The sequence below is a fragment of the Streptomyces changchenzhani genome (assembly GCF_039766235.1).
Lineage (GTDB): Bacteria > Actinomycetota > Actinomycetes > Streptomycetales > Streptomycetaceae > Streptomyces.
Window position 1 is genome coordinate 173,015 of record NZ_JBDHNH010000003.1, and the last position, 114,689, is coordinate 287,703.

At 69.7% G+C, this 114,689-nt stretch carries 96 protein-coding genes and 7 pseudogenes (2 of these 103 running past the window's edge); 44 read left to right on the top strand and 59 right to left on the bottom strand.

Annotated elements, in window-relative coordinates:
* From ABCR94_RS12260 to ABCR94_RS12270, 3 genes are all read right to left on the bottom strand, one after another.
* Positions 1 to 1,855, bottom strand: partial view of a terpene synthase family protein gene (locus ABCR94_RS12260; RefSeq protein ID WP_347119290.1) — the 5' portion only. Its footprint begins 371 nt before the window's first position; 1,855 of the gene's 2,226 nt are visible here — the first part of the coding sequence; its start codon is at positions 1,853 to 1,855; its stop codon lies off the left edge, out of view.
* Positions 1,856 to 2,026: 171 nt separating this feature from the next.
* A complete protein-coding gene (locus ABCR94_RS12265; RefSeq protein ID WP_521976951.1) occupies positions 2,027 to 3,967 on the bottom strand; it encodes an N-acetylmuramoyl-L-alanine amidase in 1,941 nt (646 codons plus the stop codon).
* Positions 3,968 to 4,324: 357 nt separating this feature from the next.
* Positions 4,325 to 5,461, bottom strand: coding sequence for an aminoglycoside phosphotransferase family protein (locus tag ABCR94_RS12270; RefSeq protein WP_347119292.1), 1,137 nt, complete (start codon positions 5,459 to 5,461; stop codon positions 4,325 to 4,327).
* Positions 5,462 to 5,695: 234 nt separating this feature from the next.
* Between ABCR94_RS12270 and ABCR94_RS12275 the strand changes: the two genes are divergently transcribed.
* Complete coding sequence (locus ABCR94_RS12275) at positions 5,696 to 7,180, top strand: DNA-binding protein NsdB (RefSeq protein WP_347119293.1); 1,485 nt, start codon at positions 5,696 to 5,698, stop codon at positions 7,178 to 7,180.
* A gap of 121 nt (positions 7,181 to 7,301) precedes the next feature.
* Entirely contained in the window at positions 7,302 to 8,420 is a 1,119-nt protein-coding gene (locus tag ABCR94_RS12280; protein ID WP_347116969.1) for an IS630 family transposase, read from the top strand.
* A 121-nt stretch (positions 8,421 to 8,541) separates the two neighbouring features.
* Here the strand turns inward: ABCR94_RS12280 and ABCR94_RS12285 are convergent, their stop codons facing one another.
* Positions 8,542 to 9,963, bottom strand: coding sequence for a PP2C family protein-serine/threonine phosphatase (locus ABCR94_RS12285; protein WP_347119294.1), 1,422 nt, complete (start codon positions 9,961 to 9,963; stop codon positions 8,542 to 8,544).
* A gap of 448 nt (positions 9,964 to 10,411) precedes the next feature.
* Here ABCR94_RS12285 and ABCR94_RS12290 point away from each other — a divergent pair, with 448 nt between their 5' ends.
* A complete protein-coding gene (locus tag ABCR94_RS12290) occupies positions 10,412 to 12,634 on the top strand; it encodes an NADP-dependent isocitrate dehydrogenase (RefSeq protein ID WP_347119295.1) in 2,223 nt (740 codons plus the stop codon).
* A gap of 156 nt (positions 12,635 to 12,790) precedes the next feature.
* On the opposite strand, the gene ABCR94_RS12295 is transcribed toward ABCR94_RS12290, so the two are convergent.
* Positions 12,791 to 14,026 (bottom strand): alginate lyase family protein, encoded by a 1,236-nt coding sequence (locus ABCR94_RS12295; RefSeq protein WP_347119625.1) that lies wholly within the window; start codon positions 14,024 to 14,026, stop codon positions 12,791 to 12,793.
* A gap of 240 nt (positions 14,027 to 14,266) precedes the next feature.
* On the opposite strand from ABCR94_RS12295, the gene ABCR94_RS12300 reads away from it, so the two are divergent.
* Entirely contained in the window at positions 14,267 to 15,199 is a 933-nt protein-coding gene (locus ABCR94_RS12300) for an ornithine cyclodeaminase family protein (RefSeq protein WP_347119296.1), read from the top strand.
* 307 nt (positions 15,200 to 15,506) lie between these two features.
* Entirely contained in the window at positions 15,507 to 15,710 is a 204-nt protein-coding gene (locus ABCR94_RS12305) for a cold-shock protein (protein WP_107014974.1), read from the top strand.
* 85 nt (positions 15,711 to 15,795) lie between these two features.
* Here the strand turns inward: ABCR94_RS12305 and ABCR94_RS12310 are convergent, their stop codons facing one another.
* On the bottom strand, positions 15,796 to 17,835 hold the full coding sequence (locus ABCR94_RS12310; RefSeq protein ID WP_521976953.1) for an ATP-binding protein: 2,040 nt from the start codon (positions 17,833 to 17,835) through the stop codon (positions 15,796 to 15,798).
* Positions 17,836 to 18,142: 307 nt separating this feature from the next.
* Between ABCR94_RS12310 and ABCR94_RS12315 the strand changes: the two genes are divergently transcribed.
* Complete coding sequence (locus tag ABCR94_RS12315; protein WP_521976829.1) at positions 18,143 to 19,846, top strand: chitinase; 1,704 nt, start codon at positions 18,143 to 18,145, stop codon at positions 19,844 to 19,846.
* Between the two features lie 112 nt (positions 19,847 to 19,958).
* On the opposite strand, the gene ABCR94_RS12320 is transcribed toward ABCR94_RS12315, so the two are convergent.
* Together ABCR94_RS12320 and ABCR94_RS12325 are read right to left on the bottom strand one after the other, a co-directional pair.
* Complete coding sequence (locus ABCR94_RS12320) at positions 19,959 to 20,147, bottom strand: hypothetical protein (RefSeq protein ID WP_347119298.1); 189 nt, start codon at positions 20,145 to 20,147, stop codon at positions 19,959 to 19,961.
* Positions 20,132 to 20,494 (bottom strand): PTS sugar transporter subunit IIA, encoded by a 363-nt coding sequence (locus ABCR94_RS12325; RefSeq protein WP_347119299.1) that lies wholly within the window; start codon positions 20,492 to 20,494, stop codon positions 20,132 to 20,134. The genes ABCR94_RS12320 and ABCR94_RS12325 overlap by 16 nt, the downstream gene beginning before the upstream one ends.
* A 563-nt stretch (positions 20,495 to 21,057) precedes the next feature.
* Between ABCR94_RS12325 and ABCR94_RS12330 the strand changes: the two genes are divergently transcribed.
* From ABCR94_RS12330 to ABCR94_RS12340, 3 genes are read left to right on the top strand one after another with little or no spacing between them, the layout of a single operon-like run.
* Positions 21,058 to 24,513, top strand: a complete 3,456-nt coding sequence (locus ABCR94_RS12330) for a DNA polymerase III subunit alpha (protein ID WP_347119300.1) — start codon at positions 21,058 to 21,060, stop codon at positions 24,511 to 24,513.
* The gene (locus tag ABCR94_RS12335; protein ID WP_347119301.1) at positions 24,510 to 25,550 is read left to right on the top strand and encodes a DNA polymerase Y family protein; all 1,041 of its coding nucleotides are present in this window, start codon (positions 24,510 to 24,512) and stop codon (positions 25,548 to 25,550) included. The genes ABCR94_RS12330 and ABCR94_RS12335 overlap by 4 nt, the downstream gene beginning before the upstream one ends.
* Positions 25,551 to 25,569: 19 nt before the next feature.
* Complete coding sequence (locus ABCR94_RS12340; RefSeq protein ID WP_347119302.1) at positions 25,570 to 25,692, top strand: hypothetical protein; 123 nt, start codon at positions 25,570 to 25,572, stop codon at positions 25,690 to 25,692.
* Positions 25,693 to 25,983: 291 nt separating this feature from the next.
* On the opposite strand, the gene ABCR94_RS12345 is transcribed toward ABCR94_RS12340, so the two are convergent.
* A complete protein-coding gene (locus ABCR94_RS12345) occupies positions 25,984 to 26,379 on the bottom strand; it encodes a RidA family protein (RefSeq protein WP_347119303.1) in 396 nt (131 codons plus the stop codon).
* Positions 26,380 to 26,513: 134 nt separating this feature from the next.
* Between ABCR94_RS12345 and ABCR94_RS12350 the strand changes: the two genes are divergently transcribed.
* Together ABCR94_RS12350 and ABCR94_RS12355 are read left to right on the top strand one after the other, a co-directional pair.
* Positions 26,514 to 27,485 (top strand): helix-turn-helix transcriptional regulator, encoded by a 972-nt coding sequence (locus ABCR94_RS12350; RefSeq protein WP_347119304.1) that lies wholly within the window; start codon positions 26,514 to 26,516, stop codon positions 27,483 to 27,485.
* Positions 27,486 to 27,658: 173 nt separating this feature from the next.
* On the top strand, positions 27,659 to 28,234 hold the full coding sequence (locus tag ABCR94_RS12355) for an AMIN-like domain-containing (lipo)protein (RefSeq protein WP_347119305.1): 576 nt from the start codon (positions 27,659 to 27,661) through the stop codon (positions 28,232 to 28,234).
* 64 nt (positions 28,235 to 28,298) lie between these two features.
* Here the strand turns inward: ABCR94_RS12355 and ABCR94_RS12360 are convergent, their stop codons facing one another.
* Positions 28,299 to 28,562: a hypothetical protein gene (locus ABCR94_RS12360; RefSeq protein ID WP_347119306.1), complete on the bottom strand. Its 264-nt coding sequence runs from the start codon at positions 28,560 to 28,562 to the stop codon at positions 28,299 to 28,301.
* Positions 28,563 to 28,843: 281 nt separating this feature from the next.
* Between ABCR94_RS12360 and mihF the strand changes: the two genes are divergently transcribed.
* From mihF to ABCR94_RS12380, 4 genes are all read left to right on the top strand, one after another.
* A complete protein-coding gene (gene mihF, locus ABCR94_RS12365; RefSeq protein WP_347119307.1) occupies positions 28,844 to 29,158 on the top strand; it encodes an integration host factor, actinobacterial type in 315 nt (104 codons plus the stop codon).
* Between the two features lie 90 nt (positions 29,159 to 29,248).
* A complete protein-coding gene (locus ABCR94_RS12370; RefSeq protein ID WP_347119308.1) occupies positions 29,249 to 29,989 on the top strand; it encodes an alpha/beta hydrolase in 741 nt (246 codons plus the stop codon).
* A gap of 469 nt (positions 29,990 to 30,458) precedes the next feature.
* Positions 30,459 to 31,271 carry a VOC family protein gene (locus ABCR94_RS12375; protein ID WP_347119309.1) on the top strand — a complete coding sequence of 271 codons (813 nt, stop codon included), beginning with the start codon at positions 30,459 to 30,461 and terminating at the stop codon, positions 31,269 to 31,271.
* 179 nt (positions 31,272 to 31,450) lie between these two features.
* Positions 31,451 to 31,942 carry a cupin domain-containing protein gene (locus ABCR94_RS12380; protein WP_347119310.1) on the top strand — a complete coding sequence of 164 codons (492 nt, stop codon included), beginning with the start codon at positions 31,451 to 31,453 and terminating at the stop codon, positions 31,940 to 31,942.
* Between the two features lie 86 nt (positions 31,943 to 32,028).
* Here the strand turns inward: ABCR94_RS12380 and ABCR94_RS12385 are convergent, their stop codons facing one another.
* Entirely contained in the window at positions 32,029 to 32,865 is an 837-nt protein-coding gene (locus tag ABCR94_RS12385) for an alpha/beta fold hydrolase (RefSeq protein WP_347119311.1), read from the bottom strand.
* A gap of 495 nt (positions 32,866 to 33,360) precedes the next feature.
* Here ABCR94_RS12385 and ABCR94_RS12390 point away from each other — a divergent pair, with 495 nt between their 5' ends.
* Complete coding sequence (locus ABCR94_RS12390; RefSeq protein WP_347119312.1) at positions 33,361 to 33,567, top strand: cold shock domain-containing protein; 207 nt, start codon at positions 33,361 to 33,363, stop codon at positions 33,565 to 33,567.
* Between the two features lie 212 nt (positions 33,568 to 33,779).
* Here the strand turns inward: ABCR94_RS12390 and ABCR94_RS12395 are convergent, their stop codons facing one another.
* Complete coding sequence (locus ABCR94_RS12395; RefSeq protein WP_347119627.1) at positions 33,780 to 34,118, bottom strand: DUF427 domain-containing protein; 339 nt, start codon at positions 34,116 to 34,118, stop codon at positions 33,780 to 33,782.
* Between the two features lie 50 nt (positions 34,119 to 34,168).
* Positions 34,169 to 34,402, bottom strand: coding sequence for a hypothetical protein (locus tag ABCR94_RS12400; RefSeq protein ID WP_347119644.1), 234 nt, complete (start codon positions 34,400 to 34,402; stop codon positions 34,169 to 34,171).
* A 258-nt stretch (positions 34,403 to 34,660) separates the two neighbouring features.
* Between ABCR94_RS12400 and ABCR94_RS12405 the strand changes: the two genes are divergently transcribed.
* Positions 34,661 to 35,497 (top strand): endonuclease I family protein, encoded by an 837-nt coding sequence (locus ABCR94_RS12405; RefSeq protein ID WP_347119313.1) that lies wholly within the window; start codon positions 34,661 to 34,663, stop codon positions 35,495 to 35,497.
* 249 nt (positions 35,498 to 35,746) lie between these two features.
* Here ABCR94_RS12405 and ABCR94_RS12410 read toward each other — a convergent pair whose 3' ends face one another.
* The 3 genes and pseudogenes from ABCR94_RS12410 to ABCR94_RS12420 all read right to left on the bottom strand — a co-directional run.
* Positions 35,747 to 38,050: an FUSC family protein gene (locus ABCR94_RS12410; protein WP_347119314.1), complete on the bottom strand. Its 2,304-nt coding sequence runs from the start codon at positions 38,048 to 38,050 to the stop codon at positions 35,747 to 35,749.
* Positions 38,051 to 38,171: 121 nt separating this feature from the next.
* Positions 38,172 to 39,644: a DUF6882 domain-containing protein gene (locus ABCR94_RS12415; RefSeq protein ID WP_347119315.1), complete on the bottom strand. Its 1,473-nt coding sequence runs from the start codon at positions 39,642 to 39,644 to the stop codon at positions 38,172 to 38,174.
* Positions 39,645 to 39,810: 166 nt separating this feature from the next.
* Positions 39,811 to 40,767: pseudogene (locus ABCR94_RS12420) on the bottom strand (D-2-hydroxyacid dehydrogenase family protein); the annotation flags it as partial.
* Between the two features lie 234 nt (positions 40,768 to 41,001).
* Between ABCR94_RS12420 and ABCR94_RS12425 the strand changes: the two are divergent.
* The 4 genes from ABCR94_RS12425 (at position 41,002) to ABCR94_RS12440 (ending at position 45,478) form a co-directional block, all read left to right on the top strand.
* Entirely contained in the window at positions 41,002 to 42,129 is a 1,128-nt protein-coding gene (locus ABCR94_RS12425; protein WP_347119316.1) for a tetratricopeptide repeat protein, read from the top strand.
* On the top strand, positions 42,126 to 43,193 hold the full coding sequence (locus ABCR94_RS12430) for a polyprenyl synthetase family protein (RefSeq protein WP_347119317.1): 1,068 nt from the start codon (positions 42,126 to 42,128) through the stop codon (positions 43,191 to 43,193). Before ABCR94_RS12425 ends, ABCR94_RS12430 begins: the two co-directional genes overlap by 4 nt.
* Before the next feature lie 371 nt (positions 43,194 to 43,564).
* Entirely contained in the window at positions 43,565 to 44,488 is a 924-nt protein-coding gene (locus ABCR94_RS12435; protein WP_347119318.1) for an NADP-dependent oxidoreductase, read from the top strand.
* A gap of 42 nt (positions 44,489 to 44,530) precedes the next feature.
* Positions 44,531 to 45,478 carry an AraC family transcriptional regulator gene (locus ABCR94_RS12440; RefSeq protein ID WP_347119319.1) on the top strand — a complete coding sequence of 316 codons (948 nt, stop codon included), beginning with the start codon at positions 44,531 to 44,533 and terminating at the stop codon, positions 45,476 to 45,478.
* Between the two features lie 109 nt (positions 45,479 to 45,587).
* Here the strand turns inward: ABCR94_RS12440 and ABCR94_RS12445 are convergent, their stop codons facing one another.
* Both ABCR94_RS12445 and ABCR94_RS12450 read right to left on the bottom strand, forming a co-directional pair.
* Positions 45,588 to 46,325 (bottom strand): DUF4232 domain-containing protein, encoded by a 738-nt coding sequence (locus tag ABCR94_RS12445; protein ID WP_347119320.1) that lies wholly within the window; start codon positions 46,323 to 46,325, stop codon positions 45,588 to 45,590.
* Positions 46,326 to 46,458: 133 nt separating this feature from the next.
* The gene (locus ABCR94_RS12450) at positions 46,459 to 49,203 is read right to left on the bottom strand and encodes an AfsR/SARP family transcriptional regulator (protein ID WP_347119321.1); all 2,745 of its coding nucleotides are present in this window, start codon (positions 49,201 to 49,203) and stop codon (positions 46,459 to 46,461) included.
* Positions 49,204 to 49,982: 779 nt separating this feature from the next.
* Between ABCR94_RS12450 and ABCR94_RS12455 the strand changes: the two genes are divergently transcribed.
* The 4 genes from ABCR94_RS12455 to ABCR94_RS12470 all read left to right on the top strand — a co-directional run bounded on the left by ABCR94_RS12455 (position 49,983) and on the right by ABCR94_RS12470 (position 53,859).
* Positions 49,983 to 50,906: a MurR/RpiR family transcriptional regulator gene (locus ABCR94_RS12455; protein WP_347119322.1), complete on the top strand. Its 924-nt coding sequence runs from the start codon at positions 49,983 to 49,985 to the stop codon at positions 50,904 to 50,906.
* A 558-nt stretch (positions 50,907 to 51,464) separates the two neighbouring features.
* A complete protein-coding gene (locus tag ABCR94_RS12460; protein ID WP_347119323.1) occupies positions 51,465 to 51,860 on the top strand; it encodes a hypothetical protein in 396 nt (131 codons plus the stop codon).
* 122 nt (positions 51,861 to 51,982) lie between these two features.
* Positions 51,983 to 52,186 carry an SDR family NAD(P)-dependent oxidoreductase gene (locus tag ABCR94_RS12465; RefSeq protein WP_347119324.1) on the top strand — a complete coding sequence of 68 codons (204 nt, stop codon included), beginning with the start codon at positions 51,983 to 51,985 and terminating at the stop codon, positions 52,184 to 52,186.
* A 263-nt stretch (positions 52,187 to 52,449) separates the two neighbouring features.
* Positions 52,450 to 53,859, top strand: a complete 1,410-nt coding sequence (locus ABCR94_RS12470) for a S41 family peptidase (protein WP_347119325.1) — start codon at positions 52,450 to 52,452, stop codon at positions 53,857 to 53,859.
* A gap of 101 nt (positions 53,860 to 53,960) precedes the next feature.
* Here ABCR94_RS12470 and ABCR94_RS12475 read toward each other — a convergent pair whose 3' ends face one another.
* The 5 genes and pseudogenes from ABCR94_RS12475 to ABCR94_RS12490 all read right to left on the bottom strand — a co-directional run bounded on the left by ABCR94_RS12475 (position 53,961) and on the right by ABCR94_RS12490 (position 58,004).
* On the bottom strand, positions 53,961 to 55,076 hold the full coding sequence (locus ABCR94_RS12475; RefSeq protein WP_347119326.1) for an AI-2E family transporter: 1,116 nt from the start codon (positions 55,074 to 55,076) through the stop codon (positions 53,961 to 53,963).
* A gap of 137 nt (positions 55,077 to 55,213) precedes the next feature.
* Positions 55,214 to 55,342, bottom strand: a pseudogene (locus tag ABCR94_RS39045) (DUF4132 domain-containing protein); the annotation flags it as partial.
* Positions 55,343 to 55,756: 414 nt separating this feature from the next.
* On the bottom strand, positions 55,757 to 56,611 hold the full coding sequence (locus tag ABCR94_RS12480; RefSeq protein ID WP_347119327.1) for a 5-oxoprolinase subunit C family protein: 855 nt from the start codon (positions 56,609 to 56,611) through the stop codon (positions 55,757 to 55,759).
* A complete protein-coding gene (locus tag ABCR94_RS12485; protein WP_347119328.1) occupies positions 56,608 to 57,255 on the bottom strand; it encodes a 5-oxoprolinase subunit B family protein in 648 nt (215 codons plus the stop codon). Before ABCR94_RS12485 ends, ABCR94_RS12480 begins: the two co-directional genes overlap by 4 nt.
* The gene (locus ABCR94_RS12490) at positions 57,252 to 58,004 is read right to left on the bottom strand and encodes a LamB/YcsF family protein (RefSeq protein WP_347119329.1); all 753 of its coding nucleotides are present in this window, start codon (positions 58,002 to 58,004) and stop codon (positions 57,252 to 57,254) included. The genes ABCR94_RS12485 and ABCR94_RS12490 overlap by 4 nt, the downstream gene beginning before the upstream one ends.
* 194 nt (positions 58,005 to 58,198) lie before the next feature.
* Between ABCR94_RS12490 and ABCR94_RS12495 the strand changes: the two genes are divergently transcribed.
* The 4 genes from ABCR94_RS12495 to ABCR94_RS12510 are packed head-to-tail and all read left to right on the top strand — an operon-like array spanning position 58,199 to position 60,751.
* Positions 58,199 to 58,918 (top strand): DUF969 domain-containing protein, encoded by a 720-nt coding sequence (locus tag ABCR94_RS12495; RefSeq protein ID WP_347119330.1) that lies wholly within the window; start codon positions 58,199 to 58,201, stop codon positions 58,916 to 58,918.
* Complete coding sequence (locus ABCR94_RS12500; RefSeq protein WP_347119331.1) at positions 58,915 to 59,892, top strand: DUF979 domain-containing protein; 978 nt, start codon at positions 58,915 to 58,917, stop codon at positions 59,890 to 59,892. Before ABCR94_RS12495 ends, ABCR94_RS12500 begins: the two co-directional genes overlap by 4 nt.
* Positions 59,893 to 59,951: 59 nt before the next feature.
* A complete protein-coding gene (gene pcp, locus ABCR94_RS12505) occupies positions 59,952 to 60,602 on the top strand; it encodes a pyroglutamyl-peptidase I (protein WP_347119332.1) in 651 nt (216 codons plus the stop codon).
* The gene (locus ABCR94_RS12510) at positions 60,602 to 60,751 is read left to right on the top strand and encodes a hypothetical protein (RefSeq protein ID WP_347119334.1); all 150 of its coding nucleotides are present in this window, start codon (positions 60,602 to 60,604) and stop codon (positions 60,749 to 60,751) included. The genes pcp and ABCR94_RS12510 overlap by 1 nt, the downstream gene beginning before the upstream one ends.
* Here ABCR94_RS12510 and ABCR94_RS12515 read toward each other — a convergent pair.
* From ABCR94_RS12515 to ABCR94_RS12575, 13 genes and pseudogenes are all read right to left on the bottom strand, one after another.
* A pseudogene (locus tag ABCR94_RS12515) lies at positions 60,749 to 61,141 on the bottom strand (AAC(3) family N-acetyltransferase); the annotation flags it as partial. The gene ABCR94_RS12510 and the pseudogene ABCR94_RS12515 sit on opposite strands and share 3 nt — an antisense overlap.
* A 128-nt stretch (positions 61,142 to 61,269) precedes the next feature.
* Positions 61,270 to 62,208 carry a phosphatidylinositol-specific phospholipase C gene (locus tag ABCR94_RS12520; protein ID WP_347119336.1) on the bottom strand — a complete coding sequence of 313 codons (939 nt, stop codon included), beginning with the start codon at positions 62,206 to 62,208 and terminating at the stop codon, positions 61,270 to 61,272.
* A gap of 127 nt (positions 62,209 to 62,335) precedes the next feature.
* Positions 62,336 to 62,698 (bottom strand): annotated as a pseudogene (locus ABCR94_RS12525) (LLM class flavin-dependent oxidoreductase); the annotation flags it as partial.
* 14 nt (positions 62,699 to 62,712) lie between these two features.
* Complete coding sequence (locus tag ABCR94_RS12530) at positions 62,713 to 63,840, bottom strand: LLM class flavin-dependent oxidoreductase (RefSeq protein ID WP_347119337.1); 1,128 nt, start codon at positions 63,838 to 63,840, stop codon at positions 62,713 to 62,715.
* Positions 63,837 to 65,234 carry an NtaA/DmoA family FMN-dependent monooxygenase gene (locus ABCR94_RS12535; RefSeq protein ID WP_347119338.1) on the bottom strand — a complete coding sequence of 466 codons (1,398 nt, stop codon included), beginning with the start codon at positions 65,232 to 65,234 and terminating at the stop codon, positions 63,837 to 63,839. Before ABCR94_RS12535 ends, ABCR94_RS12530 begins: the two co-directional genes overlap by 4 nt.
* A gap of 20 nt (positions 65,235 to 65,254) precedes the next feature.
* Entirely contained in the window at positions 65,255 to 66,457 is a 1,203-nt protein-coding gene (locus ABCR94_RS12540) for an LLM class flavin-dependent oxidoreductase (protein WP_347119339.1), read from the bottom strand.
* A gap of 341 nt (positions 66,458 to 66,798) precedes the next feature.
* Positions 66,799 to 67,692 (bottom strand): glutathione S-transferase C-terminal domain-containing protein, encoded by an 894-nt coding sequence (locus ABCR94_RS12545; protein WP_347119340.1) that lies wholly within the window; start codon positions 67,690 to 67,692, stop codon positions 66,799 to 66,801.
* Between the two features lie 120 nt (positions 67,693 to 67,812).
* The gene (locus tag ABCR94_RS12550) at positions 67,813 to 67,935 is read right to left on the bottom strand and encodes a putative leader peptide (RefSeq protein ID WP_347119341.1); all 123 of its coding nucleotides are present in this window, start codon (positions 67,933 to 67,935) and stop codon (positions 67,813 to 67,815) included.
* Between the two features lie 81 nt (positions 67,936 to 68,016).
* Positions 68,017 to 68,259: a hypothetical protein gene (locus ABCR94_RS12555; RefSeq protein WP_347119342.1), complete on the bottom strand. Its 243-nt coding sequence runs from the start codon at positions 68,257 to 68,259 to the stop codon at positions 68,017 to 68,019.
* 48 nt (positions 68,260 to 68,307) lie between these two features.
* Positions 68,308 to 69,072 (bottom strand): amino acid ABC transporter ATP-binding protein, encoded by a 765-nt coding sequence (locus tag ABCR94_RS12560; RefSeq protein ID WP_347119343.1) that lies wholly within the window; start codon positions 69,070 to 69,072, stop codon positions 68,308 to 68,310.
* Positions 69,069 to 70,082, bottom strand: coding sequence for an amino acid ABC transporter permease (locus ABCR94_RS12565; protein ID WP_347119344.1), 1,014 nt, complete (start codon positions 70,080 to 70,082; stop codon positions 69,069 to 69,071). The genes ABCR94_RS12560 and ABCR94_RS12565 overlap by 4 nt, the downstream gene beginning before the upstream one ends.
* Positions 70,083 to 70,099: 17 nt before the next feature.
* Positions 70,100 to 71,059 (bottom strand): ABC transporter substrate-binding protein, encoded by a 960-nt coding sequence (locus tag ABCR94_RS12570; RefSeq protein WP_347119345.1) that lies wholly within the window; start codon positions 71,057 to 71,059, stop codon positions 70,100 to 70,102.
* Positions 71,056 to 71,547 carry a GNAT family N-acetyltransferase gene (locus tag ABCR94_RS12575; protein ID WP_347119346.1) on the bottom strand — a complete coding sequence of 164 codons (492 nt, stop codon included), beginning with the start codon at positions 71,545 to 71,547 and terminating at the stop codon, positions 71,056 to 71,058. The genes ABCR94_RS12570 and ABCR94_RS12575 overlap by 4 nt, the downstream gene beginning before the upstream one ends.
* A gap of 733 nt (positions 71,548 to 72,280) precedes the next feature.
* Here ABCR94_RS12575 and ABCR94_RS12580 point away from each other — a divergent pair.
* From ABCR94_RS12580 to ABCR94_RS12600, 4 genes are all read left to right on the top strand, one after another.
* Positions 72,281 to 73,309, top strand: coding sequence for an amino acid ABC transporter permease (locus ABCR94_RS12580; protein ID WP_347119347.1), 1,029 nt, complete (start codon positions 72,281 to 72,283; stop codon positions 73,307 to 73,309).
* 597 nt (positions 73,310 to 73,906) lie between these two features.
* The gene (locus tag ABCR94_RS12590) at positions 73,907 to 75,136 is read left to right on the top strand and encodes an acyl-CoA dehydrogenase family protein (RefSeq protein ID WP_347119348.1); all 1,230 of its coding nucleotides are present in this window, start codon (positions 73,907 to 73,909) and stop codon (positions 75,134 to 75,136) included.
* A gap of 186 nt (positions 75,137 to 75,322) precedes the next feature.
* A complete protein-coding gene (locus ABCR94_RS12595) occupies positions 75,323 to 75,781 on the top strand; it encodes an RrF2 family transcriptional regulator (protein WP_347119349.1) in 459 nt (152 codons plus the stop codon).
* A 231-nt stretch (positions 75,782 to 76,012) separates the two neighbouring features.
* The gene (locus ABCR94_RS12600; RefSeq protein ID WP_347119628.1) at positions 76,013 to 76,564 is read left to right on the top strand and encodes a YciI family protein; all 552 of its coding nucleotides are present in this window, start codon (positions 76,013 to 76,015) and stop codon (positions 76,562 to 76,564) included.
* Between the two features lie 163 nt (positions 76,565 to 76,727).
* Here ABCR94_RS12600 and ABCR94_RS12605 read toward each other — a convergent pair whose 3' ends face one another.
* From ABCR94_RS12605 to ABCR94_RS12630, 6 genes are all read right to left on the bottom strand, one after another.
* Entirely contained in the window at positions 76,728 to 77,636 is a 909-nt protein-coding gene (locus ABCR94_RS12605; protein WP_347119350.1) for a TauD/TfdA dioxygenase family protein, read from the bottom strand.
* Between the two features lie 176 nt (positions 77,637 to 77,812).
* A complete protein-coding gene (locus ABCR94_RS12610) occupies positions 77,813 to 79,186 on the bottom strand; it encodes an FAD-dependent oxidoreductase (RefSeq protein ID WP_347119351.1) in 1,374 nt (457 codons plus the stop codon).
* Positions 79,183 to 80,478 carry a prenyltransferase/squalene oxidase repeat-containing protein gene (locus tag ABCR94_RS12615; RefSeq protein ID WP_347119352.1) on the bottom strand — a complete coding sequence of 432 codons (1,296 nt, stop codon included), beginning with the start codon at positions 80,476 to 80,478 and terminating at the stop codon, positions 79,183 to 79,185. Before ABCR94_RS12615 ends, ABCR94_RS12610 begins: the two co-directional genes overlap by 4 nt.
* An 800-nt stretch (positions 80,479 to 81,278) precedes the next feature.
* Entirely contained in the window at positions 81,279 to 82,061 is a 783-nt protein-coding gene (locus ABCR94_RS12620; protein ID WP_347119353.1) for a PIG-L deacetylase family protein, read from the bottom strand.
* Between the two features lie 627 nt (positions 82,062 to 82,688).
* Complete coding sequence (locus ABCR94_RS12625) at positions 82,689 to 83,294, bottom strand: GOLPH3/VPS74 family protein (protein ID WP_347119354.1); 606 nt, start codon at positions 83,292 to 83,294, stop codon at positions 82,689 to 82,691.
* Positions 83,295 to 83,536: 242 nt separating this feature from the next.
* A complete protein-coding gene (locus ABCR94_RS12630; RefSeq protein WP_347119355.1) occupies positions 83,537 to 83,698 on the bottom strand; it encodes a hypothetical protein in 162 nt (53 codons plus the stop codon).
* A 314-nt stretch (positions 83,699 to 84,012) separates the two neighbouring features.
* Here ABCR94_RS12630 and ABCR94_RS12635 point away from each other — a divergent pair, with 314 nt between their 5' ends.
* Positions 84,013 to 84,978, top strand: a complete 966-nt coding sequence (locus tag ABCR94_RS12635) for a LysR family transcriptional regulator (protein WP_347119356.1) — start codon at positions 84,013 to 84,015, stop codon at positions 84,976 to 84,978.
* Between the two features lie 432 nt (positions 84,979 to 85,410).
* Here the strand turns inward: ABCR94_RS12635 and ABCR94_RS12640 are convergent, their stop codons facing one another.
* On the bottom strand, positions 85,411 to 87,318 hold the full coding sequence (locus tag ABCR94_RS12640) for a glycoside hydrolase family 9 protein (RefSeq protein WP_347119357.1): 1,908 nt from the start codon (positions 87,316 to 87,318) through the stop codon (positions 85,411 to 85,413).
* A gap of 353 nt (positions 87,319 to 87,671) precedes the next feature.
* On the opposite strand from ABCR94_RS12640, the gene ABCR94_RS12645 reads away from it, so the two are divergent.
* Positions 87,672 to 89,027: a M14 family metallopeptidase gene (locus ABCR94_RS12645; protein WP_347119358.1), complete on the top strand. Its 1,356-nt coding sequence runs from the start codon at positions 87,672 to 87,674 to the stop codon at positions 89,025 to 89,027.
* A gap of 311 nt (positions 89,028 to 89,338) precedes the next feature.
* Here the strand turns inward: ABCR94_RS12645 and ABCR94_RS12650 are convergent, their stop codons facing one another.
* Positions 89,339 to 89,926, bottom strand: coding sequence for a DUF1990 domain-containing protein (locus ABCR94_RS12650; RefSeq protein ID WP_347119359.1), 588 nt, complete (start codon positions 89,924 to 89,926; stop codon positions 89,339 to 89,341).
* A 241-nt stretch (positions 89,927 to 90,167) separates the two neighbouring features.
* A pseudogene (locus tag ABCR94_RS12655) lies at positions 90,168 to 90,527 on the bottom strand (SRPBCC family protein); the annotation flags it as partial.
* On the opposite strand from ABCR94_RS12655, the pseudogene ABCR94_RS12660 reads away from it, so the two are divergent.
* Positions 90,528 to 90,984 (top strand): annotated as a pseudogene (locus tag ABCR94_RS12660) (pyridoxal-phosphate dependent enzyme); the annotation flags it as partial. It abuts the pseudogene before it with no gap.
* Between the two features lie 60 nt (positions 90,985 to 91,044).
* Here the strand turns inward: ABCR94_RS12660 and ABCR94_RS12665 are convergent.
* The 4 genes from ABCR94_RS12665 to ABCR94_RS12680 form a co-directional block, all read right to left on the bottom strand.
* On the bottom strand, positions 91,045 to 91,203 hold the full coding sequence (locus ABCR94_RS12665; RefSeq protein WP_347119360.1) for a hypothetical protein: 159 nt from the start codon (positions 91,201 to 91,203) through the stop codon (positions 91,045 to 91,047).
* A 419-nt stretch (positions 91,204 to 91,622) separates the two neighbouring features.
* Positions 91,623 to 93,755, bottom strand: a complete 2,133-nt coding sequence (locus ABCR94_RS12670; protein WP_347119361.1) for a protein kinase domain-containing protein — start codon at positions 93,753 to 93,755, stop codon at positions 91,623 to 91,625.
* The gene (locus ABCR94_RS12675; RefSeq protein WP_347119362.1) at positions 93,752 to 95,923 is read right to left on the bottom strand and encodes a serine/threonine-protein kinase; all 2,172 of its coding nucleotides are present in this window, start codon (positions 95,921 to 95,923) and stop codon (positions 93,752 to 93,754) included. Before ABCR94_RS12675 ends, ABCR94_RS12670 begins: the two co-directional genes overlap by 4 nt.
* A 17-nt stretch (positions 95,924 to 95,940) precedes the next feature.
* Positions 95,941 to 96,819, bottom strand: coding sequence for a hypothetical protein (locus ABCR94_RS12680; RefSeq protein WP_347119363.1), 879 nt, complete (start codon positions 96,817 to 96,819; stop codon positions 95,941 to 95,943).
* 186 nt (positions 96,820 to 97,005) lie between these two features.
* Between ABCR94_RS12680 and ABCR94_RS12685 the strand changes: the two genes are divergently transcribed.
* Positions 97,006 to 99,897 carry an AfsR/SARP family transcriptional regulator gene (locus tag ABCR94_RS12685; RefSeq protein WP_347119364.1) on the top strand — a complete coding sequence of 964 codons (2,892 nt, stop codon included), beginning with the start codon at positions 97,006 to 97,008 and terminating at the stop codon, positions 99,895 to 99,897.
* A 136-nt stretch (positions 99,898 to 100,033) separates the two neighbouring features.
* On the opposite strand, the gene ABCR94_RS12690 is transcribed toward ABCR94_RS12685, so the two are convergent.
* The gene (locus ABCR94_RS12690) at positions 100,034 to 100,981 is read right to left on the bottom strand and encodes a methionyl-tRNA formyltransferase (RefSeq protein ID WP_347119365.1); all 948 of its coding nucleotides are present in this window, start codon (positions 100,979 to 100,981) and stop codon (positions 100,034 to 100,036) included.
* A 249-nt stretch (positions 100,982 to 101,230) separates the two neighbouring features.
* Here ABCR94_RS12690 and ABCR94_RS12695 point away from each other — a divergent pair, with 249 nt between their 5' ends.
* The 4 genes from ABCR94_RS12695 (at position 101,231) to ABCR94_RS12710 (ending at position 105,326) form a co-directional block, all read left to right on the top strand.
* On the top strand, positions 101,231 to 102,583 hold the full coding sequence (locus tag ABCR94_RS12695) for a lysine N(6)-hydroxylase/L-ornithine N(5)-oxygenase family protein (RefSeq protein WP_347119366.1): 1,353 nt from the start codon (positions 101,231 to 101,233) through the stop codon (positions 102,581 to 102,583).
* Between the two features lie 238 nt (positions 102,584 to 102,821).
* Entirely contained in the window at positions 102,822 to 104,396 is a 1,575-nt protein-coding gene (locus ABCR94_RS12700) for an amidohydrolase (RefSeq protein ID WP_347119367.1), read from the top strand.
* Complete coding sequence (locus ABCR94_RS12705; protein ID WP_347119368.1) at positions 104,393 to 104,632, top strand: hypothetical protein; 240 nt, start codon at positions 104,393 to 104,395, stop codon at positions 104,630 to 104,632. The genes ABCR94_RS12700 and ABCR94_RS12705 overlap by 4 nt, the downstream gene beginning before the upstream one ends.
* Before the next feature lie 148 nt (positions 104,633 to 104,780).
* A complete protein-coding gene (locus ABCR94_RS12710; protein ID WP_347119369.1) occupies positions 104,781 to 105,326 on the top strand; it encodes a GNAT family N-acetyltransferase in 546 nt (181 codons plus the stop codon).
* A 156-nt stretch (positions 105,327 to 105,482) separates the two neighbouring features.
* Here the strand turns inward: ABCR94_RS12710 and argB are convergent, their stop codons facing one another.
* From argB to ABCR94_RS12725, 3 genes are all read right to left on the bottom strand, one after another.
* On the bottom strand, positions 105,483 to 106,349 hold the full coding sequence (argB, locus tag ABCR94_RS12715) for an acetylglutamate kinase (protein ID WP_347119629.1): 867 nt from the start codon (positions 106,347 to 106,349) through the stop codon (positions 105,483 to 105,485).
* A 35-nt stretch (positions 106,350 to 106,384) separates the two neighbouring features.
* Positions 106,385 to 106,576, bottom strand: coding sequence for a hypothetical protein (locus ABCR94_RS12720; RefSeq protein WP_347119370.1), 192 nt, complete (start codon positions 106,574 to 106,576; stop codon positions 106,385 to 106,387).
* Positions 106,577 to 106,642: 66 nt separating this feature from the next.
* The gene (locus tag ABCR94_RS12725; protein WP_347119371.1) at positions 106,643 to 107,299 is read right to left on the bottom strand and encodes an isochorismatase family protein; all 657 of its coding nucleotides are present in this window, start codon (positions 107,297 to 107,299) and stop codon (positions 106,643 to 106,645) included.
* Positions 107,300 to 107,371: 72 nt separating this feature from the next.
* Here ABCR94_RS12725 and ABCR94_RS12730 point away from each other — a divergent pair, with 72 nt between their 5' ends.
* On the top strand, positions 107,372 to 107,638 hold the full coding sequence (locus ABCR94_RS12730; protein WP_347119372.1) for a nuclear transport factor 2 family protein: 267 nt from the start codon (positions 107,372 to 107,374) through the stop codon (positions 107,636 to 107,638).
* A 364-nt stretch (positions 107,639 to 108,002) separates the two neighbouring features.
* On the opposite strand, the gene ABCR94_RS12735 is transcribed toward ABCR94_RS12730, so the two are convergent.
* From ABCR94_RS12735 to ABCR94_RS12760, 6 genes and pseudogenes are all read right to left on the bottom strand, one after another.
* Positions 108,003 to 108,536: a putative immunity protein gene (locus ABCR94_RS12735; RefSeq protein WP_347119373.1), complete on the bottom strand. Its 534-nt coding sequence runs from the start codon at positions 108,534 to 108,536 to the stop codon at positions 108,003 to 108,005.
* Positions 108,537 to 108,585: 49 nt separating this feature from the next.
* Entirely contained in the window at positions 108,586 to 109,233 is a 648-nt protein-coding gene (locus ABCR94_RS12740) for a hypothetical protein (RefSeq protein WP_347119374.1), read from the bottom strand.
* 128 nt (positions 109,234 to 109,361) lie between these two features.
* Complete coding sequence (locus ABCR94_RS12745) at positions 109,362 to 109,901, bottom strand: transglycosylase SLT domain-containing protein (protein ID WP_347119375.1); 540 nt, start codon at positions 109,899 to 109,901, stop codon at positions 109,362 to 109,364.
* A 556-nt stretch (positions 109,902 to 110,457) separates the two neighbouring features.
* A complete protein-coding gene (locus ABCR94_RS12750; protein ID WP_347119376.1) occupies positions 110,458 to 111,249 on the bottom strand; it encodes an ABC transporter permease in 792 nt (263 codons plus the stop codon).
* The gene (locus ABCR94_RS12755) at positions 111,246 to 111,899 is read right to left on the bottom strand and encodes an ABC transporter ATP-binding protein (RefSeq protein WP_347119377.1); all 654 of its coding nucleotides are present in this window, start codon (positions 111,897 to 111,899) and stop codon (positions 111,246 to 111,248) included. The genes ABCR94_RS12750 and ABCR94_RS12755 overlap by 4 nt, the downstream gene beginning before the upstream one ends.
* Positions 111,896 to 112,210: pseudogene (locus ABCR94_RS12760) on the bottom strand (peptidoglycan-binding protein); the annotation flags it as partial. The pseudogene ABCR94_RS12760 and the gene ABCR94_RS12755, both read right to left, overlap by 4 nt.
* Before the next feature lie 339 nt (positions 112,211 to 112,549).
* Here ABCR94_RS12760 and ABCR94_RS12765 point away from each other — a divergent pair.
* On the top strand, positions 112,550 to 113,920 hold the full coding sequence (locus tag ABCR94_RS12765; protein WP_347119378.1) for a lysine N(6)-hydroxylase/L-ornithine N(5)-oxygenase family protein: 1,371 nt from the start codon (positions 112,550 to 112,552) through the stop codon (positions 113,918 to 113,920).
* Positions 113,921 to 113,937: 17 nt separating this feature from the next.
* Positions 113,938 to 114,689, top strand: the 5' portion of a protein-coding gene (locus tag ABCR94_RS12770; protein WP_347119379.1) for a FecCD family ABC transporter permease. It continues 307 nt past the right edge of the window; only the first 752 of its 1,059 coding nucleotides appear in the window; its start codon is at positions 113,938 to 113,940; its stop codon lies off the right edge, out of view.

The window sequence follows — 114,689 nt, forward strand, 5'->3', positions numbered from 1 at the left end:
GCACCTCGCCCTCGAACTCGATCTCCTTCTGGTACGAGAAGAGATCGTTGAGCAGGGTGGCGTAGTCGACCGCGGCGTTCTCCAGTGACCGGATGGGACCGCTGCGGTAGATGTCCGGAGGCACCCGGTCCCCGTGCGAGAGCCGGCACAGCCGCATCGTCAGGTCGGCTCCGAAGGTGAAACGCCGCATCTCGATGTAGTCCACCGGGTCGGGGACGCGATTCTGTACCTGGTTGGCCAGCTCCCACAGCCAGCTCTCCAGCATGTCCTCGACCGCCTTGCGGAACGTGATCCGCGAGGCCTCGTTCATCGGCCCCGATGTGCGCTCCCACAGATCCGCGAGCCCGCGTTCCATCGCGTCGGACGGCTCCGGCGTCGGAGCGCCGTCCAGCGGAAGGAAGAGCAGCAGCCGCTCATGGGCCGCCCGCGCCCCGGCCAGATCGCGGGTGCGCCCGTAGATCACCGGGTACAGATCGTCGCCGTACGTGCCCCAGGTCAGCCAGTTCGACGACAGATCCAGTTCCTCGGGTGTCGCGTCCGGTTGCAGGCCCGCCGAGCACAGCGGCAGATCGATGTTGCGGGCCCGGCGCTCGTCCCAGACGTGCGAGTCGGGACGCCCCGGCTGGGGCTGGAGGATCCCCATCCGGTGCGCCCACTCGATGTTGCGCTCCCGCGCCCCCGACAGATGCGGACTGAGGGTGACGTCGTAGGGGAGATCGAAGGCGGGCAGCAGCGAAGGGCCGACGTGCTGGTACGGCACATGGGTGTGGCTGCGCCGGCGGGCCGTCTCGGCCCCGGGGGTGAAGTTGATCGAGGCTGCGGACATGGCCCAGCCGGACTTGGCGGCCCCGGCCGCGACTCCGCCGCCGTTCATGTAGCGGCTGGAGCGCATGTGCCACTCGTGGCCGCCGGACTGCCAGTCCTGCAGGCCCTTGGTGTACGCGAGGATGGAGGCGGTCTCGGCGGGGCTGAGGCCCGTCGAGGCACACAGCGGGCCCAGTTCGGTCAGTACGGTGTTCTCGAACTGCTGGAGCCGTGACGTCAGCAGGTCGTTTACGGCATCGGCCGCCTCCTGCGTCGTACAGCCGAGAAACGTCTCAAGGACCAGCACACCATTGCTGTTCTCACCCTCGTTCTCCACCTCGCGCTGGTACGAGAACAGGTCGTTGCGCAGATGCACCGCGTCGGAGAACGCGTCGCGCAGCACACACAGCGGACGCGAGGCGGCGACCGACGCCGGGACCTCGGCCTCCGCCGCGAACTCCACCAGGCCCGCGGACCAGGGCGCCCCGCCGACCTTGCGGCGCATCTCGATGTACTCGACGGGGTTGGCGATCCGCCCCTCGTCCATGTTGGACAGCTCCCAGAGGGACTCGTTCAGCAAGTGCTCGGTCGCCTCGGCGAACCGCACCCGCCATGCCGCGGACATGCTCGGCACGGTCCGTGCCCAGAGGTCGGCGAGCCCCGCCTCGACCGGGTTCTCCGGCTCGGGGGTACCGTCCGCCAGATCCATCGGCATGAACGCCGGCAGCCGGTCCAGGTACCGTTTCCCGCCCTCCCGGTCCAGGGACCGTTTGAAGGTCTCCAGGAAGTGGTCGTCGAAGAAGAAGACCCACACGTACCAGTCGGTGACCAGCGCCAGCACATCGGCCGAGCAGTCGGGGTGGGTGTACGCGCACAGGAGCGCGTAGTCGTGGGCGTCGAGGTCGTGTTCCTCCCAGATGCCCGAGCCCTCAAGCATCTCCATGCGGCGTGCCCAGTCCTTGGTGTGTCTGCGGGCCTCCTCCACGTGCGCGTTGAGCCGCGCCGGATATGGAACATAAAAGTCCGGCAGTGTGAAGGGCTGCTGAGCCATGTGCGTCGGCCTTTCCAGTGGCATCCGCGCGACAGGGTGGCGCGGACCGGTCGATTCCGGGGCAGCCCTACCCGTCGCCCGTACGGCCCACGCACCGCACTGATTTATCAATCGAAAGGGGGCCATCGACTCGAACAGTCGATGGCTCCCTTTTGGACGCGGATGGTTCCGCTACTTCACCAGGTGCACGTCGGAAGCCTTGACGTAGGCGACGCGGTGTCCGAACTGGATCGCGTAGTACGCCTCCTTGCCGCGCACCACCCGATGCCCGGCGGTGGCGAAAGTGGGTGCGAAGTAGTACTCCCCGCGCGCCCGTTCGCCCGCCACATACTTCTGTCCCGCGAGCAGCTTGTACGGCAGCGGCGTGACCGGCTGCACCGGGACGGACACGGGGTACGCCGCCGCCTCCGGATAGGCGCGCCCGTACACCGGCACGTCCGCGACGCCGTTCTTGGGCGTCAGCAGCAGCCCCTTGGTGTTCACCGCGGTCGGCTGCTTGCGCGGATTGTGGAACCAGGCCTTCTGCCCCAGGTACCAGATCGCGGTCCAGTCGCCCTGGCGCCCCGCGACCGCGTACTGCTGCCCGGTCGAGGCGCGGGCGCCGGTGTCATTGACGCCGATGGTCGAGTCCTGGCCGCCGGGCCGCAGCCCGCTGTCCTTCACCAGCGGTGCGTCCGCGGCGGGAGCGGTGTGCAGCCGGACCGCGCCCGAGCCGTGCGCGGCGCACGCCTCACCGGCCTTCACACAGCCCGTGTAGGACGGCCGGTGCTTCTGGTACTCGGGCCTGATGGTCACCACACCGGCGGCGGGACCCGCCGAGTCGGTGAACGGCTTCCCGAGCAGCTGGAAGTAGTGCGCCCAGTCCCAGTACGGGCCCGGATCAGTGTGCATCCCGGCGATGGTCGTGCTCGATGTCCCCGGGACGTTGTCGTGGCCCAGGATGTGCCGGCGGTCCAACGGGATGTCGTAGCGCTTCGCCAGGTACTTCACCAGCCGCGCCGACGTGCGGTACATCGCCTCGGTGTACCAGGCGTCCGGCGCCACCAGGAAGCCCTCGTGCTCCAGGCCGACCGACTTGGAGTTGATGTACCAGTTGCCCGCGTGCCAGGCCACGTCCTTGAGCGGCACATGCTGGGCGATGTGCCCGTCCGACGAGCGCAGCGAGTACTGCCAGGACACGTACTCCGGGTTCTGGACGAGCTTGAGGGTGGTGTCCCAGGTGGCCTCTGTGTCGTGGACGACGATGTAGTCGATCCCCTGGCCCTTGGGACGGTCGGCCTTGTCGTGGTTGCCGTAGTCGCCGTCCCCGAACTCCTTGTACGGCGCGGGAATCCACTCGCACGCCACGGTGCGCGGGCACTCGGTGCGCCCGGCGTCGGCGGTGCGCAGGCCCAGCGGCGCGAGATCGGTGCCACCGGGCGCGAGGCCGGGGGTGGCGGGCAGGGCGACCTGCTGGCCGGCGTCGGTGGTGCGCCGCTGGCCGGTCCGCAGCACGTCGTAGACGTCATTGGCGTACGTCGTCGCGGTGGCGGTGTCATCGGCCCCGGAGAAGCGCGCGACCGCCCCGTACCAGTCGGCCGCGTCGCCGCTCAGCGGCCGCCCCAGCTCCTTCTGGGCGGCGGCCAGCAGCGCGGCGCCGCCCTGGATGTTCGCCGAGGCGCTCCCGCGCAGCCGGTCGGCCGACAGGCCGGTCAGATCGGCCGCGCGGTCCAGTGTCCGCAGCCTGGGCGGCAGTTCGGACGCCTCGGGCAGCTCGGCGCCCGCGGCCTTCCTGACAGCCCGAGCGGTGTCGCCGCGCGCGTCCTCGGTGCCATGGCTGTGATGCGGCGCCTCGGCGAGCGCCGTCCTCGCGTCGGTGAGGTGCATCGGACCGTAGCCGCCGGTCACACTCGGCGCCCCGCCGTGCGCGTCCCAGCGGGACTGGAGGTACGCGACGCCGAGCAGCACACTCCGCGGCACCTGGTACCGCGCGGCGGCCGCGGCGAAATCGCGCTGGAGCGCGCCGGACGCGGGCTGCTCGGCGGTGACGGACGGGGTGGCCGAGACCAGGGGCAGCAACAGGGCGGCGGCCGCCACGACGCCCCCCGCCCGCCCTGCGCTTCTACGGGTGATTCCTGGTCGTACGGGTGTGGGCGTGGGGGCGGACAGCAATGCGGCCTCCAGGAACGGGTGGTGCGCGACGAGGCCCGCGGGGCCGGACCGGACTACAGGGGTATCGGCTCACCGACGATCCGTCAATGAGGCTCAGCCGCAGGGAGTTCGCACGTCAGCGCGGGGTCCGCGGAGTTTCGCACCGACGGGCCCCGGGCCTGCGGCGCGTCAGTGGAGCGGACCAATGGCCGCACGGCGAAACGCGTACACGCGGAAGTGGCCGGCCGGTGCCCGCGTTCCCCACGGCGCGCAGACGTGCACTGGCCCACCTGGGTGACCAAACCCAGGTGGGCCAGTGCACTCCCCCCAATCAAGCGGTCAGCGGGTGCCGACCGCCGCGCGCACGGCCCGCCGTGCCAGCGCGCAGTCGTCGTGCAGCCGCCGCAGCAGCAGCCGCTGCTCCTCACTGGTCGGCAGCGCACCGGTCGGCGGTTGCCCCGCCGCGCCGTTCACCGGCACGGGAGTAGTGTCGCGCATGGTGCGCTGCACGGCCGTTTCGTACGTACGAATCTCCCGTGTCAGGACGAGCATCAGGTTGACCAGGAACGCGTCCCGCGCCGCGGGTCCGGCGGTCTGCGCCAGCTGGCTGATCTGGCGGCGTGCCACCGGGGCGTCACCCAGCACCGCCCACAGTGTCGCCAGGTCGTACCCGGGGAGATACCAGCCCGCGTGCTCCCAGTCGACCAGCACGGGTCCCGCCGGCGACAGCAGGATGTTGGAGAGCAGCGCGTCACCGTGACAGAACTGCCCGATGCCCTGGCGACCGACCCCGTGCAGCAGTTTCTGCAGATCCCCCAGGTCCCGGTCGGTGAACAGACCCAGCGCGTGATAGCGGGCGATCCGCGGCGCGTAGTCGAGCGGCGCGTCGAACATCCCGGCCGGCGGCCGCCACGCGTTGATCCGGGCGATCGCGCCGAGGGCGGCGCGCACATCGGCGCGCGGCGGAGCCTCGGCCGGATGCCGGGTGAGTGAGGCCACCCGGCCGGGCATCCGCTCGATGACCAGGGTGCAGTTGTCGGGGTCCGCGGCGATGAGCCGGGGGACCCGTACGGGTGGACGGTGCCGGACGAAGGCGCGGTACGCGGCTATTTCGTGACGGAACCGCTCGACCCACACGGGAGAGTGGTCGAGTAAACACTTGGCGACCGCGCTGGTGCGGCCTGTGGTGCCGACGAGCAGTACGGACCGGCCGCTGCGGCGCAGCACCTGTACCGGATTGAATTCCGGACAGATCCGGTGCACCGAGGCGATCGCCATGCGCAGCTGCGCGCCCTGGGGGCCGGACAAGTCGAGTCTCCCGCTGAGCGGTTGGGAACCCAGCCCTGGAGCGCGCCGGGCCCGACCGGCGCCGAGCGCCGCTGCGGCGTGGTTGGGGTCGAGATACGGTCCGCTGCCCGTCGCCATGGGACGGTACGGCCGAGGCGGGGCGGACACGGAGGACGATGCTGTGTACATGGGCGGTACAGATCCCTTCGCGCGCCGACGAGTTACGTGCGCCGCCCGTCCCGGCAACCGACCAGCACCCTGGGGAATGCCGTCCGGTTGCCGGGCCGGGGTGGCGCGTTCCTAACTGACACCCGGCTGCGGGTGGCACACCATGTGGCGCACCCTGGCGAACCCTGGCGAATATCCCCGACGCATCTGACACGGGGCTACTGTCGAAATCAGCCGAGAACCTGGGGGCTTGACGTGACCGGAGAATCCAACACCCGCCTGTCAGATCTGTTCGGCCTGGCCGGCTGGTCCAAGGGCGAACTCGCGAGACTGGTGAACCGGCAGGCGGCGGCCATGGGCCATCCGCAGCTGGCGACCGACACATCGCGCGTACGACGCTGGATCGACATGGGGGAGACCCCACGGGATCCTGTGCCCAAGGTGCTGGCAGCTCTGTTCACCGAGCGACTCGGTCGTGTCGTGACCATTGAGGACCTCGGGTTCGGCCGGCACGGGCGCACTGGTAATCGGCGGGACGTCAGGAACTCAGACAATCCCGACGGCTTGCCGTGGGCGCCCGAACGGACGGCAGCGGTCCTCACCGAATTCACGGGAATGGACCTCATGCTCAACCGACGCGGCTTGGTGGGCGCGGGCGCCGCGCTCGCCGCAGGCTCCGCACTCAGCAGCGCCATGCACGACTGGCTGCACAGCGACCCTGTCCTGTCGGCCGACGCTCCACGTATAGACGATCCCCTGCACGCCGACCCCGCTGGGTTCGACCGCTATGAGGCCGCCCCCATCGGGTCGCAGGAGATCGACGCACTGGAGCGCTCGGTCGATGTGTTCCGCGCGTGGGACGCCGCCCGTGGCGGCGGCCTCCAGCGCAAGGCAGTGGTGGGGCAGCTCAACGAGGTGGGCGGCATGCTCGCCTACCATCACCCCGTTCATCTCCAGCGCCGCCTGTGGGGCGTCGCTGCCAACCTCGCGGTCCTGGCCGGCTGGATGTCGCACGATGTCGGCCTGGAACCCACCGCCCAGAAGTACTTCGTCATCGCCGCCCACGCGGCCCGTGAGGGCGGCGACCGCCCCCGCGCCGGGGAGGCCCTCTCCAGGGCCGCCCGGCAGATGGTGCACCTCGGAAAACCCGACGACGCCCTGGACCTGATGAAGCTGGCCAAGTCGGGCTCGGGCGACCAGATGCTGCCCCGTACCCGCGCCATGCTGCACACCATCGAGGCCTGGGCACAGGCCGCCCTGGGACGCGGTCAGGCCATGCGGCGCACGCTGGGGGAGGCGGAGGACCTCTTCGTATCGGATAAGGGGGATGTCCCGCCGCCGAGTTGGATGCAGATGTTCGACGAGGCGGACATGCACGGCATGCAGGCCCTGGCCTACCGGACGCTCGCAGAGCACGAGCCCGCGGCGGCGGCCGCGGCGCAGCGGCACGCCAAGGAAGCCCTCGATCTCAGGGTGAACGGCCGACAGCGGTCGAAGATCTTCGACTACATCTCGATGGCCTCCGCCCTGTTCATCGCGAACGACCCGGAACAGGCCGACCGGTACGCACGCCTGGCGCTGGTGTCGATGGGGGAGACCTCCTCGCACCGCACCTGGGACCGGCTGCGCCAGATGTACCGGCTCACCGGCCAGTACGCGGACTCGCCCAAGATCGACGACCTGCGGACCGAGATCCAGCTGGTGATGCCCAGGAAGACGAACAGGAGCGGTGAGATCTAGTGCGTTGGCCACGAACGTTCGCCGGGTCTGGCGACACGCTGATCGATGTTTAGGGTGCTGGGGTCGGTCGGCTTCACTCTGGATGCAACGTAGTTGTTGTTGAGGATGAGTGAGGTCGCAGATGGCAGAGCCGGTCAGGGCGCGACGGTTGACTGATCAAGAGGGGCAGAGGCTGCAGCAGATCGTTCGGCGGGGCCGCCACGAGTCCGTGCGGGTGCGTCGGGCACTGATCATCATGGCGTCGGCGTCGGGGACCACCGTGACGGCGATCGCGCAGTTGGTCGCCGCGCACGAGGACACAGTCCGGGACGTGATCCACGCGTTCAACGAGGAGGGCCTGGCCGCGCTGGACCCTCGGTGGGCGGGAGGCCGTCCCCGCCTGATCAGCGATGACGAACGCGAGTTCATCATCGCGACGGCCCGGACCCGCCCGGTCACGCTGGGACGTCCCTTCACGCACTGGAGCCTTCGCAAGCTCACCGACTACCTGGCCCGCAACCGGGTGAGGACGGTGAAGATCGGCCGGGAACGGCTGCGGCAGATCTTGCGCGAGAACGGGATCTCCTTCCAGCGGACCCGCACCTGGAAGGAGTCCAAGGATCCCGACAAGGACACCAAACTCGACCGCATCGAGCACGTGACCAGTCGTTTCCCGGACCGGTGTTTCGCCTTCGACCAGTTCGGCCCGCTGTCGATCCGCCCCTGCCACGGCTCCGGCTGGGCCCAGGAGAAGAAACCGGACCGGCTGCCGGCCACCTATCACCGCACCCACGGCATCCGGTACTTCCACGGCTGCTATTCCCTGGGCGACGACCAGCTGTGGGGAGTGACCCGCCGCCGCAAGGGCGGTGACCACAGCCTCTCGGCGCTGAAGTCGATCCGGGCCGCTCGCCCCGACGGCGCCCCTGTCTACGTGATCATGGACAACCTGTCGGCGAACAAGACCCCGACCATCCGGACCTGGGCGAAGAAGAACAAGGTCGAGTTGTGCCTGACGCCGACGAGCGCGTCGTGGGCCAACCCGATCGAGGCGCAGTTCGGGCCCCTGCGCAACTTCGTCATGGCCAACTCGAACCACCCCAACCACACCGTCCTCGCCCGCAAGCTCCAGGACTACCTGCGGTGGCGCAACGCCAACGCGCGGCACCCCGACGTCCTGGCCGCCCAGCGCCGCGAACGCGCCAAGGTCCGCAGCGAACGCCAGCAACGCTGGGGCCACCCACGCCCCAAGGCCGCATGACCAGACCCGGCACACGTTCGTGGCCAACGCACTAGGGGACCCGGAGCAGGCACCGGCAGATCAAGCAACCGCGGATCAAGTAGACGCAGGTCAATGAGTGATCAGTGATCGGGGCGGGGGGTTACGCGCCGATCCTGGCGACCAGCACGCAGGCGTCGTTCTCGCGCTCCGCCTCGCCGAACTCCTCGACGGCCAGACGCACGCATTCCTGTGCGCCACGGGCCTCGGCGAAGCGAGGCGCGAGTTCCAGGAGCCTGCCGATGCCCGCATCGCCGGCGGGGCCACGGCGTGAGATTCCGTCGGTGTGCAGCATCAGCAGGTCGTCGGCCCGCAGTTGCACCTCGGCCTGCTCGTAGGCGGCTCCGGATGTCGCCCCGAGCAGCACGCCCTCGGGCGGTGTCAGAGCGCGCCCCGTCCCGTCGCGGAACAGCAGCGGGGCGGGGTGTCCTGCCTGGGCCCAGGTCAGCAGCCTGGCGGCCGGGTCGTAGCGGCAGCAGATCGCGCTGCCCAGAGCGGGCTGAGTGGAGGTATCGAGCAGCTGGTTGAGATGGCCGAGGAGCGCCCCGGGCCGGATGCCCGCCACCGCCATGCCGCGCAGCGCGCCCAGGAGCATCGCCATGGTGGAGGTCGCCGACACTCCGTGACCGGTCAGATCGCCGACGGTCAATAACATCTGCCCGTCGGGCAGTTCCAGCGCGTCGTACCAGTCCCCGCCGATCAGTGCACTCGTCGCGGACGGCAGGTAGTGGGCGGCGAGATCGAGCGCGCCGGGTCCGGAGCGCGGGGGTCGCAGGGAGCCGCGCCACGGCGGCAGTACAGCCTCCTGCAACTCGACTGCGATCCGGTGCTCGGTCTGCGCGATGTGCCGTTGGCGCTGCAACGAGTCGCGGGTCTCGCGCACCGCGTGCTGGCTTCGGCGCAGTTCGCTGACGTCGCGCAGCACCGCCCACATGGAGGCGGTGCAGCCGTCGGCGTCGAGCACCGGCTCGCCCATCATGTGCAGGGTCCGCACGGACTGGTCGGTACGGACGATGCGGAACTCCCCGTCGATCGCCTTCCCGTCCACCAGGCAGTCGGTCATCATCGTGGCGAGGAACGCCTGGTCCTCGGCGAAGAGCATCGAGGGCAGCTCGTCCAGGGAGAGCGGCCCGGCTTCGGGCGCACGGCCGAAGATCTCGTACAGCTCGTCGGACCAGTTCACCTCGTCGGTCAGCAGGTTCCACTCGGCGCTGCCGACCCGGCTGAGCAGCGACCTGCTCTTCGGGCGGGTGGGGGCCTGCCCGGGCGATTCCTCCCGCGCCTCGGTCGGCAGGCCCGTCTTGAGCTGGCCCAAGTGGGCGCCCAGGTCGTCGAGTTGATGGACGGCCAGGTCGCACAGGGCGAGCTGCCAGCGACCGTGCGGGTCCTCCTCGTCCACGGAGGTGTCCTGGCGTACGGCGTCCACGTCGCCGCGAAGGCGGCGCGTCCGCGTGATCAGAGCGTCGACCATGCCTCGCTCGGGAGGCTGTTGCGCAGGATGATCCGCGAACATGGGGGACGGCATCTCGTACTCCGATACAGGCGCGGCGCGGCCCTGTCTGAATGGATGGACCAGTTACGACTGTGGCACAGGCTGGTATGGCCCGTAAGGGATTCGGCAATACTCGATACGGTGGTGCTTGAGGCATATGCCGTCGGCCTGGCGAGTGCCGACCGGATCGCGCCGGCGCCCACCGCGGCGCGGCCGCCGCCACGCCTGTCCCGACCTGCGGGCCCGTCCGCCCCGGCGGAGGGCGGGAAGCCGCTGCCGGACCTTACGGCCCGCGCGGAGCGAGCCGACCCCTTTCGGGCCCGCCGGGGCGAGCCGGTGGGGGGACCCGGGCCGCTCGAACGGTCCGACAGTCGCACCTCGGCGGCCCGCCCCGGCGACCCGACGTGGGGGGCCGGTGTCGGGAACGCGCACTCAGGAGATATCTTGATGTCGAGACGTGTCGACGTGAAGCGGAGTACCGGTGACTGACTCAACCATCATCTATACGCACACCGACGAGGCCCCGGCCCTGGCAACGTATTCGTTCCTGCCTGTGGTCCAGGCGTACGCCTCGACGGCGGGCGTCAGCGTGGAGACGCGTGACATCTCCCTGGCCGGGCGGATCATCGCGAGCTTCCCGGAGCGTCTGGGGGAGGGGCAGCGCATCGAGGACGCTCTCGCCGAGCTCGGAGCGCTCGCCAAGACCCCCGGGGTCAACATCATCAAGCTGCCGAACATCTCGGCCTCGATCCCGCAGCTCAAGGCGGCGGTTACGGAGCTGCAGCAGCACGGCTACGCGCTGCCGGACTACCCGGACGACCCGAAGTCCGACGAGGACCGCGACGTCCGCGCGCGCTACGACAAGATCAAGGGCAGCGCCGTCAACCCGGTCCTGCGCGAGGGCAACTCCGACCGGCGCGCCCCCGCGTCGGTCAAGAACTACGCCAAGGCGCACCCGCACCGAATGGGCGCGTGGACGGCCGACTCGAAGACGAACGTCGCCCACATGGTGGCCGACGACTTCCGTTCCACCGAGAAGTCCGCGGTCATCGCCGCGAACGACTCGCTGCGCATCGAGCTGGTCGGCGACGACGGCGCCACCACGGTCCTGCGCGAGTCCGTTCCGGTGCTCGCCGGTGAGGTCGTGGACGCGTCCGTCATGCACGTCGCGGCGCTGCGCGAGTTCTTCACCGCCCAGGTCGCCCGTGCCAAGGCCGAGGGTGTGCTGTTCTCCGTACACCTCAAGGCCACGATGATGAAGGTCTCCGACCCGATCATCTTCGGCCACGTGGTGCGCGCGTTCTTCCCGAAGACGTTCGCCCAGTACGGCGAGGTGCTTGTCGCCGCGGGTCTGTCGCCCAACGACGGGCTCGGCGCCATCCTCAAGGGCCTGGACTCGGTGCCGCACATCGGTGCCGAGATCAAGGCGTCCTTCGAGGCCGAGCTTGCCGAGGGCCCCGCCCTCGCGATGGTCGACTCCGACCGCGGCATCACCAACCTGCACGTTCCGAGCGATGTCATCGTCGACGCCTCGATGCCGGCCATGATCCGCACCTCGGGCCACATGTGGGGCCCGGACGGCGACGAGGCCGACACGCTGGCGGTCATCCCCGACAGCTGCTACGCCGGTGTCTACCAGGTCGTCATCGACGACTGCCGCGCGAACGGTGCCTACGACCCGGCGACCATGGGCTCGGTGCCCAACGTCGGCCTGATGGCTCAGGCGGCCGAGGAGTACGGCAGCCACGACAAGACCTTCGAGATCCCCGCCGGCGGCACGGTCCGTGTCGTGAACAACGCGGGTGACGTCGTACTTGAGCAAGCCGTGGCCACCGGCGATGTGTTCCGCATGTGCCAGACCAAGGACGTGCCGATCCGCGACTGGGTCAAGCTCGCCGTCAACCGCGCCCGCGCCACCGGCAACCCCACGGTGTTCTGGCTCGACGAGGGCCGGGCGCACGACGCCAACCTGATCGCCAAGGTCAAGGCGTACCTGCCCGAGCACGACATCGACGGGCTGCAGATCGAGATCATGACGCCGGAGGCGGCGACGGCGTTCGCGCTGCAGCGCATCCGCCGTGGCGAGGACACCATCTCGGTCACCGGCAATGTGCTGCGTGACTACCTGACGGACCTGTTCCCGATCCTGGAGCTCGGTACGAGCGCCAAGATGCTCTCCGTCGTCCCGCTGATCAACGGCGGCGGCCTGTTCGAGACGGGCGCCGGCGGTTCCGCGCCGAAGCACGTCCAGCAGCTCGTCAAGGAGAACTACCTGCGCTGGGACAGCCTGGGCGAGTTCCTCGCGCTGGCCGTCAGCTTCGAGCACTTCGCGCAGACCACGGACAACGCGCGCGCCCAGATCCTCGCCGACACGCTGGACCGGGCGACCGGCACCTTCCTCAACGAGGACAAGTCGCCGAGCCGCAAGCTCGGCGGCATCGACAACCGCGGCAGCCACTTCTACCTCGCGCTGTACTGGGCGCAGGAGCTGGCCAAGCAGACCGAGGACGCGCCGCTGGCCGAGGCCTTCGCGGCTCTCGCCGGCTCCCTGGCCGAGCAGGAGCAGGCGATTGTCTCCGAGCTCATCGCGGTCCAGGGCTCGCCGACCGACATCGGCGGCTACTTCCTGCCCGACCCGGCCAAGGCGGCGGCCGTGATGCGCCCGTCGAAGACCTTCAACGAGGCCATCGCCACCCTCGGCTGAGGTTTCACGCCGTACGCGTGCGTTACGCGAAGTCGGAAGTCGGCAGTAAGCAGTAACGCGAAAGGGTCCTGCGGACCGTCCCGGTGACGGTCCGCAGGACCCTTTCTGCGTGCTGAAGGCCCGGCGGGGCTGAAGGCCTGGGGCCAAAGGCTCGGGTCAGCCGGGGTTGTTCGCGTGGGTCAGGGTCTCCCAGGCGACGAAGAGGTTGTTGCTCCCGGCCGGGCGCCGGCTCTCGGTGAGGGTCTGGGTGTTGGTCATGGTATGGCCGAGGCGGTTGTGCAGGGCGTTGTAGCCGACCTCGGTGACCGGGCCGAGCCCGCGGTGGAGCGTGCCGCCGCACAGCCAGCTCGGCGGGGCCTCGCCCAGCTCGTACTTGGCCTGGAAGCCCAGGGCCTGCCGCAGGCGCTCACCGACCTGGGGGTAGAGGTCCTGGCCCTGGATGCGGCTGGTCTCGGCGATGTGGGAGATCGCGGACAGCCCGTAACCGGTGTGGGTGAAGTCGCGGCAGGTCTCCTGGGTGAGGCCGTCGACGAAGGTGGACTGGTTCTGCCAGTACTTGACGACCTTGGCCCGGGTGTCGAGGCCGCTGCCGGGCGCGGTCTTGGGCTGGCTGCCGTCGCTGCTCAGATAGATGAACGCGGGTACACGTCCGCGAAACTTGGCGACGGCCTTGTCGTAGGAGGTCCTGTCCTCAAGGAAGACCGAGATGCCGACGGCCGCCTCCATCATCGACAGCTCCCAGTTGCCGTTGGAGTGGGAGCCGTTGATGACCTTGGGGAGATAGGCGGTGCGCAGCATCGTCTTGAAGCGGTCGACACGCGCCTGCGGCCAGCTGGTGGAGGTGTAGCGGATGATCTCGGCCGCCTTGGGCCACGAGGAGCCCGCCCAGCCGGTCTGCAGCGGGCCGTTGCTGTTGGTGTGATCCTTGATCACGGCCGACCAGGCGTCCATGATCTCGATCGACTTCTGGGCGTAACGGGTGTCCTCGGTGACGTACCAGGCCAGTGCGAGGGTGTACGCGGCTATCGCGTCCTCGCGCTCGTCCGTACAGCCGTTGTTGGGGTTGGAGTACGAGCCGCACTCGACGATCGCGCGGGGCTTGGGAGTGCGCGACAGCGAGGCGTACTTGCTCGCCATCATCTGGTCGTACGCGCCCTTCCAGGGCTGCGCGCCAGCGTTGACCTTGTCGCGGGCGAAGTCCAGCTGGCCCTGGGAGACGGTGACCCCGGGATGGACGAAGGTGGCGGGCGCCGCGTCGGCGGTCGAGGCTCCCGGCCAGCTGAGGAAGCCCGCGACCAACGCCGTCAGGGCCGCGGCCGTCGTGGCGAACAGGGCGGTGCGCGGTGTGCGGCGGTGGCGTCTCCGCACAGGCACATGGGTCTTCAAGGGCATGTGGGGGAGTGGCATGTGGGGGACCATCCGTTCTTGTCTGTGAACGATGGGCGCCTCCTTGGACAGGCGCGATGGTCGGTGAACCTAAAGGTCTGAACCAGACACGTCAAGGTGTGCGCCAGATCTGGCCGGGCTGCCGGCTGCCGGGCTGCGGGACTGTGTGCGGCGGTGGCCCGGCCGACTGCACGCGGTCGCCTCCCGCGGCGGGCGGCGTCGGCCGTCTCCGGTTGAATTGATCTCATGACCGTGTCCGAGAAAGACCTGCGAATGATCGATGGACCGACCCTGGAGGCGCTGCTTCCGGTGGACGCCGCGATCGACGCCGTCCGCTCAGCCCTGCTCGACGGCCTCGACCCCTCGGCCACCCCGCCACGCACCCGTGTCCCGGTCACCGCCGGGCAGCTCCTGCTGATGCCGGCCGAACACGGTGATTACGCGGGTGTGAAGATCGCGGGCGTGGCGCCGGGCAACGCGCAGCTCGGCCTGGACCGCATCACCGGCGCCTATCTGCTGCTCGACGCCGCCACGCTGATGCCGCTCGCCGTGCTCGACGGCGCCGTCCTGACCCTGCGGCGCACCTCGGCGGTCTCGGCCCTGGCGGTCGACTGCCTCGCCACGCCCGACGCGAGCCGGCTGCTGCTGTACGGCACTGGGCCCCAGGCGCTGGCCCACGCCGAGGCCGTCCAGCAGGTGCGCCCGCTGAGCCGCGTCGACGTCGTGGGAACCCGGCCGCAGCGCGTGGACGCCTTCGTGGAGCAGTGCCGGTCCATCGGGCTGCCGGCCGCCGCTGCCGCCCCGGACGCGGTGCGCTCCGCCGACATCGTGGTGTGCTGCACCTCGTCCGCCACCCCGCTCTTCGACGGCGATGACCTCGCCGCGCACGCCACCGTGGTGGCCATGGGCTCGCACAGCCCCGATGCCCGGGAGACCGACACGGCCACGGCCACCCGGGCCACTGTCGTCGTGGAGGACTTCGCCACCGCGCTGCGTGAGGCGGGAGACGTGATGATCCCGGTGGCCGACGGCGACCTCGACGCGTCCGCTCTCGTACCGCTGGCCGACATCGTTCGCGGCGAGCGCCGGCCCGACGGCGACCGTCCCCGGCTGTTCAAATCCACCGGAATGGCCTGGCAGGACCTGATTGTCGCGGCTCGTGCGTATCGGGGGCGGTGAACGTGGTGTGAAGGGCCCGAGGAGTGCTCCCTGGGCGATCAAACGATTGTTCTACAAGGTCACGAGAGTAAATGATGCGGTCTGTAGGTATTTAGACCATGGACATCTGCGTTCACCTTGAGCGTTCCTGTGGCTGCTTGGCGTCCGGACGTGTAACTTCGTGATCAGCTGTCGTGGTTCCGAAGTACCGTCGCCCGTGAGCGCGTTCGCGGGCGATTTTGCTGTTCAGCACATCTCCGGACCAGGGCGATCACCTCCGCCTCCCGCATGGTGCGGGAGGTGACTTGAGCCTTTGAAGGAGACAGATATGGCCAGCGGCACTGTGAAGTGGTTCAACTCGGAGAAGGGTTTTGGCTTCATTGAGCAGGACGGTGGAGGCCCCGACGTCTTCGCCCACTACTCGAACATCGCCACCCAGGGCTTCCGCGAGCTCCAGGAGGGCCAGAAGGTCACCTTCGACGTCACCCAGGGCCAGAAGGGCCCCCAGGCGGAGAACATCGTCCCCGCCTGAGGCTGAACCAAGCGTGACGCCCGTACCCCTCCAGGGTGCGGGCGTCACGCCGTCCACCCCGCGGCCGGGTTCCATGGGCCGCGAGCTACCCCGTCGGCGGGTCGCCGCCTTCCAGCGCCCGCGCGAGCGCGGCCCTGGGGTTGCCCGCCGCGCCCCGGTCGAGCGCCTGCGCGTACGCCAGGTCGCCTACCGCGGCGCGGGCTCTGGCCTCGCATTCCTCACGTACCGCACGCAGTTCCGGGGTGCCGCGCTGTGGGTGGCCCACATTGCGCCAGTACGCCTGGCCCGTCCCGTAGACCATCGCGGCACGCTCGCCGTCGCCCTGCGCCGCGACTGCGGCCGCCAGCAGATCCAGGCCGAGCGCGATGCCGAAACTGTCACCCAGTCGCTGCTTCTTGACCAGCATGGCGCGGGCGTGGGCCGCCGCGTCGTCCGCCCGGTCCTGGAACAGGGCGATCAGTGAGAGCTGGTAGTCGGTGTAGGAGCGGGTCCACCATTCGTCGAGCCGCAGGCAGCCCGCACGCAGTTCCAGCGCCTGCGACCGCGCTTCGGGCAGCTTGCCCAGGGCGGTGAGTGCGAACACCTGGACGAGGTGGCAGCGCAGGCGGGAGGCGGAGGCGAAGGGTGAGTCCGGGGCGGCGTCGAGCACATGCTCGGCCAGCGCGTACGCGGCCAGCGGACGGCCCTCCATCAGATGGGTGAGGCCGACCAGATAGGCGGCGGCGAACGTCGCCTCGGGGTCGCCGCCCTGCCGCGCGGCCAGCGTGCACTGCTGACCCAACTGGAATGCCGCCTTGTGCTCGCCCTGCAGCAGGAGCGCGATGCCGAGCGCCCACAGCGCCCTGGTCCTGGCGGGGCCGGGCTCCTGCGGCAGGGCGAGAGCGCGTTCCAGGTAGGAGCGGGCCTTGTGCAGATGGCCGCAGCAGCTCCAGTAGAAGCCCGTCAGCCCGGCCAGTTCCAGAGCGCGCGCCGGATCGGTGACGAGCAGGTGCTCCAAGGCCGCGCACAGGTCGATGTGTACGTCGGAGACCCGCTGGTACCAGGCCACTTGGGCGGGGCCCAGCCAGCCGGTGTCCGCCCGGTGGGCGAGGGCCAGGAAATGGGCCGCGTGCCGGGTGGCCACCAGCGGGCCCTCACCGAGCTCGTCGAGCCACATCCGCCCGTATTCCTGGATGGCGCCGAGCATGCGATAGCGCTTCCCCTCCTGCTTGACCACCGACTTGGCCACCAGGCCGGCAAGCGCCCGGCGCACCCCGTCCCCGCCGAGGGGTCCGCCCGCGCAGACGTCACGGGCGGACGGCTCGTCGAAGGCGGCCCGGAAGGCGGACAGCCGCGCCCACAGCAGGCGTTCCAGCGGCTCGCACAGCTCGTGACTCCAACCGATGGCGGTACGCAGCGTCCGGTGGCGCGGGGTCGCCGCCCACTCGGCGGGCGGGAGCGACTCGAAGCGGGCGTCGAGGAGCTTGGCCAACTGCTCTACGGAGGTGTGCTTGAGCTGGGCGCCGGCCAACTCAAGTGCCAGCGGGATCCCGTCCAGCCGCCGGCAGATGCCGATGGCCGCAGCCGCGAGACGGGGATCGGCCAGCGAGAAGCCGGGGACCACCGCGCCGGCCCGCTCGACGAACAGGGCGAGTGCGTCGCTGTCGCCCTCGACGGCCAGCGGTTCGACCTCGACGGTCCGCTCGCCGTCGGCCCCCAGCGGCTGCCTGCTGGTGACCAGCACCCTGAGGCCCGGCGCAGCCGTGAGGAGATCACCGACCAGGCTCCGGCAGGCGTCCACGAGATGCTCGCAGGAGTCCAGGACCAGCAGCAGACGCTTGTCGGCGAGCCACTCGCACAGGGCGGTCACCGGCATCCGTGGTGTGTGGTCGGCGAAGTCGACGGCGTCGCAGACGGTGGCGAGCAGCAGCCCGTCGTCGCGCAGCGGCGCGAGGTCCGCCCACCACACCCCGTCCGGAAACCGTGGCGCGGCCTGCCGCGCGGCTCTCAGCGCCAGCCTCGACTTGCCGACGCCGCCGACCCCGGTCAGAGAGACCAGCCGGTGCTGTGCGAGCGCCTCCTGCACATGGCGCAGCTCGCCCTCGCGCCGAACAAGAATGGTCGTCTCTTCGGGAATGTTCCCCATCACGGCCCCAGTCTGACCCAGTGAGGGCGTGCCGTCTGCCGCTGTCGCATGCCACCCCCCTGGGGGTTTCGCGAACGACCGGAGCCGCGCCGCGAAAATGAACCCGCAGGTCCATGAGTGCGCAGGCGCGTAAGGCGAACGGAGGGACCGTCGGGTCGGCGCGTGACGGTCGGGCGTTTCGTATACGAGCTTTCCGCGAATGACCGCCAGAGGTCTTGACAACCTGGATGGTCTGGACCATTTTACGCCAGCGGTGGCCACCGTCGTCTCGTGTACCTCCCCCCGTCATCCCCACCCGGAGGCAGTAGTGGACCGCACCACAGGCTCACGAAGATGGTTCGGCAGAGCATTGGCGGTTGTCGCCACAACCGCGCTCACCGTCGCCGGACTGACCGCGACCGCCCAGGCGGCAGACATCAACGTCGTCAAGAACGGCGGTTACGAGTCGGGCCTCGCCAACTGGAGCTGTACCGCCGGCAGCGGAGCCACCGTCTCCAGCCCCGTGCACGGCGGCGCGGCGGCGCTCAGGGCGACCCCGTCCGGGCAGGACAATGCCAAGTGCTCGCAGACCGTCGCCGTCAAGCCCAACTCGACCTATGCGCTGAGCGCTTGGGTGCAGGGCTCGTACGTCTACCTCGGCGCGAGCGGCACCGGTACGAGTGATGTGTCGACCTGGACGCCGGGCTCCTCCGGCTGGCAGCAGCTCAGCACCAGCTTCAGGACCGGAGCCAACACGACGTCGGTCACCGTCTACACACACGGCTGGTACGGCCAGGCCGCCTATCAGGCCGACGACCTGACCGTCGTGGGACCCGACGGCGGCGGGGGCACCGACCCCGAGCCCGGCATACCCGCCACGCCCGCCGGTCTCGCGGTCGGAGCGACCACGGCCTCCTCCGTCGCCCTGTCCTGGAACGCGGTATCCGGCGCGACCGGCTACCACGTCTACCGCAACGGCGCCAAGGTCCAGACGGAGAGCGGGACTTCGGCGACCGTCACCGGGCTGAGCGCCTCGACCTCCTACCAGTTCCAGGTGGCCGCGGCCAACACGGCGGGTGAGTCCGCGAAGTCGGCGGCCGTCACGGGGACGACGAAGCCCGGCGGCGGTGACCCGGGCAACCCCAATGTGCCCAAGCACGCGGTGACCGGCTATTGGCAGAACTTCAACAACGGCGCGGCCGTGCAGAAGCTCAGCGATGTGCAGTCCCAGTACGACATCATCGCGGTGTCCTTCGCCGACGCGACGCCCACGCCCGGCGCTGTCACCTTCAACCTCGACTCGGCAGGGCTCGGCGGCTACACCGTCGCCCAGTTCAAGGCCGATGTCGCGGCCAAGAAGGCGGCCGGCAAGTCAGTGATCATCTCGATCGGCGGCGAGAAGGGCACGATCTCCGTCAACAGCGCGGCCTCCGCGACGAACTTCGCGAACTCCGTGTACGCGCTGATGCAGGAGTACGGCTTCAACGGTGTCGACATCGACCTGGAGAACGGCCTCAACTCCACTTACATGACGCAGGCGCTGCGTTCGCTGTCGCAGAAGGCGGGCTCCGGCATGGTCCTGACCATGGCGCCGCAGACCATCGACATGCAGTCGACGTCGGGTGAGTACTTCAAGACGGCGCTGGCCGTGAAGGACATCCTGACCGTCGTCAACATGCAGTACTACAACAGCGGTTCGATGCTGGGCTGTGACGGCAAGGTCTACTCGCAGGGCTCGGTGGACTTCCTCACCGCGCTCGCCTGCATCCAGTTGGAGGGCGGCCTCGCCCCGTCCCAGGTCGGCCTCGGTGTGCCTGCGTCGACCAGAGGTGCGGGCAGCGGGTACGTATCGCCCACGATCGTGAACAACGCCCTGGACTGCCTGACCCGGGGTACCAACTGCGGTTCGTTCAAGCCGTCCAAGACCTACCCGGGCCTGCGCGGCGCGATGACCTGGTCGACGAACTGGGACGCGACCGCGGGCAACGCCTGGTCCAACGCGGTCGGCCCGCACGTCCACAACCTCCCCTAGCCCGTCCCCCAGCCCGCACGTCCACAACCTCCCCCAGCCCCCCCCACGTACACCCGACAGCGCCGCCACCCCTCCGGCGGCGCTGTCGGCCGTACTGCTGCGGCTGAGTCCCCTACTTCGCTTCGGGAGGCGGCGGCGCCGGGGCGCCTGCGGGCGGCGCGATCCGTGCGTAGCCACCAGCGCCGGACCTACCGGCCCCGGCGTCGGCCACGGGAGTGGGCGCAGCCTCCCGCGGCATCAGCGCGTCACGCCGGGCGCCGGGGTCCCAGCCGGTCTCCACGACCTTCACCGGCAGGCCCACATCGCCGAGTGTTCTCGCGATCTCGCGTGAGGTGAGGATGGCGGCCGCCTCGGACGCGCGGTGAGGATCTTGTGCGGACCGGCTCCGCCACGGGCAGCCCGTGCCTGCCGCTGCCCGCCCTCCTCCGCCTGCCCCTGTCGGTCCTGCCCGACGAGTACGGCGTGGAGAGCCTCGGGGGTCGGCGCTTCGTGCAGAGCCCTGGACATGTCGGGATCCGCCAGCATTCTCGCCAGGCTTGCCATGGCGGCGGTGTGCGCGCCCGAGTCCTTCGCCGCGAGCGCGACGACCAGGTCCACGGGGTCGTTCGACTCGTGCCCGAACTCCACCGGCTGTTCGACCTCACCCATGCTGCCCGGATCGCTTCTTTCCAGTCCGCCGCCTGCACGTCCAGTCGCACGGCCTCGACGGGGATGAGCTCACTCAGTGCCACCATATGACTGATCGCTACACGATTCCCGGGGGAGCCGCCTACTTGCCCCGGCCCGACGTGCCACTGGCTCCGGCACCCGGCGTCAAGACGGCCACCCGGAGCCTTCGTGCGATGCGGGCCGGGTGCCCGACCGCAGCTGGGGCCGGTGCGGCAGCCAGTATCCCCATGGTTACCGAGAGCTATCCGGCGTCACTCCCGGACGCACCCGTTGTGTGGACGCAACACCCGCGCAGGGTGATGAGTGTCATTGCGGCGGGTGGATGTGAGCGCTTCGGAGAGCGGCGGCTCCAACTCTGCTGCTGTGGTGCCGAGATGGCGTTCGGGCATCCATTCCAGCCAGCCGCCCCGGGCGCGGCAGCGACGGGTCAGGCGTGCGATCAGGTCGCTGACCGGGGGAGATCGAGCTAGAGTAATCGAACGAACGTACGATACGCGTATCGGGCAATTGGCTGAAACGGGGTGGAGTGATGGAGGTGCGGCATGGAGGGCTTCGCCCACCTGCACGTCGCGTCCGGCTACTCCGCCCGCTACGGCGCCGCCCACCCCGAGCACCTGGTGCGGAGGGCGGCTGAGCGCGGTATGGCGGCGCTCGCGCTCACCGACCGGGACACGGCCACCGGTGTGGTGCGGTTCGCGCGGGCCTGCGCCGGGAGCGGTGTCCGGCCGCTCTTCGGCGTCGATCTGGCGGTGGAGGCCATCGCGCCTCCCCCTCCGGCAGCGCGGCGCCGCACCCCGGTGCGTGGTGGCGCGCATGTCGTCGAGCCGCCCCTGCGGTTCGTGCTGCTCGCGCAGAACCGGGCCGGATGGGCGCGGCTGTGCCGCATCACATCGGCCGCGCACGCCGGGACCGCGTCCGGCGCCGCGCCGGTGGTGGTGCCGTGGGAGGCGCTGCGCGAGTACGGCGGCGAGGGCCTGACCGTACTGCTCGGACCACTGTCGGAGCCGGCGCGGGCGCTGGCGGCAGGCCGGGAGGACGGCGCGGCGAAGCTGCTGGCGCCGTGGCGGGCGATCTTCGGGGACGGGGTGCGGCTGGAGGCGGTCTGGCACGACCGGCCCGGCACCGGTCCTGGCTCGCTGCGGCTTGCCGCCCGCACCCTGGCGCTGGCCGACCGTACGCACACCACCGCCGTGCTCTCCAACGCCGTCCGCTACGCCGACCCGGACCAGCACCGGCTGGCGGACGTCCTGGATGCCGCGCGGTTTCTGCGGCCCATCGACCGGCGCCGTCTGGACAGCGGGCAGCGCTGGCTCAAGGACGAGAAGTCGATGGCGGACATCGCGCGGCGGATCGCGGAGTGCGCGGGGGCGGATGCCCGGCGGGCGGAGCGCCTGCTGGCGGACACCGCGGCCACGGCGATGGCGTGCACCGTCGATCCCGCAGCGGACCTCGGCCTGGGCACGCCGCACTTTCCGGAGCCGGCCGTGCTCGGAGCCGAGCCCGGCGCGGACGGCGCGGCGCGGACGCTGCGACGGCAGTGCGAGGCCGGCCTGGTCCGGCGCGGCCTGGACGGCGACCGCGCCGCCCGCGAGCGGCTGGACGAAGAGCTCGCTGTGATTTCCCAGCTGAAGTACGACCCGTACTTCCTCGCCGTCGGACAGGTCGTGGCCGACATCCGGGAGCTGGGCATCCGAGTCGCAGCCCGCGGTTCGGGCGCCGGGTCGATGGTCTGCCATGCGCTGGGCATCGCCACCGCCAACCCCCTTGAGCACCGCTTGCTGTTCGAACGGTTCCTGAGCGTGCGACGACTGTCCCTTCCGGACATCGACATCGACGTGGAGTCCGCCAGGAGGCTGGAGTGCTACGACGCGATCTTCGAGCGGTTCGGCAAGGAGCGGGTCGCGGTCACCGCGATGCCCGAGACCTACCGGGCCCGCCGGGCTCTGCGGGACACCGGCCTCGCGCTGGGGATCGAGCCGACGGACGTCGACCGGATCGCCAAGAGCTTCCCGCACCTTCGGGCGTCGGACATCACCGGCGCGCTCGCCGAACTGCCCGAGCTGCGGTCCCTGGCGGCCGAAGCCGAGCGGTACGGGCCGCTGTGGGAGCTGGCGGAAGGCCTCGACGCACTGGTCCACGGCATGGCCATGCACCCCTGCGGACTGGTCATCAGCGACGCGACACTCCTGGACCGGCTGCCGGTGCAGCCCACACCTCAGGGCGACTATCCGATGGCAATGGCGGCAAAGGAGGAGATCGAGGCACTGGGCAACATCAAACTGGACGTCCTGGGTGTACGGATGCAGTCCGCGATGGCCCACGCCGTCACGGAGATCGAGCGGGTGACCGGCAACCGCATCGACCTGGACAACCCGCAGCAGGTGCCGCTCGACGACGTCTTCGCCTTCAAGCTCATCCAGGAGAGCCAGACGCTGGGTCTCTTCCAACTGGAGTCACCCGGCCAGCAAGACCTTCTGTCCCGGCTCCAGCCCCGCGACCCGCAGGACGTCATCGCCGACATCAGCCTCTTCCGCCCCGGCCCGGTCGCCGGAGGAATGCCCGAGCGGTACATCGCCGCCCGCCATGGCGGCACACCCGCCTACGCCCACCCGGACCTCGAACCCGTACTCGCCGACACCTACGGCGTGACCATCTGGCACGAGCAGATCATCGAAACGCTGTCGGTGCTGACCGGCTGCGACCGCGCTCTCGCCGAGATCGCTCGGCGGGCACTCGGCAACAAGGACCGGCTGCCCAGGATCAAGGACTGGTTCCACCGTGAAGCCCGCGCCCGCGGTTACACCACGGAGGTCCGGGATGAGGTGTGGAAGACCGTCGAGGCCTTCGGCGCCTACGGCTTCTGCCGGGCCCACGCGGTCGCCTTCGCCGTGCCGGCCCTGCAAAGCGCCTGGCTCAAGGCGCACTACCCGGCCTATTTGCTGGCCGGTCTGCTCGAACACGACCCCGGTATGTGGCCCAAGCGCGTCCTCGTCTCCGACGCCCGCCGGCGCGACGTCCCCGTCCTGCCCGCCGACGTAAACCACTCCAAGGTGGAGCACACCGTGGAGCGGGCCGACGGGGAACGCTGGGGCGTACGGCTCGCGCTGGCCGCCGTGCGCGGTATCAACGAAGAGGAGTGCGCCCGGATCGCGGAGGGCCAGCCGTACGGCTCCCTGTCGGACTTCTGGCAGCGGGCCCGCCCCAGCAGGCCGGTCGCCGAACGCCTCGCCGAGATCGGCGCCCTGAACTCCCTCCACGACGGCCGCCTCACACGGCGCGACCTGCTCCTGCAGATCGCCGAACTCCACCGGGCCTCCCGCACCCGGTCCGCGAGCAAGGGACAGCTGCCCATCGATACGAACGCCGTCGGGGGAGCGGAGCCGAGCGGTCTGCCGGAGATGACCGGACGCGAAGCCCTGAACGCGGAGTTGAACACTCTGGGCATCGACATCTCCAAGCACCTGATGGAGCATCACCACCGGCTGCTGCGGGAGATCGGCGCAACCGACGCGGCACACCTGGCCGGAGCCCGCGCAGGTCAGCAGGTCCTCGTTGCCGGAGTGCGGGCCTCCACCCAGACCCCGCCCATCGCCAGCGGCAAGCGCATCATCTTCGTCACCCTGGAGGACGGCTCCGGCCTGGTCGACCTGGCCTTCTTCGAAGACTCCCACCCAGCCTGCGCGCACACCGTCTTCCACAGCGGGCTGCTGCTTGTCCGCGGCACGGTCCAGGTACGCGGCACCCGCCGCACCATCGTCGCCACCATGGCCTGGGACCTGGACGAGATCGCCGCCGCCCGCCGCGACCAGGGCCCCGAAGCCGCCCTTGCCCTGCTCGGTGCCACCCATCCGCACCCGACCCCCGCGCAGCCGCAGCGCACTCTGGCCAACGGCACGACAGGAGCCCGACTGCACCCCTACGCCGACCTGCAACCGGCCGGCAGCCGCTCGGCGGACCTGAAGAAACTGGGCCACACCAGCCCGGGGAGCGCGGGATGACCATGAACCGACGGCACATCGCCCACCTGCACCTGCACCTGCACGCCGTGCCGGACGAAGAGCAGTACGCCGACGCGATCGACCTGCTGACCGGCATCACCCCCCATGTCCAGGCGGTCTCGCCCGAAGCCGTCCAACTCGACCTGACCTCCGCGCTCAGGTACTTCGACCTGTCTCCCTACGATCTGGTCCAGCTGGCGCAGCTACGACTGATGGGCCTGTACGGCATCGAAAGCAGCGCGGGGCTCGCGGCCAACCGCATGCTGGCCACCATGGCAGCCGACGCGTCCGCGCCGGGACGCGCCACCTGGGTCCCCGCCGAACAGGCCGTCGCCTGGCTGCGCCCCCGACCGGTCACCGCGCTGCCCGGGATCGGCCGCGTCACGGCGACCACCCTCGGCAGATACGGCCTGCACACCATCGGCCAGGTCGCCGACGTACCCGTGGCGACGCTGCAACGCCTCCTCGGCACCGGCCCCGCGCGGCTGCTGGCCGAACGTGCCCAAGGCCGGGACCCTCGACCCGTCACCCCGCTGGAACCAGCAGCGCACCTGGTCGCCAACCTCGTACTCGACCAGGACTGCCTCGACCCGGCGCGGCATCACCGGGCCGTCCTGGGACTCGCCGACCAGATCGGCCAACGCCTGCGCGGTGAAAGCCAGATCACGGGCCGGCTCACTCTCACGGTGCGGTACGCCGACCGCAGTTCCACCACGCGCATGCGTCCCCTGCCGGAATCCACCAACCACTCGCCCGCCCTCGCCACGACGGCCTTGGGCCTGCTGAATGCTCTCGGGCTGCAGCGCGCAAGAGTCCGGGCATTCGTGGTCCGTGCCGACCATCTGCTGTCGGCCGACGACGCTCACCATCAACTCTCCCTGGACCCCCGTGACGACCGCGCCCGCACCGCCGAAGCGGCTGCGGACCGAGCCCGCCGCCGCTTCGGTCCAGGAGCTGTACACCCCGCCGCACTGGCCGACGACCAGCACAATCATCGTCGGGTTGCGAAGACGAAGACGGAGACGAACATCCTTTGAACTCAAGGCTGCCCCGTGAATGATCTCCAGGCCGGTGCAGGCGTGGGGTGGCGTAGCGGCGGGTGTACTCGGCAGCGAGTTCGCGGCGCGAGCGCTTGCCGACCCCTTGGCGGTCATCCTCGGCGTACTGGAGCCGGCGTAGCTCGGAGGTTGGGGCGAGTTCGAGGTGGTGTTCGTAAGCGATCCGGGCATGGGCGAGGGCCACCTGCAGCTGACGTGCGTTCGCCCAGGCGTACTGGGGCCCGCGGACGCCGCGGCACTGACGTACATCGAGCGGGAGGCGTACGTGAGCGTGCAGCAGTCGTTGCAGGAAGGAGTCGTCGTCGAAGCCGTAGACGCCGATTGTCACGATTCTGAGCACCGGAAAATGACCATTCTGCCCGCTGCCCGTGCCGGTTCAACCGGCACGAGCAGCAGAGGCGGCGAGGTCGCATCACGCGACGGCGGTTCCCTCCAGCTCGACCAGCTGGCCGGGGATCGCCAGCCGTGTCACCCCGAGCATCGTGGTCGTCGGCGCCACCCCGGCGGCGCCCAACCGCGACGCCAGCACACCGTAGTGCTGGAACAGCAGATCGACGTCGGTGGTGTAGACGTTGAGCCGGACGAGGTTCGCGAGGGACATGCCGGCCCCGCCGAGCACGGCCTCCAGGTTGTCGATGCTCAGCGCCAACTGTGCGGCGATGTCACCGTCGTGCTGGGGCTTGCCGTCGCCGCTCATCGCAGTCTGCCCGGAGCAGTACAGGGTCCGGGTGTGCCCGGAGACGACCTCACCCTGGTTGAATCCCATCTCCACCGACCACGTCACCGGGTTGACTGCCGTTCGTTCCATTGCCACATCAGCTCCATTCGATTCGTTGAGTGCGTACGTCCATCGGCTCGGTAGCCGTCAGCTTCGACGTCGTGTTACCGACCCTCGCAACAAATCACGACACCCTTAGTCATGTATTCTGATAAAGTTCTGGCATGCGCGCCGACCGCTTGGTCTCGCTCGTGCTGCTGCTGCGTCAGCGCGGTCGTCTGACTGCGGACACGCTGGCCCGCGAGCTGGAGGTATCCACCCGCACCGTGCTGCGCGACATCGAGGCGCTGTCCGCGGCCGGCGTCCCGGTCTACGCCGAACGCGGACGGCACGGCGGGTTCGCGTTGTCGCCCGGTTTCCGGACCGAGCTCACCGGACTGAACCACGACGAGGCCCTTGCCTTGCTGACCGCCGGATCAGGGCGCGGCGAGCAGGTATTCGGCCTCGGCTCGGCGCTCGCTTCGGCCATGCGCAAGGTGGTTGACGCGCTGCCCGAAAGCCATCGGGTCACCGCGAGTGACGCGGCCCAGCGACTTCTCGTCGAGCCGGAGACCGACCTGCTCTCACGCCGGCCGGTCACTGAGAAGGTACCCGAAACAACAATGATCGAGGTCCGGCGCGCGGTGCTCGCCGGACACAAGCTGCGCATCCACTACGCGGCCACGGGCCAGACACCACAGTGGCGCACGGTGGACCCGATCGGCCTGGTCACCGTACGCGACCGGCGCTACTTGCTGGCCACGAAATCTGGCGCGGACCGCACCTACCGGCTATCGCGGATGCTGGCCGCCGAAGAACTCCCCGAACCGGCACAGCGACCAAACCAGGTCGATCTGGAACGGGTCTGGAGGGAACGCTGCGCGCAGTTTCTGTCCGACGGCCATATCACCGTGCTGGTGCGCGTGAACCCGGCGCGGCGGGACGACCTGCTGAACACCGCAGTGGCCGTCCGCGCCGAAGAACCCGACACAGACGGCTGGCTGCGGCTGGAGGTGACCTACCAAGATTCATGGCACGCCGAATGGGCGCTGTGGCAGTTCAGCACGGACGCGGAAGCTCTGGCCCCGCAGTCGTTGCGCACCGCACTGCGCAACCGGGCCACCGCGATCGCCGCCCGCTACGAAGAGTCATCCTGAGAGTTGGTCGCATTCTGCGGGTCGCCGCGCAAATGGCCCACCGGCTGCTGCTGCCCCGCTTTCGCGACAACTTCGCCCCTTCCGTGGCCGGAAGGTGAATCACACGCAACGCCGTCACAAATCCGGCCGTCCTACCGCATGCACCTGTACTCGGTTCCTATTGGAGGTAAGTCATGCGATGGCTGACAACAGCGCCCGTGGCGCTGGTACTGGCGGGCGTCGGAGCGGCCGGCACGGCCGGGGTGGCCGGAGCCGCGACCGGCCCGGTGGACAGGCCCGCCTCGGCCGCTGCCTGCCCGACCGGCTGGGGCAGCGGTGGCAAGTCGGCCACGGAATCGGTGTCCACGCCGCTGAAGAGCGTCAGGACCGGCCAGCACACCTGTTACGACCGCATGGTCTTCGACATCAGCGGTGCGAGCGGCAAGCTGGGCTACCACGTCGGTTACGTCGACGAATTCCATCAGGACGGCTCCGGCGAGCAGATACCGGTCGGCGGCGGCGCCATTCTCCAGATCTTCGTGAACGCACCGAGCTTCGACGTCGCTACCGGGAAGCCCAGCTATGCCGGCAGGGCCGGGCAGTCACTGCCGGGCGTGAACCTCACCGGATACAAGACGTTCAAGGACACCAAGTTCGGGGCGAGCTTCGAGGGGCAGACCCAGATCGGTCTGGGAGTTCGCGCGAGGCTGCCGTTCCGGGTGCTCCAGTCCGGCGACAAACTGACCGTGGACGTCGCACACACCTGGTGACCGATCGATCGACCGACACGACCCCAAGGACCGGTGGGCCGCACCCAGGCGCGGCCCCCAGGTCTCAGCGGTCGTGACGGTCGTCGCGCCGGTCCAGGCCCAGCGCCGCGGAAGTATCGCCGAGGGTGTCGGCGTCGGCGACCGGGCCGGGCCCCGTGACGGCCGAGGTCTGCCGGGCGGTCCACAGGGCAAGGCCGGTCGAGCTGGTCGCGAGGGTCTGCTGCGCGGACGGGCCGTGCTGCTCGGGGCCTGTGGCGTGCGCCGATGCCGCGCTGCTCAGGATCAGGAGGTTCAGAGCCGTTGCCGTGGCGGCCGATCGGAGCTTCATGGGAGTCGCCTTCGCATGCCGGGAGTGTTTCCCGACGATCAACGAATGCACCCGGGGGAGCGTTACGGAGTGACCGCCACCCCCGCCCGATGTGTTGGTACACGGCCGTCGGCCGTCTTGCCCTGGTCCTGGATCAGCGCCGGAACACGACGACACCGCGAGGCCGTCGGGGCCAAGGAAGGTGAACCGGCGGCGTAAATTTGGCAAACCTGCTGGTCAACTGCCCCGAGACAGGGCCATGATGAGGACCTTCCGTGTTGTACGACGAGAGGACACCGCTCATGGCTCTCCCCGCACTGACTCCCGCCCAGCGCGCCGAGGCGCTGAAGAAGGCATCCGTTGTCCGAAAGGAGCGCGCTGCGGTCCTTTCGGAGCTCAAGGAGGGCAAGGTCTCGCTCCATGAGGTGCTGGAGCGCAAGGACGCCGTCGTCGGCAAGACGTCCGCACGCCGACTGCTGGAATCACTGCCCGGCATCGGCAAGGTCCGCGCAGGCCAGCTCATCACCGACCTCGGCATCTCCGAGCGCCGTCGCGTCCAGGGACTGGGGTCCCGCCAGAGGGAGCGTCTGCTTGAGCTCTTCCCGCCGCAGGGCTGAAGTCGCGGGAAGCGCCGGTGACCAGTGGTCGCCGGCGCCGGTAGTGCTCCGGGGGGAATCCCGTCCATGCCGTCTTTGATCGTTCCTGCGATGTCCGACGGTGACCTTGCCGCGTTCGACCAGCCCGCTCTGCCGGTCGGGGGCGATGTGCTGTTGCTGCCGGTCGACGGGGACGAGTACGGGCTCGACGCCCGGGGGGTGCTCGACGCGGTGTCGATGGCGATGTACACGCCCGAGGCGCAGTGGGAGGACCTTTCCGTGGCGCTGCGTGAGGCGGACAACGGAGACGGGACGAAACTGGCCGGCCTGGACGAAGTCGACGAGCCGGACACCGGCTCCGAGGACTCCGAGGCCCTCGATTCCGCCGGCCCCTCCGAAAACGCCGACGCGTCGGCGGAACCGGACGAGGAGCCGCCCGCCGACAACGAGGACACGGCCCTACTCGCAGTCAGCTGCCTCGACACCCCGCACCCCCGCGGCGCGAAGCCGTACTGGGACGCTCTCTCCGGCGCGGACAGGGCCGCAGGGGTGTACGGACCTTCGAGCGTGATCGACGCACTCGGCTGCAAGGACTGGCCAGCCGGTACGCAGAAGCCGCACACGGTCCGCGCCAAGGGCGTGCCGCCGGTCCTGGTCGTGGGCACCACCGGGGACCCGGCCACCCCGTACGAGGAGGCCGAAAGCCTGGCGGCCCAGTTTCCCGGCGGCATGCTGCTCACCTACGAGGGCCTGGGCCACACCGCGTACGGGCGCAGCAATGCCTGCGTCACGGACGCCGTCGACGACTACCTGATCGCTCTGAAGCCGGTCCGTTCCGACGCCACCTGCTGAGGCCGGCGGCTCGCGATCGGTGAGGCGGCAGCGGTTGTTGTCGCGGCCCGTGGGGGCGCCGCCGCGTCTGCCGCCAGATCGTCGACGCTGCGGATGGCCACGGTCAGGAAACCCCGTAGAAGGCGCTCATGCCGTGTCGATGCTCAGCCCACAGGCCGCCGCTGCCTCACCGATGGAAAGCCCCCCGGTCGGGAACTCCGATCGCTACCTCAGGGACGATCAACTCGTTCATATGTTTCAGGGTGCCCCCTGGAGCGCGCTCCAGGTCGAGTACCGAAGAGGTGACTCACGGTGATGCACTCTTGCCGACCTGGCTGAATGAGGGGATCCGGGGTACGCGACGGGTCAAGGTCTCGTACCGCTGCTGACGCCTGCCGAAATTCGGCATTCGCAGCGGGAGGCGGAGCGGGGCGAGGATGGAGAGAGCGGCCGATGCCGCTCCGACCGACGCTCCAGGGAACAGGAAGCCATGGATACGAACGCCACAGGGCCCAAAGCCGCGGGCGCGATGCTGAGCCAGGAGATCTTCGGCGCACCGTGCTGGATCACCCTGATGGCCCGCGACCTGCGCGCCTCTCAGTCCTTCTACGGTGCGGTTCTCGGCTGGAAATTCCAGCGGGCCAGACTCGGTGACGAGTTCAGCGTCGCCCTCCTGGGGGGCACACCCGTCGCGGGCATCGGCGCTCTCGCCCCCGCGCTGCGCGTACCGGTCGCGTGGACGCCGTATTTCGCCGTCGCCGACGTGGACGAGACGGCAGCACGGATCCGGGAACGCAGCGCCACCGTCGCCGTGGGGCCACTCCGCTTCCCCGTGGGGCGCGGCGCGGTCGCCGCGGACCGCGACGGCGCCGTTTTCGGCATCTGGGAGGGGCAGCTCGTCTCCGACTGGCAGTCCTGGCGCAAGAACGCGCCCGCCTGGGTGCGCCTTAGGGCGCGGGACGAGTTCGAGGCCGCGATCTTCTACGGCGAAGTCCTCGACTGGGCCTGTGGCCGGCCGGGTTGCTGCGAGGTCGCCTACGAGGCCGGTGATGTCGTACTGCGCCAGGGCGGGGATGTTGTCGCTCATCTCGGCTCGGGAGCGATCGGTGCGGCGCCCGACGCGTTGATCCAGCCCCGGTGGCATGTGTACTTCCCGGTACTCGATGTTGACAGCACTGTTCAGGCAGCACTCCGCAACGGCGGCTCGGTCCTCGGTCAGGAATCGGACTCCACCGGCGCGGAGGCGACGTTGTGCGACCCCGACGGGGCCGTGTTCACCGTGACCACTCGGAGCCGCGGGTGAAGGCCACCGCATCTGCGGGGCCCGCAAGGTCGTAGGCCCCGGTTCGAGCGCGGGACAGAATTGACCCACCAATGCACCCCTCGAGTGCACCCTGTGGCGGGTCTATCGGCTGCCTAGAGTCGTAGCCACAAGGCCGCGGGAAATGCTCGCGGCCGCCGATCCGGCCCAGGAGTACCACTATGAAGGCCACCGCCCTCAAGCCCGTTCTGACGCGAGCCGCCGATGCCGAGACCACCAGTGACCCGAGCAGCGTCATGACGCTGCTTGCCGACTGCGGCACCGACGGCAGCTCGCTGACCAGCTACCGCTCGCACTTCGCCGAGGGAGCGGCGGGTGCCCCGGCGCACTTCCACACCCGGGCCTCCGAGCTCTTCTTCGTCATCGGTGGATCCCTGCGGGTGCTCGTCGACGACGAGGTCAAGACCTTGCACGCGGGGGACTTCCTGCTCGTACCGCCGCACACCCCGCACGCCTTCGCGGCGGCCCCCGGCGCCGAGGCCGACGTGCTGTTCGTATTCACCCCCGGGATGCCGCGCTTCGACTACCTGCGCCTGCTCGGCCGTGTGATGCGGGGAGAGGCAGGCCCGCAGGAAATCAAGGAATCGTCCGAGCGCTTCGACAACCACTACGTCGACAGCCCGGCATGGCGCGCCGCCCTGGAAGCCGCGTAGGCCCGCGGCCACAGCCCGTACGGGCGCCGCCGTCGACGCAGGAGGCGGACGGCGGCGGCGCGGGACGACAGAGAGGGGTGGGAGTGTCAGCGCGCGTGCGCCCTGCGCGCTCCATCAGCAGCCAGCACCGTGCGCAGCACCTCGGCGAACTGCTCGGTCTGCCCGAGGAAGCCGCCGTGGTCGCCGGGGAACTCCACGGGCGGTGCGCCGAGCAGCTCGGCCAGTGCCGTGGAGGTCAGATACGTGTCCAGGGCGCCCGAGTCGGCTCCGACGCCGACTACGACACGGGACGGGCCGCCCGACAGGGCCGCGACGTCCGGCAGATAACGCGTGGTGCCCCGCAGCTCATGGGCGAAGAAGCGGGCGCCGTTGGCGACATCGCGCAAGGACGGCTCCTGGGGCGGCGGAGCGGGGGACCCGTCGTCGCCCGCGTCGAATCCGGCGCTGGCCATGCACTTCATCCAGGCCGCGCCCTGCCCCTCCTGGTGGAAGGTCTCGATCATGTCGTCGACCACGGCACGTCGCTCGGCGGCGTCGGGGAGCAGCTCCAGCAGGGGAGGCTCGTGCGCCACGAGCGTCCGTACCCTCCCGGGATGCCGCGCCACCAGCGCGAGGCCCGTCACCGCGCCGCCGCTGCTCCCGAACACATCGGCGGTTTCCGCGCCGACGGCGTCCAGGATGGCGGCTACGTCGTCCGCCCGCAGCTCAGGGGTGGAGTCCTGCTCGGGGTCGTCGAGAACGCTGCCGGAGATGCCCCGCGGGTCGTGGGTGACGACGGTGTGGTCAACGGCGAGCGCGTCGGCCAGCGGGGCGAAGGCCGCGGCGTCCATCGGCGCTCCGAGGATCAGCAGCAAGGGGCCCGCGCCGCGGACCTCGTAGTGCAGGTGCGCGCCCGCGGTCTCAAGGGTGTGGGTGGCAGTCATCGCCGTACGTCCTCCCGTTGGTGGCCGACCGCGATCGCGGTGACAGGAGTAGATGGTGCCCGCGTAGCCGGCCACAGCCAGGGGTTGCGAGGCGTACGCGGACAACAACGTGGTGGGAAAGGGGAGCAGCGCGATGAACCCCCAGACCGGCCGGGGAAAGCCGTTGCTGTCCTGGGTTCCGGCGGCGGGAATCGTGCACAGCTTGTTGACCGGGGAGTCGTACGGCTGGGTGTAGGGCTCGCAGCCCTTGACGGGCGCCAGGGCGAGGCGGGCCGACTTCAGCTGGTCACCCGGGGTGTCCGTCGAGCCCGAGCCCGGTGGTTCCGGCGTTGCGGAGGTCGTACACGGGTGGTGGGTTTACCGCATGGAGTCCTGCTGCCGGGTCAGGTGACCCGGTACGGGAACACGCCGCTGCCCGGGCTCAGGCCATTGCGACGTATGCATACGGATATGCGTACGGAAGCCGGGCGGCGGGGAGCGAAGGGAGGATCCGTGGTGAGCACACGGTCCGAGGGCCTGGTCCAGTACTTCAATCGCGAGCAGGGCTACGGCTTCATCGTCCCGTTCGGCCGGAATGATCCTGTCTATGTCCGGCGGGAGGACATCGAGGGGGAGTGTCGCAGTCTGTCGGAGGAACAGCATGTCTCCTTCACCCTGCAGCTGGCCGACGGGCGCTTCGAAGCGCGCCAGGTTCGACCTTGAGGCCCTTGGCCCGGGGCAAGCCGGCCCTGACGTCCTGACGCCCTGACCGTGCGGCCTTGAGAGGCGTGCACCGCCCGTCAAGGCGCCGCCTTGTCCATGCGCGGCGACGCCCTGTCCAGGCGTGACCCGGACAGGACGTCAGCACGCATGACGCGGGGGTTTCCCGCCCACGGACCGGTCTTTGGTCCGGGGCGGCCGCCCTCCCGCCGCAGTCAGGCCGCCGCGACGACCTCGGTGTCGTAGAAGCAGAAATGGTCCTTGATCGCTGCGACTTCGTCCTTCGGCTCGGGGTACGCCCAGACCAGATCGGCCGCTCCGGGCACCGACCAGTACGACGCGTCCCCCTTGAAGGGGCAGTGGGTGCGGGCGTCGGAGACGATGAGCAGCTCCGTGCGTACGTCTTCGGGCGGCAGGTAGTAGCGCGCCGGACAGCCCGTCTCGCGGAGCACCAGAGGCCTGCTGCTCTCCGCCAGGACCTGGCCGTCGCGCACGACACGTACCGCGGTGGTGCCTTCTTCGATGGTGATGCGGTGTCCATTCGTCATACGCAGTGCAGCGCTCGGAGGTGGCTGGTTCTTCCGGGGGCTGGAAGAACCTGCCTTTACCGCTTGGCGGGGTGGGGTCCGGCCCGGTGCTGCTTCACGGACAGGATGACGATCGTGGCGAGCGCGGAGATCAGAGCGGGGATGGGCATGGCCCACAGGAGCGTCCACCAGACGCTTTCTGTCACCAGCCAGGCGCTGTACGCCGAGAAGCCCAGCAGCCCGCCTCCGGCATTGATCAGCAGGTTCAGCGAGCGGCGAATTGGATGCTCCGGAAGACGGTGTCCGGCCACGCTCACACATCAGTCACTTGCCGGTCACTTCGCAGCCGTTGGGCAACAGACGGCCGCCCAGTGGTGTTGCCACCGGATACGACGCCGACACGCGCCGGGACGCACAGGGCTCCGAGTGTGCACACAACTGCTCCACGGTGTTCACCTCACTCGAACACCGCGATGACAGGCTCCGGTTGACCACATTGACCGGTGCCTCCGAACGTCGGCCACACCCTTGGCCGACGCCAGAGGCATGCTGAAGCAGAGGACCCCCATATGCCTCGTTCACCTCAGCCTGTCCGCCGCCCGCTGCTGGCTGCCATCGCCGCAGCCGTGGTGCTGGTGTCGACGGCAGCCACGGCCCCCGCCGCCACGCCTGCGCCCCACCCGCCCACGCTCACCACGGTGGCGCGGACCGCGGATGCCGGCGACGACGCGTACTACCAGGCCGCCGAGGGCAAGACCGGCCCCGCGCTGAAGACGGCGCTACACACGATCATCAGCGAGCAGTCGAAGCTCAGCTACGAACAGGTGTGGGACGCGCTGAAAGTCACGGACGAGGACCCGGGCAACGCAGCCAACGTGATCCTGCTCTACGCGGGCCGCTCCCAGAGCAAGACCAGTAACGGCGGGGGAGTGGAGCAGTGGAACCGGGAGCATGTGTGGGCCAAGTCCCACGGTGACTTCGGCACCGCCACCGGTCCCGGCACCGACATCCACCACCTGCGCCCCGAAGACGTGTCGGTCAACTCCACCCGAGGAAACAAGGACTTCGACAACGGCGGCAGCGAGGTGGGCGAGGCCCCCGGCAACCGTACCGATGCCGATTCCTTCGAGCCCCGGGACGCGGTCAAAGGGGATGTGGCACGGATGATCCTCTATATGGCGGTACGTTACGACACCGGGGACGGATTCGCCGATCTGGAGCCCAACGACCAGGTGGACAACGGCTCGAAGCCGTTCATCGGCCGTCTGAGCGTACTCAAGCAGTGGAACCTGCAGGACCCGCCGGACGCCTTCGAGCAGCGACGCAACCAGCTGATATTCGACCGGTACCAGCACAACCGCAACCCGTTCATCGACCACCCCGAGTGGGCCGAAGCCATCTGGTGACGGGCCGCGGCCTGCCCCTGCCCTGCGTCGTGAGGGGGGGGCGGGCGGGACCAATATGAACGCAATTCCGCGAGCGGCCCGGATGCTACGCACCTGCATAGCATCTGGCCCTCCGCGGGAGGCTCGCGCTTGGAGGGCGAAGGAGCGCAGCTCATGGGCGGATCACGGCACACCCGGTGGCCACGTCACCCCGGCTTACGTTCAGCCGACGCCGGTATGCCCCGGGTGCTCACAGGACACCCGGACGGGTCACGCCCGCGTCGCTGCGGAGCGGTCGGTGACCGGCACGCCGAGGGGGCGGGCAAGACCCACCACGCCTTCGTCGAGACGCTGCAGATGCCGCAGTACGCGGTAGGTCACCGTGCCCGACGGCAGGACACCGGAGCCGTCGGCCAGCATCGAGGCGATGCTGGCGCCGGACTCGACCTCACCGGCGGCGCCCTCGTCCTTGACGTGCGCGGCGAGCGCCTCGATGTTGTGGGCGATACGCCGCCCGGCCCGCTCCAGGCGCGGGTCCGCGGCGACCGTCTTGCTGAGCGGCACGAGTTCGGCGGTCGCCGCGAGGGAACGGGCGTGGTATGCGCACGTCTCAAGCAGCGCCACCAGATAGCGAACGGTCCGCCGACGGCCCCGCAGCGGAGAGATCGGGTGTGTCAACGGCTTGGTGGAGGCGCGCAGTTCGTCCAGCGCCGTGTCCAGATCCCGGGCCCGGCTCAGCAGATCGGACGCGGGCCCGCCACTGAGCTGCTCCACGGCCGCCGATACGACGTCGCCCAGCCGGTCCAGGACCGTGCCCAGCAGCTCGTCGGTGCGACGGTCGGTGTGCACCGGCAGCACCAGCACGGCCGCGATGATCCCGCACGCGGCGCCGAGCGCCGTTTCCTCGATGCGCAGCACCAGCACGTCGAAGCTGTAGGAGTTCAGCAGGGTGTAGAGCAGACCCAGCATCGCCGTGACGAAGAAGGACATGAGCGCGTACGACAGCGGAGCGCTGAAGAACATCCCGAAGATGAGCACCAGGACCAGCGCGAACGCGACCCAGGTGTGGTCGCCGACCAGTCCCGCCAGCGCGACACCGGCGACCACACCGAGGATCGTGCCCAGGAGCCTGCGGTAGCCCTTGACCAGGATCTCGCCGGTGGAGGCGGTGTTGAGGAAGACCACCCAGCAGGTCAGGACCGCCCAGTACCAGCGCTCGGTGGAGAGCAGCTCACCGCCGATGATCGCCAGCACCGAGCCCACCGACACCTGGAACGCCGCCCGCGTGGTGAGGCGCTGCAACCCCGTACGGTCCGCGTCCTCGGGCTCTTCCGGGGCGGCGAGCGCGACGTCCTCCGCGTCGAACTCCTCACGGGACCTGGTGGTCGCCGGTGAGTCGTCGGATTCGTCCTGGGGCCCGTCCAGCGCGAGCCGCAGGCCCAGGACGGAACGTGCGGCCTCACCGATACCGCGGAAGACGTCCTGGACGGCGGCGGTGGCGGGCGGCAGGCCGTCCTCGTCGCGGTAGCCGAGCAGCCGGTTGCGTAGGTGGGCCACGGCCGTGCCCTTGTCGTTCGACGCGGGCCGGATCACGAGCAGGTGCAGAGCCTTCAGGTCCCGACGCAGGGTGATGGTCGCGTCGTCCTCGGCCGGCCTCCAGTCCCCGGTGACCGGCACGGGTGCGTGCGGCAGATGCAGGGTGAGTGTGTCCGCGCGCTCGGCGCTGCGGGCGTTCAGCAGGAGCATGCCAAGTCGCTCCGTGGCGATCTCGGCGTCCGCGACCCGGCGCTGCAGCAGGGCGGCCGTGGCCGCGTCGCGGGTGCCGTCCTCCAGGCGGCTCTGGATCATCAGAGCCGCCTCGTGCAGCCGGGCGGTGTGCCGCCGTACGTCGTCGAGCACCTTGTCCAGCTGCTCGGGACCGGCGTCGAGCAGCTCGATCTGACTGGCCACCAGCTGGGCGACGCGCGCCCGGAAGGCGTCGCGCAGCCGCGTCAGGACGCGCTGGGGCGTCTCGGGCACGACGGCGAAGCGCACGACCGCGCTGCAGGCGAAGGCAACGGCCAGGGTCAGATACAGCACGGGCAGGTCAGAGGTGGTGGCGCCCACGAAGAGGGAGAGGAAATAGATTTGGAAACCGATCAGGCCCAGCGCGGTGCCGCGGTCGCCGAACCGCCGACTGTAGACGGCGCCGAAGATGAGGGCCACGAAGAAGATGTCACCCGCGATGATCCGGGTGTTCAGCAGCGCGCCCAGCGACATCGCGACGAGTGCGACCGGCAGGCCGAGCGCGAGCGTGATCGCCTGGCCGCGTACCGGCTTCTCCTTGATCGCGAAGGTGGCGACCATCGCCGTCATCGCACCGGCGACCATGTGAATGATGCCGGTGTCGAGCACGGCCAGGACCACCAGGGTCAGCGCGATCGCCGCGACCGTCCGCAGCCCCGCCATCAGCCTCAGCAGTCCCGGATCGGACGCCGCGAACCGATCCCACACGCCGGTCCTGCCGCGCCTTCCCACTGCCCTCACGCTGCCGTTTCTCCCGATCCCCGTCGTGATCCGCGTACGCCTCAGCATTGCACGGCAGGCAATTGGGCAACGACAGGCGGTCGGGGATCGCCGTGTTCCCCTGTCCGTCGCGCCCACGGCGGCGATCGATCTGGAGTGGGGCTACCCGGATTGCCACTGGTTCTGTGCGTCACATGGTCGCGCTCATGAGCGTCCCGGGTGCGACCTGTGTGATGGTGCCGTCCGGGGCGAAGTACACCCGTACCTCGTAGGTGCCCACTACGCCGCTGATGAAGTCCGGCTGTCCGTAGTGCCACACCTGGAGACCGAGCCGCTCGAAGTACGACTGGGCCAGGGACCTCATGGTCTCCGAGCGGGTCTGCTGCTCGACGAGGCCTTGGAGCCAGCCGGCGCCGCCCCGGATGTCCGCCTCTGCCGCATCCAGGTCGATGACACCGCCCGTGGGGAGGCGTTCGTCGGTGACGGCCCAGAAGGTGTTCCCGACGGAGGTGAAGGCGTGGCCGGCCACGGACGCGGCCGTACGGGCCAGGGCCACCGCGACCGCCTCCCTCCGGGCGTACGGAGTCAGGTCCACCCGGTCGTCGGCCGGCTCCAGCAGGTCGTCGGCGCCGGGAGCCGGCCCGGCGGCCTCCCGGAGCCGGTCCCGGATGTCCTGTGTCCCGGGGGACCAGCGGAACCAGCCCTCCTCCGCATCGTAGGACCCGAGGTGACGAGCCGTCAGCCTGCCGCCGGGAAAACGGAGTTCCCCGCCCTCCTCGTCCCAGTGCGGTGGCCGCCCGGCGAACTCCAGGTGCTCGTCGGCGTACTCCACCACGGCCCGCGTCCGCAGGATCGAGAATGCGATCTCCCGCGCGGCCACCGCCAGCAGCTCCCTGGGGAACGTACGGTGCGGTGCGTCCGGAGAGAGGCGCGCCCCCGTCAGCTCCTGCTCGGGTGCCGTGTCGGACGCGGGTACGCCACCGTCCGCACCGCTGATCTCGATGCCGGAGAGCTCCTCTCCGTCCAGCGTCACCATCACGCGGTCACCGTTCTCCAGCACTCCCTCCACCCGGCCGGGCCCGTAGGACGGTTCGACGCCGTGCCGGGTGAACCAGCCCTGAACGGGCTTGAGGGCGGGACCGGGCAGCAGGGCGGCGCCGTTGCGCAGCGCCGTGGTGAGCCGGGCGGCCCGCGGCTCGGCGCGCGGTACGGCCGGGTCGTCGACGGCCATGAACAGACGGCCCCGCTCGTTGATGGTGCAGATCACGCCACCACGGGCGTCGAGCAGTCCCATGCAGGTCAGCAGCAGGTGGTCGGCGGCCAGCCGGGGGTCCGGGAAGTGGTTGAGGTCCGGCATGGGTTCGGTCAGCTCCGGCACTCCGGCCCGCTCGCCGAGCTCACGCAGCTCCAGGGAACGTGCCCCCGCGGGGGTGTCCCGGTACCCCTCGTTGGCCCACGCCCACATCCAGGTGCCGTCCAGGGCGTAGGTACCCAGGACATGACCGCGCAGAGTGATCCCCGAGCGGGTCACGGACGGCTCGTCCAGGTCGAAGGAGACCACACCGGCGGGGACCAGCGCGTCGAAGAGGTCCAGCTGTTCGCAGGCCCAGGCGAGGCCGGGCCGGGCGAGGGTGAGGAACTGGCTGCTGAAGGAGGTGGTCATGAGAGCTTTCCGGTCATCGGGGCGCTCCGCGCGTACGGGAGCGGGCATGCGTACGCTCTCATGACTGCGCCCGGCCGCCCTGCGGTTCCCGTCCGGGGGAGAGCGGGACCGTAGCCGACGGGCCCGCAACAGGATTCCCCGTTGCGCCCTCGGACGGAGACGGTCGGCCCAGGCGGCGTACGGGCGTGCCGGACAGGAACGCCTCGATGTCCTCGACGGCCTGCCCGTAGTAGGTCCGGTAGTTCCCCCGGGACACATAGCCGAGGTGCGGGGTGGCCAGCAGCCCGGGTGCCGAGCGCATCGGGTGACCGGCGGGCAGCGGCTCGACGTCGAACACATCGATCCCGGCGCCGGCGATCGTCCCCTCGTGCAACGCGCTGAGCAGGGCGTCCTGGTCGACGATGGCCCCGCGCGAGGTGTTGATGAGGTAGGCGTCCGGCTTCATCAGCGCCAGCTCGGCCGTGCCCAGCAGATCGCGGGTGCGCTCGCTCAGCGCGAGGTGCACCGACACGAAGTCGCTCTCCCGCAGCAGTTCCTCCTTGGAGGCGGCCAGGGTCACGCCGAACTCGGCGGTGCGTTCCTTGGTGAGGTTCTGGCTCCAGGCCATCACCTCCATGCCGAAGGCCGATCCGATCAGGGCGACCCGGCTGCCGATCTTCCCGAGTCCCAACAGGCCGAGCCGACGCCCGTGCAGGTCCGCGCCCTCCGTGGACTGCCAAGGGCCGCCCTCACGAAGCGCGTTGCTCTCACCCACGATGCCCCGGGCAAGGGCAAGCAGCAGCGCCCAGGTCAACTCCACCGGCGGGGACGACGAGCTCTGTGTTCCGCATACGGTCACTCCGTGATCCGCCGCTGCCGCCAGGTCGATCACCGAGTTGCGCATCCCCGAGGCCACCAGCAGCTTCAGCCGTGGCAACCGGCCGATCAGCGACGCCGGGAAGGGAACTCGCTCGCGCAGGGTGACCACGATGTCGAACTCCCTCAACCGTGCCACCAGCTCCTCCTCACCGGTGACGTGGTCGGTGAAAACACTGACCTTCACACGATCGGCGAGCGGGCTCCAGTCGGCGACGGTGGTGGCGATGTCCTGGAAGTCGTCGATGATGGCGCAGCGCAGTCGCATGTTGGTGGTCCCTCTGCTCTCGGTGGCTGTGACGTTCGGCCGGCCCGGCCGCGCCGTCGGTGTGTGTACGGCTCCCAGGGTAGGGAGGTACATCCCGCTGACTAGTTCCCGTGCCCCGCGTAGCACCCAGGGATGACCCAGGACGAACTCATAGAGGGATTCGTGGAACCCCCTCGCGCTCATACCGTCTTGATCGGCAAGGAAGATCAGAGAACGAGCGCGACGGTGGGTCCGATGGCACAGGTGGCACAGCACAAGACGGCGCAGGGCAAGGCGTTCGCCCCCGAATATCAGGGTGCACTCGGCTCGTTGTCGGTGAACTCGTCCCTGACCGATGTGCTGGCCAGAGGAATCGAGGAGCTGCGGACGGCCCAACAAGCCGGTGAGCAGCGGGACATGGCGCGCTGTGGGCTCGCCGTCGCGGAGGCGTACCGGCGGCTGGGGAACATAGCGGAGGCCGACCGGGCGTGGAAGGCGAGCTATCGCGCGGCTCGTACGGCCGGGGACCTCGGGGCGATGGCGTGGGCGCTGTGGAGCGGCGGCACCCTCGCCCGCCAGCGGGGCGCGCTGCCGCTCGCGTACCGGCTGCTCGCCCTCGCGGCCGAGCAGGGCAAGCGTGGCGGGGATGTGGTCGTACGCGGCTACTCACTCGCCGGACTCGCGGAGACCGGCCGCATCCAGGGCGACTACAAAGCGGTCGGTGAACTGCACGAACAGCTGCTCGCCGAGGCCCGTCGGCGCGGCGAGGCACGGCACACGGTGTGGGCGCTGGAGGGCATCGCGCAGATGCACCGCAACACCGGTTCGTACGACACGGCTCTCACCCTCTTCGAGGAGGCGGCCGAGACCGCCGGAGCAGCCGACGACCGGCGTGGCCGGGCCTGGGCGCTTCGCGGGATCGCCGATGTGGTGTCGGTGCGCGACGGCGATGTGGAGCGCGCGTTGGCGCTGCTCACCGAGGCCGAACTGGCCTGCAGGGCAATGGAATTGTCGAGCGCGCTGGCCTACAACCACAAGATGCGCGGCAATGTGCTCTACCGGGCGGGCCGGTACGCGGAGGCCGGCGAGAACTACACGCAGGCGCTCGCCGAGTTCCGCGCGATGGACGAACCGCGCGGCACCGCACTGTCCCGGCTCGGGCTCGCCAAGGCGCTGGCCAGGCTCGGACAGGACCCGGTGGAGACCACCGCGGAGCTGACCGTACTGCGCCGGGACCTGGAGCGGATCGGTCTGCGGCACGCACGGGACATGGTGGCCAAGGCCGCGGCGGAGCTGGGGGTGGGGCCGCTGCCCGGCGAGGACCCCGTGCCCACCGCCGGACAGGAGCCGCTGCCGGCCGTCCGGGCGGGAGCGGCACGATGACGATCCCCGCCACCGCGCCGGTGGAATCCGCGGCCGTCGCCGCGCCCCGCATACTGGGCCGCTGCCGCGAGCTGGTGCGCCCGGCCATGGTCGACGCCATCGGACGGCTCCACCCGTGGACGGGCGAGATGGCCGCATTTTCGCTCGGCTGGCATGACGCGGGCGGCACCCCGGATCCCGGCGCGTCCGAGGGCAAGGGCGTACGTCAGGCCCTCGCCGTCCTGAGCGCCGAGGCAGTCGGAGCGGACAGTCGATCCGCCGTCGCGGGCGCGGTCGCCGTGGAGCTGGTCCACGCCTTCTCGCTGCTCCACGACGACATCATGGACGGCGACGGGATGCGCCGGCAGCGGGAGACCGTGTGGAAGGCGTACGGCACCGGCCCCGCCGTCCTCGCCGGGGACGCGCTCTTCGCGCTCGCCATGCAGACCCTCGCCGAGGCACCGGGCCCCCACACGGCCGCCGCAGTCCGGTGCCTGTGCGAGACGCTCGCCGAACTGGTGCGGGGCCAGGCGGAGGACCTGCTCTTCGAGGCGCGCCCCTGGACCGGGCCCGACGCCGTACGGCCGGACGAGTACCGGTCCATGGCCGAGCGCAAGACCGGCGCCCTCCTGGGCTGCGCCGCCGCGCTGGGCGCCCTGCTCGGCGGGGCTCCGCCGCGGACCGTGACGGCACTCGACCGGGCCGGACGCCACCTCGGTGTGGCCTTCCAGGCCGTGGACGACCTGCTGGGCATCTGGGGCGACCCGGTGGTGACCGGCAAGCCCGTTCATGGTGATCTCCGCAAGCGCAAGAAGACCTATCCCGTGCTCGCGGCCCTTGCCGGGGACGGCAGCAGTGCCCGTGAACTCGCCCTGCTGCTCAACTCCCCGCAGCCTCTCGACGACCGTGCCGCGTCGCACGCGGCCGGGCTCGTCGACCTGGCGGGCGGGCGCGCCGCCACGGTGGAGGAGGCCCGTCGCCACCTCGACGCGGCCCGCGACTGCCTGGACGGCGTCCCGCTCGACCCGTGCGCGTCGCGGGACCTTCGGACGCTGCTCACCTTCCTGCTCCACCGCACGGTGTGAGTTCCCGCTGCGCCGTGCGGTACGGGTGGGTGCTGCGGCTCACAGCTGCGGGGTGGTGTCGTCCAGGGCTGTAGGGGCGGGCGGGGGCGCCGGGCTGTGCCCGGCGAACCGGACCGGTGCCTGGAAGCGGGCCTTGCGGGCGGCGCGGCGGATGGTGCCCGCGGGCGGCGGGCCCGCAGCATGCTCTGCACCGGTTGGGGCGCGAAGCGCATATAGCCGATAACGCCACCCGGCAAGACGCTGGGACATGTAGATGAGACGGAAGGCTATTCTCCGGCTCGTTCGCTCTCCCTACGGTTGAGGACACCAAGCAGCACACCAAGCAGCACACCGAGCCGGGCATCAGCCGGCCGAACCTCAGGGAGCCCACCGTGCGCGCAATGATCCAGAAGTCCTTCGGCGGACCCGAGGTCCTCGAACTCGTGGACAGCGAGCGGCCGACACCGCTGGCCGGGGAAGTCCTCGTCAAGGTCCATGCCAGTGCGATCAATCCGGTGGACGTAGCCGTCAGGTCCGGCGCCTTCCCGCTGCTCGGCGAGCCGCCGTTCGGCGTGGGCTGGGACATCTCCGGAGTGGTCGAAGAGGTGGGCCCCGGCGCCGGGTTCGTGGTGGGTGACGAGGTCTATGGCATGCCGTTCTTCCCCCGGGCCGCCAGCGGATACGCCGAGTACGTCGCCGCCCCGTCGCGCCAACTGGCCCGTAAGCCCGTCTCGCTCGACCATGTGCACGCTGCAGCCGTCCCTCTCGCGGCGCTCACGGCCTGGCAGGGCCTGGTCCGGGCGGCAGACGTCAAGGAGGGCGACCGGGTGCTGATCCAACGGGCGGCCGGCGGCGTCGGCCACTTCGCGGTGCAGATCGCGAAGGCACGCGGCGCCCATGTGATCGCCATCGCCAGTGCGGCCCGGCACGACTTCGTCACCGGCCTCGGCGCCGACGAGGTCATCGACTACCGGACCACCGACTTCGCCAAGGTCGTCAAGGACGCCGATGTGGTCCTCGACTCCACGGCCCAGGGTGACCTCTCGCTCGGCGTGCTGCGCCCCGGCGGCGTACTCATCACCATCCTGGAGCACGGCGACGAGAAGCTCGCAGCCCGCGTCGAGGCGGCCGGCCGGCGCTTCGCCGGCATCCTGGTCGAGCCGGACCACGTTGCACTCGAAGCGATCGCCGAGCTGATCGACGCTGGACGGATCCGCCCGTACGTCGAGCGGTCCTTCCCGCTGGAGGAAGCCGGTAAGGCCCATGACCTGGTCGCCGCGGGACACGTACAGGGCAAGATTGTCCTGACGGTCTGAACGGTCCGACCGCGACCGACCACCCCAGGAGGGCGAGGCCCGATGGACATCCTGACCGAGGCGCTGGCTTCCATGCGTACCGGGCACCCGGCGTCCGTACGGACCAACGGCCGCGCCCCCTGGGGTCTGCGGCTGCCGCCGGTCGCGGGCGCCGGATTCCATGTGGTGCTGTACGGCACCTGCTGGCTGGTCCCACTGCGCGATGCCGCGGATCCCGCACCGTCCCTGAAACCGATTCCGCTCAGCCCCGGCGATGTGGTCTTCCTGCGCGACGGGCGGGGCCATATTCTCGCCGACCACCCCTCCACCCCGACCGAGGAGCCCAAGGGCGAGCAGTTCCTGTGTGGCTCACCGATCGGCTCGCTCACCATCGGCGGGGACGGTCCCGAGACCAGCCTGCTGTGCGGCAACTACCACCTGGACCAGGGCCGCCCGCACCCCCTGGTGCGCCAGCTCCCCGAGGTGATCCACCTGTCGACGCGGCACGGCCGCCATCCCGAGCTGAGCGCCGCCGTGCAACTCCTCGGCTCCGAGCTGGAGAACCCGCGCATGGGCTCCGACGGCATCGTCCCCTCCCTGATCGACTCGCTGCTCCTCTACATCCTGCGGGCCTGGCTGGACGACCAGACCCCGGCCGCCGCCCAGGGCTGGGCGGCGGCGCTGGGCGACTCGGCGGTGGCGCCCGCCCTGTCGGCCATTCACGACGACCCCGCCGCCCAGTGGACGGTCGAATCCCTGGCCGGGCGGGCCGGGCTCTCCCGCGCCGCCTTCGCCCGGCGGTTCGCCACGCTGGTCGGCGAACCGCCGATGGCCTACCTGACCCGCTGGCGCATGACCACCGCCGCCCGACTGCTGCGCGAGTCCGACGCGCCGCTGACGACGGTCGCCGCCCGCACGGGGTACGGCTCGGAGTTCGCCTTCGCCAAGGCCTTCAAGCGGGAGTACGGCCTGGCGCCGGGCGGCTACCGGCGGCAGACCGGAGCGGCTTAGGCGTATTCGCCCGGCGCGGTTGACGCGGTCGCCGGGGCGCCGGCCGGCGAGTGCCGCCGCTCAGTACTGCTCCGCGGCTCCGCGCTTCGCCATTGCCCCGATCGGAGATTCAGAAATTGTAGGGCTTGGCAGCGTTCCAGTTCAGGACGTCGGCGTTGGACCAAGTGAACTTCGAGGGCGCGCCCTTGGCGTCGAATGCGTCCTGCTCGGTACCCGGACCGGTGTCGCCGGTCCGGTCGCGCATGGCGAGCGACAAGGTCACCGACGTGTGGGTCTTCGCGTTGTCGGTGAAGAGGTTCACAGCCGAGTAGACCCTGCCACCGGGCTTGATCGTGGTGCGGGTACCGCCGCCCGGGGCGTCCTTGGCCGAGTGGCGCACGACGTTCGAGGTGTCCCCGAGCATGACCGACGGATACGAAGTGACCCAGCAGGGCTTGCTGTCGGCGTTGCGCGCGGTGATCAGGAGGTGCTCGCCCTGCTGCCTCACGAAGCGGTGCAGTACGGAGTACGACATCTCGTCGCCGTTGCACGGACGCGTGCCTGCCGACCCGGCAGCGCCCTTGCCGGAACTGGTGACGGTGCCCGAGCCGGTCTCGGATGTCCCCTTCTCGGACGTGCCCTTCTCGGCGGACGGAGGGGAAGCCTCCGCCCCAGTTTCGCCGCCCGCACTCCCCGTCGTCCCCGAGCCCTTCGCCCCGTCGGCGTCCCCGCTGCTGCTCCTCGCGTCGGGCTTTGCACTGCTGGTGTCGCCGGCCGTGCTGTCCGGGCCGCCGCAGGCGGCCAGGGTCAGGGTCAGAGCGGCGGTGGTGGCGGCCAGGGCGGCGGTGCGGATTCGGGACGTAGACATGCTGAGTTCCCCCCGTGGGGTGGTGCGTGAAGCGCGGGCGTGCGCCCGCTGTGGACACCAGCTTGGCCGGACCCGCTGGTGTTCCGCTCACGCGCGGCTGATGTCGGGCTGACGCCACCGTCCGCGCACCCGCTCAGGTCCTGGCCATGAGCCGCACCATCGCCGTGTCGTACTGCGCCCGCAGCCCCACATCCGCCGACACCCTCAGCAGAGCGCCCAAGGCCCGCACCACACCCTCGTCGTAGCCGAGCGATTCCGCCTCGCGCACCGCACCCTCCAGCCGCCGGATGCCCTCGGCCTCGTCGCCCATCCCGAGCAGTGCCTCGCCGGCCGCCGTCAGCAACAGCACCCGCGACGCCGTCGGTGTGTCCGACGAGCCGTCGAGCGCGAGCGCGGCGACGGCCGTGTCGAGAGCGGGCTGCCACTCCCTGGTGTCCAGCCGGTGCCGGGCGAGGTGGTGCAGGGCCAGCCGCTCGGTGTGCCGGTCGCCGGCGCTGTGGGCCAGTTGAGCCGCCAGTACGCACCCCTCGGCCGCCTCTTCCGGGCTGCCGAGAGCCGCTTGGGCCAGCGACAGGTTGACCCGCGCTGTCGCCTCGCCACGCAGATCGCCGGCCCTGGCGGCGAGCGCGGGGGCGGCCTCCAGATGGACCAGCGCCTCACGAGTGCGACCCTCCTCGGTCAGCACCCAACCGAGCAGCGCCAGGACGCGCGACTCGGCGCGGGTATCGGCATCGGCCCTCGCGGCGTCAAGTGCCGTCTGTAGCAGGGGAGTCCAGCCGTCAAGGACCCGCCACACCATCTGCGGCCACAGCGCCAGGATGATCCGCCAGGTTCTGCTGTGCAGTCCGGCGGCGTGTGCTGCGGCCGCCGCCAGGGTCAGGTCGTCACGTTCGGCCGCGTACCAGGCCATGGCCTGGTCGCGGTCCGCGAACTTCCTGATCGCCCGGGGCGGGTGGAAATCCGCGGGAAGCTCGAAGCACGACTCGTCGCCGGGCTCGACCGCGTCGGCCGCGGCCAGGGCGGTGGCCACACTGTGGTCGAGTACCCGGACGACAGCGTCGGGCTCGGCGTCCAGGCCGCGCGCGTACAGCCGTACGAGATCGTGCAGCGTCCAGCGCCCCGGCCCGGTCCGGTTGACGAGGTGGGCCGCCGTCAGCCTGTCCAGCGCGGCCTCGGCCGTGACCGGGTCCGTGCCGGCCAGGGCCGCCGCGGTATACCGGTCGACGTGGGTGCCGGGGTGGCGGCCGAGATGCGCGAAGTGGTGTGCGGCGTCCTCGGGCAGTCGGCGTACGGTGAGCCGCAGGGCTGCCCGTACACCGGTGTCCTCCACGTCCAACAGCCCCAAACGGCTTGACTCGTCGGACAGTTCGGCGCTCATCGCGCTCAGGGACCAGTCCGGCTGATCCGCCAGCCTGGCGGCGGCCACCCGTAGCGCGAGGGGGAGCCCGCCGCACAGCTCGGCCAGCCGGCGGGCGGCCACCGCCTCCGCGAGCACCCGCTCCTTGCCGAGCACCGCGGCCAGCAGGGCCGTGCCGTCCTCCGGTTCGAGTACGTCCACGGGGACGGGACGGGCGGCGTCGGAGGCGATCAGGCCACGCAGCCGATACCGGCTGGTGACCACGGTGACGCACCGTACGCCGCCCGGCAGGAGCTCTCTGACCTGCTCGGAGCCGCGCGCATTGTCGAGTACGACCAGGAGTTGACGGTCGGCGGCAAGGGACCGGAACAGCGCGGACGCGCCGTTCGCCGACTCCGGGATCCGGCGCGGCGCGACACCCAGCGCCAGCAGGAACTCCCGCAGCACCTCGACGAGGGTCGGCTCTCCCGTATCGCTGAAGCCGCGCAGATCCGCGTAGAGCAGACCGCCGGGAAAACCGGCGCGGTTGCGGTGTGCCCAGTGCACCACCAGGGCGGTCTTGCCCACTCCTGCGGGCCCGGTGACCAGGCAGACAGGTGCTTCGCCCGCGGCGGCGCGGGACAGTGCGGTGAGTTCGCCGGCGCGGCCGTGGAAGCCGCGCGGCATGCGCGGCAGCAGGTCGACCGTGGTGGGGAGGGGAGAGTGCGGCGGTCCGTGCTGCGTTACGGGTACGGTCACGGGCGCCGCCGGGGCCGAAGCCGGAGTGTCCTGCGCTTCTTCACCCTCCCCGCGCAACGCCACGGCGTAGGCGTCGGCGAGCTCCCGGCCCGGGTCCACGCCCAGCTCGTCGGCGAGCAGCCGCCGGGTGCGGTGGAACCAGTCGAGTGCCTCCGAGCGGCGTCCGGCCCGCTGAAGTGCCGTCATGAGAGCGGCGGACAACGATTCGCGCAGCGGCTGTACGTCGGCCTCCGCCCGCAGTACAGCCGCGGCTCGGGCGTGTTCACCCAACCGTGCGTAGCCCGCGGCCAGTGATTCGACGGAGGCCAGCCGCAGCTCTTCCAGCGCGTGTGCGGCGGCCTGCAGCGGCGGACTCGGATACGCGCCGGCCAGCGCGGGCCCCTGCCACAGCGACAGCGCCTCCTGGTATATTGCCACGGCGTCGGCCGGTGCCCGCTGACCGCGGGCCAGCGTCACCAGCTCTTCGAAACGGTGCGCATCCAGCAAGCTCTCCGGCATCCGCAGGACGTATGCCGTGCCCTGGGTGGCCAGTTCGACCCCGTACATCTCGGCGTCCGCCTCGGCGAGCAGGACCCTCAGCCGCGAAACATGGCCCTGGATGACGCTGCGGGCACGCGGCGGCGGTTCGTGGTCCCACAGTGTGGCCATCAGCTGGTCCACCGGGACAGGGCGATTGGGTCTCAGCAGCAGAGCGGCGAGCAGGCTGCGCCGTTTGGCGGGACCGAGTGGCAGTTCGCCGGATCGGGTGGCGACGGAAACCGCTCCGAGCAGCCGGAACTCCACTGACGCAACTCCTTCTGGGGTAAAGAGCCAGATTATCGGAGGTGGGGCGAGCGAATCCGCGCCCACGGGGCGACCGGTGGTGCCGTTTGTCACTGCCGTCCACGGTTTCCGCGGGCGGTGGAGCCGGTGCCTCGTGACGCGACGATCGAAGATCGCCCGTAGGCCGGCGTCCTGCGGGCCGACAGCCTCCGTACGGTCGTACTCGTCTCTTTTTCGTCCTCGTCGGAGCGAGCGCCGTCACCTGCGCACTCAGGCGGGCGGCGCCCCGGCGAGTGATCTCCCGCAGGACGGACCGAAGGCGCCACGCGGAACGTGGTGCTGCGACTCTCTCGATGGCCGAGAGCGAAGAATGCCACTGGTGGAAATCAGTAACTACCTTGACCTAAAAACGACATGAGAGAGCGTCAGCTCCGGGCCCGCCCCGGCCAACACCTGTCCGTCCGCGCGGGCGATACGGACGCGCTCCTCCAGCAACGTGGACCCGGAGACGGTATCCGCCTCCAGGGGGCGGGTGAAGAAGCGGGTGTCGACGCCGCTGCTACCGGGGGCCGGGCGGAGTATCCAGGTTGTGTGATGCTTTCGAATCGGCTGAAGATCCGGTTGAGGTCGTGCTCGGCGAGGCCGAAGCGGGCGCAGGCCCGGTGGCGGCCTGGCCCGGACCGGCGGCTCGAACTGGTCCCTTCTGGTGCGGTTCACCCGTGTTCCGCCCGGCACAGCCACTTGTGACCACGGTGGGTGAGCTATGTTGAACACGAGTGGGACGAGAAGGAGGCACGCCGGTGCCATCAGGGCAGCAGGCACGCGCACAGGCGTCCGTGATCACGCCGGGAAAGTCATCTCCTGACACCGAGGCGGCTCCCACGGACAGAGTCCTCGCCCTGTTCGGCGGCCACCGGCTTTCCCCCGCGCAGCGGCGCATCGCTCAGTACTTGGTCGATCACCTCACTGAAGCGGCCTTCCTGTCGATCACCGACCTTGCCGAGCGCGTGGGAGTCAGCCAGCCGTCAGTGACCCGCTTCGCGTCCTCGCTGGGCTTCAGCGGGTTCCCCGCGCTGCGAGAGGCTCTGCAGCCCATCGCGCTGAGTGCCGTCGCCGGTTCCCCGGAAACCCGGGAAGAGATCCGGCGCAATGAGCTACAGGCGGCCGTCGACGCGGAGATCGAGAATCTGGAGAATCTGCGCCGCGTCCTCGCCGACCCCCACCACGTACTCGACATCGGCCGCGAGCTGGCCCGGTCGGTGCCTCTGACGATTCTGGGACTGCGTATCTCCGCGTCGCTGGCGGAGTACTTCGCGTATGCCGCGCGGCGGATCCATCCCGACGTACGGCTGGTGACGCGCGGCGGGAGCGTCGCCTACGACGCGCTGCTCCAGTCGCGGGCCGTGGGTGGGACGTGGGTCCTGGCGTTCGCGATGCCCAGGCACGCCAACGAGACCTTGGCGGCGATGCGGGCCGCCCGCAGTACGGGGTTGCGCGTCGCGCTGATCACGGACCTGACGTTTGGATCGCTCGTCGACGAGGCCGACGTCACGCTCAGCGCCAGCACCGGATCCCGGCTCGTTTTCGACTCGTACTCCGCGCCGGGCGTCATGGCGGCCGCCGTGCTCCAGGCGATGGCGGACGCCGATCCCGAACGGACGCAGGTGCGTCTTGAGGGGTACGAGCAGGTCGCCGAGCAGCACGACTTCTTCCTTGAGGACTGACGAGGGCTGACGAGGGCTGACTTCGGACCGCCGAGCCGTCGGTTGGTGCTGTCGGGTCCGGGCGCGGTCCGGTGTGCTGTCGCAGAGTCGGGGGCGGGCGGGAATCCATCACGGAGCGTGCGTATTTACGCGGATCAGGCATGAATGTTTTCATGCCCTTGCGTACTCGACGGTATATATGTTTACTACTCGTGGCTCTACGGTGCACCGTAGGCGCCGACCAGACCTGTCCCCCTCAATGAAGAGAAGTCTCCGGTCCGCACCATGCACATCACCTCTCCACCTGCCCCGCCCGACGCACTGGCGTTGCGGGGCGGCCGCACCGGGCGTCGGCCCGGTGACGCCCGGCACCGCGGTCGCCCGCGTTCCTGCGGGCTATTCGACTGAACGCCATGGGACCGCGCTGACCTCCTCGCGCCAGTCCCGTGACGTTCCCGTCGGGCGCTCCGTCCACTTGCGGACGCCCGACCCCCGGCGGCTCCGGTCTACCCCTGGGCCGGGGCCGCCACAACATCCCGCGGTCAGAGCCCACCCGTACCACCTTCGGAAGCGACGACGATGTCCCCGACCACCACCTCATCGATCAGCTCGGACTGGCCTTGCCAGGTCAAGGCTCCAGGCAGCCCGGACTGGGAGCGCACGGCCGCCCGCTGGCTTCGAGACCTCCTGCCGGCCCGCTATGCCGGCTACTCGACCCTCACCCGGCATCCCATTCTCCTGGCGCGTCACGCGCAGCTGCAGATTCAGCACGAGATCCGCGCCGTGCGGGTGGCGCTGCAGACCTGCCGGGCGGAGCTGCCCACGCTCGGGGTCGCCGAGACAATCATTGAGGGCACCATCAGGCTGTACGCCGTCGAACTGGAGCAGCTCGACCGGCTGGCCCGTGCTGTGCGGCTCATCACCGAAGCGCTCCTGGCGGGAAGTCAGCCGCAGCGCAGACGTTCGCGCGTATAGCAGCACTTCCGCCAAGCCCCGCCGGCCGGTACGCGGCGGACCCGATGCCGCGGTCCGGTCGTCCTTCCCGGCGACGATTGTGTCGGCGTGCCGCGCGGCCCCCGCGGGGCAGCACCATCACGATGACCCGGCCCTGCCGGGCCTCTTCGCGTACGAGGCCCGGGTGCGTCGCGCTGGTCACCGGCGCGGGGCAGGGCAGCGGCGAAGCCGTCGTCCGGGCCCTGCCCGCCCGCGGCGCCACTGTCGCGGCCACCGACCGGAAGCCGGAGGGCGTCACCGCGCTCGCCGAATCCGTCGAGAAGGACCGCGCGGCGGGCCACCTGTAGGAATCGTGCGCGGTGGCCTCGTCGGCGGCCGTAGGCGGGGCGCGATCGAGGGGAGGCGCGGGCCGGTGTGCCCCGGCATCGGGAGTGCCGCCGCGTACGGGGGGTGGCCCCAGCGGTGGGAGTGGGGGTGTCCGGATGGTCTGCGCGGGTGATGCGGGGGAGTCTGGTTGCGGCAGGAATGCGGGGCAGGGCGAGGGGGATCAGCGATGTTCGGAAGCAAGGGACGGGCGGGTCGGCTTTGGGGAGCACAGCTGTGTGCGGCGGTGGCTGTGGCGGCTACGGTGGCGGCACCGGCGACGGCTTCGTCGGGGTCCGCCCGGGGCGGCGCCGACACCGCATACGGCCAGCGGTCCACGTGGGGCGCAGCTCTGGACGGTGTGTGGCGCAGTGATGGCTACCAGCAGTATCTGACTGTCGATCAGGGGCGGCTCCGTACCTACGAGATGTCCGCGGCCGGATGTCTGCCCGGCCGCAACGAGTTGACGGCGTCACGTCCGGGGCTGCGGGGCGGCGTACCGTTCCGCAACGCCGAAGGCGTACGGCAGTTGACGCTGAGCGCCGACGGCTCCGCCGCTGCCCGCCTCTCCCCGGCCGGATCGGTGGGCGTACAGCGATTGAAGCGAGTGGCGACGCTGCCCGCCAATTGTGCGAGCCCGCCGTCCGACGACCCGGTGCACACCTTCGACGTGTTCTGGGCCACGCTCAAGGAGAACTATCCGTTCTTCCACGACAAGGGAATCGACTGGGATGCGGTACGTGAGAGGTACCGCCCTCAGGTGGACGGGAACACCAGTGACGACCGGCTCTTCACGATCCTGAGCGCGATGATCGAGCCGCTGCACGACCTCCACACGAGCCTTTCTGACGGCGGCGACGGTCCCGACGGGCGTAGGACCGTCGGCCTGCGCCCTGGAACGCCGTATCCCACCTCCGAGTACTTGGCGGACGTGGAGAAGGCGACCCGCGCGCAGCTTCCGCGGGAGGCGCGGCGCTACGCCGACGGCAAGGTCCAGTTCGCCGATCTGCCCCAGGGCATCGGCTATCTGCGGATCACCTCCTTCGCCGCGTACGGCGAGCGGGACGACGCCGACGCCGATGCCCGCATCCTGGACGCCGCCCTGGACAAGATCCTCACCCAAGGCCGTATCCGAACACTCCGGGGCCTGGTGGTCGACCTGCGGTTCAACGGCGGAGGCTCTGACGCCCTCGGCATCCAGATCGCCGAGCGGCTGACCGACCGCCCGTACACCGCCTATACCAAGCGCGCCCGCAACAACCCGGACGACCCCGCGAGCTACACCGCCGGGCAGCCGGTCCGAGTCCGGCCGGCGTCGGGGGTTCCCCGCTACACGGGGGGCGTGGCGGTGCTCACCGGACCGCTGACGATCAGTGTGGGGGAGACCTTCACCCAGTCACTGATGGGCCGCCACCCCGCCCCGCTGCGGATCGGTGAGAACACCCAGGGGGTGTTCTCGGACACCATGGACCGATCGTTGCCGAACGGCTGGAGTCTCACTCTGCCCAACGAGAAGTACCTCAACGCGGCAGGCTCCAGCTACGACGGCGCCGGCATCCCGCCCCAACGCACCGAGCCGGTCTACGCGAAGGACGACGTCGAGCGCCTCCGTGACCCTGCCTTGAACCGGGCCCTGCGAGAGCTCCGTTCGCGGTAGGCGTGCGGGTAGATGTCCCGGTCCGGGCCACCGCCACGGGAGTCGGCGGATGGCGGCGGCTGCCGCACCCGGCTCAGCCGTGTCGTGGTCGGGGCGAGGTGCTACGACGGGACAGGCGCATCGGGGTGGGCCTGGTCGGTCTCCGGCTCCTGCGGCGGGTCGCTGAGCTGCTCGCGCAGATAGTTCCAGGCCACCGCGATCAGCGCGGCCAGCGGTACCGCGAGGAGGCTGCCGACGACGCCGGCCAGACTGCCGCCCAACGCCACCGCCAGCAGGATCACCGCCGCATGGAGACCCAGCCCGCGACTCTGGATCATGGGCTGGAATACGTTGCCCTCAAGTTGCTGCACCACGATGATGATCACCAGCACGATCAGTGCGTCTGTCAGGCCGTTCGACACCAACGCGATGAGCACCGCGACCAGACCGGCGAACAGGGCACCCACGATCGGCACGAACGCGGACACGAAGGTCAGCACTGCCAGCGGGAGCACCAGGGGTACCCCCAGAATCCACAGGCCGAGGCCGATGAAGACGGCGTCGAGCAGGCCGACGAATGCCTGGGAACGCACGAACGCGCCAAGGGTTTCCCAACAGCGTGCGGCCACGATCGGGACATCGGTGGCGAGGCGGCCGGGGAGCTGGCGGGTGAGCCACGGCAGGAACCGCGGGCCGTCCTTGAGGAAGAAGAACATCAGGAAGAGCGCCAGGACGGCAGTGATGACGCCGTTCAATACCGTGCTCACGCCCGTAACGACGGCGGTGACCATGCTGCCGGCGCTGCTCTGAATACGGTCGATCGAGGCGTCGAAGGCACCTGAGAGCTGGTCGTCGCCGATGTTCAGCGGTGGCCCGGCGGCCCACTCGCGCAGCTTTTGGATGCCCTCGACCACACCGTCGGCCAACTCACCGGACTGGGACGCCACCGGTACCGCGATCAGTGCCACGATGCCGGAGACAAGCAGGAGAAACAGCACGGTCACCACCGACGCGGCCAGGGCGGGGCGCCACCCGCGCCGGCGCAGCAGACGAGCCAGGGGCCAGGTCAGTGTGGTGAGCAACAGCCCCACTATGAGAGGCCAGACGACCGACCACATCTGGCCCAGAAGCCACAGGGCCACCGCAGCCATGACGAGGACCAGCAGCAACTCAACGGAGACACGCGCCGACGTTCGGAGCGTGGCGGCGGCTTTTGTGGAACTCAACGTGGCAGACATGGGGTCACCCTAGTTGGTGGGTCGGTCGCGCTTCGGTGGCGACCCGGGTGGGTGGATGTGGTCATCGGGGACGGCCCTTCGGGGTGGCGCGGGTGGTGAGTTCTTCGAACGCGGGGGTGTCGCCGTCGCGCACCCGGGCCCACCACCGCCGGGTCGTCGGACAGTTTCGCCGGTACCGACTTCAGAAGGCGTCCGGCCGCGTTGCGGCAGACGACCTTTCCGCCGTCGAGGGCGACCTCGTAGTCGCCCGCCGGGAACCATGCCATGTGCTGTCTCCCCATCGTCCACGCCGGATGCCCGACGGTCGGGCCGCGCTCCCGGTTCGCAACGCACCCCGGTCACAGCGTCGCCGTGATCACTTGCGAAGACTCTAAGGGTGGCCACTGACATGTCCTCGGTCCAGCAACAGACGCCCGCCGAAACGAGGTTGCCTACCTGTGCAGCGGGCGTGGGCGCCGGCCTTGGCGGCTGTGCATTGAGGATGGATGCCGCGCGGTGGGACTGGAGTGGCGGAAGCCCGTTTTCCGCGATGCGCAGTTGTGGATCCTCGGCGCGACCGGCCGCAAGGTCGGTGGGCGCAACCACTTCTTCTGGCCCGACCCTCGAGTCCCGCAACCTTTCGTGGGAACAAGCACGGCGCCACATGGCCGCGGTCGAGAGGGTCCTGACGCCCGGACGTATCAGCCGAGCGTGAAGCGCATCGGAGTACCGACCGCGGCCTGGGCTGCCGCAGCCAAGGCGACTTCCGGGACGACAGCGATCACCGGGTAGCCCCCCGTTGTGGGGTGGTCGTGCAGAAACACCACGGGGCGCCCGTCCGGCGGCACCTGAACCGCGCCCAGGACCATGCCCTCGCTGGGCAGCTCGCCCGTCAACGCCCGCGTCAGCGGCGGCCCTTCGGTGCGCAGGCCGATGCGGTTGCTGTGCGGGGACACGCGGTACGTCGCCGAGGTGAGCGTACGCAGCGCCCCCGGCGTGAACCAGTCGGCGCGGGGGCCGAGCCGCAGGGGCAGGGTCAGTTCGGCGGGCGGCCCTGCCCAGGGCGCGGTGACGGGCAGCGCCGCCTGCCGCGCCGGGGCGCCCACCGGAAGTACGTCGCCGTCACGCAATGGCGCCGGGCCCAGGCCCGAGAGCAGGTCCGTCGAGCGGCTGCCGAGGACCGGCTCGGCGGCGACGCCCCCGGCGACGGCGAGATACGAGCGCACGCCCGCACTCACCCCGCCCGCATTCAGGACCGCGCCCGCGGGCACCCGCACCGGTGCGCCCCACGGCACCGGCCGCCCGTCCACCGTCACCGGGCAGGGCGCACCGCCGACCACGACGGTGACGCCGCGGTCGGGGCGCACGGCGCAGCCGGTCAGGGTGGTCTCCAGGACGGCGGCGTCCGGGGCGTTGCCGAGCAGCCGGTTGGCCAGCCGCATCGCGGGCGCGTCCAGGGCACCGGAGCGCGGAACCCCCAGGTGGGCATGGCCGCGCCGGCCCGAGTCCTGCACCGTGGTGAGGGCGCCGGAGCGTATGACGGTGAGGGTGGTCATGGCGCACTGTCCGCGCTGACGAATCGGACCCGGGTCCCCGGCGTGAGGAGCGCCGCCCGGTCCCGGGTGAGGTCCCACAGTGGTGTCGGGTCAGGCATGGTGCCGATCAGCTGCCAGCCGCCCGGCGTTGAGCGCGGGTACACCGCGGTATAGGGCCCCGCGAGCGCCAGTGCCCCGGCCGGAACCCGGGTGCGGGGCGTGGCGCGGCGCGGCACGTGCAAGTCCGCGGGCAGCCCTGTGAGGTAGCCGAACCCGGGCGCGAAACCGCAGAACGCGACGCGGTAGGTGTACGAGGAATGCCGGGCGGCGACCTCCCGCACGTCGAGTCCCCACAGGGCCGCCACGTCAGCGAGGTCCGGCCCGTCGTAGCGCACCGGAACCTCCACGACCTCGCCGTCGTCGGCCACCTCCAACGGCACGTCCCAGTCGGCGAGTTGGCGCGCCAGCGTCTCCGGGTCCGGCACCCCGTCCAGCAGTACGGTCCGCGCCCCCGGCACGATCTCCTCGACGGGCGGAAGCGTCCCCGCCGCGCGCCGCCGCAACAGCTCGGCGTGAAAGGCCCCGGTGTGCTCGGCGTCCGGCAGCTCCACGAGCAGCGCATGCCGCCCGGCGGCGCGCACGTCAAGAAGTCGGCTCCTGGTCATGTGAATGCCCCGACCTCCACCCCGGCCTCGTCGAGCGCCTCGCGCACCCGCGCCGCGATCCGGGCCGCGCCGGGAGTGTCGCCGTGCACGCACAGGGAGCGGGCGGCGACCGCGACGCGCGTACCGTCCACGGCCTGGACCGAACCGTCCACCGCGAACGCCAGCGCGCGCCGCACCACCGCGTCCTCGTCCGTCACCACGGCATTCGCCTCGCGGCGCGGTACCAGGGTGCCCTCGGCGGTGTACGCGCGGTCCGCGAAGGCCTCCGGCACGCCGACGAGCTGCGCGTCCTTTGCCGCGGCGAGCAGCCGCGACCCGGGCAGGCCGAGCACCGGCAGCGCCCCGCCCGCGAGCAGGACACCCGCCACCACGGCGCCGGCCTGCTCGGCGTCGTGAACGGTGCGGTTGTAGAGCGCGCCGTGCGGCTTGACGTACGCCACCTCGGCTCCGGCGGCCTCGGCGAAGACCTTCAACGCCCCGATCTGGTACGCCACTTCGGCCGCCAGCTCGTCGCTGGGCACGTCCATGGCGCGCCGCCCGAAGCCCGCCAGATCGCGGTACGACACCTGCGCTCCGATGCGCACCCCCCGCTCGGCGGCGAGGTCGCATACGCGGCGCATCACCGAAGGGTCGCCCGCGTGGAAACCACAGGCGACGTTGGCGCTGGTGACGACGGAGAGGAGGGCAGCGTCGTCGGTGAGGGTCCAGCGGCCGAAGCCTTCACCGAGGTCTGCGTTGAGATCGATCACATCTCGAACGTAGTCGATTGTTGAACGATCCGGCAAGGTCTCGATTCTGTCGCTCCAGCGGATCGGGTCGGGATTACCTCTTGTTAGATCGTTGAACGATCGCCTAGGGTCCGTGCATCTCCCACGGAATCGGAACTCCGGATCCGTGCCGTCCCTTGCCCTGCCTCCCCCCTACACCTGAAGAAGGCCGCCGCATGATCGTTCTCCTCGGTGTGGTCGTGGTGATCCTCGGATTCGTCACGCGCCGCAATCCCGTCCTGGTGGTGGGCGTCGCCGGTATCGTCACCGGCCTGCTCGGCAAGATGACTCCGCTGAAGGTCCTCGGCGCCTTCGGCCAGTCCTTCGCCGACAGCCGCTCGGTCACCGTCTTCGCCGTCGTCCTCCCGGTGATCGGCCTCCTGGAGCGCTACGGCCTGCGCGAACAGGCCCGCAGGCTCATCGGCCGCCTCGGCGGGCTCAGCGCCGGCCGCTTCCTCGCCGTCTACCTGCTCGTCCGCCAGATCACCGCGGCCTTCGGCCTCAACAGCATCGGCGGACCCGCCCAGACCGTGCGGCCGCTCGTCGCGCCCATGGCCGAGGCCGCCGCCGAGCGCTCGGCGGGCGCCAAGCTGCCCGACCACCTGCGCGAGAAGGTCCGTTCCTACTCCGCGTCGTCCGACACCGTGGGCCTCTTCTTCGGCGAGGACTGCTTCATAGCCATCGGCTCGATCCTCCTGATCACGGGCTTCGTGAACTCGACGTACCAGCAGGAAATCGAACCGACCCAGCTGGCCCTGTGGGCGATCCCGCTCGCTGTCTGCGCCTTCGTCATCCACGGCGCCCGGCTGCTGCTCCTGGACAAGCAACTGGAACGCGAGATGGCACACGCCACCGCCGAGCACGACCTGCCGCTTCCGAAGGGGGCTGTCAAGTGATCAAAGTCGAGTGGCTCTACTGGCTGGTAGGCCTTGTCTTCGTCGTTATGGCCCTTCAGATGGCGGCCGACCGCAGCAATCCCAAGCGGTGGACGTCCGCCGCGTTCTGGGGCCTGCTCGGACTCACCTTCCCCTACGGCACCGGGGTCGCCAACGCCGCGCCGGGCTCCGCCGCGAGCTGGACACTGCCCGCCGAACCGCTCGGCGTCGCGGTCCTCGGTCTGATCGTGCTCGCCGGGTTCAACTTCCTCGGCAAGGGCATTCCGGTCACCACCAGCTCCGAGCAGCGCGAGGCCTCCGCGGTTCGGCTCGGCAGCAAGATCTTCATCCCCGCTCTGACGATCCCCGTCGTCGCCATCGTCTGCTCCTCCGTACTCGACGAGTCAGGGCTGTTCGAGACGGGCAAGTCCACGCTCCTGGGCCTGGGCCTCGGGTGCCTTGTCGCGCTTGTCGTCGGCATGCTGGTCACCGGCGAGAAGAACATCTCCGTCCCGATCCACTCCGGCCGCTCCATGCTGGAGGCGATGGGCTCGGCCCTGCTGCTGCCCCAGCTCCTGGCCGTGCTCGGCTCGATCTTCGCGGTGGCCGGGGTCGGCACCCAGGTCGGCAGCATCGTGAACGACGTCCTGCCGGAAAACTCGAAGTACCTCGCCGTGATCGCGTACTGCCTCGGCATGTTCCTGTTCACCGTGATCATGGGCAACGCCTTCGCCGCGTTCCCCGTGATGACAGCGGCGATCGGCTGGCCCGTCCTCATCGCGCAGATGCACGGCGATGCGCCGGCCATCCTCGCGATCGGCATGCTGGCCGGCTTCTGCGGCACTCTCTGCACACCGATGGCCGCCAACTTCAACATCGTCCCGGCCACGCTGCTCGAACTGAAGGACCAGTACGGGCCGATCAAGGCACAGATACCGACGGCGCTCGCGCTGCTCGTCTGCTGCACCGTGATCATGGCGCTCTTCGCCTTCTGAGCCGCTCCGACCCGCCTCCCGAGCCATCTCCACCTCTTCCCACCACCTAAGGAAGCGCCATGACCCGCGTCCTCATCACCGGCTTCGCCCCCTTCGGCGGCGAGAGCGTGAACTCGTCCTGGCAGGCGGCCTCCCTCGTGGCGGCCGAGCCGCCCACCGGGCTCACGGTCACTGCCGCCGAACTTCCCTGCGTCTTCGCCGAGTCCATCAACGCGCTGCGCGACGCCATCCGCGCATCGACCCCCGACCTAGTCCTCTGCCTGGGCCAGGCGGGCGGCCGCCGCGGCGTCACCGTCGAACGCGTCGGAATCAACATCGACGACGCACGCATCCCCGACAACGCCGGAGGCCGGCCCATCGACGAACCGGTGGTCCCGGGCGCCCCCGCCGCGTACTTCTCCACCCTCCCCATCAAGGCCTGCGTCGCCGCCATGCGCGAGGCCGGCGTCCCGGCCGCCGTCTCCAACACGGCCGGCACGTTCGTCTGCAACCATGTCACGTACGGCCTCGGCCACCTCATCGCCACCGAATTCCCCCACGTCAGGGGCGGATTCGTGCATGTCCCCCAGGCGCCGGAACAGGTCACCGACGGCGCCGCCCCGGCCCTGCCGCCCGCCACCGTCGCCCACGGACTGCGCGCCCTGCTGCTCGCCGCCGCCCGCACTCCCACGGACCAGGACCTGAAGGTCACCGAGGGAGCGACGCACTGATGCCACTCACCCTGTACGCCGCTCGCTTCGCCGGACTCGCCGTGGCGACCGCCGCCTCGGCCACGGCGAACAGCCGGGCCTGCGCCCCACCCACCGTGCCCCGTACCACCGGGCGTTCCTTCTCGAAGGCCGCACCCAGCTCGTCGTGAGGTCTGCGGATGGCCGCTGCGGACGGCGCCCGGCCAGTTGCGGACGGTTTCCGCGATGACACCCATGCCACCGCTGGGTGTGGTGCGAGCGTCGAAGGGCGGCATCGAGGCCCAGATGTCCGCCCACCATGCCTTGGGAACGGGCGGATTCCTCCAGTCCGCCGGATCCGAGTTGTCGCCGGAGTGCGTAGGAACCACCAAGGTCCCCTCGCCGCCCAGGACATCGAGCAGCGCCATGACGACGCCGCCCGCACCGCCGCAGACCCAGCCGAGCGAGCTGAGGGAGGAGTGGACGAGGAGAGTCTCACCAGGACGTAATCCGAGTACACGCAGGTCGGCGGCGAGCGACGCGCGCGTACACATCGGGCCGGCCGGAGGCTTCATGGACATAACCACACAGTGTCCCGGTCTCCGGCTGCGCGCACCATCGAATTGCGAGGGGCTGTGACGGGGCGTGTGCCCCCTGCCGGTGACGGCAGCGGGCACGATCCGCGGGGGAGTGCGGACCTACCGTGGACTCACCGACCGATGAAGTTCTTGTCGATCAGGAGTTGCAGGACGTTCTCGTGGCGGTCGATGAAGTCCATCGGGACGATTCCGAAATGGCAGGCCTGCTGCTTGCGGGCCTCCAGGTACTCGAAGACCGTGGGCATGATGGCGGACGCGTTCAGCTTGGGCCACTTCCCGCCGGCGTAACTCGTGAAGTTCGTGAACATCTGCGCGGAACTCTGGTTGAAGAAGGCATGGTCGAACCAGTCGGTGACCGCCTTGGCCTTGGCGCTCGTTCCGATGCCCTCGAATGTGTCCTGGGTGCTGAACCAGGTGTTCGTGTCGCTCGACCACTGGATGACGGCCCACGGATTGTCGAAGTTGGCGGCCAGGACCACCCGGCCCCGGGCTTCGCCGAGCTTGGGCCACCAGGGGTTGGTGTAGAACAGGCTCCGGTACCCCAGGTTGTCCATGTAGTAGTTGAAACGGCGCTGGAACTCTTCGCTGTTGAGCTTCTGGTTGCCCGCGTACTCGTTCTTGACGCGCATGACCAGCACCTCCTTCGGGTTCGACCGGAGGAAGTCGCGGCACCGGTCCAGGACGTCCTGGAACCGGATGTACTGGTAGTTGTCGCTGTGGTAGATCCCCAGTTCGTTGGGTGCTCCCTGGAGACCGTTGCAGCGGATGTCGAGGAAACGGACCCCTCTCTGCATCTGCCCGCCGATGTCGTAGTTCTGGGTGTGCGACCACTCCGTCCCATTGGCGGGGTCGATACAACACGAGTCGTGAGTGCCGGGAATCGTCAGCTGGGTCAGCGGCATGCTGTTGGGCAGGCTTCCCATCCACGTGTTCGGGTTGACGGAAGCGGTCGTGGCGGCAGCGGCGGGCGAGCTCAGCGTGGTGGCAGCCAGCAGGCCACCTCCGACGCCGACTCCCCACTTCAGGACATCGCGACGTGTGGTGCTCATGCGTACGCTCCCAAGGGTTCGGGGTGCGAGCGGGATCCCCGCCCTCGCTCTGCTGAACGCCACCACTCTTCACCCCGCCGCTTACGTTCTGCTGACATCCGGCTGACGCTCCGGAGTCATCAACGGTCGCCGCAGTCTGTGCGGGGGGACGTTCACCGGAGCGGCCGAGGCCCAGGTCCAGTCGCCCCGGATGCAGGGCATCGATCAGCCCGAACTCCTCGACGGCTGAAAGGGCTGTGCGGTGGCCGAGCTGTACGGCCCCGGAACCGATCCTGATCGTGGAGGTCGCGGCGGCCGTCAGGGCCAGCACGACGGCGGGAGAGGCCCCGGCCACACCCGGGTTGAGGTGGTGCTCGGCGAACCAGTAACGGGTGTAGCCGAACCGCTCTGTGTGCTGAGCGAGATCGATGGTGTTGCGCAGCGCCTCGGCGGCGGTGGAACCGGACGAGATCGGCGCGAGGTCGAGGACCCCGAGAGGGATGCCGGACATGATCGGGGTTCTCCTCAACGGTCGGTGAGCGCGGGTGGGGACGGGGGTGGGGACGCGGATACGGGCTCGGGCTTGGGCTCGGGCTCGGCCAGGACCGGAGCCCATGGGAATGGCGGGTCGGGGATGTCGCGTCTCACTACGGGGGCGATGTCGGACTGGAAGAGTTCGAGCGAGGCGCGGTGCTGGGCATCGGTGAGCCCGCCCGCGTCCGCGTGCAGATGCAGCACGCTGTGTCCGAACTGGTCGTGGTAGCGGTGGACCTTCTCGATCACCTGCTGGGGGCTGCCGATCAGTGCCGAGCTGCGCTCGACGAAATCGTCCAGGGTGGCGAACACCGGCTCGACGCCGAGCTTCTTCTGGAACGCGAGGTAGCCCTCGAACACCGGCCGGTAGGTGGCCGTCGCCTCCTGCGAGGTGCGGGCGGCGTAGTACCCGGCGGTCCCGGCGGCGACCACCGCCTGATCCGGGGGGTGGCCGTAGTGGGCCCACTGCTGCCGGTAGTAGCGGATGAGTTCGGCGTACGGTTCTATCGGGTTGGTGACATTGGCCGAGAACAGCGGGTCGCCGTAACGGGCGGCGAGATCGACCGACTCCCGGCTTGTCGCGCTGCCGTGCCAGACCCGGACGGGCTGCTGATACGGCCTGGGCCACACCTCAGCCTCGGTCAGTGCGGGACGGAAGCGGGGCGCGGCTGTCACCTTGTCCTGCCGCCAGATACGGCGGAACAGTTCATAGCTCTCGGCGTTACGGTCCCACTGGTCTTCGGGAGTGACCTGGAACAGCTCGCGTTGGGCCGTGCCGTTGCCCTTGCCGATGACCAGGTCGAGGCGGCCCTCGGACAGGTGGTCCAAGGTCGCGTAGTCCTCGTACGCGCGCACCGGGTCGAGCAGGCTCAGGGTGGTGACGGCGGTGAACAGCCGGATCCGCGAGGCGAGCGCGGCGATGTGGCTCAGCACGACCGGTGGCGCGGAGGAAATGAACGGCCGTTCGTGGCGTTCGCCGACGCCGAAGCCGTCGAATCCGAGTTCCTCGGCCAGCAGCGCGTTGTCGATCACCTCGTGAAAGCGCCCATGGGTCGACTTCTGCACGCCGGTCACGGGGTCGGGGGCGTGCACGATGAGTGTGATGGCCAGGAACTTCACGACGCGGCCTGCCGGGCCTCCGGCGCCGCGAGGGCGTCGGGCCTGGCCAGTCCGAGGTGGTCGCGGAGCGTGGTGCCGGTGTAGTCGTGGCGGAATACGCCGCGTTCCTGGAGCAGCGGTACGACGGTGTCGGCGAACCCGTCGAGACCGCCGGGGGTGATGTACGGGACGAGGATGAAGCCGTCGGAAACGTCCGCCTGGACCGAGGCGTTGATGCTCTGCGCGACGGTGGCGGGGGAGCCGACGAACGACTGGCGGCCGGTGGTCTCGATGACGAGTTCCCGGATCGACAGGTTCTGCGCGGAGGCGCGCTCGCGCCATTCCTTGGCCACGGCGATCGGGTCATGGAACATCCGGACGCTGGCCCGACCGCGGGCGATGGTGTTCTCGCCGGGGTCCGGGTCGATGTCGGGGAGCGGGCCGTCCGGGTCGTAGCCGGACAGGTCACGGTTCCAGACATGTTCCAGGTACTTGATCGCTGTCTGGCCGCTGACCTGTTGGCGCCGTACCTCATGGGCCAGTTCCTTGGCCTCGGTGTCGGTGTCGCCCAGCACGAAGGTCGCCGCGGGCAGGATCAGCAGTTCGTCGTGGGTGCGGCCGTGACGGGCCAGGCGGCCCTTGACGTCGGCGTAGAATTCCTGCCCCGCGTCCAGGGTGCTGTGCCGGCCGAAGATCGCGTCCGCGGCCGACGCGGCGAACTCGCGACCCTCGTCTGAGTCGCCGGCCTGGAAGATCACTGGACGGCCCTGCGGGCTGCGCGGGACGTTGAAGTGTCCGGCGATGTCGAAATGCTGTCCCTGGTGGGCGAAGGCTCCGGCTTGCGCGTCCTTCAGGAAGATGCCGGACGTATGGTCGGCGAGGATTTCGTCACCGTGCCAGGAGTCGAACAGTTCGGTGGCGGTGGCCAGGAATTCCTTGGCCCGGGAGTAGCGCTGATCCTGCGGGAGGAAGCCACCGCGCCGGAAGTTCTCGCCGGTGAAGGCGTCCCACGAGGTGACCACGTTCCAGGCGGCGCGCCCACCCGACAGATGATCCAGACTGGCGAACTGGCGGGCCACTTCGTAAGGCTCGTTGAAGGTGGAGTTGATGGTCCCGGTCAGACCGATCCGTTCGGTGACGGCGGCCAGCGCGGACAGGACGGTGAAGGTGTCGGGCCTCCCCACCACGTCCAAGTCGTATATCTGGCCGTTCTGTTCGCGCAGGCGTAGCCCCTCGGCGAGGAACAGGAAGTCGAACTTGGCGCGTTCGGCGGTACGGGCGAAATGCGCGAATGAGCTGAACTCGGTGTGGCTGCCCGCCCGCGGGTCGCTCCATACAGTGGTGTTGTTGACGCCGGGGAAGTGGGCTGCGAGATGGATCTGCTTCAGTGGCTTGCCTGTGGTCGGCCTGCTCATGGTCTTACGACTCCTCCGGTTCATACAGTGGCGTAGCGATTGGCGGGGCGGGCGAACCCGAGCAGCTCGCGCAGGGTGGCGGCCTCATAGGCGCGCCGGAAGGCGCCGCGGCGTTGGAGTTCGGGCACCAGGCCCCGGGTGATTGCCTCCAGGTCGTGGCCGATCACTCCGGGGCGCAGTCGGAAACCGGACAGGCCGGCCTGCTGCCACTCAAGCAGTAGGTCCGCCAGCTGCCTGGGGGTACCCGTGAACACCGTGGCATCGCTGGTGTAGGTGTAGCCCGCGAGGTCGTCCAGGCGGCCCTTGGTGTCCTGCGCCGCTGTGGGATCGTCGTTCAGGAACACCACCAGGTCACCAAAGATGTGCAGGGGTTCACCCGCTCGCCCTGCCGCAGCCTGTGCGGCGCGGATCTCGGCGACGATGGCGCGGGCCTGGGCGGTGTCGTGCGGGGTGACGTATCCGATGTCCGCGGAACGGCCCACCAGTTGGTTGGGTACGCTTCCGTGCGCCAGCGCGCTGACGACGGGCTGTCCCTGGGGCGGCCGGGGAGTGATGGAGGGCCCCTTGACGCTGAAGTGCTTGCCCTCGAAGTCGATGTAGTGCAGCTTGTCGCGGTCGATGAAACGGCCGGTGGCGGCATCACGGATCTCCGCGTCGTCCTCCCAGCTGTCCCAGAGGCGGCGCACCACCTCGATGTAGTCGGCGGCCTCCTCGAAGAGTTCGGTGGTCAGTGCGCGACCGGCCGCGGTGTCGAGGTTCTCGATACGCAAGGGCGGGATCGTACGACGGCCGAAGTGCGCGGCCTCGTTGGGCCGTGCCGACACCTGGACCCGTAGGCCCGCACGACCGGTGCTGACATAGTCCAGGGTGGCGATCGCCTTGGAGATGTGGAACGGCTCGGTGTGGGTGGCGATCACGGTCGGTACCAGCCCGATATGCCGGGTCAGCGGTGCGACCCGGGCGGCGATGAGTACGGCGTCGAGCTTCCCGCGCACCTGGTCGGTGCGGCCGTCGAGCTCGGTGAATTGTGAGGACTGAAGCCCGAGCGCGTCCTCGAACGTAACGAAGTCGAGCAGGCCGTGTTCGGCCTCGGTGACGAGGTCGGCCCAGTAGCCGGCGGTGAGCAGATCGTGGGGCCTGGCCTGCGGCTCGCGCCAGGCGGCCGGATGCCAGCCCGCGCCGTCCAGGGCGACGGCAAGGTGAAGGGGAGATGTTGCGGACACGAAAGAGTGCCTTCTTCCTGGTCGACCGTATGTGATCAGCGGCCCCGTCCCCGTGGACGACTCCTTCGGTCGGTAGTGAGGAGAGGCCCGGTTTCCGGGGGGCGGACCGCGTGCCGGCCTACTTGACGATGTACCAGTGCTCGTCCGGCCGTCAGCACCTCCACCGTGCGGGACGCCGACAAGTCGTGCGCCTGGCGATCCCGTTGGTGCGGTGGCCGGGTCCGGGCAGTGGCGGATGGTGCTGCTCCGACATGGTGGACCTCCTGTCGCCGCAGAATATGCAGAGCCGGCCGGGCGAAGGTGGAGAACGTATTGCGGCTGTATGAAACCGTCCGGGAGGCTCAGCCCGGATGCACCGTGGCCTCGTTCCGTGTGTGCGCCGCCCAGTCCAAAACCTGTACTGCCGCTCCTGCGGCCTCCAGCCCCTGGCAGTGGGCGTGGTGCCTGCGGGCGATGCCCCCGAGGTCGAGGTGAGGGCCGAAGGCGGGGTGGGCGGCCAGTCGTCGTGCGTAGGCCCACAGGTGCGGATGATCGGCGATGCGATGCACCGCGGTGGCGTCCAGATGCCAGCGGTACACCGTGTCGAGCTGTACCAGCGTCACCCACAACTGGACGTCTGCCGCGGTCATTTCGTCGCCCAGGATGTAGTCCTGGGACGCGAGTCGCCACTCCAGCGAGCCCAGTGCGCGCAGCAGGGAACCGAGGGCGGCGTCGTGTGCCGAGGTGTCGGCACCCACCTGTCCGCCGCGCTGTGCGGTCTCGGTGATGCCGTGCTCACAGATGCGTTCGACCGCTTCGATCTGCCCCTCCGCGCTGTGCGGGTACAGCGCGGGCCGGTTGGGGGCCTCGTCGCCGAAGCGCCGGGCCAGATCGCGCAGGATGTCAGGGGTGTGCGTGCTGACGATCCGCCCCGACCAGTCGTCGCTCAGCACCGGCGCCGCGGCCGGTCCGGGATACCGGTGCCAACTGGCTTCGTACAGCGGGCGCAGTTCGGTGTGCCCACCGTCGGGCCTGTCGGGAACGGCGGGCAGCAGCGTCACCGGGAGGACGTCGTCCAGGCCGAGGAGGCTGTGTGTGATGGCGATCTGCAGGCAGTTGGGACAGGACAGCGAGAGATGGAGGCGGTAGCGACGCGGCACGGCGTAGTGACCGCTGCGCGCGTCACGGCCGATCCGGCCTCGGAACGAAGGCAGGGGCGGAAGGGACGGTACGGCCGACCGGGGTGTGGCGGACATGCGTCTCCCTGGGTTCGGGGTCTGGTTCTCAGACGAGACGGGGGGCGTGCACAGAACGATCAACGCGCGACGACGCGGGGCTCACCCACCTATGGCGGGGAGCAGAGCCGGGCCGTCGGTTCAGCGCAGAGGGTTTGCCGCGCTGCAGACACGCTGCAGATCGATGTGGCGGCGGGAGGTCAGATGGGAAGACGTCCGGCGCGCGCGGACAGCACGCTCGGAGGCCGACTCCATACGCCCCATGATTTCCCACCCACTCACTAGGGATCCTGCTCTGGCAGTGTCAGGGGGTCTGCGGGCCCCGTCAAGAGGGCCTTCCCCATCTCACCGCGCGATCTCCAAGGTTCCTCTCTTTCGTATGTCCGCGGGCACCTTGGCCGCTATGGCGTCGATCTTGTCGGCTGTGATGCGCTTCTGGTCCGGGCTCAGGTTGATCTTCGTGCGTGCGCCGGTCGTGGCCGCGACCTCGGTCGTGCCGCCGTCCGAGGGGTTGCTGCATGCGACGAGGACGAGGGCGGCGGCGAGTCCGAGCGCGGGGGCGGCGATGCGACGGGCGATGGTGGACACGGTGGTGCTCCTTGAATGACGGTTGGTCTGAGGATCTATGACGGTTGGTCAGAGAACCTTGGAGAGGAAGGCGCGGGTGCGCTCGTGCTGCGGGTCGTCCAGCAGGGCCGCGGACGACCCCTGTTCCACGACGACTCCGCCGTCCATGAACACCACGGTGTCGGCGACTTCGCGGGCGAAGCCCATCTCGTGGGTCACGACGATCATGGTGGTTCCGGTGCGTGCCAGGTCCTTGATGACATCGAGGACCTCACCGACCAGCTCCGGGTCGAGCGCCGAGGTCGGCTCGTCGAAGAGCAGCACCTTGGGTTCGAGGGCGAGCGCGCGGGCGATGGCCACACGCTGCTGCTGGCCCCCGGACAACTGCCTCGGGTAGGCCTCGGCCTTGTCGGAGAGACCGACGCGATCGAGGAGCCGATGGGCTGTCTCCAGGGCGTCCTTGCGTGGGCGGCGCAGCGCGGAGACCGGCGCCTCGATGATGTTCTCCACCACGGTGAGGTGTGGGAAGAGGTTGAAGTTCTGGAAGACGAAACCGATGTGGGTGCGCTGCTTCAGAACGTCCTTCTCCTTCAGCTCGTGCAGCTTGTCGCCGGACCTTCGGTAGCCGATGAGCTCGCCGTCGATGCTGATCCAGCCTCGGCCGACCTTCTCCAGGTGGTTGATGGTGCGCAGCAGGGTGGACTTCCCGGAACCGGACGGGCCGAGGATCACAGTGACCTCGCCGGTGCGTACCTGGAGGTCCACTCCGCGCAGCACTTCCAGCGGGCCGAAGCTCTTGTGGACGCCGTGGACGTCCACCATCACGTCGCTCATCGACTGTCTCCCAAGGGCATCGCGGGTTGGTTGCGCTGCGCGGCCGCGGAACGCAGATTGCGTACGAAGCGCCGGACGCGCTGGATGGGGGTGGGCGGTGGGGTGCGGTTGGCCCCTCGTGCGTAGCGTCGCTCCACGTAGTACTGGCCGATCGAAAGCAGCGAGGTCAGCAGTACGTACCAGGCGGTGGCGACCAGCAGGAGCGGGACCACCCGGCCGTTGCGGCCGTAGATCACCTGCACCTGGTAGAAGAGCTCGCCGATCGCCATGACGTAGACCACCGAGGTGCCCTTGAGCAGGCCGATGATCTCGTTGCCGGCCGTGGGCAGGATGGCGCGCATGGCCTGGGGGAGTACGATCCGCCGGACCTGGCGCAGCCGCGGGATGCCCAGTGCGGCGGCGGCCTCCAGCTGGCCGTGGTCGACCGAGATGACGCCGCCGCGGACGATTTCCGCGGCGTACGCGGCCTGGTGCAGCGACAGCCCGATGAGGGTGGCCCCGATGGTGCCGATCAGGGTGTTGCTGTCCACGGACCAGAACACCGGGCCGAATGGGATGCCGACGCCCAGCTCCTTGTACAGGGCGCTCAGGTTGAACCAGAACACCAGCTGGACGATCATCGGGATGGAACGGAAGATCCAGATGTAGCTCCAGGCGACAGTCTGGAGCACCGGGCTGTGCGACAGGCGCATGAAGGCCAGCACTGTCCCGAGGAGGAAGCCCAACACGGTGGCGTAGGAGGTGAGTTGCAGGGTCACTCCCACTGCCTGCACGATCGTCTCGGACAGTATGTAGTCCCCGAAGACACCCCACTCCCAGATCGGGTTGGTGGCCAGTCCGTGTACGAACTGGGCGGCCAGCACGGTCACGGCGACGGCTGCCGCCCACCGGGCGTAGTGGCGGGTGGGGACGATTTTCAGTGAGTCGGGGGCGAGACCTTCGCGGGCGCCGTTGTGGCCGGTGTCCGGAGCGGACGTGTCGGCAGGCGCGGCATCGGTGGTGAGTCCCATCGTGGTGTTCCTGCTCATCACTTGTGCTCGGGCGGGTTGATCCGCGAAGCATCGATCGCGGAGGCGGAGGTGCCCCACCTTTTGAGGATCCGGGCGTAAGTGCCGTCCTCGATCAGCTGGTTGACGGCGGCCTGGAAGGCGCGGGTGAGCGCAGAGCCCTTCTTGAAGGCGAAGCCGACATCGAGCCGGTGGAACTCACCCAGGAACGTGGTCCGGGAGGCGGGCTGCGCCGCCTGGTACCTCAGCCCGTTGATGGTGGACATCACCACGTCGATCCGGCCCTGCTGCAACGCGGTGACGGTGGCCCCGTTCTCCGAGAAGACCTTCACGTCGTACGGCTTCTTGCCGGCCTTGGCGCACACACCCTTCTGGGCGGCGAGCGTGGTCTCGAAGGTGGTGCCTGCCCCGGTGCCGATGGTCAGTCCGCACAGCTGGGTGAGTTCGGTGACCTTCTTGCCGAGCGCGGTGTTGCCCTTCTTCACCGCGAAGCCCTGACCGTCGTTGATATAGGTGACGAAGTCGATGGTCTTCAGACGCGCTGTGGTGACACCGAAGTTCCCTGTCCCGAGGCCGTACTTGCCGCTGCCGAGTGCGGGCAGGATCGTCTCGAAGGAGGCGTCCTGACGCTCCAGCTCGATACCGAGAACCTTGGCGGCCGCGTCCGCGATGTCGATGTCCTGGCCCACAGGTTTCTCTGCGTCGGTGCCCTGCGGGTAGTACGCCCCGGGCGGGAACCCGACGGAACTGCCGACCCGCAGGGCGCCCGACCGGCGTACATCGGCGGGCAGCAGTGCGGCGACGGAGTGCACCTTTCGTACGGTGGCCACCGCGTTGTCGGCCGGTGCGGACGAGCCCTGGGCTCCGGCCGCCGGGGCTCCGTCCGTACTGCCGGAGCCGCAGGCGGTCAGTGCCAGCAGAGGAAGCAACGCAGCAGTGGCGGCGAGGCGCAGGCGGGGGCTGGTTCCGGAAATATTCACCGGGCGGAAACCTTTCCGGTAGGTGCGTTGACGGTGTGGGTCGCGAGGTGCTTCTCGAAGGGCAGGGGGCCGATGGTTTCCGGGTCGGCGCCGGTGTCGAACAGTGGTGTGTAGCCGGTTGCCAGGTACAGGCCGCGGGCCTCCGGCTGTCGGGGCCCGGTGGTCAGGTAGATCCGCCGGTAGCCGCGGGCGCCCGCCTCCCGCTCCAGCTCGCCGACCACCCTGCGGGCGAGGCCGCGCCTGCGGTGGGGGGAGTGCGCCCAGATCCGTTTCAGCTCCGCGGTAGTCGCGTCGTACCGGCGGAAGGCGCCGCCCGCGGCCGGCTCGCCGCGCTTCAGCAGCAGGAGCAGGAGGCCGCCATGGGGCGCGGTGAATTCTTCGTCCGGGTAGCGGGCCAGTTCGGCATCAGCGTCCTTGCTGTAGCGGGCCGAGTACTCGACGCCCAGTTCGCGCAGCAGCAGTTCCACACGCGGGTCGGAGGGCGGCACATGAACCACCGTCAATTCCGGGACGGAGATGGCCTTTCCTCAAGTCCGCTGGGGCCGTGGGCAGCACATGGTCGGCACATGGGCAGAGTGAACTGCCCTTGGTGCGGCCGGGTGTGACGGCGCGTCAGGGTGGTGTGATCCAGGAATGAGCAGGTGTGATGACGCCGGGGCCGAGGCAGCGGCCTCGGGCAAGGCGGGATGGCAGCAGCGTGTGCCCGGGTTCGCAGGAGCGTCCGTACGCGGAACAGACTTCAGAGCATGTTCAACGAGTGCGTACGACGGCTACAAAGAGCGAACTCGGCCCGCGACGGGGTTACCGAGGGAGGGAAGGGCCGGTCGGGCAGCCCGCTGCCGAGTCAGGCACAACACGCCGCGGACCACACCCGACCGAAGTCGATGTGGTCACGGGTGACCAGGTGCTGCTCGGCATTCATGGAGGCAATTGAGCCGCACATCGCACTTCTCGTCAACTACTGCCCGGATGCCGGACCGGCGCCGACCGGTTCCTGTGCCTGGTTGACACAGGCGAGCTCGGGACACATATGATCGCAGACGGGCTGGTTCCGCCGAGCGCGGCAGCCTTTGCGGCCGCGTTGAGGGACGCGGCGAACATGATGACGCCAAGGCCCCGGGCATCGCACCGTACCCGCGCCGAGTCCGCGCGATATCCACATACGCGTGCCGCCAGGTGGTCACCGACGCCCGCGACTCCCTCCCCCCGGAGAACCTCCCCATGGTCTCGCCTTCCGGTATCACCACTTCCTCCCATCTGGCCGTACCCGTCTCAACCGCAGGGCGTCCGAAACCCGCCGGTCGCGGTCCCGAGGATCTGCCGCGGATCGTGCCGCGTCGGCATGTGGCCCGCTGGCTGGCCGCTGCCGCCGCGCTGCTCGTCCTTGCGATGGTGGTCAACTCCGTCGTCCGCAACCGCGCCTTCCAATGGGCTGTCGTCGGCCGGTACTTCACCACCGCCGCCGTGCTCGACGGGCTGTTGCTCACGCTGTGGCTGACCGGTGTGGTGATGGTGCTCGGCTTTCTGCTCGGCACGCCGCTGGCGGTGCTGCGCCTGTCCGGCAACCCGGTCCTGCGTACGCTGAGTTGGAGCTATGTGTGGATCTTCCGATCCACTCCGCTGCTGGTTCAGCTGCTGTTCTGGTTCAACATCGGCGCCCTCTATCCGACGCTCGGCCTCGGCATCCCCTTCGGCCCACAGTTCGTCACCGTCCAGACGGTCAACCTGTTCGGCCCCACCCTCACCGCTGTCATTGGGCTGACCCTGCACGAAGCCGCCTACGCGGCGGAGGTGGTGCGTGGCGGCATCCTCTCGGTGGATGCTGGCCAGACCGAAGCCGCCCAGGCTCTCGGACTCGGCAGGCGTCGCACGCTGCGCCGGATCGTCGTACCGCAGGCGATGCGCTCCATCGTGCCGACCGCAGGGAACATGCTGATCGGCACCCTCAAGGGCACCAGCATCGTCAGCGTGCTGGCGGTGCACGACCTGCTCTACTCGGTGCAGCTGGTCTATAACCAGACGTACCAGGTCATCCCGCTGCTGATGGTCGCCACCATCTGGTACATCACCGTCACCACCGTGCTCAGTGCGGGGCAGTTCTATGTCGAGCGCCACTTCGCGCGCGGCTCCGCCCGTGCTCTGCCGCCCACGCCTCTGCGCAGGTTCAGGATCAGACTGGCCGCCGTACGTGCCCAGCTGCACAAAGTGACGGCCCCGGACGCCCGCCCGGCGATCGGCGGTGACCGGTGACCGGTGACCGGTGAGGCTACGCGGAACTCGGCGCCCCACGCCATGAATCCGGACACAACGGGCGTCGCGAACCTTCATTCCCTATGTTTCCTATCGATTTACTGGGGAAGTGTTGACGGGGCTCGATGGGACACGCAGGATGATGCACATGGTCCACACACAGCAGCGACTCGTTCGTCGTCGGCACATCGACTTCTGTCATGTCGTAAGCGCCGCCTGCTGTCAGGTGTAGGGCCCGAGGCTCGTACGTTGCCCGTACCCCTCCTGCCTTATGAGGCACCGGGTATGGGCTCCGGTCGCAGCGGTGGGGCGATGTGATGTCACCCTCATGTACGTGGAGTTCGAACTGCCGGCCCATCTGGTTTGCGCTCCGATCGTGTCCACTCCCGCGCACATCCGATGGACCGCGTGCGGGGCTACGGCGGCCATGTCGGTGACCGCCACACCGTCGATGTCCACATCGCGCCTGCGCCGCAAGCTGGGCAAGGCACACCGGCACGGGATCGTGACCGTACGGCGCGTGGGTTACGAAGTGCCCGACCGGCGAGTCGGGCCGAACACCCTACCCTGCGTCCGGTATTGAGGAGATCTGTTCCCATGGGCGCTGCCCCCGCACCGCCGGATTCCATTTCACCGGCCGCCTCGACCGGCTTCGACCGCGCGCACTGGTTGCGCGTGGCCCGCGAGACGTCGGACGACCTGGCCACAGATGCGGTGGCCCGGGAACAAGCAGGCAAGGTGCCGTTCGATGAGGTGTCCCGGCTGCGTGAGGCGGGACTGCTGACGCTGATGATCTCGGCCGAGTCCGGGGGAGGAGACGCGGACTGGCGCACGGCCTACGCCATTGTCCGGGAGATCGCCGCGGCCGACGGGGCGATCGGGCAACTGCTCGGCTGTCACTACTTCATGTCGTCGAGCGCCCGGTTCTTCGCCACGCCCGCCCTGGCCGCGCAGGTCGCACGGAACTCCGTGGCGGGGCAGTGGTGTTGGGGTGGTGGTCTCGCCCATCAGGAACCCCCTCTGCGGCTGATCAAGGCCGCCCACGGCTATGTTCTGAACGGTCGGCAGACCTACGTCAGCGGGGCCCTGGTCGCCGACCGCCTCGCGGTGCGGGCCGTGCGGGCCGACACCGGTGAACCAATCGCCGTCGCCGTCGATCCCGCCGCTCGTGGAGTGGTGATCGACGCTGATCGCGACACTTTCGGCCAGCGGCTGGCGGCCGGCGGCAGTGTGGAGTTCGACGCCGTGCCGGTCGCTGCCGACAAACTGCTCGGCTCCCTGTCCGCGGACGAGGATGTGCTGTCCCCGTCGGCCGCCCTGGCATCGCCGGTCGGACGTCTTGTCTCTGCCCAGCTCTGTCTCGGCATGGCCGAGGGAGTACTCGCCGAAGCCCGTGAGTACAGCAGGGCGGGAAACTCACCCTGGCACCCGGTCTGGCCGGTCAGCTCTCCGCAGGACCCGCATGTGCTGACCGTCTACGGGGAGCTCACGGTGGTCACCCGCTCCGCTGCCGCGGTCACCGATCAGGCAACGGAAGCCTTGCACGCAGGGCTGGCACGGGGCGAAGACCTCACCTATGACCAGTACGCGGAGATCTCCGTACTCGTGGCAGTGGCCGAAGCCGCCACCTCAAGAGCCGTGCAGGATGCGACCGCCCGAGCCCTGGACATCATGGGGCCCCGCTCGGTGTCCTCACGATTGGGGTTCGACCGCTTCTGGCGCAATGCCCGAACCCACACCCTGTACGAGCCCGCCGCCGGCCGGCTCCGCGATGTCGGGGACTACTTCCTCAACGGCGCGCACCCCCCGTTCATCCTGCCCGCCTGACCCGTACGGCCGACTCGACCGGCCCGCGCGGGCGGCGAAAGACGCCGGGGTGCGACGGCCAGGATGGTGCATGAAGCCGTCGCCGCGACACTTCCCATTCGGGCGGTTGTGCACGCTGTACCCGTGCCCGGCGGCCGACGGCCCACCCGCGGGACACCGACCGACTCCGTACGCGATAATGCGCGTATGCGGATCTCAGCCAGGGCGGACTATGCGGTACGTGCCGCGCTGCAACTCGCCGCTTCACTCGATGACGGGCCGCTGAAGGCCGAGGCCATCGCCGATGCCCAGGACATTCCCCACAAGTTCCTCGAAGGCATCCTGAACGACATGCGCCGGGGTGGGCTGGTGCTCAGCCGGCGCGGCGGCAACGGTGGCTACCGCCTGGCCAAGCCCGCCCGGTCCATCAGCATCGCGGATGTGATACGCGTCGTGGACGGACCGCTCGTGTCGGTGCGCGGCGTCCGGCCCCCGGACCTGTCCTACACGGGCCCCGCCGAATCGCTGCTTCCCTTGTGGATCGCGCTGCGGTCCAATGTGCGCGAAATCCTCGAAGGTGTGACGCTCGCAGACGTCGCAGCGGCAGACCTGCCCGCCAACGTGTCCGCGCTGACCGACGTCCCCGGCGCCTGGACCAACCCCTGACCCCGGCCCTGACCTTGCTATTCACCTGCGCGATCCATCCGGACGACCGTCCGCTGCGACCCCGTCGAGGCAGACTGAACCACACCTGACCTCACCTCCTATTCCCGGACCGGTCCCGGTCGCACACCAGCAGTGTGCTGACGGTGTTGATGGTCAGGGAGGAAGTGGACGGTCCTGGTGGTCCGGTGAGCCGCTGTCAGAGCGGTTCGCATGGTGGTGAAGACTGAGGGCATGGAGTTCATCTGCTACCACCGTGATCGGCCCGGCTCCTTGGCACTGCGTAAAGAACTGCTGGAAGAGCACTGGTCCTATATGGATCGGTACGCGACGGAAATGATCGCCCGCGGCCCGACCCTCACCAGTGACGGCGACGCACCCACCGGAAGCGTGCACATCGTCGACCTCCCCGATCCCGCCGCCGCCCGTACGTTCGCCTTCGACGAGCCCGGCTACCAGGCAGGTGTGTACCGCGACGTGCTGCTGCGCCGGTGGCGCAACACATTGGGGCGCACCATGTGGGACTTCCCCGGTGGCAGCACCGGTGGCAACCGGTACCTGGTGCTTGGCCTCGGCACCGGGCAGGCGGCCGACCTCACCGTGCCGCCGGGCCGGGACGAGTTGATCGCGTACGGGCCGCTGCTTTCTGACGACGGCGCCACCTGGCTGGGTACGGCGGCGCTGGTGCGGGCACCGGACCCGGACACGGCACGCGCGGTCCTCACCGCGGACCGGTACGCCGACATCGAGGTTCACGACTGGCAGTTCGGCGGGCGGCCGTCATGAACTGAGTCCACGAGTGCGCCGGGTGCGGTACAACCACCAAGGCCGACACCCGGACCGGCCCTCTCCACCACCACCGAACATCGCTCGTCCGCAGTGGGGTCGATCCATGATCGAAATCTGTCGAGAAACGATAGGTAGAGCAAGGGAGCAGGCCCTGCGGCGCTCACGAACCGGACACTGCCCCACGCTCCTCCGCCGACATCGTCGCCAGCGCGTGGGCGCCCGGGGCGCAGCTCGCGCGCTGGGCCGCACGGCTGTCCGTCGGGAGGCGCCCGCTCGCGCCGCGTCGGCCGCCGTCCAACGAGCGGCGGGCCGCTGCGACCCATGCCGGGTCCGGCTCGACACCGATGTGCGCCGCGAGGCGTGTCAGTTCGTACTCCGGAGTGTCGAGCAGGTCCTCGAAGGCCAGTGACATGCGCAGACCGGCCGGGACGGCGTCCAGGTGGGCCAGGCCGCTGGTGATCATCCGGGACCACAGTGCGCCGTACCGCTCCACCGGCATCGGCCGATTCAGTGCGGAGAGCAAGTCGAAGCTGTCGTCGGACAGTAGCCGTTCCAGCTCCGCCGCCGCTTCGGTGCCGGTCTCCCGCGAGAGGTCGGCCAGGAACTCGATGAGCTGGAAGCCGGGGTGGCGGCTCATGGACAACGCGCAGTCCGGTCCCTCCCGGTACAGGTGAACGAAGCGCGCCTCAGGGAAGCGGTGGCGGCAGGTGAAACGCGGCTGCTCGGAGTGGTCGAACAGGTGCTGCAGTACGGCGTCGCTCTCCTGGCGGCTCAGCTGCGGGATGTGTGAGGTCCACATCCGGGTGACGTAGAGAGAACGCCGTCCGGTGACGGGGTGGACTCGCACCACCGGGTGTTCGGCGGAGAGTTCACCGATTTGTGGGGCCTTCAGCACGTGGACGGCAGTCAGCACGAGGTACTTGAGCATGAGCGCGTGGACCTGCTCGAACTGAGCGTCCGTGATCTCGCTCAGGTCGAGTCCGCGCACCTCCGCGCCGACGGCGCCGGACACGGGGCGTATGTGGAGCTCGGCCTCGGCGGCTGCGGGCTGTGACACGGGCTGTGACATGGACGTGTCTCCCCTGAGTAGCGTGCTGAGCAGGGCAGTTGATGGTCCGCCGCAGGGCGGCCGGTCCGGGTGGGTCTCGGGCCGTGGCGAGTGCGGACCATGCCGTCGCGTACGAACGGCCGCGTTCGGCAGGTCACGACGGCTTTCGGCGCCCGGCCGGGCCCGGGGGCCGCCGGTCAGCCCACCGGCACCCGATGGGCGCGGGGGTCGGGCAGCAGGCCGATCTGCTGGAGGCGGTCCAGCGGGGTCAGGGGCCGGGGTCCGAGCCCGGCCATGTTGTGCGTGACGGTGTGCAGCAGGCGCGGATTGGCTCCGGTGCAGCGCACCGCCCGCCGCCCGACGATCCGGCCGGGCCAGGCCAGATCGGTGACCATCCGGGCCGCGTTGGCACTGGTCTTCGCCGCCGAGGCGAGCAAGGGCCGGCGTTCGGCCTGGTAGGCGTCGAGAGCGGCGTCGACCATGGCCGCGTCGAGCCGGGGCCGACCGTCGCCCCCGGCTGCGGGAAGGAACCTGGCGAGCTGGTCGGCGAGTGACGCGGCGCTGGTGATGGCGGTGTTCATCCCCTGCGCGGCCATGGGGTGCACGGCGTAACCGGCCTCCCCGACGAGTGCGAGGCCGGGTGCGGTGAACCGGTCGGCGAGGTACCGGCTGACCGAGAAGATCTGCCGGGTGCCCGCCGCGTCGGCCAGGGCCGGACCGAAGCCGGTGAGCGCCGGGACCTCGGCGACGGCCCGGCCGAGCCATGCGGCGAACCGGTCGGCTCCCATCCCGCGCAGTTCGTCCGGCTCGGTCTGGAGGTAGAGCCGGACCCGTCCCCCGGGCAGCGGGTAGACCAGCCGCAGTCCGCGACCGGTGACGTACGCGGAGAAGTCCTCGGGTGGCGAATCGGCCCCGGCGCCCGCCAGTTCGACGGAGACCAGGCGGCGGGGGTAGTCCACCCGCCGCCCCGCGATGTTCGCGGCGCGGCGCAGGCGCGAGGAGATGCCGTCGGCGGCGACGACCAGCGGAGCGTGTACGGCGCGGTCGGCAGAGCCCTGGCTGCGACCGGCGTCGCCGCCACCCTGGCTGTCGCCGTCGCCGTGCGCGATGACCAGCCCGGTCACCCGCCCGTCCGCTCCGCGCAGCGCCTCACGTACAAGCGTGCCGCGGCGGATGTCCACGCCGGGCGGCAGCCCCTCGGTGAGCGCTCCGAGTATCTGTGCGTGGTCGTGGGCGAGCAGGCCACGATCGCCCTGGGGGAGCTGCCCGTAGTCCAGCGACATCAGGGCGGCGCCGTCGGGGCCGCGTACGACGAGCCGGTCCAGGTCGACGCCGCCGCGCTCACGCAGCATCGCTTCGGTGCCCCAGCGGCGCAGGACGCGCAGCGCGCCGGGCTGGAGCACCTCGCCCTTGGCGATGTCGCGGGGCGCGCGCTGCTTGTCCAACAGCAGTACCTGTAGCCCGAGTTCGCCCAGTGCGCGGGCCGCAGCCAGTCCGGCGACGCCCGCTCCGCAGATCAGAACGTCGTAGTTGTCGGGGCCGTCGTGGGCTTGGAGGGGATGGTCTGTCATGGCGTCGGTGTCTCCTGGTTCGCTCGTCGGTCGGCTGCCGCACCGGGGCCGGCCGGCGTGCGCAGGCGGCCCAGTGCCTTGACCGCGAGTGCGGTGGCGAGGAGACGGTCGGGGTAGCGGTAGCAGTGGCGTACGTACTCGTTGACCGGCGATCCGGGCCAGGTGCCGTCGCTGTCCTGCCGCGCCAGCAGGCGGTTGGCGGCTGACGCGACGGCCGCGGAGTCCGGCGCCTCGCCCGCCAGGAGCAGGGCGTGCAGGGCCCAGGCGGTCTCCTCGACGGTGCCTTCGCCACCCGTGACGTCGGTGTCGGCGCTTCCCGGGTCGTACCCGCCGGTGCTCCAGGAGCCGTCCGACAGTTGGGTGTTGAGCAGGAAGCGCCGGGCGCGGCGCGCGGGTTCACTGGCGCCGCGTCCGGCGTGGGTGAGTGCGGCGAGTGCGGCGGAGGTGCCGGGGGTCAGGCCCCGGTACCACATGGCCTCCCACGCGCCGTCGTCCCGCTGGTTACGGCCCAGGCTCCGCAGCGCCTTGGTCACACGCGGGTCGTCGCGCGCCGCGCCGCAGTCGAGCAGGGCATGCACGGCCTTGGCGGTCATCTGCGGGCAGGGCCCGAAACCCCCCGGGCGGCTGTCGCGTACGGCCAGACTCCAGGAACCCGACCGGTCCTGCATCGCCGTCAGCCAGGTGATGCCGCGCCGGGCGTGCGGGTCGGTGGCGCCGCCGGGCAGGCGGTGCAGCAGCGAGCTGATCTCGGCGGTCTCCAGGGCCATCGGCCAGCTGCGGTCGGTGGAGAACCCCCAGTGCCCCGCGGGGCAGGCCAGCGCGCGGAAGGGAACGTCCTGCTGGCGGCGGCGGAACATGTCCCGGACGGGAACAAGCCGGACGTCGTCGGCGTAGCCCGCCTCCAGCAGGGCGGCGCAGGCGAAGCTGGACCAGGTGATGTCGAGCGGCATCAGGCCCCAGCCGCCGCCCGGGAGCGCGGTGTCGGTCAGCCACCCGGCCGAGGCGCGGGCCATGTCGGGCGCCAGCCCCGAGCGGGCGACGCCGATGCTGATGAGGCTGGTGAGCCAGGGGTCGCTGCTGAACGACCCGCCCCCGCGTTCGCGTTCGAACGCCTGGCGGACGATCTCCAAGGCGCGTGGTCGCAGGACGGCGTCGATCCGGCCACCGAGTCCGCCCCGGGCGCGCTGGACGCTCTGGCCGAGCGCCATGGCGGAGAAGATCGGCAGCCGCAGGCTGAGCGCGCGCCGGGCGAGACCGGGCACCGCGAGCAGTTCCAGGGGCAGCCGGGGCACCGCTTCCTCCGTGAGATATCCAGGCCGCTCAGATATTTCCAAGAGGCGCAGCATCAGGGCAAGAGGAGAGTGATTCCCTCCTTCGCGAGAAATATGCAGAGAGCTTTCTCGGAAATTCGAGGATCGTCATCGGCTACCTCAACTTGCGCCCCAATGCAACGTGTTGGCAGGTAAGGTCGTGCCCGAGTCATGCCCGAGTCGTGCCCGTATCCAGCGTGCAGGTGTGGAGTGGGTGGGCCTGGGTGAGCGCCGGGAAATCCTCGTCACCGAGCAGCCTCAGCCGGGAGTGAGTGAACTTCCTATGCCCGATCGGTCACTTCTGGTGCACGTTTCGTGCCCGATCTAAATCCGGTTGCGCCGACCCGTTCCTGCATTAAGTATTGAGCTCGCACGTGACAGGGATAGGGCCTGGTTCAGAGGGCGTCGGCATATTTGCTTTTTGTGACCGTTTCCCTTACTGATCCGCAGTGCGTGGTATGTGCACATTGGCATGCGGGACTTCCGGGACCGGGCATGTGCGTACGACGGGTCCGCCTCCCCTCGTTGGAGGCGAAACCGGGCGTCCATGTCCATCCCGTCCAACGCCCAACGGGTGGCGGGGGTTCACGGGTATTCGAGAGGGTCGGACATTGGGCGATGCGGCGTCGCCGGGGCGTGAACGCTATGTCAGCGCGACGGCAGGGCGGGGGTGATGCTGCGTGCGGTCAGGTGTCCGCCTCCGGGCATCGACCGCGCTGACCACAGCGACCGCATGCGCATCGGGCCGCAGCCGTCGGGCTCGGGCTGGGCGGCCTGCGGGGTCAGAGTGCCGGCTGCCGTAGGCCCCCCGGCGTTGGCTTGATGTCGAAACGTGTGTAGTACTCGATGGACATGATCCGCTGCCGGGCGTCAGCAGGCAGGCGGGACAGGATGCCTGGCAGGGCACGGGTACGTTCCACTTCGCTCCGGTGCGCGAGGATGGCGGCCCACTTCTGTGCGAGCCACGGACTCACATCGACCGCCGCGGTCACTCGCGCGTCCGGCACGCTCAGTACGGACTTGCCGACCTGCGTCAGAAGGTTGCCCAGCTCTCCGACGCCCGAGTGCGGGTGGGTGGCCAGGTAGACGGCGTTGGGCTGCCAAGGCTCCCCGGTCTCTGGGTAGAGGTGCTCAAGTCCCGAGGCCTGTAGGGCGAGCGTGGTGACGCGGTGGGTGTGTACGTGGTCCGGGTGGCCGGTCAGATTGCCGTACGCGTCGTGGGTGACGACGATCTCCGGGCGGACCTCGCGCAAGTGTCCGACGAGCCGCCCCACAGTTTCATCGAGCGGTGCATCGCAGAACCGGGCCTGCCCGGGCGCTGATTGGGGGATGCGGGCGTCGGCGTACCCGAGCATGCGCGGCTTGCCGGCGCCGAGAATCCCTACGGCATCGGCGAGTTCGGCGGCGCGGTGGCTGTCCGGTGCCCAGGTGGCGGTGACGACGGCGGTGCGCGCGCCGACGGCGGCGTGCTGAGCGAGAACGCCGCCGGCGACCAGGGACTCGTCGTCCGGGTGCGCGAAGACCGCGAGCAGGCTCGGCAGGGATGAGGGGGTGTGCGCGGTCATGGTGGTCGCCCTTCTCGCTGCAGCGGCGGAGGAGGTAGGGGCTCGGTGGTGTGTTGCGGTCCGTCAGGCCCGTGGGCTCCCATTGGTACACCCTTCCACCGGAGCACGGCGGTGGCCACCATCGTGGAGTACACCGGGGTACCCCGGCCCCGGACCGCAGGCGGCAAGCCAGGTGCGCCAAAGCCCTCTGCGGTCGAGGATGTGCGCTCCATTCCGTGCCCGCTCAGGCAGAGACTCGTGCCGCGCGAAGGGCGACGAGGAGTCGCCGGAACGCGGAGGGGCGCCCGGGAGCACGACGCCACGGCTCGTGCGTCGACCGCGGTCCGATGACGATCAGAAGATCGCCGGAGAGTGCCAGGACAGGGGGATTCGGTGTCTCGTCGAGTGGCATGACCCCACTCTCGCGGCCGCGCCCTCCCGCGGTCCAACACCTGCTCCGGACCGATTAACGCACTCACGATGTAAGTTTGTCGTTTATCGTCTGGCCTTGCATGTGTTTCACACGCGAGTGGGGTTTCCCCAGATCAGGACTCGTAGGAGCAGCCTTTCCGCTGACGCTGCGCTCCGTCACTGATAGCCACTCAGCAGGAAGGCCGTGAGGATAAAGCTGCCGTGGCCTTGCCCGCCTCACAGAGCTCGCCAGATGTTGTCGTAGGCCGCGTTCTCGATCGTCCGCCGCTGTCGTACGGCCTCCAGTTCCGTCACCGCGTCGCCGACCGCGGCAAGTACGGCCACGACCGCGTCGTCGGTGTGGTCCCACGAGCCCTCGGCCGGCTCCTCCCCGATGCCCACGGCGGCTGTCAGCGCGGCGAACACGGGCTCGCCCGACGCCCGGCGTTCCTCGGCGGCGTGCCGGGCGGGCGAGTCGGCCAGCGTCCTGCGGCCGGTCGGGACCGGGATCAGCCGGCCGCGTGCCCGGGTGAGCAGCCCTTCCTTCTCCAGCGCGGTGAGATAGGCCGAGGACAGGTCACGGCCGCGTCGCCACAGCCAGTCCTCGGCCGATTCGTACGGTTCCTGCCCGACGACGGCCGTCGCGGCCTCGTCCAGGAGGCGGTCGCCGGTCGCCGGCCGGAGGCCGGGCACGATGCGGTCGCCGTCGAGGGTGACCGTTCCGGCCCGGACGAGGTCGATCAGTTCGGCTCCCGCGAGAGCCAGCGACAGATCACCGCGCGCGACGGGGGCGTCCGGCTCCTTGCCCAGGGTGACGATCAACAGGTCCCGTGCTGTGCTCATGGCTGGCTCCACGTCGGTCGGCCCACTGCGTACGGCGGCCTCAGGCTCGGTCCGCCCCGGTCGGGGAGTCGTCCGGGCCGCGGACAGTCGTTCATGGGGCGAGTGTCGCATGACGGCTACGGTCGGCCACATGCCACAACGTCGGCCTCGGACTCGTCACCGGCCGACGCTACCGCCGGCCCACCCACCACAAGGCAGGCACCAAACCCCGGTGAGTCAGCTGAGCCGCCAGATCAGGTCCTCTAGGGCCGAGCAGCAACGGCATCGATCCCAGACGCCCGCAGCTTGCGAGCCAGGAATTCCATCTCGGGCATCGTGCCGGAGGCGACTCCCGCCACGACCTCGCTCAGCACAGACTTGACGTCGGCCAGAGCAATGCCAAGTTCTGCCCGCAGAACGCGCATGATCGCAGCGTTCCTCGCCGATGGATCTACCTGGAGGCGCGCTGGACCACACTCGGAGAGCAGTCGGCCCCGCAGTTCGGCAGGCAGGTCACCACCGCACACAGCCACCGCAAACCCGCAGGCTGGACACCTGGACTCCGTGTCCCAGCACAAGGAACCGTTCACCAAGGCTTGGACACCCCAGCACTCCAACTCGGCACCGCAGTCCTGGCACCCGGCCGAGTACCTGATGGACTCAAAGACCGCTTGTTCCATCTTGTTCCATCCCCACCCCTTCAAGGAGATGAGGATAAACGACAAGCTATGTTTGCGCCGTGTTCCATGACATTGACCCCCGCCTGCTCCGCGCCTTCGAGGCCGTCGCCGAGGATCTGCATTTCACCCGAGCTGCCGCCCGGCTCTACGTCGCCCAGCAGGCGCTCAGCCGGGATGTCCGGCGACTGGAGCGGGAGCTCGGGACACAGTTGTTCGTGCGCTCCACCCGGAGCGTTTCCCTCACCGGCGAGGGGCAGCGGTTGTTGCCGTACGCGCGGCGGGTGCTGGCGGCTTACAACGAGCTGGCAGCCGCCCGGGCGCCAGAGGACAGGCCGCTGGTCTTCGATGTGGGTACGCCGATCGGTACCGCCTACCAGGTGCTGGAGGAGGTACGTACGGCCGCGCCCGATGTCGAGTTCGTGGCCCGCTTCCATAGCGGGCTCACCGGCGCGGCTGCGGAGATTCTGGCCGGGCGGCTCGATGTTGCGGCGGGGCGCGTAGCGGGGCTCGACCCCGCGGTGCTCCATCAGTTGGAGCACCGGGCCGTGCGGTTCGAGCGAGTGGCTGTGCTGATCGCCGAAGATCATCTGCTGGCGGCCCTGGATGCGGTCCCGCTCGATGCTCTCGCGGGGGAGACCCTGTATGCGGGGGCAGGCAACCCGGACACGGCGGAGTGGACGGATTTCGCCCTTCGGCTGTTCGAGGGTCGGGGTATCGAAGTGGCGCCGGCCTTCCCGGGGATCGAGGGTGCCCAGGAGTTCGTGCGGGTCGTTCGGAAGCAAGGGTGGTCGGTGCTGGCGAGCACCGAATTCATCGCCGTACCGGGCATGGTGCTACTGCCGATCGTCGAGCCCATCCCACTGTCACCGATTTCACTTGTGTGGCGAAAAGGGCTACGGCACAAGGGTCTTGAGGCGTTGAACGGGACAATTGACCAGCTGGTGCATGGGCGCCAATGGTTGGAAGTGCCCATCGGCGGGTGGTTGCCGGAGGCCGACAAGTCACTGATTCTCAACAACAAGTGACAGGGTTGTCCTGGCCCCTGTCGGCGTACTCCGGCCGCATGGCCTCAGACCCCCGCGCTGTCCGTCCGCCCCGCATCGTGGTGCGCGTGGCTCATTGGGTCGGGTGATCTGGCCGCTTCTTCGGCGATTGTTGTCCCGGAGGCTCGGACGGCGCGATCTTCACCCCTCCGTACCTGCTCAATTCCGACGGTACGGAGAAGCCGCGCCCCACCATCACCGGAACGGTTCCGGCCAGAGCCGCGCACGGCGCGACCGTGCCGGTCACGACCGATGGAGCGGTCGCCGCCTTCTCGCTCGTCGACGCGAAGGGATTGCCCGGCAAGGCGCGACTGCTGACGATCGGCTGACTGTCCCTGGGTTACCCAGGAGGTTCCCCCGTCCCAGGCCTCACTCGGCGAGGCCTGGGACGGGTTCGTCGGACCAAAGGGGAGATCAGCGGGATTCGAGGGTCAGGGCGTAGGTGGCGATGGCGGCGAAGTCGTCGGCCGGTTCGGAGCTCTGCCATGAGCGGACATCGTCCACGTAACGCGATCCCCGTCCGGTGAACTCCTCATTCCGATCAACAGCGTTGGGCGGGCACGGGTTCATTCGATCCAGGTTGTCGCCCAGCCCGTCGGTGAAGAGTTCTTCACTGTTCGGCCCGTTGACCACAGCACCGATGGCGGTGGACTTCTTGATGTTGGCGATCTGGTGGTGAGGGCACTGCTCGAAGTTCTCTCCCACCCCCACCATGAACGAGACGCCCCAAGGGTTCGCGCCGAACGACCAGTTGCGCTGCTGCGTTCCGAACGCGTCGTACGACCGGTCCCCGGTCGCCGCCCGGTAGAGCCGGGCGGTCGCATTGAGCCCGAAAGCGTGCGGCACGGCGTCGAACTGGTTGTACGCCGCCCCCGCCCCGAACGGATCCGAGACGGCCCGGCGCCGGCCGATTTCGAGCTGCGCCTTGAGGTCCTTGGTGAGATCGGCCGCGCCGACCGCCAGCCCGCCGGCCCGGTGCGCCCGAATCGCCTTCAGCAGATCCGCATGCGCGAGCGCGCTCACGTCGTACAGGTTCAACGTGTCCCCGCCCGCATCGTGCGCGAGGTACTCCTTGGCCCACCGGGCCGAGTCCCGCAACCACGACTTCGACCGAGGATCACCCAGCTTGCGCCCCGCAAGAGCCAGCTCCGCCGCGCCCAGTTCGAGATCGTCCCGCCACACGCTCTCCGGGTAGAACGCGAACGGCAACGACGTCACCAGCTGACCGACGCCGGTCGTCTGCGCCTGCGCGTAGATCTGCGCCGCCGTGTCGAGGTGGCGCCGCGCCTTGATCGGGTCGGGCTCCACCTGCGCGGCGACAGCGAAGGCCGCCGCCGTCCGACCGGCGATGTTCGGGCTGATCGGCTTCCCGGGCGCCGCCGCGCGGAACACCGGCCGGTTCTTCAGGAACCGGTGTGCCGGATCAGCGTCGAGATCGTCCTCCTCGGGCAACCGCCACACATCGTGGTCGCCCACGAAGGTCCCTTCGGCGTTGCCCGCGCCGGCTCCGACCTGGATGTACAAAGTACGGGTCTTCTCGTCCCACATCTTGTCCAGCCAGCTCAAGCCGTGCCGCGCCTCCCGGAGCAGCTTCGGGTCGGCGAAGCGGGAGTCCCGGGCCGAGGCCCAGAGCAAGGTGTCGGTGTACGCCGCGATATGCGTGAACTTCAGATAGTCCCCGGCGTCGTACCAGCCGCCCTCGACGTCGACCGGCCCGCCGATGGGCTTCAGTTCACCCAGCGACTGGTCGGTGTCCGGCCCGGCGAATACCGGCCAGTCGTAGACCTGGGCCGCGCGGTCGGTCAGATGCGACGGCTTGCGATCGAGCGTTCCGGGAATCACGTTCTTGCCGTCACGTTGTGAGGCGAAGAACGTGACCGTCTTGTCGGCCGCCTCGTCGAAGAGCCGTGCGCCTCCCACCGTGAACTGCGGCGACTTCACACCACCGACCTCGACCCGGTACTTCCCGGGCTTGCGCAATGCCTTCAGATCAAGCCCGTAGACATGCTGGTAGGCCTCGTTCCACTTCCCGAGGTCCGCACCGGCCCTGCCGCTCAACACCTGGCGCCCGCGCGCGTCCCGCACTACGAACCGGGCCCCGGCCGAGGCCCCGGGCGTCATCAGGTAGGCCCACTTGGTGTTCCTGGTCGCGTACCCGAGTTGGTCCACTCGGATATGCCCCGTGCCCGGCACGCTCTGCCCCTCGGCCTGTTCGGGGGCGGGCTGGCGCGCCTGCGCGGCCGGCCCGGCGAGGCCGGTGGCGACAGCCAGGGCGAGGCTGGTGACGAGAGTGGCCTGGGCGGCCCTTCGCAACGTCCACATGGGGGACTCCTCAACGGCGAATCGTTAGGAAGGGTTCCTAATAGTTGCCATACGCTAGGCGATCCGCCGCGCGGCGGCAAGCATTCGCGCCGACCTCGGTCCACGTCCGGGTGGCCCGCAGGGTTCGCTGATCCCGCGTGGCGCGGCGGCGAGCGCCGAGCGGTGTTCGGCCCGGCAGTTGACGGACCTCGCGTCACGGCGTTCCCGTCATGGCTATGGGCGCCCGGAGGTCCCGTCGGGGTGCGGGTGCGTGATGGCCGGAACCGCTCTCTTGACCTGGGCATGCCATAGCACGACCATGTGCGCGTCGCACAGCTCCACCCCCACCTCACCGGACTCAGGAGACTGCCAGCATGCGACTCGTCAACGCACGGATACCCCGGCCGACGAAGGTCGGACGGACCGCCGCCCTCGCCGTTCTGCTCGCCCTCGGTCTCACCGCCCCCCTCAATGCTGTCACCGGCGCCGACGCCTCGTCCCGGAGCGCGGCCGTCGCCGCGGACGAGCGGACCCGGCAGTACGAGATCACCGGGCACACCACTCCCGCCACCCGCACCGCGATCGCCCGCACCGGCGTCTCGATCGACGAGGTGCACGACCACGGCATCGTGATCACCGCGGATGCCGCCGAGGCCAAAAAGCTTCGTGCCCGCGGTCATGTGCTGGAGGCCCTGCCCGCACCGGGCGCCCAACCGGAAGCGACAGGTGGCCTCGGCGCCCTCGACTTCCCGCCGGCCGACTCCAAGTACCACAACTACGCCGAGATGAACGCGGAGATCAACGCACGCATCGCCGCGTACCCCTCGATCATGAGCAAGCGCGTGATCGGCAAGACCTACCAGGGCCGGGACATCGTCGCGATCAAGGTCAGCGACAACGTCGGCACCGACGAGGCCGAGCCCGAGGTCCTCTTCACCGCCCACCAGCATGCCCGCGAGCACCTGACCGTCGAGATGGCGCTCTACCTGCTGCGCGAGCTCGGCGAGGACTACGGCACCGACTCCCGGATCACCCAGGCGGTCAACGGCCGCGAGCTGTGGATCGTGCCGGACCTGAACCCCGACGGCGGCGAGTACGACATCGCGTCGGGCTCCTACCGCAGCTGGCGCAAGAACCGGCAGCCCAACTCCGGCTCCAGCTACGTGGGTACGGACCTCAACCGCAACTGGAACTACAACTGGGGCTGCTGTGGCGGCTCCTCGTCCAGCCGCTCGTCGGAGACCTACCGCGGCGCCGCCGCCGAGTCCGCGCCCGAGACGAAGGTTGTGGCGGACTTCGTCCGTAGCCGGGTGGTCGGCGGGAAGCAGCAGATCAAGGCGGGCATCGACTTCCACACGTACAGCCAGCTGGTGCTGTGGCCGTTCGGCTACACGTACAACGACACTGCCCCCGGAATGACGGCCGACGACCGCAACGCGTTCGCCGCCGTGGGCCAGAAGATGGGCGCGAGCAACGGCTACACCGCCGAGCAGTCCAGCGACCTCTACATCACCGACGGGTCGATCGACGACTGGCTGTGGGGCTCGCAGAAGATCTTCGGCTACACCTTCGAGCTGTACCCGGGGTCGGCCTCGGGCGGCGGCTTCTACCCGCCGGACGAGGTGATCGAGCGGGAGACCTCGCGCAACCGGGACGCGGTGCTCCAACTGGTGGAGAACGCGGACTGCATGTACCGGTCGATCGGGAAGCAGGGGCAGTACTGCGCCTGACGGCCGAGAACACGGGCGCGCGCGGGCGCTCATACGGGTGAGGGCGCCCCGGGGATGTGCCCCGGGGATGTGCCCCGGGGCGCCCTCGCGTCCTCCCCTGCGGACCACGAACCTCGATATCGAGGCCGCGATCACCCACGTGACCCGCAACTCCTCATATCCCGAAATCACCCAGTGGGCCGACTACTTCCTCCGAGCCCGGGCAACCGATGCCGATGCTCTCGCGGCTTTCGGCCCACGGGACGCACGCGGTGACGCGCCGTGATGTCTACCTATCCGCAGTTCCAGCGACCTCAGAGGTACGGGGACGATCACGCGCCTCCTGCGGGTTGCCGAAGGGCGCGCCGGTACCGGCGACGGTAGGCACGTTGTGCGAGCAGAAGCAGCGGGAACAGAGGGCGCCACGGGCCTTTGGGAGCGCGGCCGGTCAGCGAGCGCAGGGTCAGGGTGACGTGGCCCTCGGGGGTGTTGCGTACGATGAAGGCTTCCTCGCCGGACACGGGGTGTCCGGGCAGTGTGCCGTAGGCGAATCCGCATGTGCCGGGGGTGTCGACGACGGCGACGACCCGGACCGGTTCGTGAACGGCCAGCGGGCCCCACGCCGCCGTGACGCGGTACTCGGCCCCCTCGATGACTCGCTCTCCGGCGCCCGCCAGAGGGGTGATGCTGAAGCCGCTACGGCGCTTGATGCCCCAATGCAGGACGGCATCGGAGGCGGCACGCCAGTCGCTGTCGCCGTGCCCGATGACGACGGTGCGTTCGTAGCGGCGGTAGCCCGGGATACTGATCGACCAGATGTTGTCGCCGGGACAGGTCGCGCCGGGCGGAGCGTACGTGAGGGTGTCCGCCATCGGCACTTCAGGTGCCCGGTGGTGGTCTTCTGGTCTGTCCGAGGGCATGGGGCTCCTTTCGCGGCGGCTGGGGTGAGCTGGTGGCTGGTGGCTGGTCTATGAGCCTAGTACGGTCCGATGCGGCCACCCGAAGCCGACGCCGACGAGCGGGGGAGGGGGAGCCGGCGGGGCACTCGTGGGTCGCGGATCGTGTTGAAGTGCGCGGAAGGCCACTCGATCGACGAAGAACGCCGACTAGGTCCTGGACAAGGCGCCACCTACGGCGCGGGTCCGGGCCTGGTGCGCGGTTTCAGTGCCGCTGGTGGCTGGTGCGGGCTTCGGCGGCGGTCTTCAGGTCGCCCAGCCATCCTTTGAGGCCCTCGCTGAGCATCTTCGTCGCGGTGGGGACGTCCGCTTCGACCTGGTCTCCGGTGTGGGTCTCTTCGGTACGTACGAGGACGCCGCCTTTGACCTTGGTGAAGGTCCATACGTGGACGCCGTCGATGCGCAGCCCCTCACCGATCGCGGGTCCGGTCCAGCGGATGCAGGAGTTGTGCTTGAGCTGCCCGACGGTTGAGGTGATGTCAAGGCTGGTGGCGGGAGTTGCGGGATTGGGGGGTATCGGGGTTGTCCACCGGAACGCCGACCCCTTCCGGAAGGGGCCATGGTCGGCGAACTCGACGCGCTGGTGGTTCCGGTCGGTGGCGGCGGGCTGATCGCGGGCAGCGCGACCGCTGCCAAGGGCCTGCATCCCGGGATCCGGGTGATCGGAATCGAACCCGAGGCGGGCGACGACACCAAGCGGTCCCTGCGGGCGGGCAGGCGCATCTCCATCCCCGTACCGCGAACGATCGCCGACGGTCAGGCAGCCGAGATTCCCGGAGAGCTCACCCTTCTCCATCAACCAGCGGCTCGTGGACGAGATCGCACTGGTCACCGACGACCAAATCCGTGACGCCATGCGGTTCGCCTTCGAGCGCCTGAAGATTGTCGTCGAACCCAGCGGCGCCACCGCCCTGGCGGCCCTGATGGCCGGGCGCATCGACCGACTCCCGCCCCGGGTCTGGCTGGTCATCTCGGGCGGCAACATCAGCACACAGCGCTTCGCCGAACTCTGCGCGGACTGAGCAGCTCTGAAGCGTGACAGTTCCGCACTTGGACCTGCCGGACAGCCTGATGCGACAGCCTCATCCCCCAGCCGGACCGCTGCCTTGCGGGCTCTGCAGTGTCTGCGGGGTGACAGTCAGTGTCCCGACCAGCGGGTGGTGCGTGGTCAGTTCGCCGATGAGGCCGGCAACGAGTGGACGTCGAGTCACCTCGGTCATCCGGCCGTCGAGGTCGATCACACGGCACGTCCTGGTGCCCGCCAGCAAGGTGCTGCGCGGCCACAACGGGGTGACCTTTCCAGGAGCTTGTCCACGAGCTTGCGAATCGACCGAACCGGCAGCGTTGGCGGGGCCGGCTGGGTGGGCAGGAGCGACGAGGACGGCCAGGCGGCCCGCTGTGACGGCCGACAGGCACCGGGACGGTACCCGCCACTCGCCCGTGATCTCGAACCCGGTGGACCTGGTGAACCTGGTGGACCCGGCAGCCCTGTCGGTGTCATCGGCACGGTCGGCTGCGTGAACCCGCAGTGATCACGACGGACAAGGGTTTCTGCCTCTGCTCGACGGCCGGGTGCAGCTTGGTCGTCGGGCCACCGCGCGAGCGTCCGGGGCACGGCTTCTGTCAGGACCTCCTCTTCCTCCTCTTCCTCCCATTTCCTCTATTCCTTCGGTACTGAGAAGCAGAAGAGCTTTCCGGCCCAGCCGGCGAAGAGGTGGTCGCCGACGGGGAACGCCGACCAGTGGCCGGATCCGCCGCTGACCGGGTGGTGCCAGACCTGCTTGCCCGTTTTGGCGTGGAAGCCGTACAGCCCTTTCGGCCCCGCGGCGAGGAAGAGGCTGCGCGTGGCGCCCAGGAACTGCAGCGTTCCGAGGCCGGATCCCGCCGTCCACCGGGTGGCCCCGGTCACGGCGTCGACGCCGTGCAGGACCTTGTCGAGGTAACACACGGTCGCGCCGGACCGGTCGTATCCCCGGTTGCCGCGGGCGGCGGTCTGTTTGCTCCACAGGTTCTTCCCCGACTTCGGGTCGAAGGCGGCGAGCAGTCCGCTGGTGGAGCCGGAGGCGCCGGTGCCCGGGTAGCAGAACAGGGTCCCCTCCTGCAGGCGCAAGGATCCCTCCCACATCAGGATCTGACTGTTCGTCGGCGGCAGGCGGGTGGGGCGGCTCCAGAGGGTGCCGCCGTCGTCGGGTTTGAGGGCGAGCAGGTTCATGTCCCCGTCGATGGCGTAGAGCGCCTTTCCCTCGGCCGGCGGGTAGAGGGCGACGAAGTCCTTCGACCACAGGCGCTCGCCCGTGTCCGGGGCCACGACGCTGTAGCCGTTGAGACTGGCGGTCGTGGGCGTCTTCGACTCACTGCCCCATAGGACCAGCTGACCGTCGCGTGTGGGGCCGACGACGCTGGTTCCGCCGCCGTCCTTCGACTGCCACCGCACCTTGCCCGTCGACGTGTCGAGGCACTGGAATTTCCCGTTGCTGCCCATGGTCATGAGCAGGGAACCGTCTGTGTACTCCAGGTGCGTCGCGCTGTTCCCGGTCGGAGACGCGTCCCACAGCTCCTTTCCGGAGCGGCCGTCGAGGGCGTGGACCTTCCCGTCGGTGCGCATGGTGTAGACGTGTTTGTCGTCGGCAACGGCGGCGGTGTTCTGGCCGCTCAGGTCCTTCCAGAGCGGCTTGCCTGAGTGCCGGTCGAAGCAGGCTCCCGAGGTCTTCCCGGCGCACAGCAGCGTGGACCGCGTCACTGCGAACAGGGACATGTCCGGCTGTGGGAGGTCCTTGGTCCAGGAGAGTTCGGGGGTGGCGGTGGTCGCGTCCCGGTCGAGGGAACGGATGAGAAGCGCGGTGCCTCCGGCTGCCGCGGCCGCCACGAGCACCCCGCCCCCGGCCAGGACCCGGCGCCGGCTGAGCAGCGGAGCGCGTACCTCGTCGTGGAGGTTGCGCTGCGTGTCGTTCACCTGCTGCTCGACCGCGCCGAGCCAGCCCGCGGTGGTCGTCGGCCGCAGCCACGCCTGCAGATCCGCGACGGTCGGCCGCCGGGCCGGGTTCTTGTCGAGGCAGGCGGCGACGATGCCGAGCAGAGCGTGCGGGACACCGTCCAACTGCGGCGCCTCATAAGCGGCGCGGTAGAGCAGCGCGTGCACCGCGCCGGTGCCGAAGGGCGGGGCGCCGGCGGCGGCGAAGGCGAGTACGGAGCCGAGGGAGAACACGTCGCTGGCGGGGGTGAGTTCGGCCCCCGTCGAGTGCTCGGGCGACATGTAGCCGGGCGACCCGATGATCTGGCCTTCCGCGGTGAGCACGGTTGCGTCGACGGCCCGGCTGATGCCGAAGTCGATGACCCTGGGCCCGTCGAGGGCGAGCAGGGTGTTGGACGGCTTGAGGTCGCGGTGGATCAGCCCCGCGCGGTGGATGGCGGACAGGGCCTCGGCCAGGCCCGCACCGAGCACGCGCAAGGTGGCTTCGGGCATGGGCCCGTGGGCCTCGACGGCGCCGGCGAGCGAGGGGCCGGGAATGTACGCGGTGGCCAGCCAGGGCTGCGGCCCCTCGGGGTCGGCGTCGACGACCGGCGCGGTGAAGGCGCCGCTGACCGCGCGTGCCGCGTCCACCTCGGCCTTGAACCGTCGCCGGAAGTCGGGATCGGCGGACAGCTCGGAGCGGACGACCTTGACGGCGACGGCTCGGCCACTGCGCGAAGCGGCCAGGTGAACGCGGCCCATGCCGCCGGCGCCGAGTTCCCTGATCACTCGGTACGGTCCGATGTGCGTGGAGGTGGGGTTGGGGTTGGCCTGGGTGGTCATGGGGTGTCGCTCCGGAAGGCGTAGAGAGTGGTTTCGGATGCGGCATAGACGGTGGTGCCGACGACCTGCACCAACCAGGCGTCCTTGGCCGAGGCCTCGGAGCCGGAGCCCTGGTGCGCCCAGAGCAGCTTGCCGTCCGAGGCGCGCAGCACGACGAAGCCCGGGGTCACGGCGCTGAACAGGGGGAGCGCCACCAGGGACGAGGACACGGAGGGCCCCGGGTGCAGTGCGCTTCCCGGGGAGAGGGACAGCGGGCTCGCGGTGTGCCACAGCTGGCTGCCGTCGCGCGTGTCGAGGGCGAAGATGGTGTCCTGGCCGTCCGCGACGTAAGCTCGCCTGCCCACAACCGTGGTGGGGCTGAGACTGGTCGGCTCGCTGACGGCCGTCCACAGTGAGCGGCCCTCGGCGGCGCGGAACGCCTGCACCTTGACGCTGGTGACGAGCAGCGCCTTCCCGTCGGTGTTCAGGTTCGGATAGGTGCCGGGCACGAAGAGGTCCCGGACCGTCCAGCGCACCCTGCCGGTCCGAAGGTCCATTCCATGGACGGTGCCGCCGTCCTGCAGGAAGCAGGTGCGCCCGTCGGAGTAGGCGTGGTAGTCGCTGCCGGACACCTTGCGGGACCACAGCACCCTTCCCGCGACGAGGTCCACGGCGCGCACCCGGTACCCCCGATCGCCGTCGCTGCCGATGAGAGCGACCGATCCGGCGTCACAGAAGACGTCCTGGAGATGGTCGGGGAAGAAGGACCCCTCCTCCGGCTCGGTGACCGCATGGCTGAACTTCAAGGCGCCGCTGTCGTCGAGGCCGAGCAGGTAGCCGCGGTCGCCCCAGGCCGTCGCGTACAGGGTCGATCCCTGGACACCGAGCCACTTGGGCTCACTGGAGACATCGGACGGCACCCGGGGCGAGGCCGTCCACCGTTTCTCTCCGGTCGCGGTGTCGTAGCCGACCGCGGTCCTCTGGTCCCAGTGCACGAGGGTGTCGCCCAGGAGCCGCAGCTGTCCGCCCTGCAGGCGTTTCAACGGGCGCGACCACTGCGGTGCCGGGCCCGCGGCCGGCTTGGCAGCGGGTCGAACGGTGGTGCCCGCGCCGGTGACACGCTCCTTGGTGCGATCGGGCTTCGACGTCCACCAGCCCAGAGCCGGGACGCCCGCGGCCGCAGCGGCGGTGCCGCCGGCTGTGGCGATCCACAGGAAGCGGCGGCGGCTCGGCGCGCCCGGCCCGCCCGTCACCGGTGCGGCGTCGGGTACCGGCGGTGCGGCCACCATGAGGGCCGCGTGCGCTTCCCGTACGGCGAGGTCCTCTCGCAGCCCCGGAGTGAGCAACTCGGAGGGGTCGGTGGGCCCCAGTGCGGCCAGCAGCGCCGTGACGGGCGGTCTGCCGGTGGGGCTCTTGTCCAGGCAGGCCGCGACCAGGGGGCGCAGCGCGTCGGGTACGCCTGCCAGCCGTGGCGGGGCGTGCACGGCCCGGTAGAGGACTTCGGCGGCCCCTCCGGTGCCGAAGGGGCCCCGGCCGGTGGCTGCGAACACCAGGACGCAGCCGAGGGAGAAGACGTCGGCCGCCGGCCCGGTCCCGCGGCTCGACGTGATCTGCTCGGGCGCCATGAAGCCGGGCGTTCCGATCACGTCGTCCGTCCGGGTCATCTGCGTCGCGTCCATCGCCCGGCTGATGCCGAAGTCGATGACACGGGCCCCGTCATGGGTCACGAGTACGTTCCCGGGCTTGAGGTCACGGTGGACGAGGCCGACGGCGTGGATCGCCAGCAGCGCCTCCGCCAGGCCCGTGCCCAGAGCGCGCAGAGCCGGTTCGGGCAGGGTGCCGAAGCGGCGTACGACGTCGTGCAGGGACGGCGCGGGGACGTAGGCGGTGGCCAACCACGGCTGCTGGGCGTCGGCGTCCGCGTCGAGCACCGCCGGGGTGAAGAAGCCGCTCACCTTCCGGGCGGCGTCGACCTCGCGCCTGAAGCGCCCGCGAAAGCCCGGTGTCTCGGTGTACTCGGGCCGGATGACCTTCAGTGCGACCAGCCGCGACCCCGGCGACCTGGCCAGGAAGACCTGGCCCATGCCGCCCTCGCCCAGGAGTTGGAAGACTTCGTACGGTCCGATCCGTCCCGTATGACGCTGCTGCGCGGCCGTGGCGTCACGGCCGCCCGTCGTCTCGGTGCGCACAGTGCCGGGGCGGGGCGTCAGCGGAGGGAGCCGAGTACGTCACGGGCGACGGCGATGGCGTCGTCCTCGGCCTGCTTCTCGCTCTTGCCCGAGTCCGAGGGGGAGTAGGTGAAGCCCACGGTGAACTCGGCGTTGCCGTCGCGGACGATCACCTTGGCCTCCGCCAGAGGCATCGAGTCCTTGTCCACGGCATGAACGAGGTGGGACTCCTCGCCGAGATCGTTGAGCGACCGCGAGTCGGTGACGGTGCGTACCTTTTTCAGGGCCGTGTGCGCGCTCGTCTTGTGCATGTCGTACATGCTCGCCGCCGACGGGCCGACAGTGAGGTTCACATTGAGCGAGACGTAAGCGCCCCCGGAGCCGGAAGGGTTTCGCCAGCTCGGCATCCTGGTGATCATCGCTGCCATGGTGGCCTTGTCGAACTGCGAAGGCTCACACTCGGTTCCGGGCGCGACGCGCGCGATGGTGGACGCCTTGATCAGCTCGCACCCCTCGGGCACCTTGGTAAACGCCTTTCCCGCAGGCGCCTGTTCCGGCGCCGCCGGCTTGGCGGCGCCTCCCGCCGCACCGGGGGGATTACCCGAGGCGGCGGGAGGGCCGTCGCTGCCCGACACGGCGAGGACCACCCCCACGATCGCGCCCACGGCGAGCACCACGCCCCCGCCGATCAGCCAGCTGCGCGCACTGCCGTGCGGCCGCCCCGCGGTCGGCGCACCGCCCAGCGGGAGCGTCTGCGACCAGGCCGACGGCGCACCCGGCGGCTGGGCCGGGATCGGCGGCAGCTGTCCCGGGGGCTGCGCGGCAGGTCCCCAACCCGGCGTCCCCTGCGGGAGCGGCTGGGTGGGGCCGGTGGGGACGGGACCCTGTTCGGGGTTCGTCTGCGGGGTCTCACTCACGGGGCAGTTGCCTTTCCGTCCGGTTCTCGCCGTCGTCAACGGCGCAGGTCTGTCCCGTGCGCCGGGCCTGGAGCGAAGGGGCTCCGGAAGCCGGCGCGACTTGCCAAACTCTTTCGCGAGGCGATGCAATACACATGAAATTTCGCTGAAGTCGGGGACACGGGGGGCTTTGGGGTGGATACAGAGGTGACGGGGGAGCTCCGGCTCGACCTGCTCGGGCCGGTCAGGGGCCGTCGAGGCGGGTCGCCGCTCGATCTCGGGCACGTACGGCGGCAGGCGGTGCTGGCCGCGCTCGTCCTGCGTCCCGACACACTGATCACCCACCAGCAACTGCTCGACGACGTATGGGGAGTTGAGCCCCCGGGGACAGGCCGCCGAGTCCTGTCGAGCTACATCTACCCGCTGCGCAAAGCGCTGGACGCGGCCGGTGCCGGGCCTGCGGATTCGGTGATCCGCGGCGAGCGCGGCGGCTATCGCTTCGTGGCGGGCGGGGCGCGAACAGACGTCGGCGAGCTGGGCGAACAGACCGTCGGCGCGCGGCGAGCGGTAGCCGCGGGCGACTCCACGACCACCCTCGACCTGTGCACCCGGGCACTGGAGCTGTTCCGCGGCGAGCCGCTGCCCGGCCTGCCGGGGCCGTTCGCCGACGCCGAGCGACAGCGGTTGACCGGGCAGCGGCGCGCGCTCCACCAGGAGCGGCTGGAGTGCCTGGTGCAGCTCGGCCACTACACGGACGCCCTGGACGAGCTCGTGACGTCGGGCGCGGCTCAGCCGTACGACGAGCCGCTGGCCGCACTGCGGATGCGCGCGCTGTACGGCAGCGGCCGACAGGTCGAGGCACTCACCGCTTACCGGGAGACCCGGGAACGGCTCCGCGACGAGCTGGGGGTGGAGCCCGGCGAGGAACTGCGCCGGGTGCATCAGGGCATCCTGCGACGGGACACCGCCCAGCTCGGCCGGGTGGTTCGGCAGCGCGCGGCCGCGCCCGCGAGCCCCCGGCCGCCACGCAATGAACTCCCCGGGGACACTGCCTGCCTCGTCGGGCGGGAGGCCGAACTCGCCCTGCTCACCGCACCGGTGCCCGCCGGGGCCGTATCCGTCGCGGCCGTGGACGGCACGGCGGGCATCGGCAAGACGGCGCTGGTGGTCCGAGCCGCCTGGACGCTCCGCGAGCGCTACCCCAACGGCTGCCTGTTCGTGGACCTGCACGCGCACGGCGCCGCTCATGAGCGCAGCGGGACCCAGCGTGTGCTGCACCGGCTGTTGCACGCAGTCAAGGGCGCCGACGGCGACCTGCCGGACGACCTGGACGAGCTGGTCACCGCCTGGCGTGCGGCCACCAGCTCGCTGCGGTTGCTACTGGTCGTGGACGACGCCCTCAGCGCGGAGCAGGTGCGCCCGCTGCTGCCCGCAGGCCCGGGCAGCAGGGTGCTGGTGGCGGGCCGACAGCGCCTGTCCGGACTCGACGCCGACCTGCGGCTCAGCCTGGAGCCCCTCGGTACGGGCGAGTCGGTCGCGCTGCTGCGCCACCTCCTCGGTGAGGCGCGCGCAGGGCGGGAACCGGAGGCCGCGCGCCAACTCGCCCGGCACTGCGGTGGTCTGCCGCTGGCGCTGCGGATCACGGGAGCCCGGCTGCAGAACCGCTCGTCGTGGACGCTGGCCCACCTGGTGGGTCGCATGTCGGACGACTCGCGGCGCCTCGGCGAGTTGCGGGCCGAGGACCGCAGTGTGGAGGCCGCCCTGCAGCTGTCCTACGACCAGCTCGCGCCCGAACTGCAGCGCGCTTTCCGCGCGCTGGGCCTGTCACCGACGGCGGTGTTCGACGGGCTCACTCCGGCCGTCATCCTGGGCCGTTGCCGCGATGACGCGGAAGAGCACCTGGAGCGCCTGGTCGACACGAGCCTGCTGCAGCAGCCGCAGCCGGGCCGCTACCGGCTGCACGACCTCGTACGGACCCTCGCGCTGCGGCTCGCAGCCGCGGCCCCGAGTGAGGCCGCCGCGGCCCGCGTTGCCGTGCTGCACCTCTACACGGCGGCCGGCCGGATGGCCGGCGACTGGGGCCCCGAGGGTTTCCCGACGGGCCCGGACGTCACCGACTCGCCCTTCCCCGACTGGTCGGCCGCCGCCGCGTGGCTGGACGCAGCGGGCGGCGAACTGGTCGACGTGGTGGCCTACGCGGTCGCTGCCGGGGAGAGCGGGTACGCCTGCTGGATCGCCGAGGGCCTGGTCGACCACCTGGTGCGCCAGGGCCGCTACCACGAGTGCCGGGTGGCCCTGGAGCTCGCACTGCCCTGCGCGGAGGTGTCCGCCGACCGGCGGATGCCCTCCTCCTTGCGTAACTGCATGGGTATCACCGACATCTACCAGGGGCGGTTTCCACAGGCGCACGCCTGGTTCACCGACGCACTGCGCATCGCCCGCCGCCAGGGCGACCTGCGGGAGCAGGCCCGCGCCATTGCCGGACTGGGCGCCTCGGAGCGGGCGATGGACCGCACCGAGGAGGCGGTCGTGCACCTGAGCGAGGTGGTGGACATGGCGGCCCGCCTCGACGACGACTGGCTGGCCGGGATGTCGACGTGCAACCTCGGCGCCCTCCACAGCCAGGAGGGACGGCACGAGGAGGCACTCGCGTACTACGCCTCGTCCCTCGCCTTCGCCGAGAAGATCGGCCGCCCCAGGATGATCAGCAAGACCCTGTGTTTCACCGCGGACACCCACCTGGCCCTCGGCCGGTACGCGGAGGCCGGGAGACTGCTCCGGCGGGCGGCCGAACTCGCCCGGGAGGTCGGAGACCTGCCACTGCGCGCCGTGAGCCTGTCCCGGCTCGGAGCCGCGGAACAAGGTCAGGGAGACTTGCACCTGGCGCTCGCCCTCCACCACGAAGCCCTGTCGACTCTCGACGAGCACACCAACAGGGCCCTGGAGATGGAGATCCGCACCCGCCTCGGTAACACTTACGCGGCTGCGGGCCGGCGTGCCGAGGCACGGGAGGAGTTCCGGATCGCCCTCTCCCTGGCCGAGGGCACGGCCCACTCCCGGGAACGCGGCATGGCGCTCGCCGGGCTGCAGGACTGCTGAGCGTCGCAGCAAGCCGGCGAGCGCCATGCCGCGTGGAGGGGAAAGTCCGCGCGGGCGACGACAACGGGCCGGCCCGTGGCCGTAACCGGTGGTGCTCAGGGTGTTGGTTCTGTGGTGGGTGTTGGTGCTCCGGCCGTCACGGACGGCCCGTGAGGTAGCCGCCCATCGAGGTGAAGTAGTCAGTGGCGGTCATTTCCTCGCCGTCCTCGGTGCGCACACGCGTGATGGCCAGGCCGTGGTTGCGGCCGGTGCGGGCGTCGGCTCCCGCGACGATCGCCACGCCGGTGCCCTCGCGGTAGAAGATGCGGCCGGGGGTGCCGCCGTAGGTTCCTTCGGACACGACCGCCGTCAGAATTTCGAGGCGCTTGCCCTTGTGGTGGGTAAAGGCGCTCGGGTACGGGGCGGACTGGGCGCGCACGAGGCGTGCGAGGTCCTCGGCGGGCCAGTTCCAGTCGATGCGGATGTCTTCGGCGGAACGCTTGTGGAAGAAGCTCGCCTGCGACCGGTCCTGCTTGGTGAACTCGGTCTCGCCGGCGGCGATACGGCCGAGTGCGCCGACCGTGACCGGGGCGATGAGGTCGACCGTCTTGTGGAACAGATCGGTGGCCGTGTCCGTCGGTTCGACCGCCACTGAGTGCTGGGCCACGATGTCACCGGCGTCGAGCTCGTCGTCCATCATGTGCGCGGTGACGCCCACTTCACGCTCACCGTTGATCAGTGCCCAGATCAGCGGGGAGAAGCCGGCGTACTTCGGCAGCAGTGAGTCGTGCACGTTCAGGGTGCCGTGGCGGGGGAGACCGAAGATGCGCGGAGGTATCCACGTACGCCAGTTGTTGGCCACGATGATGTCCGGATCGGCTGCCTTGAGGGCGGCGAACAGCTCTTCATCGTCGGGGCGGTTGCGGATCAGCACGGGCACACCGTGCTCCTCGGCGAGATCGGCTACGGAGTCGCTCCAGATCTTTTCGTACGCGTGCTCGCTCTTGGGATGCGTCACGACCATCACCACGTCGTGCTCCGAGTCCAGGAGAGCTCGCAGGGTGCGGTGCCCCCAGGTCTGATATCCGAACATGACGACCCGCATGAGGCTCCTTCTTATAGACAATGACCGAGCGACGCTAAGTAAAGCAAGGCTTACCTAAGGATGCAACGGGCTACTATTTTGAGCTGAGTTTGCACGCGAAACGCACGATATATCCGCTTCGCCCTGTCGACAGGCCCCCGAGATGAGGTTAGCTTTACCTAAGTTCCGCTCGGCCCGCCGCTTCGCGAGCGTGCCCTGCTCCCGCCGTCCCCCACGCCTGACAAGCGGCTGCCCCTCGATGGGAGTGACATGTCACAGGCTCTTCCTGACGACGTACCACCGATTCACGACCTCATAGGAATTGGCTTCGGGCCATCCAATGTGGCCATGGCGATAGCCCTGAGCGAGCACAACGCACGCGTCGGCAGGCAGGAGGCGGTCACAGCTCACTTCTTCGAGCGGCAACCGCGCTTCGGCTGGCACCGCGGCATGCTGATCGACGACGCGACGATGCAGGTCTCTTTCCTCAAGGACCTGGTGACGATGCGGAATCCGTCGAGTGAGTTCAGCTTCCTGTGCTACCTGCAGAGCAAGGGGCGGCTGGTCGACTTCGTCAACGGCAAGAGCCTCTTCCCGCTGCGGGTGGAGTTCCACGACTACTTCGAGTGGGCCGCGGCTCAGGTGGACGACATGGTGTCCTACGGGCACGAGGTCGTCTCTGTCCGCCCCTTCGTAGTCGACGGAGTGGTGGAGTACCTGGATGTGACGGCCCGTTCCGGATCCGAAGTGGTGGTCCACCGAGCCCGGAACCTTGTCGTCAGCACGGGCCTGCGGCCGCAGATGCCCGAGGGCGTCGAGCGCACCGACCGGATCTGGCACAACTCCGACCTGCTGGCCCGGGTGGACGGTCTGGGCGCCGACGAGCCTTCCCGCTTCATCGTGGTCGGGGCCGGCCAGAGCGCCGCAGAAAATGTGGCCTACCTGCACCGCCGCTTCCCGAAGGCCGAAGTGTGCGCCGTCTTCGCCCGCTACGGATACAGCCCCGCCGACGACAGCAGCTTCGCCAACCGGATCTTTGATCCCGACGCGGTGGACGAGTACTTCACGGCCCCCGACGAGATCAAGCGCAAGCTGATGAACTACCACGGCAATACCAACTACGCCGTGGTGGACATCGACCTGATCGACGACCTGTACCGCCAGGCGTACCAGGAGAAGGTCCTGGGGACCGAGCGTCTGCGATTCCTCAACGTCTCACGGCTCACCGATGTCGTGGAGAGCCCGGACAAGGTCCGTACCACGGTCGAATCACTGGTCACCGGAGAGAAGACTCCGCTGGATGCCGATGTGGTCGTCTACGCCACCGGCTACCGGTCCGCCGATGCTCTCGGGCTTCTCGGCGCGGTCGCCGACCAGTGCCACCGTGACGACGAGGGCCGTGTCCGCGTCGAGCGTGACTACCGGGTCGCCACCGGCCCCGAACTGCGCTGTGGGATCTACCTGCAGGGCGGTACGGAGCACACGCACGGCATCACGTCCTCCCTGCTGTCGAACACCGCGGTCCGCGTCGGCGAGATCCTCGATTCGATCGTGACCCGGAGCCAGGATCCCGCCTCCGGGCGGCCTCGTGACGCCGCCGACGAGGTCAGCGCGCCCCGCTGAACACGGATCCTCCCTCGGTCTTCCCGCTCCAGCGCGCCTGCCCGGACGCGGCCGCCGCCGAAAGTGATCAGCCCGGCGGTCAGGACCGCCGGGCTGATCGGGGAGGTGTTCGGCCTACCCTGCGGCATCATCGAGTACCCCGGAAACGGGTACACCGCTGATGGTCCCCGCGGCCCGCGAACGCCTTGCTCCGGCGGGCGGCGCAGTCGGGGAAACCTCATAGGGAGACGAACTGCCCATGCTGTGCACGAGACTGACCAACGCCCGCATCATCACCATGGACCCGGACCATCCCGTCGCCCACGACCTGGGAATCTGGCACGGGCGGATCGTGGGCCTGGACGACGCGGTGACCTCGCTGCCGGCCCGACGGGTGATCGACCTCCAGGGCGCGACGGTGCTGCCCGGGTTCATCGACAGTCATGTGCATCTGGCCTGGACCGGTTTGAACGCGAGCGTACCGAGCGTCGCGCCGTGCAACCGGGTCGAGGATGTGCTCGGCTTGGCGGCCGAGGCTGTCGCCCGCAAGCCGCACGGTTCCTGGGTGTCCGTGCGCGGCTACGACCAGCGAGGGCTGGGGCGCCATCTGACGGCCGCCGATCTGGACACGGTCAGCGACGGCCGCAAAGTGTTCATGATGCACGACTCGGGGCACGCCTGCGTGGTCAACAGTGCCGTCCTGGAGCTGCTGCCCACCGACGTCCCGCACGAGGACGGGTACCTCACCGAGGGCGCGATGGGCGCGGCACGCCGGCTTCGGCTGCCGTACTCCCAGGAGGAGTTGGCAGACGCGATCGCGCACGCCGCCAGGACCTGTCTGGCGGAGGGAGTGACCGCGGCCGCCGAAGCGGGCATCGGCGGCGCCCTGTTCGGTCACAGCCCGGTCGAGCTGGCCGCCTACCAACTGACGCGGGGACAGGGGCGGTTGCCGCTGCGCGTGCAGCTCATGGTGGCTGCGGACACTTTGCACCCGGTTGGCGCACATGGCAACGACCGGATACCCAGGGCCCTCGACCTCGGCCTGCGCACCGGATTCGGTGACGACTGGCTCTCCGTGGGTGCGCTCAAGATCTGGACCGACGGTGGCATGATGGCCCGGACCGCCGCGCTGACCACGCCGTACCAGGGCCTGGAGCACGCCGGGGAGTTGCAGGACGACCCGGACGTCCTCATGGACACCATCGCCGACGGCCATCTGGCCGGCTGGCAGCTCGCCGTCCACGCCATCGGCGATCGCGCCGCCGACCTCGCACTGGACGCCTTGGAGCGGGCGCAGGCGCTGCGGCCGCGCCCGGACGCGCGGCACCGTATCGAACACGCGGGCCTGATCCGACCCGATCAGCTGCCTCGATTCGCGCGGCTCGGCGCGATCGCGGTCATCCAGCCGAGCTTCCTGCGGTACTTCGGCGACGACTACGCGTCGATCATGGGGGAGGACAGGGCGCCGTGGCTCTACCGGGGCAGAGGGTTCCTGGACCACGGGATCACACTGGTGGGCAGTTCCGACCGGCCTGTCGCCAATGGGTCGCCGCTGCGCGCAGTCCAGTTCATGGTTGAGCGAGCCTCCGAGTCGGGGCAGCTGATCGGCCCGGACGAGGGCATTACGGTCGATGAAGCCCTGCGCGCGTACACAGTCGGCGGAGCCTTCGCCTGCCACTGGGACGATGTCGCGGGCAGCATCACCCCGGGCAAGCGCGCCGACCTGGTGGTGCTCGGCGACGACCCGCGGCGCGTGAGCACTTCACGCATCGGTGACATCGAGGTGGTCACGACGTTCGTCGACGGCCACGAGACCAAGGAGTCGGCACTGTGAGTACAACAGCCCGAACGAAGACCGATGACTTTGAGCGCTACGCACACCTGTGGCGGTCGGCTTCGGCGCCGCTGCAGTGGGTCATCTGGAACACAGCAGGGGAAACCATGATCTTCGACAGGGAGATCAACTGCCCTGTGGATATCGGGGACGGGGCCCAGCGGGAGGTCCTGCGCAATATGCGCGAGGCCGGAGTGCCGGAGAGCGACGACTACCCGGGTCGCCCCTGCTCGTAGCCATAGCCATAGCCATAGCCATAGGCGCATCTGAACGGGGAGAAGGCCAGACCGTTTTGGCGATTGAGTTAGGTGAGGCTACCCTTACTATCGTTGGTGTCCCAGGTGCAGCGGTGGCGGAACTGCCCTCCGTGCACGAGTGGGACCGATGAAAGGGAACCCCTTGATCACGGCCCCCACCACCGCGCGCCTCTGCGCACCGTCGCCACGCGTCCCCCTGCCAGCCCCGCTGCGGCTGCGGTCCGCACATCGCGCGGATGCCACAGCCCTTGAGGCTCTGTCCCGGCCGTTCGTACGCTCCGGAGCGCTACGTGAGCGCTCCCTGTCCCTCTATGCCTCGGACGCCGTCGACTTTCTGGTGATGGAGGGCCAGGACGGAACCCTCAATGCCTGCCTGGGGCTCCGGGTTCATCCCGCCGAGCCTTCTCGCGGCCGCGGGCCCGCGGGCGTGCTGTACAACTTCTGTGTCGCGCCGCACACTCAGGGCTTGGGGTTGGGCGCTCAGCTCCTGCGCGGGGCGCTGGCCCACGCGACCGCGCAATCGCTGGACTTTGTGTTCACTGCGACGACCGGCGGTGGTGGCCTGTTCCTCCGGTACGGTTTTGCGGCTGTCTCCGAGGGCCTCGCGCCGACGGCATGGGCGAAATCCCTTGACCCCCGCCGCAATTCGCAGGTCCTCGCCCGCGCTCTCTGACCAACTGGGTTGCCTACGTGGGCCATTGGCCCTGGCGTTGCCGCCCACGTTCGGGCCTTACGTCATGTCCCGCGCCCGGTGTCGCCTGTCGGGCGAGCCGGCGGTTGGTAGTGAATCAGCGGCCGGTGAGGACCGGGCGGTCCGTCGGCCCGCCGGTCATGCGTCACTGTCCATGTCCTCGCCCGGAACCACAGTGGTGCCGAAGCGGTCCCCGCCGAACACGCCCCACAGCAACGAGTGCGCCACCCGGCCGTCCAGCACATGGGCCATGGGCACGCCCGCACGGGCGGCCTGAAGGCACCCTTCCATCTTGGGAAGCATCCCGCCTGCCAGCTCCGGCAGTAGCTTCTCCAGCTGATCCGCCGTCAGGTGTTTGATCACCTCGGTATCGTGCGGCCAGTTCGCGTACAGCCCCTGGACGTCGGTGAGCATCACCAGCTTCTCCGCCCCCAGTGCCACCGCCATGGCCGCCGCCGCGAGATCGGCGTTGACGTTGTAGACCTGTCCGTCGGTTCCCCGGGCCACGGGAGAGACCACCGGTATACGGCCCTGATCCAGCAGCGTCCGCACGGTGTCCGGATTGACCTCGGTGATGTCGCCGACTAGCCCGATGTCCACCGGCTTTCCGTCTACCCAGGCCGGCCGCCGCACAGCCGTCATGGTGTGCGCGTCCTCGCCCGACAGGCCCACCGCGAAGGGGCCGTGGCTGTTGAGGAGGCCCACGAGCTGCCGCTGGACCTGACCCGTCAGTACCATCCGGACCACGTCCATGATTTCCGGGGTGGTGACCCGTAGCCCCGCCTCGAATCGGACCTCCAGGTCGAGCCGGTCGAGCAGTGCACTGATCTGCGGGCCGCCGCCATGTACGACGACAGGGCGCAGCCCGGCCCGCCACAACTCCACCACGTCCTGGGCGAACGTCCGCTTGAGATCCTCGTTCACCATGGCGTTCCCGCCGAACTTGATCACGATTGTCCGGCCCTGAAGGGCCTCCAGTGCCTGAGGTGCGAAGTGTGGCTGCACGCCGCTCGTGAGGAACCCCTGTGTGGTGGTGGCGGTCACGGAGCCACTCCATTCGTGGACAGGCCCAGGCTCTCGGGGAGGCTGAGGGCGACATTGATACTCGGTACCGCGCGGCCGGCGGTGCCGTTGGCCGGATCGCCGATGGCACTCATGGAGGCCTGCCGACCGGTCGCTTCGTCCACCTCCGCCCGGCCGCTCGCTCCGGTTGGAGCGAACCGTACTGTCATGGTCCCTTTTTCTCCTTGTACGGACTCGGTGCTGTGCCGGTCCCCGGCTCGATGCCTGGCGGCCGGTCATGCACCGTGCGCCGCCCTGCCGATCAGGAGGTCACGCAGCAGTATGTCGGTGGTGCACACGACGCCACTGCGCGCTGCCCACCGCAGCGCCATGGCGTGCTCCTCGGCGGAGAGGTCGGCGACCGCGTCGGCGATGACGAAGGGCTGGATGTCCTGCATGAAGGCGTCCGCCGCCGTGAGCAGAACGCCCAGATGCGCATAGACCCCGCAGATGACCAACTGGTCACGGCCTGTGGATCGCAGCAGCCTGCCGAGATGGCTGCGGAGGAAGGCGTTGTGGCGCACGTTCGCCAAGAGATGTTCGCCGGGCCGTGGGGAGAGTTCCGTGAGGATCGCGGCTGCGTCGGGCTCAGGTCCGATTCCCGGACCCCAGATGTCGGCCAGCAGGCCGCGTTGGCCGGGCTGCTGCGCAGCCGGTTCGGCGCTGAAGATGACGGGCATGTCGAGCGAGCCCGCGAGTTCACGGAGAGCGGTGATGTTGTTGACGAGGTCGACCACGGGGGAGTGTCCGGCTGGAAAGGTCCGGACGAAGTGGTTCTGCATATCGAGGATCAGCAGTGCGGCGCGTGCCGGATCGATCGTCCAGGGTACGCACGGCGGAGGTATCGCGGACCGGTCGGGCATGGGGTAGGAGTCGATGGCGGGCAAGCCCATGGGCAAGCTCCTTCCTGGTGACAGGACTTCCCCTCCGGCAGAGGATTAGCTTAGCCTAGCCTAAGTTGATGCGTGGAAGTGGCTGGCCGGTCCGGTTCGGGCCGCGGGGCCTTCGGGGGAGACCCGGAGAAGGCGGTCGCCGACCACTTCGGGACCGTGTATGTCCAGCGCAACCCCGACGCCCAGGACGGTCCCGAGGCATTCGTCGGCTTCGTGAAGTACCTCCGCGGCGAGTACCCCGACCTGCGCCTGGACATCAAGCGCGTCATCGCCGAAGGCGACATGATCGTCACCCGCTCCCACCTCGTTCTGACAGCCCCTCATGCCCCGCGTCATTGATGCTCCGGTGGTGCGCCGCCAGTACTTGGCGTCGGCCACCTGGGACATGGACCGGTGGCGGACGGCGGCCGATGACGAACGTACGGGTCGCCTGGTGGTCGCTGGCACCAACCCGCCCGCGATGAGCCGCACTCAGCATCCGGCCGGTACGTCGACAAGGTACGCGCTGCCTCGAAAACAGGACACAGCCTGTCCTCTACCGATGCCAGTGTGAGCTCCGAGTCGCCGGCGCGACCGATGCGAAAGCACCCGGTCGGTGTGGCCGCGCCACAACGGCGGCGCGCCGCGTACGACGCTACCGTCGGCCCGGGAGGAACTCCCATGGGCCGCAAGCGTGTTGAGAACCGACGGAGCCGTGTTGCCCTCAGGCGCGGAGAGCGGCGTCAAGATCGCGAATGAACTCTCCTACGCGCCCGCCTCCGGGAGGTGCGGCGGGAAAGCGGCCGAGCACCGCGGTGACCGACGGCGGTGCGTGATGGCGCGCCCATTCAAGGGTCCCCGCAGCGACACTCCGGTCTTCTCCGGACGTCAACTCTTCCGCACGCGCCGCATGCGCTGCCGCACCGAGAATGTGCTTCACCTGATGAGCGTTTGCCAGGGGATGGAGGAACGCGGCGCCGGCCGCATGGCTCGCCGCTCGTGCGGCGTCGACCGCGGCCGGTGAAGCGGCTTCCTGTGCTGCTTTGTACGCCGCCCACGCGCTCTTTCGCAGAGCGGCCGTGCGCCTGCCGCCCCCAGCGAAAGCGTGTGCCGCGTCGATGGCGTCGCGAGGGCGCGTGTCAGCGGCAAGACTCTGTTCGAAGATCGACAGTGTCCTGCGCGCACAATCAGCCGCGTAGCCCGCGATCTCACGAAGTTCTTGTTCGCTCAGCTCGATTTTGTCCGACTCGGTTGGCACGGCTCAATCCTGCCATGCGTCGCTCATCGGCGCGGAGCCCCTCAAGCACTCATCTGCGCTCCTCGGGGCCCAGTGCCACCGTCGTGGTGATCCGTGTGACGGCGGGTTTCCGGGGCACCGAAGCGAACCCGAAGTGCACGGGAGGTTCGATGGGCGCCAGCACGCCGAGGTCGGTGCCTTCGAAGACTGCCGACACTGCGTCGATCGGCCTCAGATCGTGCGGTCCGTACCACTCGCGTCGCCCGGTCCCGGCGCTGCCACGGGTCCGTACACCGGCGAGCAGGAGGCGGGCGGGAAAGTCCAGGAGCGTGCTCCAGGCCGGGCGGGCGGCGAGCGCATCGGGCATGGCACGCAGAAGAAGTCCCAGGGGTCCTCGACGACCGGTGGTGAAGCGCAGGTCGAGAGATCCCGCGTTGACGGTCCAGACGGCTGCTTCGACGTTGACGTTCACCGGCACGATGCGCACGGTGTCGAAGTTGTAGGTGGCGGCAATGAAGTCCGCCGTCCGCGAAGTGGGTGCGAACAGCAGTCGTTCCCCGTCTTCTCGCTCAAGCATCACATCGTTGAACGTCCCGAACGGCGATCGTTGCCAGTGTCCCAGCACGATGCGTGTTCCGGAGGAGGTGCCTGTGCCCGCGATCCACCCGTCGAAGCGCAGCCGCGAGGGCAGGGGCGTCTCGGCACGTTTCTGACTCATCCTCTGCTCCCGTTGCTCCCGTTGAAAGACTTCGAGGAGTGCCTGACAGTGCCACATCGCGTGAGCTTCCGCGTTGCTCCCGCTCTTGGCGCTGGTGGCGAGCCGGGTTGTGGTGCCCCCGTGGTCGGTCAGTAGGCGGAGTCGACGTTGTCGATGGAGCCGTACTTGTCGGCGGCGTAGTTGGCAGCCGCGGTGATGTTGGCGACCGGGTCGGTCAGGTCCTTCTCCGTGCTGGTGACGTGGTACGCGTCGAAGGTCGGCTGGATGACCTGGAGCAGGCCCTTGGACGGCGTGCCGTTCTGGGCATTGACGTCCCAGGCGTTGGACGCGTTGGGGTCGCCGCCGGACTCACGGATGATGTTGCGGTGCAGGCCCTCGTAGCTGCCGGGGATGCCCTTGTCCTTCATGATGGCGAGGGACTCGCGGATCCAGCCGTCCAGGTTCTCGGGGTAGGACGCCTTCTTGTCGGCCTTCTTCGCGAGGGTGTGGGCCTGCGCGGAGACGGCGGCCGCTGAGGTCACACTGTGCGAGGCGGACTCGGCGGCCTGCGCAGGGGACGGGGCGAGGGTCAGGGCCGCTGCGGCGGCGCCTGCGGCGCAGAGGCCGGATACCGAGAATGTACGGGCGCGGGCTGTACGGGCGGCGGGGATGCGGGGCTGGGCGAGCATACGGATGAGACTCTCCAAAACAGTGGACTGTGGGGAAGCAGCGGGGGCGACGGCGAAACGAAGTTGCGCGACGCGGGCCAAGAACAGTCGGAGCGAGCGGCGCTCGACCGGTCCGGAGTGGTTGGCTCCCCGGTGTATGTCCCCATGGTTAACAACCGCCGGAGATGTCCGCAATGACCTTATATACTATGCTTCTACGTAGTGAGAGGTGGCAGCCGGCCGCGGCCGCGCATGGGGCGCCGCGTCGTACGCCGTGTCCTCCTAGGGCGCCTCGTATGTGATCCACGCCCTATGGGCGGGCTCACAGCCCGCAGGGATCCGACCCCGGCGAGGAGGCTTTAAGTCCAGGACCAAGGGCCTGCGGCCCAGAAGGCGAGGCCGCCGGTCCCTGGATCTCCACCCTGAGTGCCGAGGGCGCCGACGGCCCTACTGTGGCAACTTCCGCAGCCACGAAGGGGGGGACGGCTCTTGTCAGGTCCTCCCGACTTGCCGGCGCCCGGAGCCGGATCATGCGTCCGCGGGGGCGCCGCCCACCGGCGCCCCGTGCGTCGCCGCCTCACGTCGCGTTCAGCGCCACCGTCGGGTGGAGACGGGAGGCGCGGATCGCCGGATAGAGGCCCGCCACCACAACGATCAGCAGGGTGGCGGCCAGGCCGCCTGCCAGGGACCAGGGCGGGACCACCGCCGTCCATCCCTGGACCCGCGCGAAGCCGTACGTCGCCGCCGCGCCCAGCAGTGCGCCCGTCGCCCCGCCCAGCCCCGAAAGCAGCAGCGACTCGGTCAGGAACTGGAGCCGGATCGCGTTGCGGGTGGCGCCCAGCGAGCGGCGCAGGCCGATCTCCTGGCGGCGCTCCAGGACGGAGATGACCATGGTGTTGGCGACACCCACACCGCCGACCAGCAGGGCCATCGCTCCCAGGCCCAGCATCAGGGTCGTCAGGGCCCGGTCGGTGCGGGCCGCCTGGGTGGTGGCGCCGGCGCTGCGCTCCTCGGGGACCACGTCGCTGCGGCGGATGCGGGCATCGACGTAGCCGGTGGCCGTGGCGTGCTGCACCGGGCCGATGCGCTCGACCATCGCGACCGCGCTCTTGGGGAGCTTGACCTCGCCGCCCATCGCGTCCTCGCCCGCCTCGGCGGTGAGGAGGTTGGTGCCGAGGCGGTCGAGCTGGGCCATGAGATCCGCGCGGCTCGACTCGGACAGGCCGACGACCGCGACCATCGTCGCGATGCCGATGGCGATGCCCAGTGCCGAGAGCGCCACGCGCGCGTGACGTGCGCGCAGGCCGACCGCACCGACGCGGAGGATGTCGCGCAGGGACAGGCGGGAGGGCTTGAGATCGTCCTTCATGAACCGACCTCTTCCGTAAGGGACGTGGAGCGCGCGCCGCAGCGCGAGTCCGAGACGATCTCGCCGTCCTTGAAGCGGATCCGGCGCGGCAGCGATGCCGCGATCTCCTTGTCGTGGGTGATGACGCAGATGGTGGTGCCGGACGCGTTCAGCTCGTGCAGCAGCTCCATGACGATCTCGCCGGACGCGGTGTCCAGCGCCCCGGTCGGTTCGTCCGCCAGCAGCAGCCGGGGCGCTCCCACCAGGGCGCGGGCGATGGCCACGCGTTGTTTCAGCCCGTCGGCGACGTTGTCCACCGCGTCGCGCCCCGCCGCCAGGTGGAAGTGCTGGAACACGAAGCCGATGTGGCGGGCGCGCAGTGCGGAGAGCCGCGAGTCGGAGAGCTCGGACACGTCGTACCCGGTGACGCGGACGGTGCCCGTGGTGGGCTTGTCGAGGGTGCCCATGACGTGGAGCATCGTGGACTTGCCGGAGCCGGACGGGCCTACGACGGCGACCAGTTCGCCCTCTTCGACGGTGAGGTTCACTCTGCGCAGGGCGTGGACACCGCCGGGGTACGACTTGCCGGCGTCCCGCAGTTCGACTACCGGGGCCGGCCTGATGACTTCTGGCCCGATGGCTTCCGGCGGCCCCATGACTTCTGGTGTCATGACTTCGCCACTCCGACCTTCAGACCCTCGCGCACGTCCGGTCCGCTGACCTCGATCTGCCCGTCGGCGGTCATGCCCGTCTCCACCCGCACGATCCTTGAGGTGACGCCCTGGACGACCTGGAGGCCGTAGCCGCCGTTCTCGCCGCGCAGCGCGACGACCGCCTCGACGGGGACCGCGAGGTCTCCCTTGCGCGCCTCGCTGACGAACTTCACACTCGCCGGCGCCTTCGCGTCCTCACCCGACGCGGCGCTCGCCCCGCTGTCCAGGACGACCTCGACGGTGATGCCGTCCTGGGTGTCCGCGCCGTCCGCCCCGAACTGCTCACAAGTGCGGGGCAGAAGCGCGACAGGACAACCTCGGTGAGGACGGCCTACGACCACACGGACCGAAATGATCTGTGCGCGCCGGACGACGGATGAAACCCCCTGCGAGGCGTCCGAATCTGATCGTGGGAAGGCATCCGCGTAGGGGCGATCCTGAACCCCGATGGTGAGCCGCCGGTGCCCAGCTGTCCGGTTTGCCCCTGTCGACAGTATCGCGAGATTAGCTTAGGCTCACCTAAGTTAGCTGGCCGCTCCGTCGGCGTGCCCGCCTTTCGTACCTTTCCCCACGCCTGACAGGCGGCTTTCCCGCACGATGGGAGTGACATGTCACAGGTTCTTCCTGGCGACGCACCACTGGTCCACGACCTCATTGGCATCGGCTTCGGCCCATCCAATGTGGCCATGGCGATCGCGCTCAATGAGCACAACGCACGCGTCGGCAGGCAGGAGTCGGTCACCGCTCACTTCTTCGAACAGCAGCCGAGCTTCGGGTGGCACCGTGGCATGCTCATCGACGACGCCACCATGCAGGTGTCCTTCCTCAAGGACCTGGTGACGCTCCGGAACCCGGCCAGTGAGTTCAGCTTCCTCTGCTATCTGCAGAGCAAGAACCGCATGATCGACTTCGTCAACGGCAAGAGTCTCTTCCCGTTGCGGGTGGAGTTCCACGAGTACTTCGAGTGGGCCGCGGCCAAAGTCGACGACATGGTCTCCTACGGCCACGAGGTCGTCTCCGTAACGCCCTTCGTCCACGACGGTGTTGTGGAGTACCTGGACGTGACCGTCCGGTCGGGGGAGGGCCTTGAGGTCCACCGGGCCCGCAACCTCGTCATCGGTACGGGGCTGCGCCCCCTCATGCCGGAGGGCGTGGAGCGCGGCGACCGTATCTGGCACAATTCCGATCTGCTGCGAAAGGTCGACGCACTGGAGGGCACATCGCCCTCGCGGTTCGTCGTCGTGGGTGCCGGGCAGAGCGCCGCCGAGAACGTTGCCTACCTGCACCGCCGCTTCCCTCAGGCCGAGGTCTGCGCGGTCTTCTCGCGCTACGGCTACAGTCCCGCCGACGACAGCAGCTTCGCCAACCGGATCTTCGACCCCGGAGCGGTCGACGACTACTTCGCCTCGCCCGAGAGTTTCAAGAACCGGTTGATGGCCTATCACGGCAACACCAACTACTCCGTGGTCGACATCGATTTGATCGACGACCTGTACCGGCAGATGTACCGCGAGAAAGTCCTCGGCACCGAACGGCTGCGTTTCCTCAACGTGTCCCGGCTCACCGGCGTCGATGAGACGCCCGATGGTGTCCGCGCCACGGTGAAGTCCCTTGTGACGGGGGAGGAGACGACCCTGGATGCCGACGTCGTGGTGTTCGCCACCGGCTACAGCCCCGTCGACCCCCTCGGCCTCCTCGGCGAGGTCGCCGACCGCTGCCTGAGCGACGACAAGGGCCGCGTCCGCGTCGAGCGCGACTACCGCATCGCGACGGACCCCGATCTGCGCTGTGGCATCTACCTGCAGGGCGGCACGGAGCACACGCACGGCATCACGACGTCCCTGCTGTCCAACACCGCGATACGGGTCGGCGAGATCCTGGACTCGCTGCTCGAACGAGGCGTGAAGTCCACCTCCGAGGAGGCTCGACCTGTCGCCGGCGGAGCAGGCAGCACCGCCCGCCAGTCCGCCCACGGGTAGGGATAACGTACATCGACATGTTCACGACTGCAGTTGAGCGACCCGCGCCCGTGGGTACGACGGAGGCCCGTCGGCGGCGGGTCGTGGGTTTGGGCGCGCTCGTGGTGATCCTTGTGATCGCGGCGGGGGTGTCGCTGGCCGTCGGCGCACGCGCGTTGACTCCTGCCGAGGTCTGGCACGGGCTGTTCGCGGTGCCCGACTCCGACTCGCGGCTCACCGAGATCAGGCTCATCGTGCAGACCGTGCGGGTGCCCCGGACCGTGCTCGCGATCGTGGCGGGCATCGCGCTGGGGGTCGGCGGTGCGCTGATCCAGGGGTACACACGCAATCCCATCGCCGACACCGGCCTGCTGGGGGTGAACGCCGGAGCGTCGTTCGCCGTCGTGTCGGTGATCGCCATATTCGGGTTCACCGACCCGTTCCAGTACGTCTGGTTCGCCTTTGTGGGGGCGGCGGTCGCCGGCGTCGTCGTCTTCGGCCTTGCGAGTATCGGCCGGGGGGCGGGCAACCCGTTGACGCTCGCCCTGGCCGGGCAAGGGATCACGGTGTTCCTCGCGGCGATGACCACGGCGGTCGCGCTGTCCGACCAGAAGTCGCTCAACGCGCTGCGGTTCTGGAACTCGGGCTCCGTGGCCGGTGTCCGATTCGACGTCATCTGGCCGGTGACCGTGTTCATCGCGATCGGATTGGTACTGGCACTGATCACCCTCCCTGCCCTCAACCTGCTCAACCTGGGCGACGACGTGGCGCGGGGGCTGGGGGTGAACAT

Coding starts and splice junctions, on each gene's coding strand:
- ABCR94_RS12745 (WP_347119375.1), bottom strand. CDS start 109,901: ATGCTCGCCCAGCCCCGCATCCCCGCCGCCCGTACAGCCCGCGCCCGT.
- ABCR94_RS12710 (WP_347119369.1), top strand. CDS start 104,781: ATGAAAGGGAACCCCTTGATCACGGCCCCCACCACCGCGCGCCTCTGC.
- ABCR94_RS12405 (WP_347119313.1), top strand. CDS start 34,661: ATGCCTCGTTCACCTCAGCCTGTCCGCCGCCCGCTGCTGGCTGCCATC.
- ABCR94_RS12340 (WP_347119302.1), top strand. CDS start 25,570: ATGATCTCCAGGCCGGTGCAGGCGTGGGGTGGCGTAGCGGCGGGTGTA.
- ABCR94_RS12580 (WP_347119347.1), top strand. CDS start 72,281: ATGGTCTCGCCTTCCGGTATCACCACTTCCTCCCATCTGGCCGTACCC.
- ABCR94_RS12350 (WP_347119304.1), top strand. CDS start 26,514: ATGCGCGCCGACCGCTTGGTCTCGCTCGTGCTGCTGCTGCGTCAGCGC.
- ABCR94_RS12295 (WP_347119625.1), bottom strand. CDS start 14,026: ATGCCCTTGAAGACCCATGTGCCTGTGCGGAGACGCCACCGCCGCACA.
- ABCR94_RS12765 (WP_347119378.1), top strand. CDS start 112,550: ATGTCACAGGTTCTTCCTGGCGACGCACCACTGGTCCACGACCTCATT.
- ABCR94_RS12650 (WP_347119359.1), bottom strand. CDS start 89,926: ATGCCCTCGGACAGACCAGAAGACCACCACCGGGCACCTGAAGTGCCG.
- ABCR94_RS12725 (WP_347119371.1), bottom strand. CDS start 107,299: ATGGGCTTGCCCGCCATCGACTCCTACCCCATGCCCGACCGGTCCGCG.
- ABCR94_RS12510 (WP_347119334.1), top strand. CDS start 60,602: ATGCCACTCACCCTGTACGCCGCTCGCTTCGCCGGACTCGCCGTGGCG.
- ABCR94_RS12565 (WP_347119344.1), bottom strand. CDS start 70,082: ATGGGACTCACCACCGATGCCGCGCCTGCCGACACGTCCGCTCCGGAC.
- ABCR94_RS12415 (WP_347119315.1), bottom strand. CDS start 39,644: ATGACCACCTCCTTCAGCAGCCAGTTCCTCACCCTCGCCCGGCCCGGC.
- ABCR94_RS12625 (WP_347119354.1), bottom strand. CDS start 83,294: ATGAGCACAGCACGGGACCTGTTGATCGTCACCCTGGGCAAGGAGCCG.
- ABCR94_RS12545 (WP_347119340.1), bottom strand. CDS start 67,692: ATGTCCGCCACACCCCGGTCGGCCGTACCGTCCCTTCCGCCCCTGCCT.
- ABCR94_RS12640 (WP_347119357.1), bottom strand. CDS start 87,318: ATGTGGACGTTGCGAAGGGCCGCCCAGGCCACTCTCGTCACCAGCCTC.
- ABCR94_RS12380 (WP_347119310.1), top strand. CDS start 31,451: ATGAAGGCCACCGCCCTCAAGCCCGTTCTGACGCGAGCCGCCGATGCC.
- ABCR94_RS12720 (WP_347119370.1), bottom strand. CDS start 106,576: ATGACAGTACGGTTCGCTCCAACCGGAGCGAGCGGCCGGGCGGAGGTG.
- ABCR94_RS12325 (WP_347119299.1), bottom strand. CDS start 20,494: ATGGGTGAGGTCGAACAGCCGGTGGAGTTCGGGCACGAGTCGAACGAC.
- ABCR94_RS12485 (WP_347119328.1), bottom strand. CDS start 57,255: ATGACCAGGAGCCGACTTCTTGACGTGCGCGCCGCCGGGCGGCATGCG.
- ABCR94_RS12495 (WP_347119330.1), top strand. CDS start 58,199: ATGATCGTTCTCCTCGGTGTGGTCGTGGTGATCCTCGGATTCGTCACG.
- ABCR94_RS12520 (WP_347119336.1), bottom strand. CDS start 62,208: ATGAGCACCACACGTCGCGATGTCCTGAAGTGGGGAGTCGGCGTCGGA.
- ABCR94_RS12335 (WP_347119301.1), top strand. CDS start 24,510: ATGACCATGAACCGACGGCACATCGCCCACCTGCACCTGCACCTGCAC.
- ABCR94_RS12385 (WP_347119311.1), bottom strand. CDS start 32,865: ATGACTGCCACCCACACCCTTGAGACCGCGGGCGCGCACCTGCACTAC.
- ABCR94_RS12475 (WP_347119326.1), bottom strand. CDS start 55,076: ATGTCTGCCACGTTGAGTTCCACAAAAGCCGCCGCCACGCTCCGAACG.
- ABCR94_RS12355 (WP_347119305.1), top strand. CDS start 27,659: ATGCGATGGCTGACAACAGCGCCCGTGGCGCTGGTACTGGCGGGCGTC.
- ABCR94_RS12755 (WP_347119377.1), bottom strand. CDS start 111,899: ATGACACCAGAAGTCATGGGGCCGCCGGAAGCCATCGGGCCAGAAGTC.
- ABCR94_RS12370 (WP_347119308.1), top strand. CDS start 29,249: ATGTCCGACGGTGACCTTGCCGCGTTCGACCAGCCCGCTCTGCCGGTC.
- ABCR94_RS12700 (WP_347119367.1), top strand. CDS start 102,822: ATGCTGTGCACGAGACTGACCAACGCCCGCATCATCACCATGGACCCG.
- ABCR94_RS12690 (WP_347119365.1), bottom strand. CDS start 100,981: ATGCGGGTCGTCATGTTCGGATATCAGACCTGGGGGCACCGCACCCTG.
- ABCR94_RS12620 (WP_347119353.1), bottom strand. CDS start 82,061: ATGACCGCGCACACCCCCTCATCCCTGCCGAGCCTGCTCGCGGTCTTC.
- ABCR94_RS12445 (WP_347119320.1), bottom strand. CDS start 46,325: ATGTCTACGTCCCGAATCCGCACCGCCGCCCTGGCCGCCACCACCGCC.
- ABCR94_RS12310 (WP_521976953.1), bottom strand. CDS start 17,835: ATGGGGAACATTCCCGAAGAGACGACCATTCTTGTTCGGCGCGAGGGC.
- ABCR94_RS12605 (WP_347119350.1), bottom strand. CDS start 77,636: ATGTCACAGCCCGTGTCACAGCCCGCAGCCGCCGAGGCCGAGCTCCAC.
- ABCR94_RS12600 (WP_347119628.1), top strand. CDS start 76,013: ATGGAGTTCATCTGCTACCACCGTGATCGGCCCGGCTCCTTGGCACTG.
- ABCR94_RS12480 (WP_347119327.1), bottom strand. CDS start 56,611: ATGACCACCCTCACCGTCATACGCTCCGGCGCCCTCACCACGGTGCAG.
- ABCR94_RS12630 (WP_347119355.1), bottom strand. CDS start 83,698: ATGCGCGTTCTGCGGGCAGAACTTGGCATTGCTCTGGCCGACGTCAAG.
- ABCR94_RS12550 (WP_347119341.1), bottom strand. CDS start 67,935: ATGGGGCGTATGGAGTCGGCCTCCGAGCGTGCTGTCCGCGCGCGCCGG.
- ABCR94_RS12430 (WP_347119317.1), top strand. CDS start 42,126: ATGACGATCCCCGCCACCGCGCCGGTGGAATCCGCGGCCGTCGCCGCG.
- ABCR94_RS12425 (WP_347119316.1), top strand. CDS start 41,002: ATGGCACAGGTGGCACAGCACAAGACGGCGCAGGGCAAGGCGTTCGCC.
- ABCR94_RS12460 (WP_347119323.1), top strand. CDS start 51,465: ATGTCCCCGACCACCACCTCATCGATCAGCTCGGACTGGCCTTGCCAG.
- ABCR94_RS12670 (WP_347119361.1), bottom strand. CDS start 93,755: ATGACCACCCAGGCCAACCCCAACCCCACCTCCACGCACATCGGACCG.
- ABCR94_RS12330 (WP_347119300.1), top strand. CDS start 21,058: ATGGAGGGCTTCGCCCACCTGCACGTCGCGTCCGGCTACTCCGCCCGC.
- ABCR94_RS12410 (WP_347119314.1), bottom strand. CDS start 38,050: ATGCTGAGGCGTACGCGGATCACGACGGGGATCGGGAGAAACGGCAGC.
- ABCR94_RS12590 (WP_347119348.1), top strand. CDS start 73,907: ATGGGCGCTGCCCCCGCACCGCCGGATTCCATTTCACCGGCCGCCTCG.
- ABCR94_RS12360 (WP_347119306.1), bottom strand. CDS start 28,562: ATGAAGCTCCGATCGGCCGCCACGGCAACGGCTCTGAACCTCCTGATC.
- ABCR94_RS12375 (WP_347119309.1), top strand. CDS start 30,459: ATGGATACGAACGCCACAGGGCCCAAAGCCGCGGGCGCGATGCTGAGC.
- ABCR94_RS12300 (WP_347119296.1), top strand. CDS start 14,267: ATGACCGTGTCCGAGAAAGACCTGCGAATGATCGATGGACCGACCCTG.
- ABCR94_RS12740 (WP_347119374.1), bottom strand. CDS start 109,233: ATGAGTCAGAAACGTGCCGAGACGCCCCTGCCCTCGCGGCTGCGCTTC.
- ABCR94_RS12560 (WP_347119343.1), bottom strand. CDS start 69,072: ATGAGCGACGTGATGGTGGACGTCCACGGCGTCCACAAGAGCTTCGGC.
- ABCR94_RS12595 (WP_347119349.1), top strand. CDS start 75,323: ATGCGGATCTCAGCCAGGGCGGACTATGCGGTACGTGCCGCGCTGCAA.
- ABCR94_RS12610 (WP_347119351.1), bottom strand. CDS start 79,186: ATGACAGACCATCCCCTCCAAGCCCACGACGGCCCCGACAACTACGAC.
- ABCR94_RS12270 (WP_347119292.1), bottom strand. CDS start 5,461: ATGTACACAGCATCGTCCTCCGTGTCCGCCCCGCCTCGGCCGTACCGT.
- ABCR94_RS12535 (WP_347119338.1), bottom strand. CDS start 65,234: ATGAGCAGGCCGACCACAGGCAAGCCACTGAAGCAGATCCATCTCGCA.
- ABCR94_RS12465 (WP_347119324.1), top strand. CDS start 51,983: ATGACCCGGCCCTGCCGGGCCTCTTCGCGTACGAGGCCCGGGTGCGTC.
- ABCR94_RS12645 (WP_347119358.1), top strand. CDS start 87,672: ATGCGACTCGTCAACGCACGGATACCCCGGCCGACGAAGGTCGGACGG.
- pcp (WP_347119332.1), top strand. CDS start 59,952: ATGACCCGCGTCCTCATCACCGGCTTCGCCCCCTTCGGCGGCGAGAGC.
- mihF (WP_347119307.1), top strand. CDS start 28,844: ATGGCTCTCCCCGCACTGACTCCCGCCCAGCGCGCCGAGGCGCTGAAG.
- ABCR94_RS12345 (WP_347119303.1), bottom strand. CDS start 26,379: ATGGAACGAACGGCAGTCAACCCGGTGACGTGGTCGGTGGAGATGGGA.
- ABCR94_RS12695 (WP_347119366.1), top strand. CDS start 101,231: ATGTCACAGGCTCTTCCTGACGACGTACCACCGATTCACGACCTCATA.
- ABCR94_RS12305 (WP_107014974.1), top strand. CDS start 15,507: ATGGCCAGCGGCACTGTGAAGTGGTTCAACTCGGAGAAGGGTTTTGGC.
- ABCR94_RS12285 (WP_347119294.1), bottom strand. CDS start 9,963: ATGCCGTCCCCCATGTTCGCGGATCATCCTGCGCAACAGCCTCCCGAG.
- ABCR94_RS12750 (WP_347119376.1), bottom strand. CDS start 111,249: ATGAAGGACGATCTCAAGCCCTCCCGCCTGTCCCTGCGCGACATCCTC.
- ABCR94_RS12280 (WP_347116969.1), top strand. CDS start 7,302: ATGGCAGAGCCGGTCAGGGCGCGACGGTTGACTGATCAAGAGGGGCAG.
- ABCR94_RS12440 (WP_347119319.1), top strand. CDS start 44,531: ATGGACATCCTGACCGAGGCGCTGGCTTCCATGCGTACCGGGCACCCG.